This window comes from Mycobacterium sp. NPDC049093, assembly GCF_040704635.1.
GTDB lineage: Bacteria > Actinomycetota > Actinomycetes > Mycobacteriales > Mycobacteriaceae > Mycobacterium.
Map to the genome: position 1 here is coordinate 1 of NZ_JBEZJS010000008.1, position 115343 is coordinate 115343.

Genomic DNA, 115343 nt, shown 5'->3' on the forward strand with positions numbered 1-115343 from the left:
GGCGACCGCACCCCCGCCGAGTTTGCCCTACAGTGGGCCGCGACCCACCAACCGAAAGTCGCATAGCGGCTGGACCACCAAACGGGTCCCCCTCACGCTTCTCCCATGCGTAGATCAGACCGAATATGGCGGCGACAATCCCGAGCACCAGAGCGGTGACAAGGAGGGCCTCAACGGTTGTCGACATCGGAACATGATCTCCGACAAGGTCGCCGAACACCATCTGTCGATCTAGGTACGCGTTCAAGCGAGCTTCAGGCTACTCGTAATGGCGTACCCGTCCGTCGGGCATGATTGCGCGATGAACTCGCGGTGGTGGAGGCTGTTCGATCGGACGCTGTACCAGCTGCGCTGGATTGGTCCGCCCGCATATCTGGGGCTTGCCCTCTACGTGGGCTGGGTCGGGATTGAGTTCATTCCGGACGCCGCCATACCCACCCAGCTACTCGGCTGGGGATTTCTAGCGGTTGGCATCTGGTCCTTGCGACAGTCCTACAAGGAATTTCGGGAGGCCCGCGATGCCGAGCCGCCGTCCTGGCTGCCCGACCTACCGGACCCGAACGAGGCCGATAGGCCCGAGTGGCGGCACCCGCTGACGCCGGAGCTGCGGGAACAACTGCTGTCAACATTCGCCTTGCTGAAAGCCGCCGGGGTTGTCGACTCTGACGAGGTAACCGACGACGAGGTCGTCGAGTGCGCTGAACATACCGACGTATTCGAAGACATGGACATCCCCTCTGTGCTGATGGTTCTAGAAGAGCTGGGGGACGAACGGGATCCACCGTTTCGTCACCTCGCGTTCTTCGCCAACCAGGAGTTCTACGACGACGATGCATTCGAGATCGTGAGTGAATTCGCCCGACTCAGCGGATATACCGGGCCGTTGCGACAGATCAGCTGTGACATGACCGGCGACTACCCGCAGGGTCCCGACTATGACCCGATGCCCAATGCCGTCATCGAATTCGAGATGGGCGCTGCCCGATACTCGCTGGCCTTCACCATGTATCGCAAATACCTACCCAACGGGCTGATCGAACAGCTCGCACCGATCTTCACCCCGCCCGAACTCGAGGAGCGCTTCTACGTCGCGTGGAACAGCGACAATATGGACATCACATACACAACCCCGGCCAAGATCGCGGAGTTCAACACCGCACTCGGACCGGAACCCTCCTGGGTGCCGATCTGATCGATGCCAAGACGACGCCGGCGGCAACGCGCACAGGCCGTATCTTCCAGGGGGGAGCGTCGAGGACGGAACAGCTTATCCCTCGGTATTCCAGCGCATTTCGCGCAGACTGTCCATCAAGTTCCGCTTCCGCCATCCACGCATCTGCGTCATCTCGATGAGGGGCCGCCCGAAGAGCCCGAGCAGGTCATTCGCCGTCGTGACCGTCGCAGCCAGGTCGCAGTCGTCATCAACGATTTCGGCGGCGAGTAACTGCTGCGGGACGAGTCCGGCGTCGAGCAGGACGCGCCACTCGGCCAATCTCAGCGACAGAAAGTCCAGCGCGGGAAAGCGTGTGAGCTGTCGCGGGTCGGCCAGTGCCCCGGAGTGAGCCCAGATGGCGTGAATCCGTGGATGATCAAGCAGCGGACCAAGGTCGACGGGAGCGTCGCCCTTACTGATACCGAGCACCTCGGTGTCGGCATTCCAGTCATCGATGGAGGCCGTGGCCCCGTCCTCGACCGGCCAGCTGTGGGTGCCTTCGCGGCCGTGCACCAGCATTTCGGTGAACGAGTCGCTGCAGTACATTGCCCCGGCGGGAGACTCGTGGTCCAGGTAGACGACTTGGCCTCGATACCCTTGCGCCGCTGGCGCGAGGTCGGCGGCGTAGATATTGCCGCCCCCGTCGTGGCCGACGGGGAACCACAGCGGCGTCCAGCCCAACGGTTGAATCCGCCCCGCAGGATCCGGTCCGAGTGACATCTGTGCCGCATACCACCAGATCGACCCAGCTTGCACGGGATTGAACATGTTCCGCGTCCAGCTGTCATCGAGCGGGATGATCTCCATGCCGTTGTAGCTGCGGCCTTCACCGCCGCTGAGGTAACCGTTCCCAGCGGTCAGGTAGATGGCCCGGACCTCATCGGTCAAGGGAACTCCGAGTTGTGCTTCCACCGCCGCCAACTCCTCAGCTGCAGCCGGTGTGGCATGAGGGTTCTGCTGGGCGACCAACCGGCTCAGCGCGGCCGGGTCGGCGCTGGGCGCTGGACCAACCGCCGCGGTCAAGTCGGGCTGACGGCGATAGAGGCCGGGCTGGGCCCCCTCCTTCAGGACGAGCACACCTGGCTCTACGCGGGACTGAGGGTAATGAGATTCCTCGACACAAGCCGGCCGCTCGACGAGGTCAACTTCCCGAAGGCCGGATCTGCTGGACCGCAGGACAATACCCGCGCGCTCGACCTCGAACTGCTTGGCAACGGCGGCAAGCTCGTCAAACAGCCCGCGATGGGACTGATTGTCGCCTGGGGACTTGCCATCCATGAGTAGCGTCCCACCCGCGCCATCCGGCCCGATACTCCCCCTGAACTCAACGACGTCGACACCACGCGGCGCGGACCGCAGCTGCGCGTCAAGGGCGGGCAACCAGGTGCTCAGATCACGCAGTGTGGCCATTCGCCGAAGTCTAGAGGCCGAACCGACCTGCGATCCCACGTTCTTCCAATACCGAATGGCCAGTTATCACACCTCTTTTCGAGATTTGGGTGCAACAACTGGCCACTCGACCTGAGTGTCAGCGAAATGCCGGGACTGTCTGACGCAGCAACGCGCGGGTATGTCGGACTTGACTCTCACACCATGTGAGAGGGCACAGTCGTAGCCGTGACCGACACCCCGTCTTTGATATCGATCGGCAGGTTCTCCTCGCTGAGCCGTATCTCCGTTCGCATGCTGCGCCACTACGACACTCACGGTGTCCTGGTGCCCGCGCAGGTGGACGCGATCAGCGGCTACCGCCGGTACGCCGCGGCTCAACTGGCCGACGCAGCCGCGATCCGGCGGCTCCGCGACATCGGGTTCGGCGTGTCCGCCATCGGAGCCCTGCTCGCCATCCGCGGCACCGCGGCGTTCGACGCAGCCCTCGCGGCCCAACGCGTCGAACTGGTCGCGGCGGCCGAGGAGGCCAGCGCGCGGCTCCGGCTCATCGACCATCTACTTTCCGAGAAGGAGCTCACCATGACGGACACCGTCACCCAAGAGACCGTTCCCGCCCGCACGATCGTGTACCTGCGGGACACCGTTCCGAACTACGCCGCTGAGGGGCAGTTGTGGGCGCGGTTCATGCCCGCCCTCGCCGAGCAGGACGTCACACCGGGCATGTTGGGCGGATGCATCGAGCACGACGACGAGTTCCGCGAATCGGACGTCGATGAATCGGTGTTCGTCGAGGTTCCCGCCGACACCACGGCACGGGATCCGCTGAGCATGCTCGTTGCCCCCGCTCGACGGGCCGTGGTGGCCAGCGTCACGGGGTCGTACGCCGAGGCGATCTCGCGGGCGCACGAGCTCATCGGCGCCTATATGACCGAGCACGGGTTGACCCTGATGCGTACCGCCGACGACATCACGACGCACCACTACAACGTGTACCTCGACGACCCACGCGACGTGCCAGAGGACCGCCTGCGGACAAAGGTCTACGTGCCGGTTGTGTAGGGCACGACCTAGAAAAAGGCCAGGGGACGGCCTGCTACTCGCCTACAACATGCAGCTGACGCAGTTTTCCACCTCAGTGCCCTGCAGCGCCGCTGGGCGAAGCCGGGCATAGATCTGCGCCGTGTTGACCTAGCGGTTGTTGGCTGTGCCCTTTAAGAAAGGCGTCAGGCTCAGCCGTAGTGCACATGCTGGGTGGCGCGGCGTAGTGGACGTTCCGGCTGAGGCTACGGGCGGAGTTCCGCAGGAAAGATACGGGTGATGTCATCTGCAGTTAGTGTGACAGACTCTGCACCGCTAAGCGCTTGGCACGCTTTTTTGTAACCTCGCTTGGTTGTCTGCGGGGAGGATGCCTCGACCTCACTCTTGCGTTTAGCAAGTTCATCTCGCTTAACGCGCAGCTCGTCGAGATCTGCCCCCGACTTACCGTCGACAATTAGAGACCCGTAGGCATCTCGTAAAGCGAGAAACAACTTCGCCGAATCACGAAACCGCACCGCGTCGCCACCAGGGTCGAAACTCAACTGGACAAATGCGTAAATAAGTGCAATAGCCGCTGACGATACACTCAATACCTTCACAGCAGAAAACCAAGGGTCACTTTCCTCGGAAAGCAGATCGGCAATAACAGCACTGAGAGTTAGGGCGAGGATCACGATATTGATAATCTTCATGGCGCCTAAACGCCAGCTCTTCATTTCAGCCATTTTCTCATGCGTTTTGTGCGTGTATACCAATCGCCCGTAGGCGTCTCTGAGGTCAGCAAGAAACACATCGAGCGCGGCGGTCATAGCTACTCCGTTCTGGCGGCAGTCCACACCCTAAACAACGGAACTGTCATCGGTATAAGTTACTCGACCAACTAGCGCAAAGCGGGTCTCGACCCGAATCGCATAGAGCTACTTGATGATCTTGGTGACCCGGCCGGCGCCGACGGTACGGCCACCCTCGCGGATCGCGAAGCGCAGGCCCTCGTCCATGGCGACGGGCTGGATCAGCTTGACAGAGATGTCGGTGTTGTCACCGGGCATCACCATCTCGGTGCCCTCGGGCAGGGTCACCACGCCGGTCACGTCCGTGGTACGGAAGTAGAACTGCGGACGGTAGTTGTTGAAGAACGGCGTGTGGCGGCCGCCCTCGTCCTTGGACAGGATGTAGACGCTGCCCTCGAACTCGGTGTGCGGCCTCACGGTGCCGGGCTTGACGACGATTTGACCACGTTTGACATCTTCACGCACTACACCACGAAGGAAGAGCTTCACCTCGTCGCCGGCAAGGCTGTGATCAGCCCCCTTCGAACGTTGCGGTTGCGGTCGGAGCGGATCTCGATCTCCTCTCACCGCATCTGATCCGCTTCCAGTGCCCGATTCAATTCGATCTAGTGCCTGTTCAATTGCTGGCACAAGAGCCTGCAACTCTGCCTGCCTCCAGGACGGCCCGAGCAGCCTAATCATCGACGCGCTACCTTCGTCCACCTCCACTGAGAGGAATGCGGTGTCCCCGTCAACATCGATAGCTCGCTGCCCGAGGATCGGACTCCTGCGTTCGAACGATCGGATTCGAATCCGCAGCTCATCCTTGAAGCGGTCCGCCAATTCGTCATCGAAAACTCGACGAATGGGCCGTTCCCAGACGATTTCCATCGGCTCAATCGACTCACTGCGCCGGGTGTACATATCCGCAACGGTCGTTTTGATGGCCGGGCGGTCTACCCCCACAATTTCAACTTCTTCATCAACCCCAGTGACACCACGCTCGACACGACCGGTCACCACGGTGCCACGATCTGTGAAGGAATACACGTCCTCGACGGGCATCAGGAACGGCTTGTCGGTCTCACGTACTGGATTCGGAATCGACTCATCGACAGCGGACATCAGTTCAACGATGCGCTCTACCCATTTCGCCTCACCCTGAAGAGCTTTGAGTGCCGATACTCGAATGATCGGGGCGTCTTCGTCGAAGTCCTGGGCGGCCAGCAGTTCGCGGACCTCCATCTCGACGAGCTCGAGGAGCTCCTCGTCGTCGACCATGTCCGACTTGTTCAGCGCCACGAGGATGTAGGGCACACCCACCTGGCGGGCCAGCAGCACGTGCTCGCGGGTCTGCGGCATCGGGCCGTCGGTCGCGGAGACCACCAGGATCGCGCCGTCCATCTGGGCGGCACCGGTGATCATGTTCTTGATGTGGTCGGCGTGACCTGAGGCTTCGACGTGGGCGTAGTGCCGCTTGCCGGTCTGGTACTCCACGCGGGAGATGTTGATGGTGATACCGCGCTGACGCTCTTCAGGCGCGTTGTCGATCTGGTCGAATCCGCGCGACTCATTCAAATCGGGGTACTTGTCGTGCAGAACCTTGGTAATAGCTGCGGTGAGCGTGGTCTTGCCGTGGTCTACGTGACCGATGGTCCCGATGTTGACGTGCGGCTTCGTCCGCGCAAGCCCTGCTCTCGCTGCCGCGTCCGCATCAAAACGGTCCATTTTGCCCCATCACTAACGGGTCAGACTGTCATCGACCCATGATGATGGATACGCCAAGCCTGCCGCACATCCGACTCCGGCGGTCCACCTTTTTCAAAAACTACGCAGTAGATATCGCGGTCTAAATCTTGGGAGATTTCCTCTTGATATTCGATGAGCTTGGGCATTGCTTCTCGGACGATCTTCTCATCGATATAGTTGTACTGGTCATCGATCGATACATCATGAAACTTCTCGGGCCGCCGACGCTGGGCGATGTAAGCACATTTTTCGGCTATTGCGTCGCTGCATAGCTCAATGTCAATGTCGCTCCCACTGCGCGCAATGCCGATAACACGCATTGAATCAAATGGTCGACGCATCGGCCTCTTATCCGCCGTCCATTGGCCGCGCAATTTATCCTCAACCTCGCCAATTTTGAATTCAGGGATCCTACCACGATGTATATAAAGCTGCTCTTCAATATCGTCACGAGTCCAAGGCAGCGTTTTATGTTCACCGGAAAAGAAGAAAACAGAGCTTCCTTTAATATTTATGTCAACGCCAAGCGGATCAACATTGTCACGGTCCAGAGCATTCCAGAGGCCCTCTTTTAGCGCTTTGAAGCTGATCTCGGAAAGCCCGAGCGGAACGCGACCTGCGCGCCAGTTACGCAACGACTCATCGGTTATCCCCAAGAAGCGCAGATCATGCTCGGTGATGACGTAACCGCTGCCGTCGTCAATCGGAGGGTCAGCACTTCCATCCTTAATGCTCAACACGCCACCTCACCCAGTCACGCGAACGCTCTAACGCGATCGGCCCGCACAACGATTCACCAATTAGCTCGCCTTCCGGCGCAGCACCCAGAGCATGGAACTTTGATGGCCCACGCCCGGGTGAGTGCCCAGCACACTCATCGCCCATCCGATGATAACGCGGTACGCCCTCCAATGTTCTTCGTATCGCACAAACCGTCGATCGCCCAGATTCGCATAGATAGGTCGCGAGCTATTGTATCCAAATCACCTCTCTGGATCGTAATATTTCTATCGCTGCAGCAGTGGCGCAGCGTGCTAATTGATTAATGACCAACAATTCACCTGCCCTACCGGCGATCCGCAACAACTGGGAGTAATTCGTTGAGCGCTGGTAGCCTGCAACTAACAGTAATCGCCGGTGAGAGAAAGGTATTGACCGTCGGCCATTCTGCGCCCATAACAGACGGACAGCTCCAACCGTTGACAACGGAGAATTTCGGCTCTCCGTATAGAAATATCGTCAGCCAGCTTCTATAGGTGGGCAGATAGTTTACCGCGAAACAATTTGAATTAAACTCCTAATGAATAGTCGTCTACGACGTCTTCTTGTGCACGTAATCAAATCCAGCAGGTTGAAATTTCTGTCGATCAGAACTCCAGCCGCCGTAGCGATATAGCACAGACTCAGTCTCTTTCTCAACCGCGCCGATATCGTCACCCATCCATATCGCCGTGGCCTTCCACACTTCATAGAAGAATAGCCACTCGGATGCCCACGGAATGATGGTGTCCACGTATAGATAGCTAGATTTCCACTCGCGCCCCGCGCACAGGCATAGCGAGCCGTCATCCCACACGTGAGGAAGGCGTCCGCGAGCGTCCGGTTGCAGCGCCGGCGCAATCACGTACAGGTCAGGTCTCGCCGACTCATTTCGCGCTACGAGCCCAACTCGGTAACTACGAGAAGTCGGAGACGGTACAAGTGATCCGTACCACGTCAGACCCGTTGCTGACAGATGGATTGTCGATCGAGGGAAATACTGACGTAGCGCGACCGCCTGGAGCGCGAGCTTCACTGGACTAGAACTGCCTCCGCCTGCCGCCGTGGAAGGTGTGAGAACGAACCGGTCGAACCCCCAACGACGCTGCAGAGAGCATGCCCGTGCCCGACGCAGACCGCAATTGACCAGACTGGCGCGCCGCCAAAATCGGTTCCGAGATTGCCCGCGCACTTGCCACCTTCACGTTGCCGCCAAACGCAGTGCCGATGCGCTCTAGAACGACGTCATTGCCTGAACTGGCCGGTATGCCTGAAATATCTTGCTGCACAGCAGAAATCCACTCGAGGAGGTCGCTAGCACGCCAGCGCTCATCTACCCAGTAGTCAGCAAAGTTCTCGCCCGGCATTGCCGGGTTCTCAATAACCCACAATCCGTTCACACGATCGATGCCGTCTTCTAAACCACCCGCAATGGCGCGTATGGCTTCGTATAGTTCCTCGTTGCCGAGGTTGACACTGGCTCGCTCGTAAGCGAGCGCGGCAAGCGTAGTGATGACGATCGAAGACGGACGACGGCCGAGGCGATCAGCGAAGTAAATGTCCCGGTGCCGCTTCAACGCCTGCACAGACAATTGAAGGTTGGTCTTCTGTCGCCAATCTGGCACCTCGGCGACATCCACACCGCTCGTCTTCAGCCGCCACTGGCGCTCCGCCCATTCCGGATGCCCAACATCGTTGAACCACTGGGCGTAACCCTTTGGATCGGACGGCTGCCAACGGAAGACAGCTTTGTCCGTGATCTCGATACCAGTTTCAGTCTTCCCATCGGGAATCGCTGGCAGCACATCTATATGCATGCCGGGGTACTCGAGTGTCCAGCAACGGTCGCTCTCCGAGAGGAGCGGGCCTCCGGCGTCCGAGTGCTGCACGAACTCACGCAAGCCCATGCCGGTATCGCGTTTCAAGTTGGCTTGCGTGGTGGAGTACTTGCTCAGCCCTCGAACCACTACAAGGTCGATATCGACTTCGTCATTGCGGTGAACGCTCCGCGTCACTGTGCCCAGTGCAAAGGACCCCTGCGGGTAGACCAAGTTCTCAAGGAAACTGTCCTGCCAGTAGGTGTCTAGCGCCGCCCCAAGGAGCTTGTAGCGAGCGATGACTGCCTCACGCTCGCCTCGCGAAATATCGAGCGACCCGATCCCTGCACCCAGCATCTCGCTGAGATGACTTTGTTTCTCTATGAGGGGTATCGACATTTCAATTCCTTCGTCACAGCATGCAGGACACGCAACCCTCGACTTCGGTTCCCTCCAAAGCCATCTGACGCAACCGGATGTAGTAGAGCGTCTTGATTCCCTTGCGCCAGGCGTAGATCTGCGCCTTGTTGACCTCGCGGGTGTCGGCGGTGTCCTTGAAGAACAACGTCAGCGAAAGACCCTGATCCACGTGCTGGGTGGCCGCGGCGTAGGTGTCGATGATCTTCTGGTACCCGATCTCATACGCGTCCTGGTAATACTCCAGGTTGTCGTTGGTCAGATACGGCGCCGGGTAGTAGACCCGGCCGATCTTGCCTTCCTTACGGATCTCAATCTTGCTCGCCACCGGGTGGATCGACGACGTCGAGTGGTTGATGTACGAGATCGACCCGGTCGGCGGGACGGCCTGCAGGTTCTGGTTGTAGATGCCGTGCTTCTGCACCGACTCCTTCAACTGCTTCCAGTCGTCCTGTGTCGGGATGTGGATCTCCGCATCGGCGAAGATCTGCCGGACCTTGTCGGTGGCCGGCTCCCATGCCTGATCGGTGTATTTGTCGAAGAACTCCCCCGACGCGTACTTCGAGTCCTCGAACCCGCCGAAGCTCGTACCGCGTTCGATCGCAATGAGATTCGACGCCCGCAGCGCGTGGAACAGCACGGTGTAGAAGTAGATGTTGGTGAAGTCGACGCCCTCTTCGGAGCCGTAATGGATCCGCTCGCGGGCCAGGTAGCCGTGCAGGTTCATCTGCCCCAGGCCGATCGCGTGCGAGCTGTTGTTGCCCTGCTCGATCGACGGCACCGACCAGATGTGCGTCTGATCGCTCACCGCGGTCAGCGCCCGGATGGCCACCTCGATGGACTGCGCGAAGTCCGGTGAATCCATCGTCTTGGCGATATTCATCGACCCGAGGTTGCACGAGATGTCCTTGCCCACCTTGGAGTAGGACAGATCGTCGTTGAACTCCGAGGCCGTGGAGACCTGGAGGATCTCCGAGCACAGGTTGGAGTGGGTGATCTTGCCGGCGATCGGGTTGGCCCGGTTCACCGTGTCCTCGTACATGATGTACGGGTAGCCCGACTCGAACTGCAGCTCGGCCAGCGTCTGGAAGAACTCGCGCGCCTTGATCTTCGTCTTGCGGATCCGCGCGTCGTCGACCATCTCGTAGTACTTCTCGGTCACCGAGATGTCGGCGAACGGAACGCCGTAGACCTTCTCGACGTCGTACGGCGAGAAGAGGTACATGTCCTCGTTCTTCTTGGCCAGCTCGAAGGTGATGTCCGGGATCACGACACCCAGCGAGAGCGTCTTGATCCGGATCTTCTCGTCGGCGTTCTCGCGCTTGGTGTCGAGGAACCGGTAGATGTCGGGATGGTGTGCGTGCAGGTACACCGCACCGGCGCCCTGACGGGCTCCCAGCTGGTTGGCGTAGGAGAACGAGTCCTCCAACAGCTTCATGATCGGGATGACGCCCGAGCTCTGGTTCTCGATGTTCTTGATCGGGGCGCCGTGCTCACGAATGTTGGTCAGCAGCAGGGCAACTCCACCACCGCGCTTGGACAGCTGCAAGGCAGAGTTGATCGAGCGCCCGATGGACTCCATGTTGTCCTCGATGCGCAGCAGGAAGCAGGACACCGGCTCGCCGCGCTGCTTCTTACCCGAGTTGAGGAACGTCGGGGTGGCCGGCTGGAAGCGGCCGTCGATGATCTCGTCGACGAGCTTCTCGGCCAGCACTGTGTCACCGGCGGCCAGCGTCAGTGCCACCATCACGACGCGATCTTCGAAACGCTCCAGGTAGCGCTTCCCGTCGAAGGTCTTGAGCGTGTAGGAGGTGTAGTACTTGAACGCACCGAGGAAGGTCGGGAACCGGAACTTCTTGGCGTAGGCCCGATCCAGCAGGCTCTTGACGAAGTTGCGGCTGTACTGGTCGAGCACCTCGCGCTCGTAGTACTCCTTCTCGATCAGGTAATCGAGCTTCTCGTCCTGGCTGTGGAAGAACACCGTGTTCTGGTTGACGTGCTGCAGGAAGTACTCCCGCGCAGCCCGCACATCCTTGTCGAACTGAATCTTGCCGTCGGCGTCGTACAGATTCAGCATCGCGTTGAGCGCGTGGTAATCCGTCTCTCCGGGCAGGGTGTGCCCAGGAGCGGTTACAGGCTCTGCAGCTGTGACGGTTGGTGGCACGTCTGGTCCTTCCAAAAGTCTTTCAACCCCGCACGGACTGCTTCGACGTCGTCCGGGGTTCCCATGAGTTCGAAGCGATACAGGTACGGGACGCCGCATTTGCGCGAGACAACATTGCCCGCGTACGCGAACTCCGCACCGAAGTTGTTGTTGCCCGCGGCGATGACGCCGCGGATCAACGACCGATTGTGTTCATTGTTCAGAAAGGCGATGACCTGCTTGGGGACGTAGCCACCGTTGTCGATGTCGGGGGTGGCACGGCCGCCGCCGTAGGTGGGCAGAATCAGAACGTAGGGCTCGTCCACCTCGATGCGGCCGTGCAGCGGGATCCGGGTGACGCGATCTTCGGGCCATCCCAGCTTCTGGACGAAGCGGTGGGTGTTCTCCGAGACGCTGGAGAAGTAGACGAGATGGCTCATCGTGTTCTCCGTCCTTCCCCCGTGGTGGTGATGCCTTCCGTTATGCGGTCGCCGCGACCGTGCTCAGTGCCTTGATCCGATCGGGACGGAAGCCCGACCAGTGGTCGTTACCGGCCACCACAACGGGGGCCTGCAGGTAACCGAGCGCCATGACGTAGTCGCGGGCCTCGCTGTCGAGGGTGATGTCGACCTTCTCGAACTCGATGCCCTGCTTCTCCAACGCCTTGTAGGTGGCGTTGCACTGCACGCATGCGGGCTTGGTGTACACGGTGACGGTCATCTTCGGTACGGCTCCTCTTGCGGAAAGTGAAAAAACTAGACAGGTGACTGGCAACTGATCGGGTCTTACGTTTCGCTTAAGTTCAGCGACCTTCGGGCCGCCAAAATTCCTGCCGGTCGAAGCCGCTCTCCGGCTGGTCTTGAAACCGACTCGGCCGGATTCGCTACGCTCCGGCCGGCTCCCGAACTGTGGTGGCCTGTCGGTCTCACAGACACTACACCTAGTGGCCGACAGTTCGAAGCCATACAACATGTTCTGAATAACATTTCTGAAATTCCCTGGTCGTAAGCTTGCCAGCAACCACGTTCGCGGCGTGTCGCGCCCGACTTGACAGACCGTGTCGCGCGGCACCCCTAGATGTACCACCAGCCACCGACAAGTCCGGCCGCCGCACAGCGCGAGCCCCCCTAATAGCAAAGCCGCCGGCCGGGTCTGAACGACCCAGCCGGCGGCAAGATTTTGCCGGAAAGCGGCGCAAACGGCAAAACGCGAAGACGACCCCTCAGCCGACCTCGGTTGTGAGCTTGCTCACAATGTCACGCAGCGCCTCCGCCACCTCGGCGTTCTCCCTGGGGTGCTTGCCGTCGAGCGACTTGGACGGCACCGACAGCTTCAGATCTTCGACCACGCGCGGCCCGGCGATGCCGAACGATTTACGAGTCTCGTCATGTGCCCACACGCCGCCGTACTGCCCGAGCGCCGCCCCGACGACCGCCAGCGGCTTGTCCTTGAGCGCGCCGTTGCCGAACGGCCGCGACAGCCAATCGATGGCGTTCTTCAACACACCGGGGATGCTGCCGTTGTATTCGGGGGTGACGACGAGCGCGGCGTCGGCCTCGCCAGCCGCCGCCCGCAGGGCGACCACCGACTCGGCCACCTCGTCGGTGTCGATGTCCTCGTTATAGAAGGGCAGCTCCCCCAGCCGATCAAAGATGCGCAGTTCCACTCCGTCGGGCGCCTGCTCCACTGCCAGTTCGGCGATCTGCCGGTTGACCGACGCCGCCCGCAGGCTCCCTATCAACACCAGCACCTTGATATCGGCCATGTTCACACTCCTTTTGTTCGACTCACTCGATTCTCGCAACGATCAACCGGACTGTGGTCCGATTAATTCCTTCTGAGTTAAAGTTCAGTGGTGGCAGCCACCGATCGCCCGACCCAGCTGGCGGGCACCGACCCGGCGCCACAAGAACGCGGCCCAGGGCGTGTCGACGCCGCCCGAAACCGCGCCCTCATCCTCGACGCCGCGCGCCGACTGATCGCCGAACGCGGACCCGACGCGGTCAGCACCGACGATATCGCGGTAGAGGCCGGAGTCGGGAAAGGCACGGTGTTCCGCAGGTTCGGCAGCCGGGCCGGTCTGATGATGGTGCTGCTCGACGAGGACGAGACCGCCGAGCAGGACGCCTTCATGTTCGGCCCACCCCCGCTGGGCCCCGGCGCACCCCCGCTCGAACGGCTGCTGGCCTACGGCGCGGATCGCCTCCGATTCGTCCACGGTCATCGGGCGCTGCTGTCCGACGCCATCCGTGACCCTGAATTGCGCTTCAGCGGTCCGTTCACGCTGCACCGCACCCACGTCCGAATGCTGCTCGAAACCGCAGGCACCACCGGCGATCTCGATGCCCAAACCGACGCCCTGATCGCACTTCTGAACCCCGATTACCTGGCGCATCAGCTGTCTCTCGGACGGAGCCTCGACCACCTGACGACTGCCTGGCAGGACACCGCCCGCAAGTTGTGTGGCCACTAGCGCCATGACCGCCTGGGTACTGCATGTCGACCTGGACCAGTTCCTGGCCTCGGTCGAGTTGCGGCGCCACCCTGAACTTCAAGGGCTGCCGGTCATCGTCGGCGGCAGCGGTGATCCCACCGAGCCCCGCAAGGTGGTCACCTGTGCGTCGTACGAGGCGCGCGCGTTCGGGGTGCACGCCGGGATGCCGCTGCGCACCGCGGCGCGCAGATGCCCGGACGCCACCTTCCTGCCATCGGACCCGGAGGCTTACGACGCGGCGTCCGAACAGGTCATGGGTCTGCTGCGCGATCTCGGCCACCCGTTGGAGGTCTGGGGTTGGGACGAGGCCTATCTCGGTGCCGAGGTCAGCGATCCGGTCGAGCTGGCCGAGCGCATCCGCACGGTGATCGCCGCCGAGACCGGCTTGTCCTGCTCGGTGGGTATCAGCGACAACAAGCAACGCGCGAAGGTGGCTACCGGCCTGGCCAAACCGGCGGGTGTCTACCTGCTCACCGAGACCAATTGGATGTCGGTGATGGGTGACCGTCCGACCGATGCGCTGTGGGGCATCGGCCCCAAGACCACCAAAAAGCTTGCGACGCTGGGCATCACCACGGTGGCCGATCTGGCTGCCACCGACGCCACCGTGCTCACCGCAGCCTTCGGGCCCAGTACGGGGCTGTGGATCTTGCTGCTCGCCAAGGGCGGCGGCGACAGTGAGGTGAGCTCCGAGCCGTGGATTCCACGGTCACGCAGCCACGTCATCACCTTCGCCGAGGACCTCACCGACCGCAGTGAGATGGACGACGCGATCCGGGACCTGGCCCGGCGGACCCTCGACGAGGTGGTGGAACAGGAACGCATCGTCACCCGGGTGGCAGTCACGGTGCGTACCAGCACGTTCTACACCCGCACCAAGATCCGCAAGCTGAGTTCACCGAGCACCGACGCCGACGCGATCACCGACACTGCGCTGGCGGTCTTCGATCAGTTCGAGTTGGACCGGCCGATCCGACTGCTGGGTGTTCGGCTCGAACTGTCCATGGACGAGCTTCCCACCGCCCCGATTGTCGGAACCGACCAATAGCCTCGACGCCATGCTGCAGACCATCGCGATCCGGGGCTACCGCTCGCTACGGGAGGTGATCCTCCCGCTGGCCGAGCTCACCGTGGTCACCGGCGCCAACGGCACCGGAAAGTCCTCCATCTATCGGGCGCTGAGGCTACTGGCGGACTGCGGGCGGGGCCAGGTGATCGGCTCACTGGCCCGCGAGGGCGGGCTGCAATCGGTGCTGTGGGCGGGCCCGGAACAGCCGTCCGAGCATGCCCAGGGCACCACACGAACCCGCCCCGTGTCCCTCGAACTCGGTTTCTCTGCAGATGATTTCGGCTATCTGGTGGATCTCGGCCTGCCGCAGATGGCCGGGTCGGGCGGTGAGCCGTCCGCGTTCGCGCTCGATCCGGAGATCAAGCGCGAGGTGGTCTTCGCCGGGCCGGTGCTGCGTCCGGCCTCGGCGCTGGTGCGCCGCACCCGCGAGTACGCCGAGGTGGCCGCCCAGTCTGGTCGGGGTTTCGATGAATTGACCCGTTCACTGCCCTCCTACCGCAGCCTGCTCGCCGAGTACGCACATCCGGACGCGCTTCCGGAGCTGTCGGCGGTGTCGGACCGGTTGCGCGACTGGCGGTTCTACGACGGGTTCCGGGTCGATGCCGCCGCACCCGCCCGCCAGCCGCATGTCGGTACCCGTACGCCGGTGCTCTCCGACGACGGCTCGGATCTGGCCGCGGCGGTGCAGACGATCATCGAGACGACGTTCGACGATCTGGCCCGTGCAGTAGCCGACGCGTTCGACGGCGCCACCATCTCGGTGGCGGTCAACGACGGGCTGTTCGATCTGCAGCTGCGTCAGCGCGGCATGCTACGACCGTTACGTGCAGCCGAATTATCGGACGGCACACTGCGTTTCCTGCTGTGGGCGACGGCCCTGGCCAGCCCCCGGCCACCATCGCTGATGGTGCTCAACGAGCCTGAGACGTCGCTGCACCCCGATCTGGTCCGACCGCTGGCATCGCTGGTCCGCACGGCCGCCAAGCAGTCCCAGGTGGTCGTGGTGACGCATTCGCGCGCACTACTGGACTTCCTGGAGACCACGCCGGCGGCCGATGAGCAGCGGAGCTCCGCGATCGAGGTCGAGCTCTACAAGCAGTGGGGTGAGACGAAGGTGGACGGGTTCGGCATGCTGAACACGCCCTCGTGGCACTGGGGAAAACGCTAGCGCTGCACGGATTTCGGCCGTAGTGCCCGGCTGAAGAGCACGTTGACCTGCCGCATGGCCACACTGTAGGGCCACCACGCGACGCGCTTGAAGGCGTACAGGGCGCGGATGTCGACCGACGTGTAGATCAGAAACCGGTTGCGCGCCATCCCGGCCAGGATCTTGTCGGCCGCCTTCTCCGCCGAGATGGCGTGGCCGGCGAACCGGTCCACCCATTTCTGTACGTTCGGATCTTCCCGATCGACACCGGCGATCTGAACCGTCTGCACCAGACCGGTTTTCACCGCACCCGGCACCACGACCGACACCCCGATGCGGTGCCGCGCCAGGTCGAAACGCAGCACTTCACTCAGTCCACGCAGCCCGTACTTACTCGCGCTGTAAGCGCTGTGCCAGGGCAGCGCCACGATGCCGGCGGCCGAGGACACGTTCACCAGATGCCCGCCGCGGCGAGCCTGCACCATCGGCGGCAGGAATGTCTCGATCACGTGGATCGGGCCCATCAGGTTGACGTCGATCATCGAGCGCCAGTGTTGGTGGGTGAGTTGGTCGACCGTCCCCCACGCCGATACCCCGGCGATATTCATGACCACATCCATCGACGCATGGGCGGCATGGATGTCGGCAGCGAATGCCGCCACCTGGTCGTAGTCGGAGATATCCAGCGCTCGGTGGGCAGGCACCTCGGCGCCGAGCGCCTTGGCGTCGGCGACGGTCTGGGCCAGACCGACCTCATCGCGGTCGGTCAGGTACAGCTCAGCACCCCGGGCCGCCAGGGCAAGGGCGGTAGCCCGGCCGATGCCGCTGGCTGCGCCGGTGATCAAGCACTTTTTCCCCGAAAAGTCCGCCCGGGCGTTACCCGCGGTATCACTCCCCATAGCGGTGACCTTACCTGTGGTGCTAACCGTCCTGCCCGCCCCACAGTGCGTTGAGCCACAGTCGCTCGACCACGTCGAGCGCACGGGCCGGGTCGGGTCCCCGCCCGACGAAGGCGGAGTCGTGCGACAGCGTCATCGCCGTGGTCGCCACGAGGGTACGGACCAGGGCCGGGAGGTCATCCGAGATCGGACGGGCACCGCCATCTTGTTCGACCAGGCCCACGATTTGGTCGATCACCGCGTCCTCGTAGTCGTTCATCAACTCCCGGATCTGGGCGTCGGTGTTCTGCGCGACGGTGCAGGCCGACATGATCGGATCGTTGGTCGCGAAGACGGTGGCCGCGCTTCCGACCATCCGCTTGGCGAAGGCGGCTGGCGTTTCACCGGCGTCGCGGGGCGCGTAGTTGTGGGTCAACGCGGCGAGTTGTTCCATCGCGTCAGACACGATCACCGCCAGCACCGCGTACTTCGAATCGAAGTAGAAGTAGAAGCCCGACCGGGCCACCCCGGCGCGTTCGCTGATGGTGCTCACCGACAAATCCGCGAACGACTGCTCCTCGAGCAGTTCCCGCACAGCCGTCACGATGGCCTCGCGTTGCCGGTCACCACGGCTGCGACGGGCCTGCGGACGCCCGGTGGAGCCATTGCTGCTCCCCGGTATCGATTCGGCGGTCATGGCATTAGACCTTTGCATCCACGACGCGCCAGTTCAAAACTTGACATGCGTCAAGTCTGACAGTCAGGATGGCCTCAAGTGGTGACATCGACCACACTTCGTCGGACTTTGTTGGTCAGGAGCGGCCCATGACAACCATCAGCACCCCGCATTACCTGCTCGATCAGGCCAAGCGTCGGTTCACCCCGACGCCCAACACGTTGCCGGGAATGGGCGTGCTCGAAAAGCGCCTCAAGGCCAAGGAGTGGGACCAGTTCGTCTTCGCCGAACCCCCCGCCGGCAGCGGCCTCAAGCCGATCATGGGCGACTCCGGTTTGCCGATCATCGGCCACATGATCGAGATCTTCCGTGGCGGTCCCGACTTCATCCTTGAGCAGTACCGCAAGAACGGCCCGCTCTACTACGCGCAGTCCCCCGCCCTGTCCTCGGTGATGGCGCTCGGTCCCGACGCCACCCAGGCCGTCTTCTCCAACCGCAACAAGGATTTCTCGCAGCGCGCCTGGGATCCGGTGATCGGCCCGTTCTTCGAAGGCGGCCTGATGCTGCTCGACTTCGACGAGCACATGTTCCACCGCCGGATCATGCAGGAGGCGTTCACCCGCACCAGGCTGACCGGCTACATCTCGCACATCGACTCGGTGGCCTCGAGGGTGCTGGCCGAGGACTGGGTGGCCAACGACCCGCGATTCTTGTTGCACCCGGCGATGAAGGAGCTCACCCTCGACATCGCCTCGGAAGTGTTCATGGGCGTCCCCGCGGGAACCGACCGCGCCCTGGTCACCACGATCAATAACGCGTTCACCACCACGACGCGGGCCGGCAACGCGATCGTGCGGACGTCAGTGCCCCCACTGAAGTGGTGGCGGGGCATCCAGGCCCGCAAGACTCTCGAGGACTACTTCGCCAGCCGCATCGGGGAGAAGCGCCAGTCGGAGAGCACCGACATGTTCAGCGTGCTGTGTCATTCCGCCGATGAGGACGGCCAGACCTTCACCGACGACCAGATCATCAGCCACATGATCTTCCTGATGATGGCCGCCCACGACACGTCCACCTCGACGATGACGACGATGGCCTACCACCTGGCGGCCAATCCGGAGTGGCAAGAGCGCATGCGCGACGACTCCGCGCGCATCGGTGACGGACCGCTGGACTTCGAGGCGCTGGACAAGCTGGAAACCTACGACCTGGTGATCAACGAGTCGTTGCGGATGCAGACACCGCTGCCGTTCAACTTCCGCGAGGCCGTGCGCGACACCGAGTTGCTGGGCTACTTCATCCCGGCCGGCACGAGCGTGGTCACGTGGCCATCGATCAACCACCGCCTGCCAGAGCTGTGGACGGACCCGGACAAGTTCGACCCGGACCGCTTCGCCGAGCCACGCAGCGAGCACAAGAGTCACCGGTATGCGTTCGCGCCGTTCGGTGGCGGCGCCCACAAGTGCATCGGCATGGTGTTCGGCCAGCTGGAGATCAAGACCGTGATGCACCGACTGCTGCGCCGCTACAAGCTGGAGCTCGCCGGCCCGGGTTACCAGCCGCGCTACGACTACGGCGGCATGCCGGTCCCGATCGACGGTATGCCGATCGTGCTGCGCCCGCTGCACTGAGGCATTCGACGGCCCATTGGCCAGTTGTCGCACGCGTCCGACGTATCGCCGTGCGGTAACTGGCCATTCGGCGCTCCAGGCGTCTAACGTCGCGACATGACCGCCGATGAAGTCAAGGAGGCATCGACGCCGCGCGCGACCGATCGCGCCGGCGATACCTCGCCGTTCGCCCTCGGATTGCTGCTGAGGCGGGCCCACTGGCATGCGTCGGCCGTGATGTCGGAGGCACTTGCACCCCTCGGCATCGAGATGCGCCATTTCGCGGTCCTGCTCGAGCTCGTCAATCACGGCCCGACGGAACAACGGGATCTCGTAGAGGCCACCGGGTCCGACAAGTCGGCAATCATGCGAGTCATCGACGACCTGGAACACAAGGGCCTAGCGGTGCGCAAACCGGTTCCGGGTGACCGGCGGGTGCGGGCGGTCGAGGTCACCCCGAAAGGCCTGGAGCTTTTCGACGCCGCACATGTAGCGGCGCGGCCTCTGGCCGAACGCCTGGTTGCCGCGATGCCACCAGGCGACGTCGAGCAACTGAAAGAACTCCTGATCCGTCTGAGCCCGCCACCGGAGCCGTAGTCAACCTCGCGCAACCACACCCGGGAATAATTCGCGCCACTACCGTCTTGAATGAGATAGTCGCAAACGCGACAATCTATCCGGGAGGCACGCCATGATTGACGTCTACGACGCGGTCACCAGCCGACGGGCGGTACGCGGATTCACTGATCAGCCCGTCCCCACCGAGGTTCTACAGCATGTGCTGACGGCCGCCGCCTGGTCGCCGTCCGCCTCGAACATCCAGCCCTGGCACATCTACGTGGTCACCGGCGCTCCGCTGGCCGAGCTCAAGAAACGGGCCACGGAACGCGTGGCCAACGGCGAACCCTGGGACGAGCGGGAGTACGAGATGTACCCCACCGACATGAAAGCGCTCTACGGCGACCGTCGCGCGGCCTTCGGCAAGGAGCGCTACAGCGCCCTCGGCATTGCCCGCGACGACTGGGACGCCCGCCAACGCGCCGCGATCGCCAACTGGGACTGCTTCGGCGCACCGGCCGCGCTGTTCTGCTATATCGACCGTGATCTGGGCCCCGCGCAGTGGGCGGACCTCGGGATGTACCTGCAGACCGTCATGCTGCTGCTACGTGCCGAGGGACTGCACAGCTGTCCTCAGATGGCGTGGTCTCAAGTCCGCGGCACCGTCGCCGACGTCCTCACCCCTCCACCTGAACTAATCCTGTTCTGCGGCATGTCCATTGGCTATGAGGACCCCACCGTCCCCTACGTTCGGACCGGCCGCGCGCCACTGGACGAAACGGTCACCGTAGTCGACGGCTAACTCGCTCAGGCCGCCATCAGCCGGTTGGCGCAGGCGATCACCGCGGACAGGGCCGACTGCACCGGGTCGTCGGACAGTCCCACGGCCCATCGGCGATGCAGACCGTCGCAACCTTCGATGAAGGTGGCGGTCTGCCCCGCGGCGGGCAGTTGGTGGAACGAGGTGGTCTCGACGCTGACGCCGCGGTCATGCAGCATCGCGGTCAGCGCCGCCACGGGCCCGCTGGCCGCCGCGGTCGAGGTGGCGATTTCGTCGCCGATGGCCAGCGTCGCCCGGTAGCTGCGGGCCTGCGGGCCGAGGCGGCTGCCTGTCCTGCGCTCGTCGGCGCAACTGAAGTGCCCCAGTCGCAGTGGGCCCGCCGACGGCGAATATTCGCCCAGGAACTGCTCCCAGGATGTCGATTCGCCCGCATCGCGGAGGTCGCGCGGCAACGGGGTGGTGAAGTGGGCCGAGAATGACATCGGATCACCCGATTGCGGTGCTGGTGAAGTGAGATACATGTGCCGGTCTTCTCTTGCTCAGAGGAAGTGACCGACGAAGTAGCGAACGACCCACAGCGGGGGGTCGGTCTGATCAGACCCCGCTGCGGGTTGCTACTACAAGTCGCCTTGGCACGTTGGCGATGCTAGACGCAGCCCGTCCGGTCACGCAAACACTTTTTGGCTACGTAGTCTCGGCGGAGTGGACGCCGCATGAGCATCGCCGACGTTGCACTGCTCTTTTTCGCCGGGATTGCCGGCGGACTCACCGGCAGCATCGCCGGGCTGGCCTCCGTGGCCACTTACCCCGCGCTGCTGATGGTCGGGTTGCCCCCGGTGACGGCGAACGTGACCAACACCGTGGCTGTGGTGTTCAACGGTGTCGGTTCGGTCTGGGGCTCACGGCCAGAACTGGCCGGACAGGGGGCCTGGCTCAAGCGGATCATTCCTGTCGCCGCGCTCGGCGGCGTGGCGGGGGCGGCACTACTGCTGTCCACCCCGGCTGAGGGGTTCGAACGGGTGGTGCCGATCCTGATCGGTTTCGCGTCCGTGGCAATCCTGCTGCCGCGCCGCGAACACCGCGAAGCCCGCATCGCCAACCATAATCAGCACCGGATCCGGGCGGCGTCGGAAGCCGCCGCCATCTTCCTGATCACCATCTACGGCGGCTATTTCGGAGCGGCGGCCGGGGTGCTGCTGCTCGCGCTGTTGCTTCGTGCGGGTGGTGCAACGCTGGCGCATGCCAATGCGGGTAAGAATGTCATCTCCGGCGTCGCCAACGCCGTCGCCGCGCTCATCTTCGTGTTCTTCGCTCCGGTGCACTGGGGCGCGGTGGTGCCGCTGGGCATCGGATGCCTGATCGGCTCCCGACTGGGTCCGATCGTGGTGCGCCACGCACCCGCCACCCCATTGCGGTTTCTGATCGGCGCGGCGGGAGTCGCACTTGCCGTCAAGCTCGCGCTCGACACCTACTGACGACCCATGACTATTCGAAGGGGTTGTCCCCCTTGGCCACCCGTGTTCCGAGCACAAGCAGGTTCTCCGCCGAAGCGTGCAGTTGCTCACCGGCGTCGCGGCTGGCTCGCCCGGCCAGGTATCGCGACCAGGTTCCCTCGATGACGATGCCGAGTTTGAAACATGCCAGCGCCACATACCAATCCAGCCGGTCGGTCTGTCGGCCTCCGGCGGCCCGGTACGCCTCGATCAATTCGCTGCGGTGAGCCAGTCCGCCGAGCGCTGCCAGTGCCGAGCCCGCGTTGATCGGATTGGGATCATCCGGCCAGCACACGAGCATCCACCCGAGATCGAGCAGCGGATCGCCGATCGTGCACATCTCCCAATCGATGAACGCGGCCAGTTCAGGAGTCTCGCGGCGCAGCAGGACGTTGTTGAGGTGCGCGTCGCCGTGCATGATGCCGGGTTCGGCGTCGGGCGGGCGGTTGTCCTCCAGCCACTGCGCCAGATCGCCCACGCCCGTCAACGACTCGGACGAGTAGTGCTCGTGGCGGTAGCTGTCGAGCAGTCCGAGGAACTGCGGAACCTGGCGGGCCAGAAACGATCCCGGCCGGCGGATGGCGGCGAGCTCGCTGTTCTCCCACTCGACATTGCCCAGCTCCGCCAGGCTCCCGGCATAGGACAGCCCGACCCGGTAGCGCAGGTCAGCGTCGTCGCGGTAGGCGTCACTCACATCGGTCCCCGGGTTGAACCCGTCGACCTCCTCCATCAGGTAGAACACCACGCCGATCACGTCGAGATCGGTGCAGGCGGCGATGAATCCCGGATGCGGCACGGCCGATCCGGCCAGCGTCCGCAGTACGGCGATCTCCCGCAGCATGGTCTTGTCGCTCGTCGGGCGTGGGTGTAAAGGGGGGCGCCGCAAGACCATTCGACGACCGTCGACGCACATGCCCACGACGATGTTCTGGGTTCCGCCGGTCAGCGGCGCCACGTCGGTCACCGTCGATCCGATTTGCTGCTCCCGCAGCCATTTCTCCAGTGCGGCCTGATCAGCCTCGCTCAACGTCGGTAACTCTGGCGCGTCTCCGGGCATGCAGACATAGTGCCATCCGTGCCCCAAACCCGGCGGGCCCCGGACCAAACGAGCTGTGCGGATGCCCATCCCACCTCATGCACAGATGGAATTCATCGGCAAATCATTGATCGTCGTCAATCACTGAGCCGGTCACTGGTACCGACCGCCCGCCCAGGATTGCGGGCTCCAGCAAGCAAGCCGGCTAGGCCGGCGATCGGATCGGCCAAACTGGCGCATGACCGAACTTTGGGCTCAAAGCGGTCGGCTGCCCGGTCCAACAGTAATGAGTCGGCGTCTGGGGCGTTTGTGGCCAGGAATTCGCCCGCCGCTATCGCACGGAAGAGTGCATCGGCCACCGCCTCAGGTGGTTGCACCTCGGAAAGCGGCAGTATCTGCATTGCCTGTTCGGGCTCGATTCCGCTCAGTCGGGCGCTGAACAGAAAGTTGGTTTCGGTGATATGCGGAGCGAGCACCATCACCCGGATACCCAGCGGGGTGCACATCAAGGACAATGCTTCGGTGAATCCGAGAATACCTGCCTTGGAACAGATATACGGCAGCAGTAACGGCGCCTCAGGGAACAACGCGAGGCTGGACGACGTGTTGATGATCAGCCCCGACCTGCGATCGGCCATCCCAGGGAGGAACGCGTTGATCGCGCGAACCTGCCCGAGCACGTTGACCTCGAAAATCCATCGCCAGTCGTCGAGCGGGATTTTGCCGATCGGGCCGGCAGCGGCCACGCCCGCATTGTTGAACAGCACGTCGACAGGCCCGATCTGGTTCACGACATTCGCCAACGAAGCGACGTCTTCATCGACCGAGACGTCACACCCGACCCCTGTTGCCCTACCCCCGCCGGCAACGATCTCGTCGGCAACAGCCCTGGCTGCGGCACTGTCGCGGTCGGACACCACGACATGAGAACCCGAGCGCCCGAAGATCCGTGCAACCGAACGCCCTATGCCCCCGCCGGCGGCGGTCAGCACTACCACCTTGTCGCGTAAATCCATTTACCTTCATCCTCTTTCAGAATTGTTGCTCGCTCGTATGCGCACAGCCCGGCGCACCCCTCCATCTCCGGGGTGATCGCGGTGTGCAGGTACCGTCCTAGAGCTTCTGGGTATTTGATCTAAGACGAAACCACTGGCGCGGGAGCAACTTCCCCATACACTTTGACCTGCTGGAACTGCTCGAGAGCACGTGGACCGCACAGGAAACCTCCGTTGCTGCTCGCCTTGAACCCGCCCTGCTCGAACTTCTCGTTCAACAGTCCCCAGGTATTGATCCATACACCGGCGGTCTGTAAACCACGGCCGATGGCATGGGCGCGGCCCGGCTTACGCGTGAATACCGCTGCACCCAAACCATATTCGGTTGCATTTGCCCGATGAACGGCTTCAGCGTCGGAATCGAAAAGTTCGAATGTCTGCACCGGACCGAATAGTTCCTGTTGAACCACCGGGATGTCGAGCCGCTGCACTTCGAGCAGTGTGGGGCGGTAGAACGCCCCGGAGGCCAGCGGCCCATCAGTGATGAGTCCGCCCCGGACCAATGGCACGGCATGCCCGAGAGCATCTTCCACCAATCGGTCGACGCGCTCTGCGCTCGCCCTGTCGATCAACGGTCCGATCTGGCTAGCGGGGTCATCGCTTCGACCGGGCTGTATCGCGGCCAGTGCCTCACTGAGCCGAGCCCGGACCTCATCGGCAATGGCGCGGTGCACGAGCACCCGTGATCCGGTGACGCAGAACTGGCCGTTGAACATCGTTGCGGCAGACACCACGGTTGGGATCGCGACGTCGAGATCGGCGTCGTCGAGCAGAATCAACGGAGTCTTGCCACCCAGCTCGAGATTGAGCCGTTTGAGGGTGGCAGCACTCGCTTCAACGATCTTCCGGCCGACCGGTGTACTGCCCGTGTAGCTGATCACTGCCACTTTCGGCGAGCTCACCATCAACTCCGCACCGCGACTACCCGATTCGGTGAAAATATTCACCACTCCGGCTGGAATGGCCGAGCACTCAGCGATGATCTCCGCGAAAAGGGTGTTGGTCAGCGCCGTCTGCGCCGGCATCTTGATGACCGCCGTGCACCCCGCAGCCAAAGCAGGCCCCAAGGCCCTCACGGTCAGGGTGATCGGCGCATTCCAGGGCGTGATGATCCCCGCGACTCCAAGAGCCTCTGGAATGGAGCGGAAGTGCACGTCCGCGCCGATTTCGGCATGACGCCCCACATCTGAGCTGATGAGGCATGCCGCGGCGTTGTAGCGCAACCACTGGACGGCGGTGCCGACCTGGAACATCGTCTGCCACAACAACATGCCATTCTCTTGACTCATCATCGACGCAAGTTCGTACGATCTCGCCTCCACGCCATCAGCAATCTGAGATAGGGCACGTGCCCGCTGGTTCACATCGCGGGCCCACTCCCCCGTCTCGAAAGCGGCGCTGGCGGCGGTGATGGCAGCCGCCGCTTCGTCGTCGCCGCCGTCTTGATAGTGTCCGACGGCTTCGCCGGTTGACGGGTTGATGGATTGTGCGGTTGTTCGGGATTCCGTCCATTGCGCATTGATCCAGTGCCGGGCGGGAACAGCTGCTTCCGTCGCGATGTCGATCGCGCTCATTCGTGGGCTCCTGTCATCGTTGGGTTATTTGCTGGTTCGATTGATCGCCCTGCGGCCGAGAAACTCTCAAGGAGGCCGCGTACTGCTTTCTTGTCCGGTTTCCCCAGCCCGGTGAGCGGAATGGCGTCCACTACCACCACTCTCTTCGGTGAGTGAACCGGCCCCTTGCGGCTTCGGACTGCTGCGCGGATCTCCGAAGTGAGAACCGCGATGTACCCGTCGTCCCGGGCGGATTTAGCGCGCAAGACGATCACCGCGGTAACCGCCTCCCCCCACTTGTCATCCGGCGTTCCGACGACGCAGACCTGTTGTACGGCAGGGTGTTCCGCGACGATGTCCTCCACTTCCCGTGGATAGACGTTGAATCCGCCCGTGATGATCATGTCTTTGACCCGATCCACGATGTACCAGTAGCCGTCCGGGTCTTCACGAGCGAGATCTCCGGTGTGCAGCCAACCGTCCCGGAAAGTGTCCTCGGTCATCTGGCCTTGATTCCAGTAGCCGTGACTGAGTAGTGGTCCGCTGACGCAGATTTCACCGACCTCACCTTGCGGCACCGGTTGACCGTCTTCGCTCAGAAGCGTGCAGCGTGAGAACTGTGTCGGCCGTCCACAAGAGGTGCGGCGTTGTTTCTGGTGTTCGTCGGTGGGCAGATAGGTGATGGCCATCGGAGCCTCGGATTGGCCATAGAACTGGGCGAATTTCGGACCGAAGTGCTCGATCGCCTCGTCCAGCCGTGTCGGGCTGATTGCGGAGGCGCCATAGTAGATCGTCTCGAGCGACGATAGGTCGCGGGTACGGAGGTCGGGGTGATCCAGGAGCGAGTAGATCATCGACGGGACGAGCATCAGCGCCGTGATCCGTCTCTTCTCGATCGTCTCAAGCACTGCGGCTGCATCGAATCTGGGAAGTAGGGCTACCGTTCCCCCCTTGACCATTACGGGGACGATGAAGGTCGCGCCGGCGTGCGAGAGTGGCGTACAGGTGAGGAACTGGGGGCGCTTCGGCCACTCCCATTCCGCCAGTTGGATTGTCGTCATCGTGAAATAGGTGCCCGCCGTGAGCACGACGCCCTTCGGCCGTCCTGTCGTGCCGCCGGTATACACCAGACTGACAATGTGTTCAGGCGGCAGAGGGACGACAACCAGTGGTTGCGGTACGAACGTCGCCGCCTGCGCACAGAGGTCCGTTGCGACGTGGGACAGCTCTTCGGGCACGGGGCCGAGCGTCAGAATTTGACACAGTGATTCCACCCGCTCGATGAGTGCGAGTGCGCGCTGCGCATAAGCCGGCGTCGGATCGATGATCAGTGAGGTGACGCCGGCATCTTCGAGAATGTAAGCGTGGTCGTCGAGTGAGCCAAGCGGATGCAACGCTACGCGCCGATAGCCGCGAATGTGCATTGCCGCAATGTCGATCAAGACCTCAGGGCGGTTGTGGGCGAGCACCGCAACGAACGAATCAGCCTGGACGGCCAGTGAGTCGACCGCTTGCATGTACCTGCTGATTTCGTCGCTCAGTTGACGACCCGTCAGCGTGATGAGCCCTGACGTGAGCATCGGGGCATCCGCATGTCGACGGAGCGCCTCGCTGAGAAGGTGTCCATTGTGGTTGGGCTGGTGCAGAACTCTGGTGTTCATAACGTGTCGAATTCCTCGAGAAGGGTGGCGACCTGGCTGCGATAGCGATCGACGTTGTCAAGCTTGATCTGTTCATAGCCGCGAATTCCGTCGGGAAGCTTCGCGATCGCGACCGCGGTGGAGTGATTGCCGGTGGTCAGCTCCGCAGTCAGCCTGTGCAGGATCGTGGTGTACTCGCCGATGAGCTCGCGTTCCAACCGGCGAACACCTGTGTAGCCGAAGATGTCCAACGGAGTTCCGCGCAGTCGACGCATCGCCTTCAGGAGCCGAAAGGCAGGCGTGAACCGGTTGCCCAGTCGGAGCTTGTTACGCATGCCCAACGCACGAATAACCGGTGGGTGCAGGTGAATATAGGCTTTGCTGGTAGCACCGAACTGCTGTTGGACACTCGATTTGAACTCGGGATCCAATGCGAGTCGGGCGACTTCGTATTCGTCCTTGTACGCCATCAGCTTGTAGAGGTACCGTGCTGCTGCCTCGGCAAGCGCCGTCGAATCTGGTCTGACACGACGTTCGGCTTCACGTACCCGCTCGATCTGCTTCCGGTAGAACTCGGCGTAGCCGAAAGCCTGATACTCGATGAGATCTGCGACTCGGCGATCGATCAGGCGCTGCAGGTCGACTTCGGAAGTGCTGTGTTCGCCCCCGCTGGAGGTTTGTGGCGATGGATCGCTGTCGGCGCCGTGCGCCACCTGCCGTCGGCCCAGGCGGAACGCCTGATGATTGCGGTGAACGTCAACGCCATTGATTTCGATGGCGCGTTCGATGGCTTCGCTCGACAAGGGCAGCCGGCCGGTCTGGAACGCTACTCCGAGCATCACGACGTTGCTGAACTGCTCATCCCCGAGTGCTTCGCGCGCCAGCTCGCCGGCATTCAGCGACACGCAGCGGCTGGTTTCCTGCATGATCGCCGCGTGCATGTCGGCGAAGTCCGGAAGCTTCAACGACGTGTCGATGACCATCTGACCGGTGGGGATCTGCGCCGACGAGACAACCGCCACGGTGCGCTGCCGCGACAGCACCTTGAGGTTGGCCGCGTCGGTTCCGGCCAACGGATCAGACACCAGATAGAGGTCGCAGGACTGTGCGCTGAGCTTGCCCGGTCGCAAGACTGGCTGTAACGAGACCTTGAGATCGGAGATGACGGCGCCGCCCTTCTGCGCCAGCCCGGTCTGATCGAGGCTGCGCACATGCTTGCCCTCCAAGGCAGCGGCCGTCGCCAGAAGTTGCGCGATGGTGACGATTCCGGTGCCACCGATTCCAACGATGCGTATCTGCGCCTCGGTCGGCGTTGCGGTGAGTGGTAACGGAATCAAATCGGCGTCGATGTCTTCTACGCCGGGGGCCGGTGCCCGTTTCGCGTGTTCGTCGGGAATGACGGTGACAAAGGACGGGCAGTCCCCGTGTAAGCAGGAGAAGTCGAGATTGCAGGATGACTGGTGGATTTCAGTCTTGCGACCGAATTCGGTCTGTACGGGTCTGACCGACAGACAATTCGATTGGACCCCGCAGTCGCCGCATCCTTCGCAGATGCGCTGGTTGATAACGACCCGCTCGGCAGGTGTTGGCATCAGACCGCGCTTGCGCTTTCGCCGCTTTTCCGCCGCGCACTCCTGGTCATGAATCAGCACGGTGACCCCATTCACAGCGGCGAGGCGGGCTTGCTCTTTCTCGAGCTCGTCGCGATGCTTGACAATGACATCCCGACCGAGTCGAGCCTGCCTACGGGTTCGCCGGACGTCGTCGGTGGTCACCACGATGTCGGAAACCCCTTCCGCCCACAGTGAATCGATCACGCGGCTGAGTGGCATTCCCCCGATCGGATCCTGGCCCCCGGTCATCGCGACGGCAGAGTTGTACAGCAGTCGGTAGGTGATGTTGATGCCGGCTGCGACAGCGGCGCGCACGGCGAGGCTTCCCGAGTGCGTGAATGTGCCGTCACCGATGTTCTGCACAAGGTGGTCTCGATCGATGAACGGTGCCATTCCGATCCATTGGGCGCCTTCACCTCCCATTTGAGTGACACCGAGGACGTGGCCGGCCTGCCCCTCGTCCATCACCATGACAAGGCCGTGGCATCCGATGCCGGCGCCGACGAGGGTGTCCTCGGCAGTGCGGGTGGAGCTGTTATGTGGGCAACCGGAACAGAAGTAGGGCGTGCGCGCGATCACGGGTAACTCGATTCGAGCAGGCGGGCGCGGACGTTCGATCCATCGCTGCGCCGGTTCGATGTGGTGACCCTCGCCGAGTCGACGCGCCAGACCCCCGATCACCCGGTCGACGTCGAGCTCACCGGACGGCGAGAAGAGGGCACGGCCGGCATGGTCGGACTTTCCGACGATCACCGGGGCGTCCGCCCTTGCGTACAGGATTTCCCTGACCGCGGTCTCGATGAACGAGCGCTTCTCTTCGACCACGATGATTTCTTCGAGGCCTTGTGCGAAACGGCGGACGATCTGTGGGTCCACCGGATTCACCATGCCGAGCTTGATCAACCTGATTCCGTGGCGTGCCAAGCTTTGCGAATCTCCCAGTCCCAGCCGCTCCAGCGCCTCGCGCACGTCCAGGTACGTCTTGCCTGCGGCGATGACACCGATTCGGTCGTCGGCGGTCGTCTCGGTGATGACGTTGAGGCCGTTGGCTTGCGCGTAGTCCAACGCTCGTGGAAATCGTCGGGTGAGAAGGCTGTGTTCCAGTGCCGCAAGGTTCGCGCCGATCAGCATGGCCGACGGCCGGTGCGTGCTGGGTTCGAGACCTGCGATCGTCGGGTTGATCCGGTCCGGGTTGACGACCGCGGTGCTCGCACCATCGGCAACTGCGGTGGTGATCTTGAGTGCGGACCAGGTTCCGGTGAATCGGGACAGATGAGCCGCGTGGATCCCGAAGTCCAGAATGTCTTGAGAATCGGCGGGATACAGGGTCGGTAGGTACAGATCGCTGACGGCCACCTCTGACGAGCAGGGGTAGGTCGACGACTTTCCTGCCGGGTCGTCACCGATGAGGGCCACCGCGCCACCCGCGGGATCGGTGCCGATCAGGTTGGCATGCCGGATGGCATCGGAAGCACGGTCCAGCCCTGGCGATTTGCCGTACCAGTAACCCGTCACTCCGTCGGGTCGCAGGGATCCGGCCTGACGGGCGAGTTGCGTTCCTGCGACGGAGGTCGCCGCCAGTTCTTCGTTGACCGCTGGGCGGTGAACGATTTCGACGTCACCGAACAATGTGAGCCGCCGCGCCAACTCGATGTCGTAACCGGCGAGCGGTGACCCTTCGTAGCCGGCCACGAAACTTGCCGATCGAAGCCCGCGGCGCGCATCGACCAGGGCGCGGTCGCGGATCATGCGGACGAGGGCCTGAATTCCGGTGAGGTACACCGTGCCGTCAGCGAGTAGATAACGATCGTCCAAGTTCTCTGCGTGGCGCGCCGGCACGCTCTGCGCCAGAGGATGTGACACGCCGCTATTCATGGCGCCCCAGTGACAACGCACCGTTGATGACGAGCGACCGCCTGATGTACCCCAGGGCTGAGAGCCAGCCGAACTGTCGAATGTCAAGAGTCGCGCTTCCCGACATGGTCAGGTGATCGGCGTCGACGCGGGCCGTTCCGTGGACGGGAACTTCGATGCTTCGGCCGCGCACCGACAGCCGTCCGGTACCGGTGATCGTTCGGCTCGTGACGGTGACGTCCTGCGAGCTGAACCTGATGACCGGAAATTTGGCCGAGTCGAGAAAGAACCGGTTTTGCAGATCGTGGTCCCGGAGCCGGTTGCCCGTGTTGACACTCGCCGGGTCTATGGTCAGCTCACCGAGCAGCGAGCCATCATCTTGCATCGATGCCCAGCCGTCGAAACACTCGAAAACACCTATGGCTGTGAATATTCCGAACATCCAGCGAGCTTCGAACCAGATCTTCGACACTGCCGGGTCCACCCGCCAAAGAGGCTGCTCTGTTTGCGACCCGACGTACTGCCCACCGGTCACCGGGCGAGCACCGCTTCCACAGCTGCAGCGAGCGCCAGGACCGGCTGATCGCTGGACGACTGACTCCGCCACGCAACGTGGTTGTCGGGGCGGACGAGCACGGCACCGTCGTCGTCGACTTCACACATGATGTCCCATTGGCCGTCGACGTCGCGGTGCGTGGTGCCGATTTGGGCCGTCGCGATGCGCACGCCCAACTTCTCGGCGACCTCGGCGGCCGCGGCGACCCACGCACTGCCTCGGCTACCGGTGATGAGCACGCCGGCGTCTCGGGCGCCGATGAGATCGTGAGTGGACAAACGTTGGCCGGCCTGCTCCAGCCAGGCATGGGGCAGTCGATGGCCCGGGCGTGTCGTGGGGTGATAGACCTGGCCGAGCGGATCACCTATGGGTGGCGTGGACCCGTCGGCCACGAGCGCCCCGCCGGCGTACGCATATCCCATCTCGAGTTCTTGTGCGCAGAACTCGATGCACTGGGTCTCGACGACGGTGCGGAAACGTGCTCGCCGCGCCTCCCCCACCAGTCCGTCGGCGAAAAAGCCGCTGACGATCAACGCGTCCACCTCGGGTGGCAATGGAAACGGGATGAGCCCGAATCCGGCGTCGATGGCGAGGTGATTCTGGGCCGCGAACATGGCCCACTCGACGTTGCGAAGGCCGACCGGTTGACGTTCTGCCCCATAACTCTCCAGCAGGCGTGGTGGTGCGTCCCCCCGAAGCACAGCGGTGAGCTTCCAGGCGAGGTTGTGCACGTCTTGGATACCGGAGTTGAGACCGAGACCGGTGGTCGGTGGGAGACGATGGGCGGAGTCGCCGACCAAGAGAATGCGACCGTCCTGATAGCGTTCCGCGATCGTGGACTCGGCCCACCAATGGCTGATCTTCTTGACCGTGATGTCGATGTCGGTGCCGATCAGTTCACCGATCTTCGCCACGATCGCCGCGTCAGCGGGCACGGGTTCACCGGGAAGTACTGCGAAGTGCGCTGTCCATTCCTGCGAGCTTGGCCCCCAGGTGGGACCCATCGGAACCAGGCGCCCGCCGCTCGGCAGGAAATGAGCGATGATGACGCCCTCGTTCCACCATGAGGAGAGGTCTGCGCAGATGTGCGCGGTGATGGTTTCGAAAATCTTGGACGGACCGACCATGGCAATTCCGAGAAGTTGCCCGAGCGTCTTGCCCCCGTCGGCGCCGACAACGTATTGCGCACGGACCGAATGGACTTCGTCATCGGCCAGATCTCGTACCGTTGCGTTGACCCCCTGGTCGTCGTGGACCAGCGTGATCAACTCGTGCCCGAACTTCACGCCGGCGGGGTTACGGGATTGCGCCTGGGCGCGCAGCACCGGCTCGAGGCGCAGCTGCGGCAGGTTCGTGGGCGGGCATACCGAATTGCGCCGGTACTCGGCGGTGGAGTCGCCGGCGCCGAAGCACTCCATTTCGAAGAGCTGCTTGCCATCGAATGGCCCTTGACCGGTGAGAGTTGTGCGCCACTCGACCTTCGACATGTGGTTCAGCGGGATACCTTGTGCATACACCGCCTCGGCGACGTCGAACTGGCGCAGAATCTCCATCGTGCGCGGATTCAGGTAGTGAGCTTTGGGCAGTTCGGATGTCGAATCGTGGCGCTCGATGAGCATGTGGTCAATGCCGTATTCCGACAACATGATCGATGTCGTCAGACCGGTTGCGCCGCCACCGACGATCAACACCGGAACTTCAAAGTCTGCCACTGCTATCTCCTTTTGGGTCGCCGAAAGAGGGCGGGTACTCAGGTGGGGGTGATGGTCGGCGTCAGAGGTCACCGATGAGGAAAGTCGGCGTCAGCTTGCGTTCCGCAAGGCGCCAACGGCCATCGGTTCCGAGTCGGTACAGATCCTCGACGTCGCCGATGATCATGTGGGGCCGGGCAGACTCGCCGATGCTGCGGTAGATGGTCATGACAAGCGTTCCGCGTACCTGCTCCGGACCTTCACCGAGCAGCCGGATGTTGGTCACCACATGGCGAGACCGGATGTCACGGTTCTGAGCCCGCTCGCCCAGGTGTCGGCGGATGTCGACGATCCCGCTGGCGTCATGGGCTCCCGTCGAAAGCACGGCATCATCGGTGAACAGTTCTGCTGCCCGGTCGGCGTATCCGTGGTCGACGAGCCACGAGTACTCGGTGGACAGGGCCTCGATCGCGCGGCGTGTTTCGTCGTTCACAGGGGAATTGGGTTCGGTGTGCATGCCGGTACCGCTCATTTCGTACGGACGGCATCGAACCCGCCCGCTCCGGTGTCGGGCCGCTTACGCAGCTCGGATTCGGGGGTCCCGCTGTGGAATCGGCGTACGAAGTCGTCGGGATCGATCTCTACGCCGATCGGATTCTTCGGAAACTCGACGGCGAGAAAGGCATTGGTTTCTTCGATGGTGGCGAAGTTGTCAACTTGTAGTTCGATCTGATTGCCGTCCGGGTCCCGGTAGTAGAACGAGATGGTCGGGCCGTGGTTGATGGTCCAGTAAGGCTCGATCCCAAGCGATTTCAGCCGCTCGTAGGTCGCGACGAGATCACCCAGGGTGCCGTAGGTGAACGCGACATGCTCAAGTCCGACAGCCATGTCCGGCCGTTCCGCCAGGGTGGGCACGTTGGCGATCGCGACTCGGTGGTGTTCGTCGTCGTAAGTCATGAAACACAGTGCACCCGGAACCTCGAATGTCGGCCAGGCGCAGAGCACCGCTTGGTACCAAGCGAGCATCGCGTCGTATTGCGTGGTGCGCAGGACCACGTGCGCCAGCCGTGCCGGGCTGATGGACGCCGTGGTCTCCACGGTTTCCTGGGGAGCTTCCTGTGGCACTGCAACCTCCGATATTTGTTTACTTCATCATTTTTCTTGATAGGTTTATCAAACTAGATTGACGTGGACGGCTTCGTCAAGACCCGACGAAGCGCGCAACGCGGTGACGCACTGCGCGAATCACATGAAAGGCAAGAAGTCATGCACCTCTACCGAACGTCCCTGGGACTCGCACGCAACGACGGGGACGGCCTGCTGCTGCTCGATCTGCCGTATGCAGATATAGCGGCACTATTCGAGGCCGGTCCTACGCTGGCCTCGACCGCACCCATCCGCGCCCGTGTGACATTCGAAGATGTCAATGTGCTTGCGCCAGTGGCCAAGCCGTGCCGCTTCGTCGTCGTCGGACTGAACTATCGCGCACATGCGACCGAGACCGGGTTAGGGATTCCCGCCGAGCCGACATTCTTCTGCGTCGACGGCGGACCGGTGGCCGGCCCCGGCGACCAGATCATCCTTCCGCCGGCAGCACCAGACCATGTCGATTACGAGGGCGAGGTCGGCGTGGTGATCGCGCGCGCCGCATACAACGTCTCAGCCGAAGATGCTTGGGACTACGTCGGCGGGCTGACGTGCGTCAACGACGTATCGGCCCGGGATCTACAGGCGGCCGCCCTAGGCGAACCAGGCTCGGCCGGCCTTGGCCTCTCAAAGGCGATGGACACGTTCAAGCCGATCGGCCCCGCGGTGGTGACGATGGACTCGTTCTCCTTGCCGCTGGACATCGGTCTGACCACCAGAGTTAACGGCGAAGTTCAACAGCAAGGCAGGACAAGCGATTTAATATTCGACATTCCCACGCTCGTGTCGACGGTCTCAAGAATGGTCACCTTGCTACCAGGTGACGTGATCTGCACCGGGACGCCATCGGGCGTCGGCGCAGCAGCCGGCCGCTTCCTCCGGCCCGGGGACATCGTCGAAATCGAGATTGGGGGCATCGGCACGCTGAGCAATAGCGTTGCCACCCACTCACCCACCAGCGCCCCAGGTCCCGCACCAGCGTGATCAACGGTGCTTGGTGGTCAGCAGTCCACCCAACAACAGATCGATCGTGACCCGTGTGTACGTCTCGACTGCGTCGGGATCCGCGGTATCGATGTCGTACATCCGCTCCATCAACGCGCCCGTCATGAAGAACGCCGATGCGCTGCCGATGATGAAGCGTGCGACGTACGGAATCGGGAGGTCGTCCCGGATTCGACCATCCTGCTGGCCGAGCTTGATCAACTTCGCGAGGTGCTCCTCCAACGGGGCGATGTAGGTGTCGGAGAGCCAGTGGACCCGCTCTGTCGCGAACTGCGATTCACTCGCGAGCAAGGGGGCGACGTTGGGATGTCGGGCCAGGAAGGAGATGTGCCGTCGAATCAGCACCTGCAGCGCCGAGACGGGGTCTAGCTCCTTGAGCTCATGATTGAGCTCCTGCTGCACCAACATCTCGTTGAAGGCCCTACCGACCGCCGCCCGCCAGAGATCGTCCTTTGAAGTGAAGTAATAGTGCATCAGCGGCTGCGCAACACCAGCGGCGCGCGCGACGGCAGACATGGACGTGCCTTCGTAGCCAGATCGAGCGAAACAGTCGATCGCCGTCTCCAAGATCACATCTCGGGTGTTGTTGGCGCCCCGCTGCGACGGTTCGGACGACTGCGCCGGTTTGCCGCCGCGGCCGCTCCGGCGTGACGCTGCAGCTGACATTCGAAGTTCCCTCCTCGGTTCCGACGTTCCCAGAATGGCAGAGCCGATGCCATGACGGCAGTTTGGCCCGCGCCAGAGGGAACGCTGGAGCACGTTGTTTACACAATCAATTTTATTTATTAGTCTATCAATCATGGAATCGTTGCGGGTCATCACCGTCGAGGAACACTTCCACCACCCCGAGGTCAGCGCGGAAGTTCGGGCGTTATCGGGACCGCTGCCGGTGGCGCCCGACGACGGATTCGCCACCTTCATTCAGGAAGAATTCATGCCCGATCGGGATTCGGCCGAACAACTCGGGGGCAACAGGCTTGCCCACATGGACCGGGCCGGGATCGACGTCCAAGTCGTGTCACACGGCGCATTCAGTCCGAACAACCTTGATCACCCTGAGGCTGTCGACCTCTGCCGGAAGGTCAATGACCGCCTGGCACAACAAATTTCAGAGCACCCGACGCGATTCCGCGGGTTCGCCACTATTCCCCTGCACGATCCCGCCGCTGCAGCAGATGAGATGAAGCGGTGCGTGAACGAACTCGGGTTCGTGGGAACCTTGATCACCGGAACCTGCGGCGGCCGATTCCTGGATGACGAACGCTTTGATCCCATCCTGGCCGCAGCCGAGGAGGTGGACCTTCCCATCTACGTGCACCCCGGGATGCCCGATGGTCCGGCATCAATCATTCCTTACGCCGGCAATTGGCCGGCCGCAGTGCATTTCACCTTCGCCACCCACGCCTTCGGATGGCACATGGAAGCGGGCATACACATCATCAGGCTCATCCTGTCCGGCGCGCTGGACCGGCATCCGAAGCTGAAACTACTGAGCGGTCACTGGGGCGAATTCGCCGCCGGATGGCTCGAGCGCCTCGACGGAACGTTCGCGAAGACCCGTTACCTCGAACGAACTGTGAGTGACTACTACCGCGACCACGTATGGGTCACGCCGTCAGGAATGTACAGCGGCAATCAGCTGCAGTACATCCTTGCCGAGGTCGGCGCCGACCGGATCATTCACTCCGAGGACTTTCCCTACCTCGTACGTGACGATGTGGCGGACTTCCTGGTCCAATCCGACCTCACCGATGACCAGCGCCATGCGATCGCTCACCGCAACGCAGAGCAGTTGATGCGAATGTGAATCTCGGCCACTAGCGCTCCCGAGCGCGGCGGGCGGAGGTGTAGGTCTGCTCGAGTTTGGCGACCGACCTTGCGAACTCCGCGCGCCGGCTCGGAGGCACAGCCTCAATCGCACACTGCTCGAGCGACGTCCACAGCCGTTCGAGAGGCTTGCGCAGCGCTAGGCCTTTGTCGGTCAGCCACACCTCTTTGGCGCGACGGTCATTGTCGGAAGCCGCCCGCGCCACCAGCTCGCTGAGCTGCATGCGCTTGATCGCCCGCGAGATCGTCGAGTGATCCACGCCGAGGGCCTGCTGTAGCTCTGATTGAGTCTGACCGTCCCGGTCGTAGAGCTGCATCAGGATGAGTTCCTGACCGGGATGCAAGCCCAGTTCCAACAGCATTTCCGACCCCCATCCGTGGAACGCGCGCGACAACGCGAAGATCCCGAAGGCGATCGGCGCCACCTTCACGGTCTCGGTGCGTCGAATGGCCTCGAGGTCTGGCGGATTCGGTCGCATCGTCATCTCCTGGAGTGAGCGGGGTCGCGAGGGTTGTTGGCAATATATGTGGCCAGCTACACGACTTATGGAATCAACACCACTTTCCCGAAATTCTTGCGGGCGGCCAGAATACGGTGCGCTTCGGGCGCGTCGGCAAAGGGCACGGCGGCGTGAACGACGGGCTGAATCGATCCGTCCGCCAGTTTGCGTTCGAGCGGTTCGAGCCATGACCGTAGCGACCCGCGTTCTTCCCAGAGCCCCATGATGTTCAGGCCCACCACCGTTTTTGACTCATCAAGTTGTTTCAGGAGGTTGAACCCGCGCATCATTGCCAGGGCCTGCGGCATCGCGGTACGAAGTGAACGCTGTTCGCCCCGCAGAAGCGACGATGCTCCGTAGGTGATGACACGGCCGCCGGGACGAAGCAGCCGGTAGGACCTTCGCAACGATGTTCCCCCGATGGCTTCGAGAATGACGTCGTAGGACGTCAGGCCCTCCCACCACCCGTCTTGACGGTAATCGATGGTGCGGTCGACCCCCAGATCGCGCAACCGGCCATGCTTCGACGGCGACGCGGTGCCGTGCACCTCCGCACCAGCAGCCTTCGCCAGCTGTACCGCCGCGATGCCCACGCCGCCGGCGGCAGCGTGGACGAGGACGCGCTGACCAGCGCGCAGATGCCCGGACCCGAACAGTCCCTCCCATGCCGTTGCGTAGTTGGTGAAGATCGCCCCGCCTTGTTCGAAACTCAGCTCGTCTGGCAGTACGGCAACGTCATCGGCACCGACATCGGCTATCTCGGCATAGCCTCCGTAACGCGTCCCCGCAAAGACTCGACGGCCCAGCAAGGCCGTGTCGACGCCCTCGCCCACCGCCTCGACGATTCCCGCCACGTCGAATCCGGGAACAAAGGGAATCTCGGGCGACACGGGATTGAGTCCTACGCGGTACAACGCGTCCGCGAAGTTCACACCGGCGGCTCGCACCGCGATACGGACGCTGCCCCTTTCAGGAGCCGGCGGATCAGGCCACTCCTGCAGTTGCAGGACCGATGGCCCGCCCTTTTTGGTGATCACTACTGCTCGCATGGCTCCTCCTGCTCGCCGACCCGCCGTCGATATGTGGCTAGACAATTATTGCCTAGCCACATAGTTACGTGGCTAGGCAAATAAATCAAGGCGGCAGAGGTTACATCTGAACCCGCGGCGTCAACTTGCGGGTACTCACCAACAGGTATTCCCACGGCATCCAAGAATCGGTGAGAAACCGGTCGCCGAGCGCAGCGATCTCGGCGTCGAGTGCCGCGACCCGATCGGCGTCACCGGCGATGGCCCGGTAGGCAGAGATCGTGGGGCCGTAGTTGGCCTTGAAATGATCACGGAATGCTGCGCCGTCGGGGTAAGCGGTGACGTCCAATTCCCTCCGTTCACAGGTCAACTCGCCGACCCGTTCGCCCAGCAGGGCGCGCACGTACTGTTCGTCGCCCCATCGGGGCGGCGGGGACACACCGGCAGGCGGCGCGGGCACGTACGGCTTCATGGTGGCGAACAACTGGCCGATGAATCCCTCCGGAGTCCACGAGATCAGGCCGATCCGGCCGCCCGGGCGCGTCACACGCAGCAGTTCATCCGCGGCCTGCTGATGGTGCGGAGCAAACATCACCCCGATACAGGAAAGCACCGTGTCGAACGAAGCGTCGGCATAGGGCAACGCCTCGGCGTTGGCCTCGGCCCAGTCGATGGTCAACCCGGCCTCCGCAGTCAACCGGCGTCCCTCGTCGACAAGCTCCGGACACAGGTCACTAGCCGTCACCCGCGCGCCCGTCGCGGCGGCGGGGATGGCGACGTTGCCGGTGCCGGCGGCCACGTCGAGTACGCGGTCACCGGGCCCGATGCCACTGGCGTCCACCAGGACGGGCCCCAGTGGACGCACGATGTGCGCGGCGATCGCCGCGTAGTCACCGAGCGCCCACAGCGCCCGGTGTTTGGCCTCAAGTTCCCTGTCGGAGGTCGTGACATTCATGGCGGGCTCCTCTCGCGGCGTGGCTTCATCGTCAACCCATACGGCCTGGGCAATCCAGTACCAGATCTGTAGCGGGCCGGGTTCTGGATCTGTACTGGCTTCGGAGCCTCGACAGCGGTGTACTTAGAAAGCCGTGCACTGTCCGGGGAGGGAAGACCGCCGATGTCGACGTATGGCCAGTTCTGTCCCGTGGCCAAGGCCATGGAATTGCTCGACGAACGCTGGACCTTGCTGGTGGTCCGGGAACTGCTGCGGGGCAGCGCGCACTTCAACGAGCTGCGTCGCGGGGTACCGAAGATGTCTCCCGCGCTGTTGTCCAAGCGGCTGAAGTCGCTGACCCGCGCCGGGGTGATCGAGCGTTCTGAGATCGATGGGCGGACGAGCTATTCGCTGACCCCGTGCGGGCAGGAACTCGCCGGGGTGGTGGACGCGCTCGGGTCGTGGGGGGTGCGGTGGATCGGTGAGCTCGGCGAGCAGGATCTCGATCCGCACCTGCTGATGTGGGACATGCGCCGCACCATCCCCATCGCCGACTGGCCGCGGTCGCGCACCACCGTCGCGTTCATCCTCGACGGCGTCGACCCCAAAGCGTCCAGGTGGTGGCTGACGGTGAGCGACGGGCAGGCCGACGTCTGCGATTTCGATCCTGGCTACGAGCTGGCCGGGACCGTGCAGGCCGACCTGCGCGCCCTGGTCGAGATCTGGCGCGGCGATGTCGGCTGGGCCCGGGCGGTGCTCGACGGCAGTGTCGCGTTGTCAGGATCCGCCGATGTTCGCCGGGCCATCCCGAGATGGCTGGGCCAGAGCACGGCGGCCGCCATTCCTCGGCCGGCTTGAGCGTCAGTCCAGGATGCGGCGGGCGACGTTGGTGGTGGCCAGGTCCAGGAGTTCGTCGGCGCGCCCGGCCAGGATGGTGCGGATCGCGTAGAGCGAGAAGCCTTTTGCCTGTTCGACGGTGATCGCCGGAGGTATCGACAGCTCCTGACGTGCGGTATGTACGTCGACGAGTGCGGGGCCGTCGTGGGAGAAGGCATCGGTCAGGGCCCGTTCCAACTCACCCGGTTCGGTGACACGACGGCCGAACATTCCCATGGCCTGGGCCACCGCGGCGAAGTCCGGGTTGACCAGGTCGGTGCCGAACGTGACGATGCCGGCGGCCTTCATCTCCAGCTCGACGAAGTTCAGCGATGAGTTGTTGAACACGATCAGCTTCACCGGCAGCTTGTTCTGACTCAGCGTCACCAGCTCGCCGAAGAGCATGGTCAGTCCACCGTCGCCGGCCAACGCGACCACCTGCCGGCCCGGCAACGCGGTCTGCGCACCGATGGCGTGCGGGAGCGCGTTGGCCATGGTGCCGTGGTTGAACGACCCGATCAGCCTGCGGCGGCCGTTCATGGTCACGTATCGCGCCGCCCACACCACCGGAGACCCGACGTCACAGGTGAACACGGCATCGTCGGAGGCCAATCGGTTGGCCAGTGCGGCAACATATTCCGGCCGGATCGGGGTCTTGTCGCGGTCGTTGACGGCCAGTGAGTCGAGCGTGGCGCGGGTCTTGCGGTAGTGGCGTAGCGACCGGTCGAGGTGCTCACGAGTGGTCTTGGGCCGCAGCAGCGGTTGCAGCGCGGCCAGGGTGTCGGCGACGCTGCCGCGCAAGCCCAGATCGACCGGCGTCCGGCGGCCGAGGTTGCGACCACGGATGTCGACCTGGATGACGGTGGCGCCTTCTGGGTAGAACTGCTGATACGGAAAGTCGGTGCCCAGCATCAGTAGCGTGTCGGCCTCTTTGATGGCCTTGTACCCGGAGGCGAAGCCGAGCAGCCCGGTCATGCCCACGTCGAACGGGTTGTCGTACTCGATGAATTCCTTGCCGCGCAACGCATGGACGATCGGCGCCTGCAGCGTCGAGGCCAGCTCGATCAGCGCATCATGCGAACCGGCTACGCCCGCGCCGCCCAGGATCGTGACACGCTCGGCGGCGTTGAGGATGTCGGCGGCCCGACGCACCGACTCGTCGTCGGGACGCACGATCGATCGGGTCGGTCGCACCGGACACGTCGCCCAAGCGCTCTCCCCCGTGCGCTGCAGGAAGATCTCGCCGGGGATGACGACGACCGCGACGCCGTTGTCCTCGACGGCCGCTCGCATCGCCATCTCCAGGATGCGCGGCGCCATCTCGGGGGTGCTGACCAGTTCGCAGTAGACGCTGCACTCGCGGAAGAGATCCTGCGGGTGGGTTTCCTGGAAGTACTCCGACCCGATCTCGGTACGTGGAATGTGGGCGGCGATGGCCAGCACCGGGACCCGGCTGCGCTGCGCGTCGAACAGCCCGTTGATCAAGTGCAGATTGCCCGGGCCGCAACTGCCCGCGCACACCGCCAGCTGGCCGGTCAGTGCGGCGTCGGCGGCCGCGGCGAATGCGGCGGTCTCCTCGTGGCGGACGTGCTGCCAGGTGATCTCGCCGCTGCGCCGGATGGCGTCGGTGAATCCGTTGAGACTGTCACCGGGAAGGCCGTAGACCCGCCTTACCCCACTCAGTGTGAGTGCGGAGATGACTTGGTCTGCAATGGTCGCCATGACGCCTCCCGGTGTGGGTTCCGGCGTGATCGCTGACGCGGGGCGCGCCCTCGATCACGCCGGAATTCACTCTACTTGGGGGCGAAGCGCTGGCCGGCGTCCAGACGCAGGCACTGACCGTTGAGCATGGGGTTCTCGGCGATCGCGACGGCGAGTTTGGCGTACTCCTCGGGCTTGCCCAGGCGCTTCGGGAAAGCGGCGTCCTTGGTGAGCACCGCGGCGAACTCGTCGGGGATGCCCTCGGTCAGGCCGGTGGCGAACAGGCTCGGCGCGATGGCCAGCACCCGGATTCCCAGGCTGCCCAGGTCGCGCGCCATGGTCAGGCACATTCCGGCGATGGCAGCCTTGGACGCCGTGTAGGCGACCTGGCCGATCTGACCCTCGAACGCCGCGATGGAGGCGGTGTTGATGATGACGCCGCGCTCTTCGGCCTCTTCGTCGACCGGCTCGTTCTTGCTCATGTGCCAGGCGGCGAGCCGGCTGATGTTGAACGTGCCGATCAGGTTGAGGTCAATGGTGGAGCGGAACGAATCCAGGCTGTGCGGACCGTCCTTCTTGATGGTGCGCTCGCCGATGCCGCCGCCTGCGGTGGTCACGATGATGTGCAGGCCACCCAGGGCGGCCACGGCCTCTTCCAGCACCTTTTCGGTGCCGTCGAAGTCGGTGACGTCGACGGGGAAGAACGAGCCGCCGATCTCGTCGGCCACTTCCTGGCCCTTGGATTGCGGCCGGTCCAGCACAGCCACGCTGGCGCCGCGCTTGGCCAGTGTCTCAGCGGTCGCGCGGCCGAAGCCCGACGCGCCGCCGACGACGATAGCCTTCTTGCCTTCGATCTCCATCTAGCTTCCTTTCCAAAAATGACCGAAATCGTAAAGCAACCTATCCCATCAACCCTTCCCGTAAGCCTTTCGGGTTCGCTATTTTGGTCGCCCTGCACCGCGACCATTGCTCCTATGTCAAGCGGCGGCGGGTTGGGGGTCGTTGAGGCGTGCTTGTTCGTCGGTATGGAGTCGGCGGTAGACGATGCGGGCGAGGCGGCGTTTGAGGCAGCGTAGGGCTTCGGTGGACGAGTCGCCGTGGGCGAGGCGTTTGCGGTAGTAGAGCTGTCCGGGACTGTCGGCGATTCGGATCTGGGTAATGGCGATGCGGTAGAGGGCGGCGTTGAGTTGGCGGTTGCCTGAGCGTGTGAGGCGGACGCGTCCGGCGGTGTTACCCGACCACACGGGGATGGGGGCGGTGCCGCTGTGGCGGGCGAACGCCGCCTCGCTTTTGAACCGCTTTACTCCGGCGGTTTCGCCGACGAGTTTGGCTGCGGTCAACTCACCGCAGCCTTGCAGGGCAAGCAGTTCGGGGGCGACGTCGTGGACGTGCTGGCCGATTCGGGCGGCCAGGGCGTTGATGGTGTCGGTGAGTCGGGTGATGTCGTCGAGTTCGTCGCGGGCCAGCTCGGCGAGCAGTCCGTGCAGGGTGTCGAGCCAGTTGCCAAGTTCGTTACGGGTCTTGGTCCGGTCCAGTGCACCGCTTTTGGGGGTGCGGGCCGGGTCGAGTTCATGGATACGGCCGAGCAGTCGGTTGATCGTTGAGGTCCGTTGAGCGACAAGGTCTTCGCGTCGATCTACGAGCAGTTTCAACTCCCGCGACACTGGGTCGTGGGCGGCGACGGGCAGGTCGGGATACCGCAACACCGCGTGTGCGACGGCCAGCGCATCGATGGGATCGGACTTGCCGCGAGTGCGGGCGCAGGCTCGGGTCTGGGCCATCAGCTTGGGGGCTACCCGCACCACACGTTGGCCCGCGGAGAGTAAGTCGCGCTCGAGGCGGGCCGATAGATTGCGGCAATCTTCGATGCCCCAGAGCAGGTCGTCGCCGAACTGACTGCGTGCCCACTGCAACGCTGTGTGGTGCCCGTCTGTGGTCGCGGGGACGACTTTTTCACCCAATTTGGCGCCCGCTTCGTTGACCGCAACGAAGGTGTGGGTGCGCTTGTGCACATCGGTGCCAACAATCACCATGGACAGTGCCTTCTTTCATCAAGAGGTGGATGAGTGAAGGTTGGGCCGGCCGGCGGACACATCTCAGTGGGGGCGGTGCCACGCTCCTATCAAGTCACGCCGGTCGGTCCTTCCCACCTGATGTCGGCAGAATGCTCGAATGCCAACCCACAGAGGTGGCAGTGCGTGTCTGAGCCAAACACCAGGTGAAAAGAACCCAACCACCGCAACAGCGGCATCACCACATTCACACTGAGTGCGTGTCTGTCCCCCGACACACCGCATATCGTCGGCATTTCGCGCACCCTCGCCGCGGACGAGCGTGCGTAAATCCCTCGACGCTGCCCGCCAGCCCGGTTAAGTTCGTCCGCCATGACCCCGGCAGAACTTTGGCGCGACCGACTCCGCGAGTCCCTGCTGTCGGCACGCAAGGCCCGCGACACCATCAGCACGGCCGCGATCCGGTCGGCGTTGAGCGCCATCGACAACGCCGAGACACCGCAGGCCGATCAGACCGATACCCGCATCGGCGGAACGATCGCCGGCGCGGTGTCGGGTGTCGGCTCCACGGAGGTGGCGCGCCGAGTGCTCAGCGACGAGGAGGTGCGCGACCTCATTCAGGCCGAGGTCGACGAACGACTCTCGGCGGCAAACGAATACATCGCCAACGGGCATCATGAACGGGCATCGGAGCTGCAGTCGGAGGCCGCGGTCCTGACTCGGGTGCTCGGCCAAGCGCCGGAGGTTGTCTGAGCTCCGTGGCACGCTGAGGGCGTGTTGCTCGCTGACGTCGCTGCCGCATCCGCCGACATCGCGGGATCCTCGGCGCGCCTGGCCAAGATCGACCGCATCGCCGCCCTGTTGTCGGTGGCCGCCACGGACGGGGACGGCCGCACGGTCGCGGTCACGGTGTCCTGGTTGTCCGGGGAACTCCCCCAACGCCAGATCGGGGTCGGTTGGGCGGCGTTGCGCTCGCTCCCGACGCCGGCGGAGATCCCTTCATTGACCGTCACCGGCGTCGACACTGCATTCACCGACATCAAAGGAATCGCGGGCAAGGGCTCTCAGGCGCTGCGCGCCGATTCAGTGCGCGACCTTTTCGCGGCGGCCACCGACACTGAGCAGACGTTCCTCCGGCGGCTCCTGGGCGGCGAGCTGCGGCAGGGCGCCCTGGCGGGCGTGATGGCCGACGCGGTGGCCCGAGCATCCGGTGTCCCGGCGGTCGAGGTCCGGCGGGCGGCGATGCTCGCCGGTGACCTGCCCGCGGTGGCCGCAGCGGCGCTCACCGGTGGCCGGGCCGCCCTGGCCGAGTTCAGTTTGCAGGTCGGCCGCCCGGTCGGGCCGATGCTCGCACAGACCGCGACCGGTGTCGCCGACGCGCTCGAACGGCTCGGCGGTACAGCGGTTCTCGAGGCCAAGCTGGACGGCGCGCGCGTACAGATCCACCGCAGCGGCTCGGAGGTCTCGGTCTATACCCGCAGCCTGGACGACGTCACCCACCGACTGCCCGAGGTGGTCGCGGCGACACTGGCACTTCCTGCCACCGATCTGATCGCCGATGCGGAGGCCATCGCGCTGCGGGTTGACGGGCGCCCGCAGCCGTTTCAGGTTACGGCCGCCCGGTTCGGCCGCAAGACCGCAAACGACCTCGAACCGCTGTCGGTGTTCTTCTTCGATCTGTTGCACATCGATGGCCAGGACCTGCTCGACCTGCCCACCGAGCAGCGGCTGACTGCACTCGATGCGCTGGTACCGCAGGACCGGCGCGTCGACCGCGTCGTCACCTCAGATGGCGCGGTCGCGCAGGACTTCCTGGACCGCACCCTGGCCGCCGGCCATGAGGGCGTGATGGCGAAGTCGCCGACGGCACCGTATGAGGCCGGCCGCCGCGGCGCCGGCTGGCTCAAGGTCAAACCGGTGCACACCCTGGATCTGGTGGTGCTGGCGGTGGAATGGGGGTCGGGCCGCCGCACCGGCAAGCTGTCCAACATCCATCTGGGCGCACGGGATCCGGACACCGGTGGGTTCGTGATGCTGGGCAAGACTTTCAAGGGCATGACCGACGCGATGCTGGCGTGGCAGACCGAGCGCTTCCGGGAACTGCAGGTCGACGACGACGGCTGGGTGGTCACCGTACGGCCCGAGCAGGTCGTCGAGATCGCCTTCGACGGCGTCCAGAGGTCGAGCCGCTACCCCGGCGGTGTCGCGCTGCGGTTCGCCAGGGTCCTGCGCTATCGCGACGACAAAACCCCGGACGAAGCCGACACGATCGACACCGTGCGCGCCTTCCTCACCTGACGCGGCGCCGTTCACCTGGTTAGGGTGCGGAAACCGGGATTCGATGCCGTGCGGTTTGGCTCGATGAAAAGATCACACCCGACGCGTACGACACTGGGCGAGCAAGGAGAGACCGTGGCAACACCGGATGCCCCACCGGCGGATCGCATCGAGGACCACGACGGCGACATCACCTATATCCGCACCGACAAAGACCTTCCGCCGGTGGCGATCATCGACCGCTCTCCGATCACCGTCAAACACAAGGCGATCTTCGCGACGGTCGCGGTGCTCGGCGCAGTCGCTTGGGCAGTCATCGCCTTCTTCCGCGGTGAGACCGTCAACGCGGTCTGGTTCGTGATCGCCGCGATCTGCACCTATGTGATCGGCTTCCGGTTCTACGCCCGGCTGATCGAGATGAAGATCGTCCGGCCGCGCGACGACAATGCCACCCCGGCAGAGCTTTTCGAGAACGGCACCGACTACATGCCGACCGACCGGCGCGTGCTGTTCGGTCATCACTTCGCCGCGATCGCCGGAGCGGGGCCGCTGGTCGGCCCGGTGCTGGCCATGCAGATGGGCTATCTGCCGGGGACCATCTGGATCATCATCGGCGCGGTGGTGGCCGGCTGCGTGCAGGACTATCTGGTGCTGTCCATCTCGGTGCGCCGCCGCGGCCGTTCGCTGGGGCAGATGGCACGCGACGAGCTCGGCGTGGTCGGTGGCGTGGCGGCGATCGTCGGCGTGCTGGTGATCATGGTGATCCTGTTGGCGGTGCTGGCCCTGGTGGTGGTCAACGCACTGGCCGAGAGCCCGTGGGGCGTGTTCTCGATCGCGATGACGATCCCGATCGCCATCTTCATGGGTCTGTATCTGCGTTTCTTCCGCCCCGGACGGGTGTCGGAGGTGTCCCTCATCGGCGTCGCGCTCCTGCTGCTCGCGGTGATCTCCGGCGGTTGGGTCGCCGAAACCGACTGGGGTGCTGACTGGTTCACGCTCTCCAAGGTCACCCTGTCGTGGTGCATCATCATCTACGGCCTGGCCGCTTCGGTGTTGCCGGTGTGGTTCCTGCTGGCCCCGCGCGATTACCTGTCGACGTTCATGAAGGTCGGCACCATCGCCCTGCTGGCCCTCGGCATCCTGATCGCCCGGCCGGTGATGCAGGCACCCGCGATCTCGCAGTTCGCCGCCAGTGGCACCGGCCCGGTGTTCGCCGGCTCGTTGTTCCCGTTCCTGTTCATCACCATCGCGTGCGGTGCACTGTCGGGCTTTCACGCGCTGATCTCCTCGGGCACCACGCCCAAGTTGCTGGAGAAGGAAAGCCAGATGCGGCTGATCGGCTACGGCGGCATGCTCACCGAGTCTTTCGTCGCGATCATGGCCCTGATCACCGCCGCGATCCTCAACCAGCACCTGTATTTCGCGATCAATGCGCCGACGGCGGCCACCGGCACCACCGCGCAGACCGCGGCCGATTACGTCAACGGCCTTGGCCTGTCCGGTCAGCCCATGACGGCCCAGGAGATCACCGCGGCCGCCGACGGCGTCGGCGAGCAGTCGATCGTGTCGCGCACCGGCGGCGCCCCCACCCTGGCGTTCGGCATGTCCGAGGTGCTCCACCAGGTGTTCGGCGGAGAGAGCCTCAAGGCCTTCTGGTATCACTTCGCGATCATGTTCGAGGCGTTGTTCATCCTCACCACGGTCGACGCCGGCACCCGGGTGGCCCGGTTCATGCTGTCGGACGGCCTCGGCAATCTCGGTGGGCCGCTGAAGAAGTTGCGCGATCCCAGCTGGCGCGTCGGCGCGTGGGCCTGCTCGATCATCGTGGTCGCCGCGTGGGGTTCCATCCTGCTGATGGGTGTGACGGATCCGCTGGGCGGCATCAACACCTTGTTCCCGCTGTTCGGCATCGCGAATCAGCTGCTGGCCGCGATCGCGTTGACGGTGGTCACCGTTGTGGTGATCAAACGCGGCTTGGTGAAGTGGGCCTGGATACCGGGGCTTCCGTTGTTGTGGGACCTGACGGTGACGATGACGGCATCGTGGCAGAAGATCTTCTCCGCCGACCCGAAAGTCGGTTACTGGAAGCAGCATTCGCAATATGTCGCGGCCCAGGAGGCCGGAAAGTCGACGTTCGGCGCAGCGAAGACCCCCGATCAGATCGACGCCGTCATCCGCAACACCTTCATCCAGGGCACCCTGTCGGTGGTGTTCGCGGTACTGGTGCTGATCGTGTTCATCGCAGGGGTGGTGATGGCGCTGCAGGCGCTGCGCGGCGCCGCCAGGCCGCTGGCCGTGGATGAGGAGGTTCCGTCGCGAATCTTCGCCCCGTCGGGACTGATCCCCACCCAGGTCGAGAAGGAGGTGCAGAAGCAGTGGGACGCCTTACCCGGAGCACACGCCAGGCCGCACGCCACATCGGCTGGTACTGGTCAACATTGATGGGTGACAACCACTACCGGCGCTACGTAGCGCATCGGGAGCGGACGCACCCGGACCAGCCGGTGCTGTCCGAGCGCGACTATTGGAAGATGCGGCACCGCAACACGGAGGCCAATCCAGGGGCGCGCTGCTGCTGACCCGGCGAATCTGCTGATCGCCTGGCCCAGGAGGCGATGCACGGTCTAAACTGTTGCTATTACGGTAAGGCCGTCGTGAATGGAGCGCGTTCGTGAATAAAGACGACATGATCCTGATCAGCGTGGACGATCACATCGTCGAACCACCTGACATGTTCAAGAACCACCTGCCCAAGAAATACGCCGACGAGGCACCACGCCTGGTGCACAACCCCGACGGCAGCGACACCTGGCAGTTCCGCGACATCGTCATCCCCAACGTCGCGCTCAACGCGGTCGCCGGCCGCCCCAAAGAGGAGTACGGCCTCGAACCCCAGGGCCTCGACGAGATCCGCAAGGGCTGCTACAACGTCGACGAGCGGGTCAAGGACATGAACGCCGGCGGCATCCTCGGCTCCATCTGCTTCCCGTCTTTCCCGGGCTTCGCCGGAAGGCTGTTCGCCACCGAGGATCCCGAGTTCTCCCTGGCGCTGGTGCAGGCCTACAACGACTGGCACATCGACGAATGGTGTGGCGCCTACCCCGCTCGCTTCATCCCGATGGCACTTCCGGTGATCTGGGACGCCGAGGCGTGCGCCCAAGAGGTGCGCCGGGTGTCGAAGAAGGGCGTGCACGCCCTGACCTTCACCGAGAACCCGGCCGCCATGGGCTACCCGAGCTTCCACGACGACTACTGGACCCCGCTGTGGAAGGCGTTGTGCGATACCGACACCGTGCTCAACGTGCACATCGGATCGTCGGGCAAGCTGGCCATTACCGCCCCCGACGCGCCGCTGGACGTGATGATCACCCTGCAGCCGATGAACATCGTGCAAGCCGCCGCGGACCTGTTGTGGTCCAAGCCCATCAAGGATTACCCGGATCTCAGGATCGGGTTGTCCGAGGGCGGCACGGGCTGGATTCCATATTTCCTGGAGCGGGTCGACCGCACCTACGAGATGCACTCGACCTGGACGCATCAGAACTTCGGCGGCAAGCTGCCCAGCGAGGTGTTCCGTGAGCACTTCCTGACCTGCTTCATCTCCGATCCGGTCGGCGTGGCGTTGCGCGACAGGATCGGCATCGACAACATCAGTTGGGAAGCCGATTATCCACACAGCGACTCGATGTGGCCGGGAGCGCCCGAGGAACTGTGGGATGTGCTGACCGAGAACAACGTCCCCGACGACGAGATCAACAAGATGACGCATGAGAACGCCATGCGCTGGTACTCGTTCGATCCGTTCACCCACATCTCGCGGGAGCAGGCCACCGTCGGCGCTCTACGTAAAGCCGCTGAGGGCCACGATGTTTCGATTCAGGCGCTCAGTCACCACGAGCAGGGAACGCGCGGCGATGCGCTGCACGCGGCGGCCCGAGGCAACTCGGCTTCGGAGTAATTTCGCCGCCGACATAAACGAAAGGGCTGTTATCCCCCAGATAACAGCCCTTTCGTTGTTTTCGCGCACTACCGGAGCGTGTACCGCACCGGCAGGTGCTTGAGCCCGCCGACGAACGTGGTCGTGGTGTGCGCGGGAGAGCCGGCCAGCTCCATCGAATCCAGCCGTGGCACAAGCTCACTGAAGAAGCTGTTGATCTCCATGCGCGCCAGCGCCGCCCCGAGACAGAAGTGCACACCGTAGCCGAACGCCAGATGCTTGTTGGGATCGCGGCTGACGTCGAACCGGAACGGATCGGTGAACACTTCTTCGTCCCGGTTGCCGGACGGGTAGGCCAGGAGCACCGACTCCCCTGCTGCGATCGTGGTACCGCGCACCGTGGTGTCGACCGCGGCGGTGCGCATGAACGCCTTCACCGGCGTCACCCAACGGATCATCTCCTCGGTGGCCGTACCCATCAAGCCGGGATCGGCCTGCAATCGCGCCAACTGGTCAGGGTTTTCGATCAGGGCCTGCATACCGCCGGAGATCGTGGCACTCGTGGTGTCGTGTCCGGCGGCCGCCACGATCGCATAGTAGGACACCGTCTCGATGTCGTTGAGCGGCTCACCGTCGATGCGGGCGTTGGCAATTGCCGATGCCAGGTCGTCGGTGGGGTTCTCCCGCCGCGAGGCGGTCAGCGCGGTGAAGTACTGGAACATCTCCAGCAGGGCGGACATGGTGTCCCCGGAGTCGCGCTGGTATTCGTCATCGTCGCTGCCGAACAGCTCCTGCGTCAGCTTCAGCATCAGCGGGAAGTCGGCCTCGGGCACCCCGAGCAGGGACATGATCACGTACAGCGGATAGTTGACCGCCACTTCCTGGACGAAGTCGCATTCGCCACCGGCGGCCAGCATCTTGTCCACGTGGATCTTGGCCAGCTCGTCGACGCGTACCTTCAACGCCCGCATGGCTTTCGGGCGGAACCAGTCCGCCCCGATGGCCCGCATCACGCGGTGCTCGGGGTCATCCATGTGGATCAGGGTGCGCACCCCGACGGCAGCCTGGTTGTCGTCGTTCTCGGACGTCATCAGGACAGGGCGGGGCGAGTTGGTGAACACGTCGTTGGCGCGCTCGATGTCCATGATGTCGTTGTACTTGGTGATGGCCCAGAACGGCTTGTAGCCGGGCACCTCAACCCAGGACACCGGGGCGTTGGCCCGCAGGTGGGCCAGGTCCGCATGGAAGGCCGCCTCGTCGGCATACGCCGACGGATTGGCGAACTTCTTGGCGACCTCGTCGATCGTGCGGACGGTCATACGTTGCTCCTCACTGGCGGGCATTCGCGAAACTCCTGCAGCACCGCGTTGACGGTTTCCGGGGACACAGCGGCGGGAAAGCCTGGCAGCACGCGGTCGATGACGCCGTCGCAACGGCGCCGCAATGCCGCGGCCAGTTCGGGGATCGGCGCGACCACGGCGAACGTGTCGAGCACCTCGTCGTCGATGAGCTCGCCCATCGCGTCCCACTGGCCGGCCAACGACAGCCGGTGCAGATCGGTGTGCAGGTCACCCCACCCGTGCAGCTCGAGGACTTTGCGGTACGCCGGTGTCGAACCGTAGAACGCGAGCTGTTTGCGGGTGGCGACCGACGCCGCGGCCATCTCCTGTTCGTCGGCGCCGGTGACGACGAAGACCGGGCAGGACAGCTCGAAGTCACCACGGTCGCGCCCGCTGCGGTCCATGCCGCGCTGCAACGCGACCGCGGTCACCTCGTCCAGATAGCGCCGCGTGGTGAACGCGTGCGCCAGCAGCCCGTCGGCCACCTCACCGCACACCTCGGTCATCAGTTCACCGACGGCGGCGAGGAACACCTTGGGGAACGGCAGCGTCGACGGTTCTGGGGTGAACATCGGCGTCATAATCTTGTGGGTGTAGAACTCGCCCTCGAACCTCAACTTGGTGCCGTCGCGCCAACATTCCCAAATCGCCTGCAGCGCTTCGATGTACTCGCGCATCCGGCGCGCCGGGTGACTCCACGGCATGCTGAAACGCTTCTCGATGTGCGGCTGGATCTGGGTGCCCAGGCCAAGGATGAAGCGTCCACCCGAATAGGTCTGCAGATCCCAACCCAGCTGAGCCATGGTCATGGGATTGCGGGCGAAAGCCACCGCGATGCTGGTGCCGATCTGGATCCGTTCGGTGTGCTCGGCTGCGAGTGCGAGTGGCAGGAACGGGTCGTGATTGATCTCGCCCGTCCAGCACCCGTCGTAACCGCTCGCCTCGATCTCGCGTGCAAGGCCCGGGACATCGGCCATCCGACTGGGGACGCCTCGATCGATCTTGACGTCGCGGGGAACCGGGTCACTCATCGCCTGTACGCGCCTTTGCCACCGTGTCCGACCATGTGCAACCCGATCACCTCATCGACGCTACAGTAAGCAATTCAGTATGGTCAACGGCGGTACGCTGAGGCCCCTAGGGCACTGCGCGACGAGTGAGGACAGTGGCATGACAAGGACGCCGGCATGACGAACGACCCGGAGTGGAAGGCAACGCTCGAGGACCTGGCTCGTCGACGCGAGCACACCCACGGCATGGGTGGTCCCGAGCGGTTGGCCAAGCACCACGGCAAGGGCAAGCTCGACGCCCGTGCGCGGATCGCGCGGCTGCTGGATCCCGGCACTTTTCAGGAGTTCGGGACGCTGGTCGGGGGCGACATCGCCGCCGATGGCCTCGTCGCCGGCGCTGGCCGCATCGACGGCACACCGGTGATGGTGGGCGCCGAGGACTTCACCACGCTGGCCGGCAGTATCGGCCCGGGCGGAAACGCCAAACGGTATCGGCTCGCCGAGTTGGCCTTGCGCAACAAGATTCCACTCGTGATGTTGTTGGAGGGAGCGGGTTTCCGCCCCAGCGGTGAGCATTACGGACGTACCCCGACCGATCTGATCGCCCAGGCGAAATGCTCGGGAAAGGTGCCCACCGTATCGGCGATCCTCGGCCCGTCCGCCGGCCACGGTGCCCTGGTGGCCCCGGTGTGCGACTTCAGCATCATGAGCCATCAAGGAGCGATCTTCACCGCCGGTCCCCCGGTGGTGAAAGAGTCCACCGGAGAGGACATTTCGAAGGAGGATCTCGGCGGCCCGAGCGTGGCACTGGCCAGCGGCGTGATCCACAACTACGCCGAGGACGACGAGACGGTCATCGACGACATCCGGCGCTACCTGTCGTATTTCCCGTCCAGCGCATGGTCGTACCCGCCGACGCGGCTTGCCGACGACACCGCAGACCCGAGACCCACCCCGGAGATTCTCGATATCGTGTCCCGCGACAACCGCCAGATCTACGACATGCGCGCCGTGATCGACGAGATCTTCGACCGGCCAGACTGGTTCGAGGTACAACCGAAATTCGGCCGCGCGATCATCTGTGCGCTGGCCCATCTGGGCGGCTATCCGGTCGCGGTGGTGGCCAACCAGCCACAGGTGATGGCCGGTTCGATCGATGCCGATGCCGCCGACAAGGCAGCGCATTTCATCACCGTGGCCGACTCGTTCCACCTGCCGATCGTGTTCCTCGCCGACAATCCCGGCATGCTGCCGGGCAGCCAGTCCGAACGCAGCGGCGTGCTGCGCAGCGGGGCGCGGATGTTCGCCGCCCAGACCGCCGCCACCACCCTCAAACTGCACGTGACGTTGCGCAAGGCATTCGGCTTCGGCTCGATGGTCATGTCGCTGCTGGGTTTCGACGACCAGGTGGCCACGTTCGCCTATCCCGGCGCGACCATGGGGGCGATGGGTGCGGCGGCGCTCAGCGCCGCCACCCATGCCGGCGAGGATTACACCGAGGTGCTCAAGCGGATGGAACTCGAGGCATCGTTCCGGTCGGCAGGCCACCTCGGCTTCGACGAGCTCATCTCCCCGGAGGAGACGCGGAACGCCCTGTTGGTCACCCTGCAGCACGGCATCTTCAGCCGTCAGGCAGTCGCCGAACCGGTGTCCCGCACCCTGATCACGCCATAACCCCTACCGGCGAGCAGTCCCCCGCTTGCGGGAGACCGCTCGCCGGGTCACTCCTTGGTGGCCCGGTACTCGGTGACGATCGGCTCGAGCTCGTCGGGGGTGGCCCCGTGCATGATCACGGCGTCGGCACCGTAGTCGAACTCCTTGCGGATGCGGTCCACGCATTGGCTCGCCGATCCGGTGGCCGACGGCTCCAACCACTCGTCGGGGATCAGCGTGGCGATGTGCTCGATCTGCTCGGCACTGGCCTTGTGGTCGATGCCGCCCGGTATCGAGGTGACGACGGAGTCTTCCCGGAAGCGTTGCAGCACGGCCGGATCCCAGCCGTTGGTGCTCACCAACAGGTCGCCATAGCCCTGTAGGTAGGTGGCGAGCCGGGCCACGGTCTTCTTCAGTCGCAGTTCCTCGGGCAGGTGATCACCCACGGTGGCGAAGCACGACCACACCCGCACACTGTCGGGGTCGCGGCCGGCCTGCTCGGCGGCTTCTTTGACGGTCTTGACCGCGCGTTGCAGCGTCTCGGGGGTGAAGTAGGTGTGCAGGATGACGTCGTCGAACTCCCGCCCACCCAGCGCCAGGGTCTGCGGGCCGAAGGCCACGATTGCCAACCGGATGTCCTCGTTGAAGTCGGGATCGAGGAACAGCACCTGATACTTGCCGATCGGGCCGTCGTGATTGAACACCACCTCGCCGTGCCACAACTTGCGCATGACCTGGGCGAAGTCCTCCATCTGAGCGGTGGTCACCGCGGGAACCCCGAACGCGTTGTACATGGCCGCCACGCCGCGCCCGATGCCCAAGGTGAATCGGCCCCGGGACAACCGGTGCATCGTGGTGGCCCACGATCCGGTGATCAGGGGGTGGCGGGTGTTGTGATTGGTCGCCGCCGTCGCGATCTGCATCCGATCGGTCACCGCGCAGGCCGCGCCGACGAGCGACGAGGCTTCCTTGACGTTCCACCGCTCCGAGATGAATGCGGTGCCGAAGCCGAGTTCCTCGCCGCGGCGTGCCTCATCCATCAACGTCGCCGGGCCTTCACCGCCGGCACCGGCCAGCAGGTAGTAGCCGAGTTCGTCCAGGAATCGGTCGGTCATTTCGGCTCCTCGCGCAAGCGCTCGTCGGTCATGCCCAAACTCCTTGTTTGTAACCACAGTTCCACACCTCGGTGATGCGGCCGTCGACCACCCGGAAGATCTCCATGCTGCTGACCGTCATGGCGTTACCGTCGGGGAACGTCATCGGGGATTCGTACACGATCGCCACATGCTCGCCGTCGTCACCGGCGACGACCAGGTTGAGGTCGAACCGGATCGTCTCGAACATCGCCCAGTGATCGATCACCCTGTTCACCGCCTCTTCGTGGGTGAGCACCTTCGCCTCGCCCACATCGTGGCGGATGACGTTCTCTCCCAACAGTTCATCGGCAAGGGCGAAGTCCTTCTCGTTCCAGACCACCCAGTTGTACTGTTCGACGACTTCCCGCGCAGTGCGAACGGTCACGCAAAGACCTCCAGGGCGTTGATGTCTTCGATCGCCGCGACGGCCCGGTCGATGAGCGTCAGGCACAGCTGCCGGGACCGCTCAGGCGCCACATCCCAGGTGAGCAGGGCGACCACCGGCATGTACAGCAGCAGCGCGGTCGCGAAACGGTAATGCCGCCACGCCTCGTCGAACGTGTACCCGGCAACTTGACTGACGTACTCACGCAGCAGCTCCTCGTCCCGACCGTGACGCACCTCGGTCGGCAGACCCTGGCTGACCAGATACGCGATATCGGCCGCACCCGCACCGCGGACCGACAGCTGGAAGTCGACCACCTTGAGCGCATCCTCGTGAAAGAACATGTTGTCAGCGCGGATGTCTCCGTGCAGCAACATGTTCCGTTCTGACAGAGCGGAGAGTGCGGTGGGCGCGAGATCGGCGAATCGTTCGGCGAACGTGGCGACCGCCGCAGGCACCTGCTGACGGGTATGGTCCCGGTAGAGCTGCCAACCAGGAGCAAAAGCGGGCAGGAACAGGTCCCGGGTCAACGTGCTGTCAATGCTCGGGAACTCCTGCAGTACAGCCTCATCGACACCGGCCGACCAGGTGTGTAGGCCGGCCAGCTGCTGAATGCAGAGTTGGGCGCGCGGTAGCGACAGCCCGGCCAGGTGGTCGGCGTTCTCCCAGTCCCGTAGATCTTCGAGCACGAGCACGAAGTCGGGTCCCGACATCCGCGCGACGTGGCAGTGCGGTGTTGCGATGGGCGCATCTGGCGCGACATGCCGGTAGAAGTACAGCTCACGTTGGTAGCCGCCGAGCATCTCCATCCCGCCCCGCGCCAGGGAGTCGGCGGGCAGTTTGACGATCAAAGTCTCAGGGACATCATCGGATCCGTTCAGATGAATCCGATACAACGCCGCGGAGAAGCCGGTGTCCAGCGCGATCCGCTCGGCCCGCACCGCCGTCACCTTCGTGCCCAGCGCCTCGGTCAACCAGGACGCGGTCACCTCCTCGATGCCCATGGGCACCGGTCCGGAAACCGGCACTGCGACTGATGTCATCATCGACCTCCGCACACAAATTTGACGCTGAACAACTAAGTTAGTTGTCGACCGTCTAATATGCAAGGGTGCCGTCCCCCGCCCAGGGCCTCACCCAGCCGGAGCGCGTGGAACAGTCCTCGCGCCGGCTGCTGCAGGCTGCCGCTGAGTTGATTGTCGAAAAGGGCTGGGAAGCAACGACTGCCGCCGAGATCGGACGGCGGGCGGGATATAGCCGAGCCATGGTGCATGCCCGCTACGGCAGCAAGGATGCCATCCTCGATGCCTTCCAGGATGTGTACGTGACACGGCTGAACCCCGATCCCGAGCCGGGCGCCACCGGGCTGCAGCAGGTGCTCGCGCATTTCGACCGCGTGCAGGAAATTCATGCCGAGGATGCCGCGGTGACCAGGGCCATGTTCGTGTCGGCATTCGAAGCGGTGAAGACCACGTCACCGCTGCGCGACGGCGTCCGCACCCAGTTGGCCGGGGCAGCCGTCAAGATCGAAGCCGGTCTGCGCGCCGGTATCGCCGATGGTTCCCTCCGGCCCGACATCGACGTCGACATCGCGTTGCGGGACATCACCGGATCCATCTTCGGGATCGCCTTCCAGTGGGTGGTCCTACCCGAGGACCACGATCTCGGCCACGAGATCAACTGCGTGCGAACCCGGATCACGTCAAGCTACGGTCGTTAAGAACCGCGCCGTCGCATCCTGAACCGCACCGGAGAACAGGTGCCCGACATGGCTGCCGTCGTGCCAGTGGAGCTCGCCGCCCCATTGCTCGTGCATCGCCAGGGCCGAACTGCGCATCGCCATCCGGTCATGCCAGGCGCCCACGATCAGACGTCGCTCGGCACACGGTCGGGTACGCAGCGGGTCGATCACGGAGGTCATCGCGGCCACCGTCGCTGACTGCAGCTGGTGCGCCGATTGCTGGCCCGCCGATCCCCAACGTCCCAGGTGCATGCCGATCATCGTGTTGAGGCCGAGGATCGGCGTGTAGAGGGCCACCGCGTCGACCCGAGCGTCGAGATGCGACACCAGCGCCGCCACCGCGCTGCCCAGTGACAAGCCCGCCACCGCGATCGAGGATGCCTGCGGTTCGAGCCAACCGATCAGAGCCCGTACCTCCGACACCGCTCGCATCATGCCGGCCACGTTGGCCAGCGGATCCCGAGCCGGGTACTCCGGCCAGGACCGGCGCCGCGGCCCGTGTCCCGGCTGCACGGGTAAGGCGACGTTGAAGCCGAGGTCGCTCAGGCGGCGCACCCGGGCGACGAGGAGGTCCATGGGATCGCCCTGACCCGCCCCGTGCACCCAGATCAGCCATGGCCGCGCGTCGTCTCCGCACCGGTACAGCCGGGCCCTTGCCGTGCCAACGCCGCCGTGCCCGTCGGCCAGCACCGAGGCGGGCAGTGCGGGTTCGTGGTCGAAGACGAGCTCCTCGAACGTCAGCGCGCCGAATCTGCGTGGCCGGATGTGTTTGACCTGCAGAGCATCTGGCGGCGGGTGCGCGGCGTCGATACCAAGTACGCCCAGTTCGTCGGCTGCCCACTGGTATTCACCCAATGGGCGCGGAAGCTGCGGCGGTGGACCGGTCAGCGTCATACCGGTGACGACGAGCTCGTCAAGGGTGACCTCACCGAGTTGACGCAGACCGGTGACCGACAATGGGTTCCATTGCCCGGCGAGCGCACCCACCGAGCGCGGCACCACGCCTCCGAGCTCCCACGCGATCCGGACCGCCCTATGCAATGGTGAATCCCGTGTACCCGTCGGCGGCTATCTGGTCACAGCGGCGCCGGTATTCGGGGATGCCCGCGGTGTAGCCGAGATACATCCGCTTCTTGCCGGGCACGTTGCCGCCGTTGTACCAGGAGTTGCAGCTCGGGTCCATCAGCACCGTGGGTTCCACCAGCGCCGTGGTGTGCTCGACCCAGTCGACCTGCGCCTGCGGCGTCGCCTCGATGGTCCGGCGCCCAGCGGACCTCAGGTACCCGATGCAGTCCGCGATCCACTCCACATGCTGTTCCAGGGCTGCCACGAAGTTCGTTGCCGCCGAGGGACTTCCCGGTCCCTGGATGGTGAACAGGTTCGGGAAGCCGGCCACCGCCACGCCCAGATAGGACAGCGCGCCCTCCTTGGACCAGTACTCCCCCAGCACCATGCCGTCGCGGCCCTGCACGTCGATCCGGCTCAACGCGCCGGTCATGGCGTCGAATCCCGTGGCATACACGATCACATCGAGGTCGAAGTCACCTTGTTCGGTGGAGATCCCGGTCTCCGTCACCTCACGGATGGCGCCCTGGCGCAGATCGACCAGCGTGACGTTGTCCCGGTTGTACGTCTCGTAGTAGCCCTGATCGATGATGGGCCGCTTGCACGCGAACGGGTGGCTCGGTGTCAGCGACGCCGCGGTCTGCGGATCTGAGACGATGCGGGCCACGGCTTGGCCGTAGAGTTCGGTGGCCATCCGGTTGGCGTCGATGTCGAAGAAGACATCGCCCCAATTGAGCGCGCCCATCACGCCGTTTTCCTCGACCGCGCGTCGTTTCTCCTCGGGTGAAGCGGCTTTCACCGGCGGCCGCACCAGCATCTCGAGCAGCACCGAGAACGCACTGAGCCGCGCCGCCCCGACCGGGTGTTCCCGCTGCGCAGCGCGGATGGCCGCATAGTCAGCCTTGAGCGCATCGAGTTCCCCCGGTTCGAAGGACCGAACCTGCCACGGCAGAGTGAACGCCGGGGACCGCTGGAGCACCGTGAGATGTTCGCACTGCCCCGCCACCACCGGGATGAGCTGTACCCCGGTGGAGCCGGTGCCGATCACCCCGACGCGCTTGCCGGCGAGGTCGACACCCTCGCGCGGCCAGTGACTCGTGTACAGCGAGGTGCCGGTGAAGCGGCCCATTCCGGGGATGTCGGGTTCCAGTGGCACCGAAAGGATTCCGGTGGCTGCGACCACGAACGGTGTGCGCAGCGCCTGGCCGTCGGCAGTGGTGACCGTCCAGTGCGAGGTACCTTCGTCGAAGGTCATCGCCACGACCTCGGTACCGAAGGCGATGTCGCGGCGAAGGTCCAGCCGGTCGGCGACGAAGTTCAGATATGCCTCGATCTCGGGCTGGGCGGGCATCGTCTCCGTCCAGACCCACTCCTGCTGGATCTCATCGCTGAAGCTGTAGGAGTATTCGATGCTCTCGATGTCGCAGCGGGCACCCGGGTACCGGTTGACCAGCCAGGTGCCGCCGACGTCATCGGCCTTCTCCAGGACCCGCACCCGCAGGCCCTGTTCTCGCAGCCGATGCAGCGCGTACAGCCCGGAGAATCCGGCGCCGACGACGATCGCATCGAAATCGGTGGCGCTCACAGATCGATGACCTTTTCGTTGCGGCTCTTCCGGTCGACGTAGAACTGTGCTGCCCGGCCGATCGATTCAGCGGTAGGAGCGGGTTCCCAACCCAGATCGCGGGTGGCCTTGCCGTGGTCGGCCGGCGAGGTCAGCCACATCAGCCGCGCCGCCGTGAGGTTCATCGGGAAATCGGTGCCGAACAATCGATTCGACAAACCGGCCAACCACCCGAAGGCATACAGGGGAGCCATGGGAATTCCGAATCTGGGCGGTCGGGCACCGACCGCTTGCGCGGCCGCGGTGAACATCTCCCGCTGCGACATATACCTTTCGGAGACGATGTAGCGCTCACCGATCCGGCCCCGGTCCGCGGCCCGAATGAGGGCATCGGCTGCGTCATCTATCCCGACCACCTCCGAACCCGCGCCTCTGACATAGACCGGTAGCTGTCCGAACGCTGCCATTGCGACGAGCGCGCCCTGCCTGGGCTGCCAGTCGGGCGGACCGTACGGATTGGACACGCACATCGCGACGGCCGGCAGTCCGCGCTCGCGCGCATATGACAGCACCAGATCTTCGGCCTGACGGCGGGATTCGATGTAGGGCCCGCCCTTGCCTCCCCAGTTGAACGGGGTGTCCTCGTCGACGGTTGCCCCGTCGTCACCGACGGCGATCGTCCCGATGGTGCTGAGGAACACGAAACGCTGCAGGTCCGCATTCACCGCGACGTCGAGGACATTGCGCAGGCCCTCGACATTGGTGTTGAAAAGCGGCGTGGGATCGGCCAGATGGGCGCGAGTGTCAACGACGCAGTAGAAGACCACGTCGCGGTCGGCCATCGCAGCAGCCACCGCCTCGGTGTCGAAGATGTCTCCGTAGCAGCGCTCCACCTCGACGCCGTCGATACCCTTCGTCGAACTGCTCCGTCGCAGCAGTACCCGCACGTCGTCACCGCGCTCGACAAGCTGGCGGGTGACGCAGGCGCCCACGTTTCCGCTTGCGCCCATGACCAGTACTTTTCGCCGGCGATCCATCACCACTCCATCCCAATCGGCAATCAACGATCGATGTTACGGTAACGCTTTCAGTAGCGTCCCGAGAATGGGTCAGAAACGGGGAGATCGATGAAGTACACCCTGGAATACCCCAGCGAGCTGCCCACCGCACCTGACGATTTCCTGCAACCCGAGGTCATCCGTACGGTAGCTACCCAGGCTGAAGCGGCGGGTTTCTCGGCGATCGCGTTGAGCGAGCATCCGGCCCCCTCGGTCAAGTGGCGGAACAACGGCGGCCACAACACGCTCGACCCGATCGCCGCGCTGAGCTTCATGGCGGCAGCCACCTCGCAGATCCGGTTGATGACCAACCTGTACGTGCTGCCCTTCCGGAACCCGTACCTGTCAGCCAAGGCACTGGGCAGCCTGGACCTGATCTCCGGTGGCCGACTCATCGCCGGCGTCGGGGCGGGCTACCTGCGATCCGAGTTCTCGGCAGTGGGCGTGGACATCGACCGACGTGCCGGGCTGCTCGATGAAGCGTTGGCGGCTCTACGCTCCATCTGGGTTGATCCCGAAACACCGTTTTCCGGTCAGGATTTCGGCGCGGTCGGACCCGTCGCACTGCAGCGCACGGCTCAGCGTCCCCATCCCCCGCTCTGGATCGGCGGAAACGGCGCCGCCGCGATCCGGCGCGTGGTCGAGCACGGCAACGGATGGATGCCCATCATCGCCGCGGCAGGCATGGCTTCGACCATGCGCACCACTGCCATCGAAAATGCCGACCAGTTCGGCATCGCCGCACAACGCCTGCGTGACCGACTCGCCGACGCCGGCCGTGACCCGGCGTCCGTCGAGATCCAGGTCGTCTGCCCACATACCGATCTCGAGGAGGAAGCCTCACTGCGGCACGCACGCGAGGTTCTTGCCGAACTCGCCAGTCACGGCGCCACCTGGGCAGTCGTGCACGTGGACGGCAGTAGCCCGGAAGCTGCGCTCGACTACATCAAGGCATTCGGCGAGGCGATGAATCTTGTTGCCGAGCAGGGTGTCTCAAGTTCGCGTCTGTAGCGCCACGGCGATGCTCGGCCAGTTTTTTCGCCACAGCGTTACTCACGCGGACGACTCACCACCTACGCGGTCTTGAACTTCAACAAGGTCCGAGTCAGGTGCAGACTGGTGATCTGCCATGTGCCGTCACGCTTTTCGTAGGTCTCGTGGTAGTGGCCCGCGCCATGCAACTCACTGCCATCAGGGAAGAACAGCATGTCCTCCATCGCCCAGATGCCCGTCGCCGTGGTGTCGGAGGTCAACATGATCTCAGGCGTGTGGCAGTGGTGCACCGTCGCCGCGTGTTCGACGCCGCCCCACACCACGGGAAAGAACTCGTCGAAGCTCTTCAGCGGCGGGGCCGTCTGCGGATCGGCACCGCCGGTCGACACGGCCATGTCGAGCTTCACCACGACGTCGTCGACGAACAATCCCCGCCAGGCATCGATGTCCTTGGTGTCCAGGAACCTGCAGTAGCGGGCCTTGAGCTGCTTGATCGCCTCGATGTCGTCGGACAACGGGTCACCTCCTGTTGATTGCCGCGGACTATACGGTAAGCGGCTCGGTTGGCTCCGCCCGCTTGCGCCGGTCTCGACGCCACGGCTGCCGGTGAGCAAGTTTCACAACCCTGACGTCGATAACGGCGTCGATGCACGACGTCGCACCGATTCCCCACCGTCTGCTTCCCGTGCAGTAACCGCTACTGTAATGTCTTCCGTACGTATTGCGAGAGCAGTGAAAGCAGGAGGCAGCCGACCATGAAAGTGCCGTTCACCTGGAAGGTCACCGGCTGGTTCATGATCGGCTGGTCGGCCGAGTATGAGATCGGCGATGTGAAGGCGCTGAAGTACTTCGGTGAAGACCTCGCCGCCTACCGCGACGAGTCCGGCGAGCTGCATGTGCTGGAAGCCCACTGCAAGCATCTGGGTGCCCACATCGGTCACGGCGGCAAGGTCGTCGGCGACTGCGTCGAGTGTCCGTTCCACGGCTGGCGGTGGGGTCCCGAGGGCAACAACACCTACATCCCCTACCAACCGGACAAGCCCAACCGCGGCCTGCGGTTGCGCTCCTATCCCGTCAAGGAGCAGTACGGCTGCATCTTCATGTGGTACCAGCCCGAAGGCAAGGAACCGCAGTGGGAACTGCCCGACATCTTCCACAAGTTCCCGCAGTTCGAAACCGATCCGAATACGTACTACCGGCCCTACCCGGAGTTCTCCAGCCGGGCCGACGCTATCCCGGTCCATCCACAGATCGTGGCTGAGAATGGGCCCGACAGTTCACATTTCCGCTATGTCCACGGCGCGACGGTGACGCCGGTATGCCTGCACTGGGAGCATGTCGACGAGGAATGGCGGTTCCTGACCGGCTGGCCCGACGCCCGCAGCGACGATCCTGACAAGATGGCGCTGCGGATTCACAGCCACTTCTCGGGGCTCGGCTTCGCCATGAGCGCGTTCGAGGGTTCGTCCAACCACCGGTTGATCTTCGCCTGCACCCCGGTCGATGACGAGGTGTCGGACATGTTCTATTCGATCTGGTGGCCCAAGCTCCCCGGTGAGACGTCCGACATCCCGCCCGAGCAGGTGCGCAAGCAGGTCGAGAAGCAGTTCCTCAAGACAGTGTGGGAGGACTGCGATATCTGGCGCTACCAGAAGTACGTCGAGCATCCGCCGCTGGCCAAGATCGACGCGAAACCGTATATGGCCATGCGTAAGTGGGCCACACAGTTCTACGAAGTTCCCGCCGCCTCCGACGATCGGGCCGCGGCTCACACATGAGGCCCGATCTGAGAGAACTGGTCACACCCGAGCACACCGCTATCATCACCCAGGAATGCCAGGGTGCGGTGGTCGGTCCCGACGCGGGGTTGGCCGCCCTCGCCGACGAGGCGCGCCGGGAAGCGCTACCCAACATCGCCAGGCTGCTGCCTGCGGCGCGGGACGTCTCGGCCAGGGTGGTGCACTGTCTGGTGCAACGACGCCCGGACGGGCTGGGTTCCAACCACAACGCCAAGATCTTCGCCATCGGCCGCACCGGCGTCGGTATCCTGCCCGGCACCCCCGGGGCCACCCTATTGCCCGAGTTCGGCCCGGAGCCAGACGATCTCGTCCTGTCCCGCTGGCACGGCCTGGGACCGATGGGCGGTACCGACCTGGATGCCGTTCTTCGCAACCTCGGCGTGAGGACCATCGTGGCCGTCGGCGTCTCGGTGAACGTCGCGATCATCAACCTGGTGATGGACGCGGTCAACGCCGGGTACCGGGTCGTGCTGCCGCGCGATGCGGTGGCCGGCATTCCGACGGCCTACGCCGACGCGGTCATCGACAACACGTTGTCCCTACTCGCTACCGTCACCACAACCGAAGACCTGCTGCACGCCTGGCAGCGCTGACCGCCCAAGAGGAGAAGCCCGTGCAGTTCACCGTTCCGGCCGTCGCGGAGGCCGTCGCCACCGCCATCGGAGATCGTCCGCTGATCGTCCAGGGCGAGCGGCGGTTCACCTACCGCCAGATCGTGGACCGCTCGAATCGCCTGGCGGCGTTCCTGCATTCGCGCGGTTTGGGCGCACAGACCGAACGTGGCGCACTGGCCGGTCACGAGGTGGGCCAGGATCTGCTCGGGATCTACGCCTACAACGGACCCGAGTTCGTCGAATCCCTGCTCGGCTCCTTCCGCGCCCGGGTCGCCCCGTTCAATGTCAACTACCGCTACGTCAAGAACGAACTGCAGTACCTGCTGGCCGACTCCGGTGCATCCGCGCTGGTGTACCACTCGGCGTTCGCACCGCGGGTGGCCGAGGTCCTGCCGGACCTGCCGGCACTGCGGGTGCTGATCCAGATCGCCGACGGCTCCGGCAACGAGCTGCTCGACGGCGCAGTGGATTACGACTCGATCGTCGCCGAGGATGCTGCGACAGAGGCACCCGTCGAGCCTTGCCCGGACGACCTCTACGTGCTCTACACCGGCGGTACAACCGGAATGCCCAAAGGCGTGTTGTGGCGTCAGCACGACATTTTCATGACCGCATTCGGCGGACGCAACATGGTGACCGGCGAGAGAGCGCAGTCCGTCGAGGAGATCGTCGGGCGTGCAGTCGACAATCCGGGTACCAAGCTGATGATCCTGCCGCCGCTGATCCACGGTGCAGCCCAGTGGGCCGCGATGACCGCGATCACCACGGGTCAGACGCTGGTCTTTCCCGGCGTGGTGGATCGTTTCGACGCCGACGACGTGGTGCGCACCATCGAACGCGAGCAGGTGCTGGTGGCGACGGTGGTGGGTGACGCGATGGCCCGCCCCCTGCTGGACGCGATCAAGTCAGGGGCCGCGGACGTGTCATCCCTGTCTGTCGTGGCCAACGGTGGTGCGCAGCTGACCCCTTACGTCAAGCAGCAACTCATCGACGCCAAGGCCAATCTCATCGTCGTCGACGGCGTGGGCTCGTCGGAGACGGGTGCCCAGATGAGCCACATGTCGGCCCCTGGCGCGGTGTCGACCGGCACCTTCAACGCCGGACCCGATACCTGTGTGGTGACCGAGGATTTCACCGCTGTCCTGCCTGCCGGACACGACGGGCTGGGCTGGCTGGCGCAGCGCGGGTTCGTGCCGCTCGGATACAAGGGCGACGCCGCCAAGACAGCGGCGACCTTCCCGGTGATCGAGGGCGTGCGTTATGCGACGCCGGGCGATCGGGCCCGCCATCTGGACAGCGGCGCGATCGAGTTGCTCGGCCGCGATTCGGTGACCATCAACTCCGGGGGCGAGAAGATCTTCGCCGAGGAGGTCGAATCCGCGATCGCCTCGCACCCGGCGGTGCGCGACGTGGTCGTCACCGGGCGTCCCAGTGAACGTTGGGGACAGGAAGTGGTCGCCATCGTCTGTTTGGCCGAGGAGGCGTTGGCGGACGGACCCGTAGCAGCCGACGAGTTGATCCGGCACGCCGAATCCTCGATCGCCCGCTACAAGCTGCCCAAAGCCGTGGTGTTCCGCCCGGTCATCGAACGCAGCCCCGCCGGCAAGGCCGACTACCGATGGGCGCGCGAGCAGGCGGTCAGCGAAACTTCTTGAGCCGAGCGGCGGTTCGGCTACGGGCCCGCCGCAGCATGAGTTCGGTGCTGACCCGCATCGAGGTGGTGAACGGCTTGGCCGCCTGACCCGTGACACTGAACGGTAGGTCGTTGCCCACCACCGAACGGTAGTGGCTGAACGTATCGAAGCCGGCCTTACCGTGATAGGCGCCCGTCCCGCTGCGTCCGACTCCGCCGAACGGCGCGTCGGACGGGATCATGTGCGCGGCAAAGTCGTTGCGGGCAACCCCGCCGCTGCGGGTACGGCTCACGAAATGCCGGAAGTCGGCATCGTCCGGACCGAACCAGTAGGCCACCAACGGTGATGGGTTGGTGTTGATGTGGTCGACGGCCTCGTCGAGTGCGGAGTATCCGCGCACCACCAGTACCGGCCCGAACACCTCTTCGCTCGCGATCCGCATCCGGTCGTCGACGTCACGCACGATGGTCGGGGCGATCTTGCGCGAGCCCGGATCGGGCAGCACCTCGCCAGCGGGCACGACGGAGTCGATCCGGGCTCCCTGGGCGCGGGCGTCGGCGATCAACCCGACAACCCGGTCGAAGTTGGCCTGGTTCACCGACGAGCAGTAGTCGGGATTGCCGACGATGCTGGGGAACAGATTGGTCAACGTTTTCCGTGCCACCTCGACGAACCGGTCCACCTGCGCATCGGGCACGAAGACGTAGTCCGGGCACACGCACACCTGACCACCATTGACCATGCGCGCCTGGGCGATTCGGCTTGCGGCCCGTTCCAGATCTGCGCCGGGGGCCACGACCACCGGGTTCTTGCCGCCCAGCTCAAGCGTGACGGGAACCAGGTTGTCCGAGGCGGCCCGGGCGACCAGTTTCCCGATCGAAGGCGAACCGGTGAAGAACAGGTGGTCGAACGGCAGGCCGGCGAACGCCGCGGCCACTTCCGGCCCGCCGGTGACCACCTGCAGTTCAGTCGTGTCGAAGTACTTCGGCGCGGTGGTCGCCATCAGTTCGGCGGTGCGCGGAGTGACCTCGGACATCTTGATCATCACCCGATTGCCCGCGGCGAATGCCGCAGCCGCCGGCAACACTGTCAGCTGGATCGGGAAATTCCACGGTCCGATCACCCCGACCACACCGAGTGGGCTGGGCAGCACCTCGGCGCGCAGGCCCGCGAAGCGCGTCGCCCGAAGCAGCTTCGTCGCGCGCATCCACTGTGGCACATGGGCCCTGGTGTGTTCGATGACCGAGAGCATGCCGAGGATCTCGGAGAGAAACGCCGCCGACCGTGACCTCGACCCGTAGTCGGCAGCAGTGGCAGCGACGAAATCCTCGGAGTTGTCCAGGACCATCGCGAGCAACCGGTCGATGCGGTTGCGGCGCAACGCGACATCGGGCGGACCGTCGGCGATGAATGACCGGCGCTGGGCCGCCAGCAACTCGTCCAGGTCGTCGCGCTGCGACTGCACTGCCGCACGCTCCTCGATCGCGCTCATCGAATCCGTCTCCTCGCCAGGCACGCATGACATCTCCCGGAGATGCTTCCGGGAAGGCTAACGGTAGCACTCCACCGACAGGCCGAAGACGATTGTCCAACCAGCCCGAATTGTTTACAGTCATGCTTACTGTCGTTCATTCGGTGAAGGGTTGGGGCATGTCAGAAACCGCACGCAGAGTCGTCGTCGTCGGAGCCGGATCCGGGATCGGAGCGGCAACCGCGGCGCACTTCTTCGAGCGCGGCGACCACGTGCTCGCGGTGGATCTGCGCGCAGGTGACACCCCGGCTTCCGAACACGCCACCTGCGACCTCCGCGACGCCGCCGACATCACCCGACTACTGGGCGAGATCGGTGACGGCTGGGACCTGCTCGCGCATGTCGCGGGCGTGCCGGGTACCGCGCCGGCCGCCGACGTTCTGAAGGTCAACTATCTCGGCACGCGACTGATGACCGAAGGGATGCTGCCGCTGTTGCGCCCCGGCGGCTCGATCGTCACTGTTGCGTCAACCGCGGCACTGGGCTGGCAGCAGCGCATCGACATCCTCGACGGACTTCTCGAGCTCACCGACGGCGACTCGGTGGCGCAATGGCAGACCGGGCAGGATCCGGATTTTCCCGTCTACACCACCTCCAAGCAGGCCGCGATCCTGTTCGTCAAGCGAGTGGCCGGCCCGGCCTGGAGCAAGTACGGGGTCCGAGTCAACACGGTCAGCCCGGGCCCGGTCGAGACACCGATCCTGTCCGACTTCGAGCAGACCATGGGCAAGGACGTCCTGGACCTGGTGCGGGCCACCGTGGGCCGGCACGCCACCGTGGACGACGTGGTTCCACTGATCGCCTTCCTCGCCTCCTCCGAGGCACGTTGGATCAATGGTCAGGACATCCAGGTCGACGCCGGCTTCATCGCCGCGATGAGCAACGGGGCTCCGATCACACTCTGAACGCCACACAGATTCAGTTACTGTAAGATTTACAGTAATATGCATCAGAGTGATCGGTCGACGCCGACAGGTGGAGTGAGCTGTGGATAGTCAAGTGCAGGACGTCGCGGGCGAGGAATCGGTCGTCGACACGGCCACCCTGCTGCGCGATCCGTACCCGATCTTCGCGCGGCACCGGGCCAAGCACGGCGTGTTCCGCGGTTCGGTGATGGACTGGTCCAAGACGCCGGAATCCCTTCTGCCGGAACATCAATTCGCCGCGGTGTCGTTCGACGCCGTCAACACCGTGTTCCGGGACAGCAAGTCCTTCAACTCGAAGATCTACGACAACACCATCGGGCTGTTCATCGGCCCCACCATCCTGGCCATGGAGGGCAAGACCCACCGCGAGCATCGCAACCTGGTCTCGGCGGCGTTCAAGTCACGCTCGCTGCAGCGTTGGGAACCAGAGATCGTCCGCCCGATCTGCGAGGCGCTGGTCGACGAGTTCATCGAATCCGGCAGCGCTGATCTGGTGCGCGACTTCACCTTCGAATTCCCCACCCGGGTGATCTCCAAATTGCTCGGACTGCCCGAGGACGACCTGCCCTGGTTCCGGCAGCGCGCCGTCGAGCTGATCAGCTACACCGTGAAGTACAAGCGCGCGTTCGAAGCCTCCGCGGCCCTGAAAGACTATTTCCTGAACCAGATCGAGCTGCGCCGGTCCGAGCCCACCGACGACATCATCGGCGACCTGGTCACCGCGGAGATCGACGGCGAGAAGCTGACCGACGAGGCGATCTACTCGTTCCTGCGGTTGCTCCTGCCGGCCGGGCTGGAGACCACCTACCGGTCCTCGGGCAATCTGATCTACCTGCTGCTCACCCACCCTGAACAGTTCGCGGCGGTGCAGGCCGACCACGAGTTGATCGGCCAGGCCATCGAGGAGGGGCTGCGCTATGAAACCCCGCTCACCACAGTGCAACGGTCGACCACCCAGGACACCGAACTCGAGGGTGTGACACTGCCCGCCGGCGCGGTGATCGACGTCTGCATCGGGTCGGCCAACCGCGACGAGAACCGCTGGGAGCGGCCCGAGGAGTTCGACATCTTCCGGAAGCGGGTGCCGCACATCACCTTTGCCGCCGGCGAGCACACCTGCATGGGGCTGCACCTGGCCCGGATGGAAACCCGGGTGGCCATGGAGAGCCTGCTGTCGCGGGTGCACAAGCTCGAGCTGGTCACCGACGACGATCCGCACATCTTCGGTCAGCCGTTCCGCTCCCCCACTGCCATTCCTGTCACGTTCGAGCCGATCCGCTAGAGGGGTTGCTGCCATGGTCAGGCCCGCGGGCACCAGCGGTCGCCGGCGCCGCGAACGCGGGTCGATCAGTGTCGACGAAATCGTCCGCGGGGCATTCGAGATCGCCGGCGAGGTATCGATCGACAACCTCAGCATGCCGCAGCTGGCCCGCCATCTCGATGTGGGTGTCACGAGCATCTACTGGTACTTCCGCCGCAAGGATGAGCTGCTCGATGCGATGACCGAACGCGTCCTGATCGAATACGACATGAGTGTGTTGTCCATCGAGGGCCGCACCTGGCGGGAATCCCTGCGCACGCACGCCCACCGCATGCGCGAGATGTTCACGGCCAATCCGATTGTGTGCGACCTGATCCTGATCCGAGGCACCCGCGGCATTCCCGCGGCGCGCACCGCACTGGAGAAGATCGAACAACCGGTGGCCGCCCTGGTGGCAGCCGGGCTCACCGCCAGACAGGCCTTCGACACCTACACCGCCATATCGGTGCTGGTGCGCAGTTCGGCTGTGCTGCAACGGCTACAGAACCGCACCGACGAGGTCCAGTTCCCCCGCGAGTACTGGGAACAGGTGATCGACGCCGAGTCGATGCCGCTGATCGCCTCGATCCCCGGACGGGGCTACCGGATCGGCATGGCCGACGATGGGAACTTCGACCATATTCTCGACAGCATCCTCGATCGCGCCGAGACCCTGAGCGTCACCGCCGCCCAGGGCTGACGGTCCATCGGCGAGCGGGAAGTTACTGCCGGGGCAGCCGCCAGCCAATGGTCTTTGTCTCGGTGTACTGCGCGAACCCCTCGATGCCGCACTGTCTTCCGACACCACTGTTCTTGTACCCGCCGAATGGGGCGTCGGCGCCGTAGTACATGCCACCGTTCACGCCGATGGCCCCGGTACGGATCCGCCGGGCGATCGCCATCCCGCGCTCGGGTGACCCCGACATGACCGCGCCGGCCAGTCCGAACGCACTGTCGTTGGCGATCCGTACCGCCTCGTCGTCATCGTCGAACGGCAGCATCACCAGTACCGGTCCGAACACCTCGTCCTGGGCGATCGCCGAGCCCGGGTCGGCCCCGACGATCACGGTGGGTGCGACGAAGTGCCCGTCGCGCAGGTGATCTGCCAGCCCGGCGGGTTCGCCTCCACCCACCACGATCTCGGCGCCGTCATGGCGGGCGCCCTCGATCGCGTCAAGCACGCGTTGCTTGGCCGCGGCGGTGATCAGCGGACCGACCAACGTCGTCGGCAGCGCCGGGTCGCCCACCGGGACCGCACCGAATGCCATCGTCACGTTCGCGACCGCCTCGTCGAACAGGCTGCGGTGCACCAGCATCCGGGTGTTGGCCGCACAGGCCTGCCCGGCATGCACGCACGCCCCGATGGCGCCGGGGATGATGTGGCCGGGCTTGGCGTCGTCGAGCACGATCATCGCCGACTTGCCACCGAGTTCGAGGAAGGTGCGCTTCATGGTGTCGGCGCCGACCCGCATCAGATGCCTGCCGACAGCCGTCGACCCGGTGAACGACACCATGTCGACACGAGGATCGGTGCCCAACAGTCCGGCCACCTCGTTGGACGGTGTCGGCACCACGTTGAGGACACCGGGCGGCATGTCGGTGCGCTCGGCGATCAGCCGGCCCAGCCGGGTGGCATTCCACGGCGTGTTCGGATCGGGTTTGAGCACGACAGTGTTGCCTGCGGCCAGCGCGGGCCCGAGCTTGTTGAGGATCACCTCGATCGGGAAGTTCGACGGGGTGATCGCGGCGACCACACCGACTGCCTCTTTGACCACGGTGCGGGCGTTACGCTCACCGAACAGCCCACCGCCGTCGAGCGTGCGCTCCCATTCGAACTCGTCGATCAGCCGGGCCGGGTAGCGCAGTGCATCGGCCAGCGGCCAGTCGAGCTGGGCATTCTGCGTGGTCATCGCCGGGCAACCCACCTCGGCGATCAATTCCTCACGCAGGTGGTCTTTTTCGGCCTCAATGGCCTCCTGCAATTGGACCAGCACGCGCTTCCGCAAGCCCCGGTTGATGCTCCAGTCGGATTCGTCGAATGCACGCCGGGCGGCGCCGATAGCCGCGTCCATGTCCTGAGCACCGCCGGCCGCCGTCGTCCCCAGCACCAGACCCGTGGCCGGGCTGAGGTTGTCGAATTCGGCGCCGGACGCCGCGGCCACCAGCTGACCGTCGATCAGCATCCGTTTTTCGGCCCGGCCGGCAGCGCTCCGGCCGATCTCCACGCTGGTGACGGACTGCTCCACGACTTCACTCACGCGGACAACTGTAACACTTACAGTAATACTCTCAGCCCGCGAAACCGCATTCCGGCAGAGAAAGTGCGAGTAGCGGCCTGCTGGAATGCGGTTTCGGCGGAAGTAGAGTCAGCAGGGCTCCACCTGCACCGGCACACCCGTCAGCCAGGACATGCCGGCCAGCGCCTCGACATCGGCGGGATCGCTCGACATCAGCTGGTTGACGTTGGCACCGCCGGCCTGATTGGCGATCCGCCAGCGACCACTTCCCTTGTGGCCCCATCCATGCGGTATCGCCACGGTGCCGCGCACGATGTCGTCGGTGAGCGCCAACGCGATGTCGATCTGGCCGTACGGTGAACGCACCCGTACCTCGTCACCGTCGGCCAGGCGACGCGCGGCAGCATCCTCGGTATGCATGAGGGCTCGATGGATCCTCTTGCCGCGCATCAGCAACGGTGAATTGTGCAACCAGGAGTTCTCCGAACGCGGTTCACGCATCCCGATCACGCGCAGCGGGTAGCCGTCGGGTGCCGCACGTCGCGACATCGCGGTGATTTCCGATGCGATGTCCTCGTGCTCGAGCCGTATCCGGCCCTTCGGATACACCACAACCTCACCGAGCACCCCGGTCCGGATGTTCGGTGCCACCACCACGCCGTGCGGATGCTGTTCGGTCAGACGGCGGAATGTCAGCCCGCCGCGGCGCAGCCCGAAACGGTCACCACCATCGGCCATCCGGATCATCATGTCGATCATCGACCGCGGACTGAGTCGCCTGCCCCGTCGTGCGGCTCGCCTGGCTGCCAGCCGAAGCGCAACGAAAACCGGTGTGCGAACCTTCATCCGGCTGATCAGGTCGACGATGATGTCCCATTCGGTACGGGCCTGACCGCGCGGCGCCACGACCGCGTCGGTGGCCTGGCGGAACGGGGTGGCCTGGAACATCTGAAATGTGACGGCGAAGTCGTCGCGCTCGTACATCGTCGTTACCGGCAGCACGTAATCACAGTGCGCGGTGGTCTCGTTGACGTAGATATCCAGCCCGACGGAAAGGTCTGTCGCCTCCAACGCGTCTTCCAACTCCGCGCCGTTGGGGACCGACAGCACCGGGTTTCCCGCACCGATGAACATCGCCCTGACCTGTCGTCGGCCGGGCGTCGTGATCTCCTTGGCCATGAACGCGGCAGGTTCGGCACCGATGACCAACGGCAATCCGCCGATCCGGGTGCGCTTGGTGCGGTAGCTGCGGCGCAACGAGACGCCCATCGCCATCGAACCCCACTTCTGTCCGGGGATGCCCAGGGTGCTGAACACGCTGCCGCCAGGCACGTCGAGATTTCCCGCGACGAGATTGACCGCGTCCAGCAGATACGTGGTCAGCGTGCCGTTGCGTCCGACGCACGTGCCCAGCCTGCCGTACACGGCAGCCCGTTCCGTGGCCGCGAGATCGCGTGCCAACCTACGCACCGTGTCGGGCTCGATACCGGTATGGCCTTGGGTGTGTTCTGGCGTGAACACCGCGCATTGCTCACGCAGCCAATCCAATCCTTCGGCCTGGGTCCGGGCCCTCGCGCTGGCCAACCCCTCGTCGAAGAGCACCTGCAGGATCGACAGGAGCAGGTACGCATCAGCATCCGGGGTGATCCCGAGCCATTCGAACTGGGCAGCGGTCTCACTGCGCCGGGGATCGACCACGACCACCCGCCCGCCCCGCTTGACGATGTCGTGCATGCGGTCCTTGATCCGCGGTGCGGTCAGGAAACTCCCGTGGGACACCACTGGATTCGCGCCGAACATGATCAGCAGATCGGTCCGCACGAGGTCCGGTATCGGCACCGGGAACGGTGCTCCGTAGAGGAACTGGTTGGCCAGCAGGCGACTGCTGGTGTCCTGGGTCGAGGAGCTGAAGAAGTGGCTGTCGCCGCCGACGCCCTTGGCGAACGTCATAGCGGCGAACAGGTGTGAGTAGCTGAAGGCCGCGGGGTTGCCCATGTACCAGGCCAGCGCTCCGGAACCGTGCCTGCGGTGGATCTCGGTGAGCCTGGCGGCGATGTCGTCGAGCGCCGCATCCCAGCTCACCGGTTCGAATTCCGCCGATGAGCCGCTTGCGCGAAGAGAATCTGACCGGCCGGTGCGCTTCAGCGGCGTGGTCACCCGGTCCGGGTCGTTGACGACCTCGGTGAACGCGATGCCTTTCTGACAGGCGAATCCCGCCGACAGCGGATGATCCTTGTCGGGCCGCAGGGCAGTCAGTCGGCCGTCTTCGACGGTGGCGATCATGCCGCACAGCGGCTCGCAGATCCGGCAGAACGTGGGCTTGTTCTCGGTCTTGCTCGCGGTCACTTGGTCTACGTTACTGTAAGAGTTACAGTTGCTAGACATTTTGGCCGAACACGGAGGAATCGGACTCATGCAGAAGGCCCTCGCGCCGGACATCTCGACCTGGCCTGACGCCGAACCCCAGCTGATCGGCAGCCGTTGCACCGACTGCAGCGCCACCACCTTCCCCGCCCAGGCCCGCTGCCCCAAGTGCTCCGGCGCCAACACCGAACAGGTGAACCTGCCCCGACGCGGCACCGTCATCGCCTGGACCACCCAGGGCTTCCCACCCGGCGCCCCCTACAAGGGACCCACCGGCAAGAACTTCGTCCCCTTCGGCGTCGGCCTCGTCGAACTCACCGACGACACCGGACCCGTCCTGCGCGTCGAAGGCCGCCTCACCGAAAACGACCCCACCAAACTGCAATTCGGCATGGACGTCGAACTCACCATGATCCCGCTTACAACAGACGAAGACGACCCCGACAATCCCGTCGAAGTTGTCACCTTCGCCTTCCAACCCGTCTAGAAGGGCACGCACATGACCAACGATGTAGCCATCATCGGCGTCGGCCTGCACCCATTCGGCCGCTTCGAAGGCAAGTCCGCGATGGCGATGGGAGTGGACGCCATGTTCGCCGCCGTCGCCGACGCCGGGGTCGACTGGAAGGACATCGGCGCAGCCACCGGCGGCAGCTGGACGGTGGCCAACCCAGATGCGATCGTCGGGATGGTCGGACTGACCGGCATCCCGTTCACGAACGTGTTCAACGCGTGCGCCACCGCGGCCAGCGCCACCAAGGCCTGCGCCGACGGCATTCGGCTCGGAGACTACGACATCGGCATCGCCGTCGGTCTGGACAAGCATCCCCGCGGCGCGTTCACCGAAGACCCGTCACTGGTCGGGATGCCCAGCTGGTATGCCGAGAACGGCCAGTACCTCACCACCCAGTTCTTCGGCATGAAGGCCAACCGCTATCTGCACGAGCACAACATCTCGCAGCGCACGCTGGCCAAGGTGGCCAACAAGAATTTCCGCAACGGTGCGCTGAACCCGAACGCCTTCCGGCGCAAGCCGATCAGCGAGGACGACATTCTCAACTCGACGATGCTGAACTACCCGCTGACGCAGTACATGTTCTGTGCCCCCGACGAAGGTGCGGCCGCAGTCGTGATGTGCCGCGCCGACATCGCGCACAAGTACACCGACAAGCCGGTGTACCTCAAGGCCGTCGAGGTTCGCACCCGCAAGTACGGGGCCTACGAGGTCAACACCACCTGTGCACCGGTCGAGGAGGACGTGGCGCCGACGGTGTACGCCGCCCGCGCCGCGTTCGAAAAGGCCGGGGTGGCACCCGAAGACGTCGACGTCGTGCAACTGCAGGACACCGACGCCGGTGCGGAGATCATCCACATGGCCGAATGTGGGTTCTGTGCCGACGGCGACCAGGAGAAGCTGCTGGCCGACGGCGCCACCGAGATCGGCGGCTCACTGCCGGTCAACACCGACGGCGGACTGATCGCCAACGGCGAGCCCATCGGCGCCTCCGGCCTCCGCCAGATCCACGAGCTCGTGCGTCAGCTACGCGGCGAGGCCGGTGACCGGCAGGTACCCGGCAACCCGCGCGTCGGCTTCGCCCAGCTCTACGGCGCCCCCGGCACCGCCGGCGCCACCGTCCTGACGCTCTGAGGAAACACCATGACTGAACAATTCAGGGATGCAACGATTTTCGATGCCGACCAGCACATGTACGAGACCGGGGACGCACTGACGAAGTTCCTGCCCGAGAAGTACAGCCGCGCCGTGCAGTACGCCCAGTTCGGCAGGCAGACCCGGGTCGTGATCAACAACCGGGTCACCGACTTCATCCCCAACCCGACGTTCGAGCGCGTCGCCGCGCCGGGCGCGCACGAGAAGTTCTTCGCCGGCGAGAATGCCGAGGGCCTGACACTGCGCGAGATGCAGGGCAGTGCCATCGACGCACCCGAGGCCACCCGAAACCCGGAAGACCGGGTCAAGGAACTGGATCGCCAGGGAGTGGTCGAGGCGCTGAACTATCCCACCCTGGGCAGCCTGGTCGAGCACTCCAGTGCCGATGACCCACAGCTGACGCTGGCGATCGTCCACGCTCTCAACGAGTGGATCTTCGAACACTGGAGTTTCAACCACGCCGACCGGGTGTTCTCCACACCCATCATCAATCTGTCCGAAGTCGATGCGGCGCAACGGGAACTGGAGTGGATCCTCGAACACGACGGCAAGGTCGCGTTGATCAAGCCGGGGCCGGTCAACGGTCTACACGGCTGGCGCTCCCCCGCCCTGCCGGAGTTCGACCCGTTCTGGCGTGACGTCGAGGCCGCCGGTCTGCCCATCGTCCTTCATGCCAGCTATCCCCCGCTCGACGATTACGTCAACAAGTGGGAGCCGCCCTACACGCAGAATTTCATGGCGCAGAGCGCATTCCGCTGGATGGTGCTGGGCCACCGGGAGATCGCCGACATGCTGACGGCGCTGATCTGCCACGGCACCCTGACCCGGTTCCCCAAGCTGAGGATCGCCAGCGTCGAGAACGGCAGCAGCTGGATCTTCCCGCTGTTCCACGATTTCGCCGACCTCTACAAGAAGATGCCGCAGAACTTCCCCGAACATCCGCACGACGTGTTCCGGCGCAACATCTGGGTCAGCCCGTTCTGGGAGGGCTGTGTGTCCGACGTGGTGGAAACGGTCGGATGGGACAAGGTGCTGTTCGGCTCGGACTATCCCCATCCCGAAGGCCTGGCCGAACCCAAGGGTTTCTGGAAGTACGCCGAGGGCATGGACATTCGGCGCACGTATGACTTCATGGGTGACAATGCCCGGCGGTTCATGGGCCTGCCGATTGCCAACCCCGATCCGGGTGCGGCCAAGCCTCCCGCGCTGGCAGATGCCTGACGCTTCAGCCCTCGGCTACAACGGGTAGCTGCAGAAACGAGGCGCGCGATCCGCCGGTGTGGATGACGTGTCGGCCCTGGTTCTGCGGGACGTACTCCCGAAGTCCGGGCATCCACGGACCGAACAGGTCCTTGGCGCTGATCACCAGGCGCAGTTGCTCACCGGGACGGAACACCAAACCGATCGGGGACAGTTCGATCTCGATATCGACGACCTCGCCCGGGCTCAGCTTCTCGACGCGGTCGAAGCTGTGGACAGGGACCTCGTCTGTGGACCTCGTGTCGTCCAGATGTCGCATCGACACCCTCAGTCGGCCGGCGGATCCCTTGTACCGCAGGATCGACGCGCCCTGCTCGGTCAGGTCGTGGATCGCCGCCGACTGGTTGGGCACGGTGAATTCCTGCAGAGGCGTCCCCTGCGCATTCAGCTTCTGGATGAAGACGAAGAGGTCCATGTCGTCGCTTCCCTTCGACTCGACCCACAGCCGCACCTTGGGGTCACCGACCATCGTGGTTTCCGTATCGAAGCGGACGATGAACGACACCAGACCCGGATTGGCTTCCGCCTCATACGTCGTCGTCACCTCCTCTCCCGGCGCTCCCACGCACAGGGTGCGCGTGCCACCGTCAAGGTGGTACTTCGTGTACTCCACGCCGTGTGGCGGAAATGAGTCAGCCCGAAGGTTGACCTGATCACCGCCTTCGAGATCGAGCACGGCGTACCGCACCCGCGGAGTCTCCTCCCAGCCGTTGTCCTCGCCCTTCAGGAAGTGATCGAAGAACCGGCGCAGGTCCTCCCTGTTCGCCTCGTCGTAGTAGTCGGGCCACTCCTGACTGTCATGAATGCGCAGCCACTTCTGCTCTGAACCCAACCCGCGCCAGGCGCGGAATGTGCCCACGGTGTGCAGGGAGTTGGAGTAGCTGGCCACCACGTAGGCCGGCACGTTGATCCGATCGACGCGTGGGATCTTGTTCTGCCAAAGGCCATTCATGAGCGGGTAGCGCTCGGCTTCGGCGAGAATGTCTTCCTTTCGGCCCTTACCCCAGTAGCTGTTGTCGCGCAGCTGCCGGGCGAACCCGGTGTCGGGCATGCCGCCGCGCATCACAAGATCGCGGTAGACGTCACTGACTCCCTCCCACGGATTGATCGCAGCCAGATGCGGCGGCTGTTCGGCAGCGGCAAACCATTGTGCGACAGCGAGATAGGAGGTTCCGCTCATTGCCACCTTGCCGGTGCACCACTCCTGGGCCGCCAGCCATTCGATCAGATCATGACAGTCTTCACCCTCTTGGCGATCCCATAAGACACTGTCCCCCTCCGAATCTGAGACACCGCGAATGTCCGGGTTGCAGATCGCGTAACCCTGGGCGCACCAATACGCCGGGTCGGGTCCCTCGAACTTGTGCAGACCGGAGACGATTTCGTTGTCCAGGCCGACCAGCCCGAACACTCCCATAGCGGCCGGGGCACTGCCCTCACCTTTGCCGTACGGGCTCCACGCCACGATGACCGGTACCTTCCCGGTGCCCGCAGGCCGCAAGATATCGACATAGGTCGTCACTCCGTCGCGCATCGTGACGGCGACGTCCTTGTCCAGCACGATGTCGACCGGCAATGCCTTGAACGCCGGCGTGAGGCGAAATCCCGCAGGGAACGTACGTGTGCCCGGATCGAATCCGCTCAGCACTCCGTAGCGGTCGCCGGGTTCCAACGGCTGGGACGGCATGAACACTTTCTCCTGGGCCATAACCACCCCTTTCTTTCGCGATCGTAGGCACGACCACTCGATCATATCAACAACCGTTGATATTAGGTTCTCCCCAAGGTAGGTTGCAGACATGACCGCGAAGATCGGGCGGGCGCCGGAACAGCGCCGCGGACGGCGGCCGGGCGTCAGCACCACCCGGCAATCCATCCTCGACGCGGCCCGTACCCGGTTTGCCAGCGACGGGTTCGCGGCGACGACCATCAGGCAGGTGGCGTCCGACGCCGGGGTTGACGCTGCCCTGGTGATGCAGTTCTTCCGGTCCAAAGACGAGCTGTTCGGCGCCGTGATGTCGATCTCATCGAATACATTGGCGGGCTTGACCAGTGCGTTCGACGGAACCGACAAGCACCTCGGCGAACGGGTGGTCCGCGCCTTTCTGGACGTGTGGGAGGGCGCCCCGGCAGACTCTGAGCCACTCATGGCAATGCTGCGAGGCGCCGTGGTCAACGAGCAGGCGAACGCACAACTGCGCGAATTCATCCAGTCGCGACTCCTCGACGCCGCCGGGGCACGCGCCACCGATGACAACGCGGTTCTGCGGGCCGGACTTGCATCGTCGATGCTGGTCGGCCTCGTCATGGGGCGCCGGATCGTCGGAGTACCTGCGCTCGCCAGAGCCGATACGGAGACGCTGGTGGCACTCGTCGCACCGGCAATCCAGACCCTGCTCACACCGGAGCATTGACCACGGACCGAAGGAGCTGAGCGAATGCGCATCATCACCGTCGAAGAACACTTCGAGCACCCTGAGGTCAGTGCGCGGGTGCTCCAGTTGGGCGGTCCGCCCAGCGGTTTACCGCTCGACGACCTTGCCGAATTCGGTTCGGTCTTCAACGACGACCGCGATGCGGCAACTCGACTCGGTGGGCACCGTCTGGCGCACATGGACGCGGTGGGTATCGACGTTCAAGTGGTTTCGCACGGCAACGGCAGCCCCAGCACGTTGGCCGCGCCGGAATCGGTCGGATTGTGCCGCCAGGTGAACAATGATCTGGCTCAACAGATTTCCGAGCATCCTGATCGATTCCGCGGCTTCGCGACTCTGCCGCTCTACGATCCGGGCGCCGCAGCCGAGGAACTGCGTCGCTGTGTCGGCGACCTCGGATTCGTCGGCGCGTTGATCGCCGGAACATTCGACGGCCTCTTCCTCGATGATGCCCGTTTCGATCCGATCCTCGCCGCGGCCGAGGCGGTGGACCTGCCGATCTATGTCCATCCCGGGCTACCTCACGCGCAGGTCGCCCGGCCCTACTACTTCGGCGACTGGTCTGCCGCCATCGGAGTGATGTTCTCCGGACCCGCATTCGGCTGGCACGCGGAGGCCGGTATTCACGTCATCCGGCTGATTCTGTCCGGCGCCCTGGACCGTCACCCGGGCCTGAAACTGCTGAGTGGTCACTGGGGTGAGGTGATGGGTTTCTGGCTCGAGCGTCTCGACGAAACGTTCGCATTGGTGCGGCCGGACCATGACCGCAACGTCAGCGACTACTACCGAGAACAAATCTGGGTCACGCCATCGGGAATGTTCAACGAACACCAGCTCGACCACGTGGTTGCCGAGCTCGGGGCCGAGCGGATCATCTACTCCGAGGACTTCCCATACGTCAAGCGCGACAACGTCAGCGAATTCCTCACCGGTTCCGGCCTGTCCGATCAACAGATCCACGCCATCGCACACAACAACGTCGAAGCGCTGTTGGGCATCTGACGGTTCAGCCGACCTGCGATTTGCCGGAAACTTGCCCCGGAAAGCATCACCGGACACAGAGGTTGTTCTCGCCGAGGCCCGAGCGCACACTCTTTGTATTCAATACAGGTGATTCACAGGCGCCCGAGGCGCATTCGGTCGCGGACGCCCGGCCGATGGGGGTGTGGCGATGCCGAGCACAACTATGAACACATCAAACCCGACGAGGACTTTGGTGAGGAGAATAGCCTCCCCTGCAGCGATATTCGCAGCCACCGCGATGTTCGTCATCGTGTCGCCGACCGGAATTTCGCAGGCCGAACCCGGGGTCTGGGACATCGAGGATTTCGACTCCTGCACTGACATCCTCAACGACGGTCTCAATGAATCTCTTCAGGAGAAGATCGACGATACGAAGGGTTGCTGTCGACACGGTGGCGGGGTCTGGAACGAAGGCCAGCAGAAATGCGAGGCCCCGCCGGCCGAGGCCAGCGGTGCAGGGCGGATACCACCGGGCCTCGTGCCCCGCGGGGATCTTCAGGTGGCGCCGCCGGCCCCACCACCCGTACTGGTTCCGGTCCAACCGAGCCTGGCGCCGACCGGTTAGACGCTGCCGTCGGATAACGGCGGAAGTGGCTGGGCGTCTGCCGGATTGAGGGCGTCGAGCATCAAACTCAGGTACCGCCTGCGTAGTTGCGGCGGCTGGTCGAGCGCCACCGAGGCGGCAGTCACCATGGCGACGAAGGTCGGGACGTCGTCGACCGTGAGGTCGGCGCGCAGATCGCCGGAGGCCTGCCCCTGCGTCACCAACGCCTCCAGCAGATCACGCTTTCGGTTGAACAATCTGGCAGTCAGCTCGGTGAGGTGGTCCAGCGAGGGCAGCAGCGGACGCTGGAGATACATCAGTTCGGCGAGCCGTTCGATCACGTCGATGAAGGCCTCGCGTGGGGCGTCGCTGTCGATGAGCGCCAGGATCACCGGCTCGACCTCGGTGGCGAACGCGTCCTCGTACACGGCTGCCGCCAGCGCCTGCCGGTTCGGGAAGTGGCGGTACAGCGTCGCATTGCCCACGCCCGCGTGTGCGGCGATCTGCGTCAACGTCGCCGCCGCACCGCGCGCGGCGAAGACCTCGCGGGCAGCCGCGACGATGCGGCTCTCATTGGCATAGGCGTCGGTGCGACGGCGGCTGGTACGAGCAGGCATATCCGATCCGGGGGACGTGGCGCAGGTCATGTTCGTGCACCGAGGATGGGCTTCGCAACAAACGATAGCTGACTCCCATATTGAGAGCCTACTCTCACTTATATGTCCACCTTTCTGTACCGGCTGGGACGCTTTGCGTTCGGTCGTCCATGGCTCGTGATCGGCGGCTGGCTTGCCCTGATCGCCGTGGTGGCGGGACTGCTCGTGACCAATCCACCGAAGATCTCGAACGAGATGCGCATCAACGGCACACCTGCGCAGGAGGTCATCGACGACCTGGCGCAGCGCATGCCCGAATCCTCGGGCGGTCAAGGGCTCATCGCCTTTGCCGTCCCGACGGGCCAGCGCATCGACGACAGCGACAACAGCGCCGCGGTGCTGCGCGCTGTCGATTCCATTTCGCGGTCCGAGCACGTGCTCGACCCCCGCGCACTGGCCCAGGCCGAGTTGGCCAAGGGGCCGGCCAGCCCGACACTGACCGCGACGGCGGCCATCGCACGGTCCGAGGTGCCGGCGGTTTCCGGACCTGACGCCCCGCACCCGATGATGCTCAACGGCCAACCCGTGCCTGGCGTGCTGGTATCCGCTGACGGCGTCGCGGCCCTGTACCAGTTCCAATTCGACAAGCAGACCGCGGAACTGCCGTCGGGCACCGTCGAACACACGGTGACCGCTGCGCGCGACGCGGTCTCGGGCACAGGGATCGACGTGCTGCCCTCGGCAAGCATGGTCGAAATGCCCGAAATCGTCGGTGCCGGTGAGGTCATCGGCCTGGCCGTCGCCGCCCTCGTCCTGGTTGTCACCCTCGGCTCACTGGTGGCCGCAGGCCTGCCACTGGCCACCGCGCTGAGCTCGGTCGCCGTGGGTGTCGGCGGAACCTTCCTGTTCTCACACCTGGTCAACATGCAGTCGATGACGGCCGTGCTGGCATTGATGCTCGGACTTGCCGTCGGCATCGACTACGCGATGTTCATCGTCAACCGACAGCGACGGCTGATCATCGATCAAGGCCTCAGTGCCGGTGAGGCAGCCGGCCGGGCGCTCGGAACTGCCGGTAGCGCAGTCATTTTCGCGGGAACGACGGTGGTGATCGCGCTGGTGGCGCTGACCGTGGTCGGCATCTCGCTGCTCACCCCGATGGCGTTGGCCGCCGCGGCCACTGTGGTCGTGGCTGTGATCGCAGCGCTCACGCTGCTGCCCGCCCTGCTCGGCCTGGTCGGCGAGCGTATCTGCTCGGACAAGACCAGGCGCACGCAGTCCGGCGAGAAGGGCACCAATCACCGTTTCGCGACCGCCTGGGTCGGTGCGGTCCTGCGGCACCGGGTGCCCATCGCCGTCGGTGGTGTGGTGATCGCCGCGCTGCTCGCACTGCCGGCCCTGAACATGACGATGGGTCTGCCCGCCGGTTCCAGCTACAACCAGGGCACCCCTCAGCGCGAGAGCTACGACCTGGTCTCCACCCACTACGGCGAGGGCTACAACGGGCCGCTGGTCGTAGTGGCCGAACCCGCGGCGGGCAATGGCAAGCTCACCATCGCCGACCTCGTGGACACCAACAACGACCTGCGCCGACTCAGCGGCGTCGAATCGGTCAGCCTGCAAAAGGTCAGCGACAATGAGGAATTCGCGCTGTTCTCAGTGGTGCCCGGCACCGGGCCCACCGATGATGCAACTGCCCAACTGGTCCGCGACATCCGCGCGCACGCCGGCCCGCTGACCGAACTGCACAACGTCGACCTGGGCGTCACCGGTATCACCGCGATGGGTGTCGACACCACCGATCGCCTCGCCGAAGCCGTACCGCTCTACATCGGCGTGGTCGTCGGCCTGTCACTGCTGGTGCTGCTGGTCGTGTTCCGCTCGATCGCGATACCCGTCAAGGCCACCGTCGGATTCCTGCTCAGCGTGCTGGCCACGTTCGGGGCCACCACCGCATTGTTCCAATGGGGTTGGTTCCAGCAGCTGTTCGGCTTGAGCGCGACGGGGCCGATCCTGAGCCTGCTCCCGATCATCGTCATCGGTGTGCTCTACGGGCTTGCGATGGACTACCAGGTGTTCCTGGTGTCGTCGATGAAGGAGGCCCATGTGCACGGGCACCGCGGCGACGACGCAGTGACACACGGCTTCACGCAGGCCAGTCGGGTCGTGGTGGCCGCCGCGGTGATCATGATGGCGGTGTTCGCCGGGTTCGTGTTCAACGGCGACCCCATGATCAAGCAGATCGGTTTCGCGCTGGCGTTCGGCGTGCTGATCGACGCCTTCGTGGTGCGGATGGCCATCGTGCCTGCGGTGATGTCGATGTTGGGCGAGAAGGCCTGGTGGCTCCCCAAGCGGCTGGAGCGCTTCCTGCCCAACCTGGACATCGAGGGTGACCAGCTGAACCGCCAGCTCGCTCAAGTCTGACCCTCCATTCCGCCGAAACGGCATTCCAGCAGACGTCCTCTCGCACTTTTCCTGCTGGAATGCCGTTTCGGCGCTGAAGGTGGGGCCTCCTAGGAAGCCTTCGTCTTGGGCGCCGAATAGTTCGGCTTGCCCAGGCCGAGCACGTGCTGGGCGATCATGTTGCGGAACACCTCGAGCGTGCCGCCGTAGATGCCGACCAGGGGCGCGAACCGGTACACGTACTCACTGCGGTCATCGGCTCCCCCGTCGGCCCCGATCGGCAGTGCGGCCACTGAACCGGCGATGTCCATCAGATCCGGGGCGATGTCCCGCATGGTCTGCGCCAGCGCCACCCGGCCGAAGATGCTTGGTGAGGACAGCGACGCCTCCAGACGAGCCACGCTGCGCCCCAAGCGGTAAGCCACCGATCCGTCATCGACGGCACCGGATCGCCCGACCAGAGCGGCGACGTTGTCTGCCGCCTCGGCCATGAACCCCGCCTGGTGCATCATGATCGCGACATCGGCCAGGCCGTCGTCGGCGGCCGCGACCGCCCCGTGCTCGGCGTCGAGCGGCTCTCGCACCACCGTCCAGCCGCCGTTGACGTCACCGAGCCGGTACTTGTCGTCGACCCGCACATCGGAGTAGTACACGATGTTCGTGCGGTCACCGTCGACCGTGCGGATGCCCTGGATCTCGATACCGTCGGAGTCCAGCGGCACCAGGAACATGGTGAGGCTCTTGTGTTTCGGCGCGTCCGGATCGGTGTTGGTGATCAGGAAGACGTACTTGCAGTTGTGCGCGCCCGTGGTGAACATCTTCGATCCGTTGATCACCCATTGGTCGCCGTCGCGCACCGCGCGCGTCTTGCAGGTGGCGACGTCGGAGCCGCCTTCGGGTTCGGTGTAGCCCAGGCACAACCGCACGCTGCCGTCGAACACTCCGCGCAGCACGTCGTCGCGGACCTCCGGCGAGGCGAACTTCGCGACGGAGCGGGCCACCATCGACGTGGTCCCCCACGTCACCCATGGCACCTCCGCTCGGCGCTTCTCCAACTCCCAGATGCGCCGGCGCACCCGGGAGAAGCCGCCGTCTGCTTCGGTCTTCCACTCCTTCTCCAGATAGCCGGCCGCACCAAGGGCCAGGTGCACACCTTCGTCGAAGTTGTCGCCGGTCTCGCGGTCCCGACGGATGACGTCCTCGGTCACGATGCTCGAAAGGAACTCGCGCACCTCGGTGCGGAATGCCTCGTCCGCAGCGGACAGTTCGACTGTTGAGAAATCCATATCTAAACCTTGCTTTCACGAGCCGAGACGATCTGAGCGATGTGCACCGCGGTGGCACCCGGGTCACCGCCTGCCAGCGCCCAACCGCGCGCCCGCACCAGGTACGCGGTAGCCGCCGCCTCCGCCGACACCCCGAGTCCGCCCTGTACATGCACCGCCATGGTGGCAGCCTTGGCGGCCTCCTCGGCCATGAAGACGAATGCAGAAGGAGCCAACTCCGGCCGCTCGTCCGGCTCGTTGTCGAGGAACCACGCCGCCCGACGCGCTAGGCCGCGCCCGCTCTGAACCGTGATCGCGATGTTGGCCAACGGATGCGAAATGCCTTGCAGCGTCCCGATCGGTACCCCGAGGGTGTACCGGGACTTGGCGAATTCGGCGGCGATCGTCATGGTCTCCTCGACCAGACCCACCAGCGCCGCCGCGGTCAGAAGACGCCATTCATCCAGCGCCCGTTGATATTCCGCCAGGGCATCGGCACCACTGGCCAGCACGACCCGGGTGTCTGCGGCGGCTGGATCCACCCACGCCATCGGCAGCTTGCCGATGTTGTCGACCCGCGCCGGCCGCGTGGAGAATTCCAGCTTCACCACATCCTGTCCGTCGCGGACGACGATGTGATCGGCGATCGATCCGATCGGGATGAGCCGGGCGCCGCTCGGCGCCACCTGCTGCGGATCGAGCCCGACGATCTGGGTGCCCTGCACGATCTCTTCGGACTCGCATGCTCCCAGCCGGGCCAGCAACCGCGCCGCGACAACATGGTCGATCCACGGCACGGGCGCCAGCGAGCGGCCGAGTTCCTCTGCCACCAAAGTCAGGTCCACCAGGGTCGCCCCGTCACCGCCGACGGATTCCGGGAGTGCCATCGTGGTGGCGCCCATGGCGCACAACCGTTCCCACAGACTCTTGTCGAAACCCGAAGGCTCGGCGGCACGCACGGCCTCGATGTCGGAGTGCGTCTTGAAGAACTGGCGGTACGCGGTCTGCAGGTCGACGTGGTCCTCGGTCAGGCTGTAATCCAGCCTGCGCAGTTCGTAGCGGTCCATCAGCTCTCCTGTTGTTTCTCGCCGAAGAAGAACTCCGCGGCATTGTTGTAGAGGTAGTTGTCCAGCACATCGGCAGGCAGGTCGAGCGCCCGCGCCTCGGGCACGACGCGCTGCATGCGCAACACCGGGAAATCCGAGGCGAAGATGATCTTGTTCTTGCCACGGGTCCGCATGAAGTGCAGCAGTGACTCCGGCAACCGCTTGGGTGCCCAGGCCGACGTCATCAACCGCAGGTTCTGGTACTTGATCAGCATCCGGATCGCGATGTCCCACCACGGATCTGCGCCGTGGATCATGCACAGCTTCAACTCCGGGAACCGAACACACACGCGGTCCAGGTGGATGGGGTTCTGCACCTCGCCCGGAATCGGCGGGCCGGGAATGCCGGTGTTGACGCACAGCGGCAGTCCCATCTCGGCACATTTGGTGTAGAGCGGATAGTAGACCGCATCGCTCGGCGGATACTGCCCGTCTCCCCAGAAGCTGGGTCCGACAACGGTATAGGCGACCGGAAGGTCGGCTGCGACGGCTGCGAGTTCACGCAGCGACGGGATGGGGCGCAACAGGTTGACCCCGCCCATCGCCAGCGCGAAGCGGTCCGGATGCGCCTCGACGAACTTCCGCGCCGTCACCGACGGTTTGGCCAGCGAATCCATCAGGATCGCCTTCTGCACACCGTGGGTGTCCATCTCGTCGAGCAGCTCCGACAGGTCGATGGGGTCGTACATCGACTGCGGGCCCTTGAAATAATCGTCGCGCACCTTCTTCATGAAGGTGGGCTGGTTCTCCGTCTCGCCGAAATGCACGTTGGCCAGACAGTCGATCACCCGATTCTCCGTGTGTGTCATGCCTTGATCTCCGCCTGTTCCGAGGCCAGGCCCTTGGCCCAGCGATAGTCGGCCTTGCCGTTGCCGAGTCTGCGAATCTCCTCGACGAACAGCACGTCCTTGGGAAGTTTGAACCGGGCCAGCCGGGTGGCGCAGTGTTCCCGGAGAGCATCGGCGTCGACCGCGTCCCGCACAGCCACCAGCGCCACGATCTCCTCGCCCCACCGCTCACTGGGCCGGCCCACCGCCAGCGCATCGACGACCAGAGAGTGGGCTCGCAGCACTTCCTCGATCTCTTCGACGAACACCTTCTCCCCACCGGTGTTGACCACCAAGGAATCCCGGCCCAGCAACCGCAGGGTGCCGTCGGCATCGAGTGAGGCGCGGTCACCGGAGACCACCACCCGTTCACCGGCCACCTCGGGGAAGGTCTTACCCGTCGCCGCTTCGTCGTTGAAGTAGCCGAGTGGGATTCGGCCGTTGCGCGCCACCCAGCCCACCTCGGTGTCGCCGGGATCCAGGAACCGGGAGTAGTCGTCGGCCAGGACCAGACCTCCGGCCCGCAGCTGGAAGGTTTCGGCGGTCGGGGTTTCGCGCTGGGTGTGGCCGAAGCCCATGTTGCCGGTCTCCGAAGAACCGAATCCGTTGATGATGGTGATCTGCGGGATGTGTTCCAGCAGTGCGCGTTGATGTTTCGGGTTGGTTGCCGCCCCACCAGTGCCGATCGCGAACATCGACGACAGGTCATAGGATCGCCGGCCCAGCTCCTCGACGATCGGCGCGGCGTAGGCGTCGCCCACCATCGTCATCAGCCCGATCTTCTCCCGCTGCGCGGTTTCGAGCACGGTGCGCGGGTCGAAGCGTGGCTTGGTGTCGTGCAGCACCACAGTCTGGCCGGACAGCAGGCCGGAGAACGCGGTCCACATCCCGGCGGCATGCATCAACGGCGACACCGCGAACCACGGTGGGCCGGCATTGACCACCTTGTCGTGGATCTCGCTCACCTGTTCATGGTCGGCACCGTTCATCGACGACACGTAGATGTCGCCCTGGCGCCACATCACCCCTTTGGGACGGCCGGTCGTACCGCCCGTACAGACCATGAGCAGATCATCCGGGGAGCCCGGCGGCGCGGCGTGGGTATCACCCTGAGCCAGAGCGTCTTCCAACGTGACCGACCCCGGTAGCTCGGCACCATCGCCGTCGTCGACCGAGATCAGGAGTTCGGCCTGCAGCGCTTCATTCCCCAGTGCAGAAGCGAACTTCGCCCCCAGCGAGCGGTGGTAGATCACCGCCCGTGGCTTCAGGTACGCCAGCAGGTCGGCCACCTCGCCCGGCGAGTAGTAGTAGTTGACGTTCACCGGGACCGTGCGCGCCTTGAGGCAGCCGATCACCATCTCGGGATACAGGTCGTTGTGCATGATGAGTGCGACGACGTCCTGGCCGCATTCCCAGCGGTTCAGGTCCCCACGTTCGCGGTGCGCGCCCAATCCGCGCGAGGCCAGAAAGTTGGCCAGCCGGCTGGTCCGGTCAGCTCCCTGTGCGAAGGTGGTGCGGCGAGTGCCGCACACCGTCATCTCCCGGTCGGGTACCGCCTCGGCAATCGCGTCGACGACGGCGCCGATCGTCCATTCGCCCATGGCGGCGGCTAGACCGACACCAGGCCTGCGACGCCGGGCGCAGTCCGGGTCGGGTCGCCGAGGAGTTCGAGGGCGTTGTCGCGCATGACCTTCCGCGTGTCTTCCAGACTGAATTCCGGGAACTGCGGGATGTCCGCGGTGAAGGTGGTCGGATCGGCCAGCCCCTCGCCGTGCGGCCAGTCCGAGCCGAACAGGATCTTGTCGACGCCGATGGTTGCGGCGAGCAGCTTAACGTCGTCCTCGTAGTACGGCGCGATCCAGACGTTGTTGCGCAACTGCTCGACCGGATCCTCCTTGAAGTGGTACGGCGCATTGTTGGCGGCCTTCTTCAGACGCTTGATCAGCCGGTAGACGAAGTAGGAGCCGTTCTCGATGCTGCACACCTTGAGCTTGGGATGCCGGGTGAAGACCTGGTGCACGATCATCGAGGCCATGGTGTCGTGGATGGCGCGGTCGTCCATGATCACCATGTCGAGCGGATCACGCTTGCCGAATCCCTTGAACACCCCGCTGCCGCCCCACAGCGCCGGGACCGCCATGTATCCGGAGTCCGACAGGTGGAATACGACGGCGACACCGGCCTCGGCCAACCGGGCCCACACCGGATCGTGCAACGGGTCGCCGAGGGAGCGCGGCCTGACCGCACCGGGTACCGGGGCCGGGCGCACACACACCAGCTTGGCACCCCGGCTGATCACGAATTCGACTTCCTCGACCGCCTTTTCGGGATCGGCGAGCGAGATGATGGGAGCCGACACGAAACGGCCGTCAGGCCGGTCGAATCCCCAGTCCTCGTCCAGCCACAGGTTGAAGGCGTGCACCGAGGCCATGGTGGCCTCGATGTCGTGCTTGAGCCCCTCCTCCACGCCACAGGCGAAAGTCGGCAGCATGAACACGGTTTCGAGGCGCTGCCGGTCCAGCACCTTCACCCGGGCATCGCGATTCTGATACTCGGGGTGCTCGGAGAGCCGGTCGACCTTCATCAGGGAGGCGGGGTCGACGCCCTCGGGGATCTCTCCCCGGAACAGCAGATCCAGGCAGCCCGGTTCGATGATCGGGTCGAAGGTCGGGTTGGGGATGAAGTGGTTGACGGTTCCGCCCATCACGGCCAGGGTCCGCTTGCCGTCCTGCACCATCTGCACTCCACGGCTCCGGAACTCCTTGGGCAAGTGCCGGGTGAACGCATCGGTCGGTTCGTAGTAATGGTTGTCGACATCGACGGCCAGGTAGGGCAGACGCTCTGGGGTGTCGGTCATGTCATCAACCTTCTTTCAGCGGCGGGAAGTTCGGGGGTCGTTTCTCGAAGAACGCGGTGATGCCCTCGATGAGATCGGGCCGCACCATGGATTCGTGCATCAGGGTCTCGGCGCGGGCACTGACATCGCGCACGTCGTCGTGGGCGTCGCCGTAGAGCTGACGTTTGATGACAGCCATCGAGGCCGGTGAACAATTGCGAGCCAGATCTTCGGCGTACTCCAGCGCCCGGCTCAGCAGATCTTCCGGCGCCACAACCTCTTTCACCAAACCGAGCGCGACGGCTTCCTCGGCGAAGAAGGTCCGTCCGCTCAGCAGCAGGTCCGCCGACGCGCCCCAGCCGGCCAGTCTTGGCAGGATCCAGGTGATTCCGTACTCGCCGATCAGCCCGCGACGGGGAAAGGCGGTGGCGAATTTCGCTCCGGCGGCGGCGAACCGGACATCGCACATCAACGCGTGCGTGAGCCCGATGCCGACGCACGCCCCGTTGATCGCGGCGATGACAGGCTTGCGCAGTTCGGTCAGGAAATGAGGGTGACGTTCGCCGACGATCTTGCTGACATCGGTGTCTTCGTTGATGCTGGCGCCCAGATCCTGCATGGCGCCCATGTAGGCACCCGCGCAGAACCCGCGGCCGCTCCCGGTCAGCACGATCACCCGGACCGCCGGATCAGCTTCGGCGCGATCGAAACTCGCGTAGACGCCGGCCGAGATGTCCGCGCCCCAGGAGTTCAGCCGATCGGGGCGGTTGAGGGTGATGACGGCGACGCCGCCATCGGTCACCTCGTAGAGAACAGCCTCGGTTCCGACACTGTCAGCGACCGTCATCCGCCGATACCTCCCCGATGCCACACCAGCCGTTCAGACATACATACTGTATACCTATCGGTAGTGCATTCCGCAAGCCCGGCGTTGGTGCCGCGACCTGCACAAAGGCGGTTCAGGAATCGATCAAGCCGAGCTTGCGATAAGCGGTCTCGATCTGGGTCTTCGCCGCATCCGGCAACAATGCCTGGGGCGGACGGGAGTGCGGGTACTCGCCGACAGGCAATCCCAGCACCGACGCCGCGTGTTTGAACGCGCCGGCCCAGTGGGTGAAATAGTCGGCTCGACCCGGATAACAGGTGAACCAGGAACCCATGTCCAGGCCGAACTGGTCCAACCCGGACTCCCGGCCGAAGTCCATCGCCTCGATGAGCCGGTCGGCGTACACCAGATCCCAGTACTCGGTGAAGATGCGGCGTTGCGGGGTCTCGTAGAGGTATCCGGCAGTGCCCAACTGGGCCGGGCAGACGATGCCCTCACGCAGCCAGCCGGCCCGGTACACCGTGGTGTCGCACTCCCAGACCGCCAGGTACGGCGCCAGCTCGTGTAACCGACGGCTCGCCGCCGGCCGGAAGGCGCCCTCCTTGGTGGCGCACACCGCTGGGATTGCCTCGGCAATCCGGGCGCTCTCGTCCGGTGCCAGGACATAGCCCGATGACGGGGAATTGAACATGCCCAGAGCGATATCCGTGCGTTCGGCGATATAGGAGAAAAAGCGAAGGACGCCCTCCCCCGCGTGCGCCTCCATCATGGGGGTCTGGATGTAGACGATGTCGGCGCCCGCATGTTGGGCGTGCAGCGTGAGCTCCAGGCAGTCCTTGGCCGACGTGGCCGCAGTGCAGGCCTGCACGACCACGTCCGGGTTGGCGCGGCGCCCCTCCTCGATCGCCACCTCGAGCAGTTGCTTGCGCTCGGCGAGGGTCAGCGCCCAGAACTCGGCCAAACCACTGGTACACCAGAGCATCTGATGACCGAGATCGCCGACGCAGTAGCGCACCAGGTACCGGTAGGCGTCCCAGTCGATATCGTCGCCATCGGTTCCACAGAACGGGGTGTAGAGCGAGTCACCGATCCCGCGCAAGGCTGAGCGAGCCCAGTCCCGCGCGTCGGCTGCTGTTGCCATATCGCCCCCTAGATAAAGTCCGATCCGCCGTCCACGTTGACGTTGGCGCCGGTCATGTACGAGTTGCGTTTGGACGCCAAAAAGGCTGCGACGGGACCGATTTCACCGGGAAGACCGGCGCGCGGCAGGTGGGCCGGATGTCCGAAATGCTCGTCGATGGCAGCCATCAACGCATACGGATCGTTGCCGTCGACACCTACCGTGTCGGCCCAGCCTCGCAGCGCTTCCGAGGAGATGCTGCCCGGCGAGACCACGTTGACCATGATCTCGTCCTTGGCCAGCAACAGCGACAGATTCTTGGACACGCTGTTCAGCGCCGCCTTTGCCGCCGTGTAAGCCGGCAGCCGAGTGCTCTGCCGCTGGACCGAATGCGCGGAGAAATTGACGACGCGAGCCCATTCCGCATTGCGCAGCAACGGCAATGCTGCCCGTACGCAGCGCACCATGCCCATCAGGCCGGTGTCGAATGCGTCCTGCCACTGGTCGTCGGTCAGCTCTTCGAAGTTGCCCGCGGCGCCGGGGCCGACCGTGTTGATCAAGACGTTGAGCTCACCCCAACGCGCGCCGACCTCGGCGAACGCCTGCTCGACCTGGGCGCTGTCCGACGTGTCGGCGACGATCGCCACCGCCTCCGGCGATCCCAGCCGACCCAGCTCCGTTGCGGCAGCGTCGAGTACGTCCCGGGACCGCCCGACGATCGCTATGCGCGCGCCGTCCTCCGCCAGACACTGGGCGGTGGCAAAACCCATCCCGCGGCCACCACCCACGACAACGGTGGCCGCACCTGCGAACCCGAGATCCATGGCCTGAATAACCCCCCGGTCGCTTCGCTCCTGCCCGCCGGACTTAGGAACCCGTCCAATTGGGCGCCCGCTTCTCGGCGAAGGCGATCGCCCCCTCCTTGGCGTCATTGGAGGAGAACACCGGTCCGAGCAGTTCGCCCTGCTTCTTCCACATCTCGTCGGCCGACCACTCCGAGGATGACGCGATGATCTCCTTGGTCACGGCCACGGCGAGGGGGCCGTTGGCGGTGATCCGATCGGCGAGCTCGAGCGCACCGTCGAGCGCCTCACCGGGCTCGGTCAGCTTGTTGACGAAACCCCACGCGGCGGCTTCCTCTGCGGTGAAGCTGTCGCCGGTGAGCGCGAGTTCCATCGCCTTCTGGTACGGAATGCGCTGATGCAGTCGCAGCAGGCCACCGCCACCGGCGACGAGACCACGCTTGACCTCAGGGATGCCGAACTTGGCGACCTTGGAGGCGACCACGAGGTCGGTCGCCAGGACCAACTCGGTACCACCGGCGAGCGCGAACCCCTCGACCGCGGCGATCAGTGGCTTGCGCGGCGGACGCTCGGTGAAGCCGGCGCCGCGGCCGGGAACGTAGGGCAGCTCCCCCGATGCGAACGCCTTGAGGTCCATGCCGGCGCAGAAGTTTCCGCCGGCGCCGGTCAGGACGGCCACTGACAGTTCCGGGGTGTCGTCGAGTTCGTCCATGGCATCGGCGAGGCCCTGGACCACCGCGAGATTGAACGCATTGCGCGCTTCCGGACGATTGATCGTGATGATGAGCGTGCGACCCCGACGCTCCCGCAGAACTACTTCCGACACCAACTGCCCCTTCGCTTGCGGCCCAATTACCCGGAAAAGCCTACTATAGGGGTTACAGTAAAAACCCGGAACCCCGTCCACCACCCCCGAGCGACGCCTCGGCGCCCACTGTGGACGGCAGCAACAGAGAGGCTACCGGTAAGCTCGACAGCGACAAGACCCCGCGACACGCGCACATTGGCGCAGTTCAGGTGGTCGCCGGCGGTAAATTCACCTGCGATTGACCCGCGGCACAGGGACGGCTTGAGCAGAATCGATTTCGATGGAGGTGCCCGCAGTGGCAAAGCAACCGACGGCTGAGAAACGTCAACGGCGCGAACGCGGGTCCATCAATCCCGAAGACATCATCAAGGGCGCATTCGAACTCGCCGAGCAGGTATCGATCGACAACCTCAGCATGCCACTACTGGGCAAACATCTCGGCGTCGGCGTCACGAGCATCTACTGGTACTTCCGTAAGAAGGACGACCTGCTCAACGCGATGACCGACCGCGCACTCCGCGAGTTCGTGGTCGCCACCCCTTACGTCGAAGCCAAGGACTGGCGCGAGTCGTTGGCCAACCACGCCCGGACCATGCGAAAAGCCTTCATGGGCAATCCCATTCTGTGTGATCTCATTCTCATTCGCTCCGCCCTGAGCGCGCGTGCCGCACGCCTTGGCGTGCAGGAGATGGAGACCGCGATCTCCGGCCTGGTGGAGGCCGGGTTGCCGGTCGAGGACGCCTTCGACACCTATTCGGCCGTCTCGGTACACGTGCGCGGATCGGTTGTGCTGCACCGTCTCTACGAGAAGAACCGGGCCAACGACAACGCCCCGGGCGACTACGAAGAGACGATGGTCATCGACCCGGAAGTCACGCCGCTGCTCGCACAGGTCACCAACGAGGGACACCGCATCGGCGCGGCCGACGAGAAGAACTTCGAGTACGGCCTGGAGTGCATCCTCGACCACGCGGCCGCGCGCATCGCACAACCGACCGCGACCAAGACCAAGCGCAAATAGGCGCAGCCTTCACCTGAGTCGAAGCCGCCCCCTGGCGCTTCGGTCGCTTCAGCGAAAACCCACCAACCCGGATTTCCGTTCGCGGCCGGGTGATTTCGCGTACCCACCACTCCCCGGCAAGCCGGCACCCAGCGCACCCGGCCGTCACGTCATCGCCGATTGTTACATTGACAAATGTAACAGTCTGTGGTGACGTAAACCGCGTGACCGCAGTTGCCTCGCCCGACCTGCCGGCTGTGCCCAGCGGCCGTTCTCTGCGTGCCGTCGTCGCGGCCGCCACCACCCGCTGGACGTTGGGCTGCCTCACCGGCGTCATCCCGATGAACCGACCGGGAGTGTGGTTTTCCCGCGGACTCATCGCCACCATCATGGGGACGTTGGGATCGATGCCCGACGGCACCAGGGTCATCCCGGTCCGCCGACCCGGAGTCCGCGGCGAATGGGTGATCGGTCCGGGGGTGAAGTTCGGCACGCGCGCCGGGTATTACATCCACGGCAGCGCCTACGTGATCTGTTCGGCGCACACCCACCGCAAGCTGGTGGCACAGCTGTCCCAAGCCACCGGCATGCCGTTCTTTTCCGTCGACTACCGCCTGGCTCCCGAACACCGATTCCCGGCCGCCGCCGACGACGTCGAAGCGGGCTATCGGTGGTTACTCGCGCAGGGATATTCGGCATCGGACGTCGTGATCGGCGCGGACTCCGCAGGTGGGCACCTGACCTGCGACCTGCTGCTCCAGCACGCCGACGAACCCGGCTTCCAGCCCGCCGGAGTCGTGCTGTTCTCCCCGCTGATCGACCTCACCATGGAACTCGCGCTGCAGCAGGAACAGGTGCGCCGCGACCCGGCCATGTCGGCGACGGCGGCGCGGCAGTTGGTCGGGCTGTACACGGCGGCACAGAACCCGGGCCAGCCGCGGCTGCGCCTCGACTTCGAGAAGGCGGATCGCCTGCCACCCATGCTGATCCAGGTCGGCGAGTTCGAAATGCTCAGCGCGGACGCGCGCTACCTCGATACCGAAGTCACCCGGGCCGGAGGGGTGAGCACCCTCGAAGTCTGGCCCGCCATGGTGCACGTTTTCCAAGCACTGCCCCGGCTTGCGCCCGAGGCAGCGACGGCACTGCGGCGGGCGGCGGGGTTCATCTCCGCCGTGCTCGCGGACGACCGACCCGATACCCAGATGGAGGTGTGCTGATGTTCGGAATCGACATGCTGCTCAATGCTTTTCGTGGCACCCGGCGTTGCACTGACGCGAAGGCGGTCGTGACCGGCGCCGGTAGCGGCATCGGGCGGTCGTTCGCCATTGAGCTCGCCCGGCGGGGTGGCGAGGTCATCTGCGCCGATATCGATTCCGACCGGGCCGACGAGACGGTGGCACTGATCGACGAACTCCCCACCGGCAAGGGCCACGCCGTGGTCTGCGACGTATCCGATCGCAGCGCAGTCGAGCAGTTGGCCAAGCAAGCCGCCAGTGTTTTCGGTGGCCCACCGACCCTGGTGATCAACAACGCCGGCGTCGGCGTCGGCGGCAAGCCCGTCGGCGCCATCGGATTCGAGGATTGGGACTGGGCACTCGGGATCAATCTGTGGGGTGTCGTGTACGGGTGCGAGGTCTTCACGCCGATCCTGCGCGAGGCCGGCCGCGGCGGGATCATCAACGTGGCCTCGGCAGCGGGATTCGCTGCCGCACCGTCGATGGCGCCGTACAACGTCTCCAAAGCGGGCGTGATGTCGCTGTCAGAGACGCTGGCCGCCGAGCTCGCCGGCGCAGGTGTCGCGGTGACAGTGCTGTGCCCGACTTTCGTGAAGACCAACGTCTTTCAGGACGGCCGCATCACCCCAGGCTCGATGAACCTCAGCCAGCAACTGGCCCGGTGGACCGGGCTGTCTCCGGACAACGTCGCAGCCCGCACCCTGGACGCGCACGACAGCGGCCGCCTGTACGTGGTGCCCCAGATCGACGCCACCGTCATCTGGCACCTGAAGCGGCACTTTCCCGGTCTGTATGTCCGGGGCGCCGGACTACTCGGCCGAGTTCTCCCCAAAGACTGAACCCTTCCCGACACCTGCTCTACCGAAAGGAAGCACCATGGCGATGGATCTCGACAACATGCTGCAGATGATCAAAGACCGGCAATGGGCCCTGATCGACATCGACTGGGACGCACCGGGAGCCGAGCTGATCGAACCCGAACTGCACGCCAAGCTCAAGCCGTTCATGACCGACCTGATGTGGATCGAGAACGTCGGCGCTCGCGGTTTTGCCGCGCTGGCAAAGAAGGCACCGAATCCGACGCTCAAGAGCATCTACGAGCATTTCCACGCCGAGGAACAGAAGCACGCCAACGCCGAACTCGCCTTGATGCGTAGGTGGGGCATGCTCGAGGACGACGAGATCCCGCCGCCGAACGTCAACGTCCAGTTGGTCATCAACTGGCTCGACAAGCATTCCGACGGAATGGGTCTGACGTTCCTCGGCACCGTCATCCCCATGCTCGAGGTCGCGCTGGACGGGGCGCTGATCAAGTTCATCACCGATGAGGTCAAAGATCCGGTGGCGCAGGAGGTGTTCAAGCGGATCAACTCCGACGAGTCCCGGCACCTGGCCGTCGACTTCGAGGTGATGGACATCCTCGGGCATGCCGACATGCGCAAGCTGCTGATAGAGCTGGTGGGCGGCTGGATCAAGCCCACGTTCCTGGTCGGAGTGCTCAGCTACTTCCCGCTGCTGAACAAGATGCGCGACAACATCGTCGAGATGGGTGTCAATGAGGACCGGCTGTACCAGGCGATGCGCAGGTTCCAAAGCGTGGGCGAGCGAAGCGAATTCGCCCGCCGATTGCCGATGTACCGGCTCATCTCGTGGCAGAGCCGCAAGGTGATCGACCGGACCTCCAAGTACCACTGGCTGGCCGATTCACTGGTCAAGATCACCGGAGTGATTCCGATGTCGTTGGTCGAGAACACCCCGACCTGGTCACAGGAACTGACCTACGAACCCGTCGCCTGAAGGAAGCCCTCACATGACCATCTCTGTTGCCATCATCGGTGCCGGATTCGCCGGCATCGGCGCGGCCATCCGGCTCAAGGCCAAGGGCGTCGAGGATTTCGCGATATTCGAGCGCGATTCCCGAGTCGGCGGAACCTGGCGTGACAATACCTATCCCGGTGCGGCGTGCGACATCCCGTCCCGGCTGTATTCGTACAGTTTCGCTGCCAACCCGGACTGGTCACACACGTACTCCGGCAGTTCCGAAATCCTGGAGTACATCGACGGCATGGTCGAGTCGTCCGGCCTCGCCCCGACGATCCGGTTCGGGCACACCGTCGTCGGTATTTCCTACGACGCGGAGGCCGGCGAGTGGACCGTCGACCTCGAAGGCCGGGAACCGGTGCGGGCCCGGAGTGTGATCGTCGCAGCCGGTCCGCTGGCCAACGCCAGCTTCCCGAACATCCCCGGGATCGACACGTACGAAGGCCACAAGATCCACAGCGCCCGGTGGGATCACGATTACGACTTCACCGACAAACGGGTCGCGGTCGTCGGGACCGGTGCCAGCGGAGTGCAGATCGTGCCCGAGCTGGTGAAGACGGCGAAGGCGGTCAAGGTTTTTCAGCGGACCCCCGGGTGGGTGCTGCCGCGGATCAACACTCCCACCAGTGGCTGGCTCAAGCGCCTATACCGCAACCTCCCGGTGACCCAGAGCCTGATGAGAAGCGTCTGGTACTGGGGACACGAGTCGGTTGCCCTCGGCGTGGTCTGGGACACCCCGTTCACCCGGCTCGTCGAGGCGGTCAGCAGCGCCAATCTCCGTCTGCAGGTGAAGGATCCGTGGTTGCGGCGCCAGCTGACGCCGGATTTCTCCGCCGGATGCAAGCGGCTCCTGATGACCAGCGAATACTACCCCGCCTTGCAGGCCGACAACTGCAAGCTGGTGACCTGGCCCATCGCTCGGCTGTCCCCCAACGGGATTCGCACCGTCGAGGGTATCGAGCACCAATTCGACTGCATCGTGTTCGCCACCGGGTTCGATGTCTGCAAGACCGGCACCCCGTTCCCGATCACCGGCATCGAAGGCCGTGAGCTGGCCGCCGAATGGAGTCGCGGCGCCTACGCGTACCGCAGCGTCGCGGTGTCGGGTTATCCCAACCTGTACTTCACCTTTGGCCCGAACTCCGGCCCCGGACACAGTTCGGCACTGGTGTATATGGAGGCTCAGATCAACTACATCGTCGAGGCGATCTCGACGCTCCTGCGGCACGAATGGAAATCGCTGGATGTCCGCCCGGAGGCCCAGAACCGGTACAACGACGACATCCAACGGCGTCTGGGCTCCACCACCTGGAACTCCGGTTGCCAGAGCTGGTATCTGACCGAGGACGGTTTCAACGCGACCATGTATCCGGGGTTCGCCACCCAGTACGTCAATCAGCTGAAGAATCTCAACCTGCACGATTACAAGATCACCGCGGCGGGCCGCGACGACGAGACCGCGGGTCGCGACAACATGACCGCCCTGGCGCAGGTCAGCGGCAGTCCCCTGGCTACCGGATAGGATTCCGGGGTGACCGAGTACCGGATTGACGACCTCGCTCGGGAGGCGGGGACGACAACCCGGAACGTACGCGTCTACCAGGACAACGGGCTCCTGCCCCGGCCCCAGCGTCGGGGCCGGGTGGCGATCTACACCGATCGCCACCTGCGCCAGCTGCGCGCGATCACCCGGTTGCTCAGTGAGGGCTTCACGCTCAAGCACATCATGAAATTCCTGACCGGGTTGCAGCCCGGGCAGAACCTCGTCGATGTGCTGGATCTGTCCGACCTCGAAGAATTGGTCACCGCACCGTGGTCGCACCCGCAGCCACGCACCATGTCCCTCGAAGAGCTGGAGGGACGGCTCGGCGACCTGGACACGTCGATGCTGCGGCGTTTGACCACCCATGGCTTGATCGAGCCCACTGCCGACGAGAACATCTACTCGGTCAGCGATGTACGCCTCATCGATGACTTCGCCGCACTGATCTCCCGCGGAATGCCGCTGGAGATACTCCTGAAAACCAGTACCGCGGTCGACAAGAAACTTGACGCCGCTGCTCGCGAGCTGACCCGCGGCGGGCATACCGAGGTGGTCCGGCAGCGGGGGCCCGGGTGGCTCCCCACCAACGATGCCGAACTCGCCTGGGCCGCTGACCTCGTGGACACCATGCGCAGGGCGGCCCGGCGACTCGCGCACGCCAGCCTCGACCGCGCCTTCGACGAAGCTGTTCGTGCCGAGCTACACGAGTATCAGGCAGCGGGCAAGGCCGACGCCGAAGCAGTCCCGGAGACCACCGACGAACGTGAGCCCGACGGGACCACCCGTCGGGCTCACGTCAAACGAGCTAGACCTCGATGACGACGGCGCCGCCCTGGCCGCCACCCGCGCACATCGCGGCGACGCCGATGCCGCCACCACGGCGCTGCAGTTCGTAGACGAGCGTGGTGACCATCCGGGCACCGGAGGCGGCGATCGGATGTCCGAGGCTGCAGCCGCTGCCGGAGAAGTTCACCAGCTCCTCGTCGAGGCCGTACTTGCGCACCGCGGCGATCGGCACCGAGGCGAACGCCTCGTTGATCTCCCACAGCGCGACATCCGAGGGCTTGAGCCCGGCCCGGCCGAGGACCTTGCCGATCACCTCGACGCCGCCGAGACCCGTGTCCTTGGCGGGGACGCCTACCGCACCCCAGGCCCGTACGGTGGCCAGCACATTGAGGTTCTCCGCAGCCGCATAGTCGTCGCCGACGAGCGCGACAGCAGCGGCAGCGTCGTTGGTGCCGCTGCTGTTGCCCGCGGTGATGGAGAATCCTTCGATCTCCGGGTGCAGGACCTTGAGTTCGGCGAGCTTCTCGGCGGTGGTGCCGCGACGCGGGTGCTCGTCGACACTGAACTCGATGACCGACCCGTCGGGCTGGTTCACCTTCAGCGGCACGATCTCGTCGAGGAACTTGCCCGCGTCGATCGCGGCGATGGCGCGCTGGTGCGACCGCGCCGCCCAGGCGTCCATGTCCTCGCGGGTGATGCCGGCGGCCTGTGCGGTGTTCCAGCCGACCGTGATCGACATGTCGCGCATCGGCGCATCAGGGGTCTCGACGTGCGTCGGGGTCATCCACGGCTCGATGAACTCGATCTCGGGCCCGAAGCCGGGCACCCGCCACTTCATCAGCGGCGACGAGGACAGCGACTGCACACCGCCGGCCACCAGGACCCGCTCCATGCCGGAGCCGATCTGGGCCGACGCGTTACCGATGGCGGTCAGCGACCCCGCACAGTGCCGGTTGACGGCCTGGCCGGGCACCGACTCCCAGCCCAGCGCGTCGGCGGCGTAGCGCGCGATATCGCCGCCGCCGTAATTGGATTCGGCGAAGATCAGGTCGTCGATGGCTTCTGGGGAGATTCCGGCACGACGCACGACCTCGGGCAGGACCGTGGTGATCAAGGTTTCCGGCGGCGTGTTGACCAGCGTCCCCTTGAAGGAGCGGCCGATGGCGGTGCGGGCGGCACCGACGATTACGGGTGTGGGCATATGAATCCGCCTTTACGATATCCAGTGATTATGTAAACGTAGCACCCACTGTAGGTGGGTCGGCATGTGGTTGGCTACTGCGGTTCCGGGACGTGGAAATGCTCGTCACGCAGCCGGAACGCCTCTTTGGTGCCATGTTGGGCCCGGGTCTTGACGAAGTTGAACTCACCGGGCGAGAACTGCAGGTTTGTGCCGTAGGCGTGGAAGATGTAGCTGGCCACCTCCTCCCCCTGATACGCCTGGCTCTGCTCGACGAGGCGGAACGCCTCCTTGGCGATCACCACCCCGTCGGCGGGCATCTTGGCCGCCTTGGCCGCCCAGTACTGCGCCCGCGCCGTCACCTGGTCGGCATCGCAGGTGTCCGTGAAGATGCCGAGGTGCTCGATGGAGCCGGCCTCGACGATGTCGCCGGTGAGCAGCATCCGCCGGGCCAGCACCGGACCGAGGCGGTGGAAGAACATGTGCAGGCTGCCCAGGGCCGGGCCGAGGAACCGCGTCGCGGGCATCCCGATCTTGGTGTCACGGGCGATCACCGAGATGTCGGTCATCAATGCCATCTCGAAACCCCCGCCGAGGGCGTAGCCGCTGATCTCACCCACCGTGACCTTGGGGAAGCCCATGAAATTGTGGTAGAAGCCAAACGACTTGCGGTCCACCGTGAGTCGGCGCCGCTGGCTTGGGCGGGACTTCTTGGGCGCGGCGTCCTTCTTTCCCGCTTCGCCATACCAGCCGTACGCGTTGTTCATATCGGCCCCGGTGCTGAACACGCCCTCCGCACCACGCAAAAGCACCACGGTGATGTCGTCGTCGTCGGCCACGATGTCGAGGTAGCGGGCCACCTCGTCGCGCATGGCCGCGTCATAGGAGTTGCGCTGCTTGGGATTGTTCAGCGTGATGGTGGCGATGCGGTGGTCCCCATCGACCTCGAACAGCACCCGGTCATCTGTCATGCGAAATCAACCTCGCTTCAATGGTTTTGTCGTTACCGGCGGCCAGCGTGGTGCGCCGGGCGGCGGTGAGATGGTCGGCTGCGAGCTTGGTGGCCCTGGCCGTATTTCCGTCGGTGATCGCGTCCACCAGCCTCTGGTGATCACGCAGCGCCGCGCGCATGGTTTTCTCGGACATGCCGGCACCGTCTTCCCCGGTCCACACGGACGACTCGTGCGTCGACCAGATCAATTCCAGCGAGCCGATGAGCAGGATCATCGGCTCGTTGCCGCATCGAGACACCAGGGCTTCGTGGAACCTGCGGGCGTTCGGCACGTACTGCGAGGTGTCCTCGAACTGCGCTGCCTGCAGTTCGATCTCGGCCTGTAGGTAAGGCACCACCTCGGTGGCACGGTCCTCCCGGTCCGCGCACATGCCGGCGCAGATCGGTTCCAGACGCAGCAGCGCCTCGCTCACATCGGCGGGTGTGGCAGCGCGGGTCTGCAGCACCATGCCGATCATGTGGGCGGTGCGGTCAGCCGAGGGCATCTGCACCACGGCACCGCCGACGTTTCCGCGGCGAACCGAGATCAACCCGTCCGTCTCCAGCAGATGGATCGCCTCACGCAACGCGGGCGGGCTGACCCCGAACTCCTGGAACAGGCTCTCCTGTGTGGGAAGGATGTCACCCTCACGCAGGCGGCCGGACAGGATGTCGTCGCGCAGTTTGGACGCCACGATCTCGGCAACCCGAGGCTGCCGGATGCGCCGTACGCGTCCTTCCATCGACGACCTTTCCTTGCTAACTTGTACAAGATAGTAACCGCATCGCCTACTGTATGGGCAACTGTATGGATTCGGAAAGGCTGGATTCCAGGTGACTGACGGTTCGGTGACCACGTCCCGCGCGGACGCCATCCTGCGCATCACGCTCGACCGCCCGGAGCGGCGTAACTCGTTGAGCCATCAGATGATCGACGATCTGGTCGCGACCCTGTCGGCAGCCGCCCACGACGACTCGCTGCGCGCCGTCGCCATCACCGGCGCCGCGGAGAACTTCTGCGCCGGAGCCGACTGGGTCGCCACCAACAGCACCGGAGAGCGGCCCCGTACCGGTGACCTGGTCCGGCGGATCCCGCACACCGCGCACCGGATCATCGAGCTGGTGTCCACCATCCAGCTACCGGTGGTGTGCGCCGTGCGGGGCTGGGCGGTCGGATTGGGTTGCAACCTGGCCCTCGCCGCCGACTTCACCATCGCCGACACCGGGGCGACGTTCTGGGAACCGTTCATGAACCGGGGATTCACCCCCGATTCCGGGGCGACCTGGCTGCTGCCACGACTGGCGGGGGTGGCCCGGGCCAAGCGGATGCTGCTGCTCGGCGAGAAGGTCACCGGTTCGCAGGCCGCCGACTGGGGACTGATCCACAGCGCGATGCCCGCCGACGAGTTGGATACGGCAGTCGACTCCTTGGTGGCCCGCCTGGCCGCCGGGCCGACCGTTGCGATCGGACTGGCCAAGCAGGCCATCGCCTACGGCCAGCACGCCACCCTGACCCAGTCCATGAACCAAGAATTGTCCAACCTGGAACTCTCCTGCCGTACAGGCGATTTCAAAGAAGGCCTGGCCGCGTTCCGGGAACACCGCGATCCCGACTTCACCGGGCGATAAGAGGAATCGATGACAGATTACGAGACCATCAAATACGAGGTGGACGGCCACAAGGCCACCATCACCCTGAATCGGCCCGACGCGCTCAATGCGCTGTCGCCGCACATGATCACCGAATTGCGGGCTGCCTACGACGAAGCCGAGAACGACGACAACGTCTGGCTGATGATCGTCACCGCCGCCGGCCGGGCCTTCTGCACCGGCGCCGACGTCAAGGAGATCCCCGGCGACGGAAAGGTCGTCAACGAGCGGCCCTACCTGTCCACGTACGAACAGTGGGAGGCGCCGCAGGAGGGCACCCCGCCGTTTCGCACCATGGCCAAGCCGGTCGTGGTGGCGATCAACGGAATCTGCTGCGGCGCCGGACTGGACTGGGTCACCACCGGTGACATCGTGATCGCCTCGGACAAGGCGACGTTCTTCGACCCGCACGTCAGCATCGGTCTGGTGGCCGCCCGCGAAATGGTGCGCCTGGCGCGGGCACTCCCCCGATCGGTGGCGCTGCGGATGGCGCTGATGGGCAAGCACGAGCGCATGACCGTCGAGCGCGCGTACGAACTCGGGTTGATCACCGAGATCGTCGAGCACGACAAACTGCTGGAACGGGCCCACGAGATCGCCGACACCGTGTGTCTCAATGCCCCACTGGCGGTTCGCGGAACCCGACTGGCCATTCACAAGACCCTGGATCTGCCCCTGCACGAAGGAGAGATCCTGGCCGAGACGTTCCGCGAGCGGGTGGTCCGCACCGAAGATGCGCTCGAAGGACCGCGAGCCTTCGTCGAGAAGCGCAAGCCCAACTGGCAGGCGCGGTAACAGGCAATGGAGACGCTGCTCCTCGACTTCGACCACGAATCCCGGGTGGCCACGGTCACGCTGAACCGCCCCGACGCGCTGAACTCGTTCAACCGGGCCATGTGCAATGACATGCGCGACGCCTGGCATGCAATCAAGGACGACGAGGGCATCAACGCGGTGGTGCTACGGGCGGCCGGCGACCGGGCGTTCAGCGCCGGGCTGGACGTGAAATCAACCTACGGACAGCCCGAGATCGTCTGGAACCACGAGGATCCCGGTGAACTGCTGAGCCCCAAGTGGCAGAAGATGTGGAAGCCGGTGGTCTGCGCGGTGCAGGGCATGTGCACCGCCGGGGCGCTGTACTTCGTCAACGAGGCCGACATCGTGATCTGCTCCCAGGAGGCCACCTTCTTCGATTCCCATGTCAGCGCCGGACTGGTCTCGGCGCTGGAGCCGATCGGCCTGATGCGCCGGGTCGGCCTCGGCGATACCTTGCGGATGGCGTTGATGGGCAACGACGAACGGGTAAGCGCCGAGACGGCTCTGCGCATCGGCCTGGTCACCGAAGTGGTGGCCAGAGATCAGCTGTGGGACCGCGCACACGAGATCGCCGCAACGATCGCGGCGAAACCGCCGACCGCCACCCAGGGCACGGTGAAGGCCATCTGGGAGTCCCTGGACAAGCCGTACCGTGCCGCGATGGACCAGGGCCTCATCTACACGCGACTGGGCAATCCGATCGCCAAGGCCGAGTTGGCCGAACGTCCCCTGCCCAAGACACAGCCCCGGATCCGCTGATGGCCCACCCGCTTTCACGGCGCATCGACGCGGTACTCGATCTCGATCCGGCCGCACCGGCCATCCAGTACGACGGCCAGTGGTCCACCTGGGGGCAGGTCGCGACGCTTACGCGGCGTATCGGTGCATCGACAGCCGGCACGCGCGTCGGCATCCTCCTGCGCAACCAACCTGCCCACGTGGCAGCGCTACTCGGGGTGCTGGCCTACGGCGGCACCGTCGTGGTGATCAATCCTTCCCGCGGCGACGAGCGCACCCGGGCCGACATCGAGACACTCAACCTGCCGGTACTCGTCGGCCTGGCCGAGGACATCGCCGCGCTGGCTTCACCCTCCTCCGCGACGACGACCGTGACGATTCGCGATCTCGATACCGCGCCGGAGGTGGTTACCGCCCCGGATCCGGCGCACGACGCCGGGCGCCCAGGGGTGGCGGTGTGGATGTTGACCAGCGGCACCACCGGCCCGCCCAAACGCGTGGACCTGACGTACGACATGCTCGCCCGCAGCGTCATCGGCCGCGAACCCGAAAACTCTCCGGCGCCAACCGAACTGCGACGTGGAGTGGCCATCGTCAACTCACCTCTGGTCCACGTCGGCGGCGTGTTCCGGGTCCTGTTGTGTATCGCCGAGGCACGGCCCTTCGTGCTGCTGCCCAAGTTCGAGCTCCAGCGCTGGGTCGACGCCGTGCGGGAGCACCAGCCGCGAGCGGTGTCACTGGTGCCGGCCGCACTGCGCATGGTGCTGCACTCCGATCTCACCCGCAACGACCTCGCCGGCATCCGCGCGGTCACCTCCGGCACCGCCCCACTGTCGGCCGACGATGCCGATGCGTTCACCGAGAAGTTCGGCATCCCGGTGCTGACCTCGTACGCCGCGACCGAGTTCGGTGGCGGGGTGGCGAGCTGGACGCTGGCCGATCACCAGAAACACTGGAAAGACAAGCGGGGCAGTGTCGGCCGCGCCAATCCGGGTGCCCGGCTGCGCGTCGTCGACGCGGACGGCAACCCGCTGGGATCCGATGAGAAGGGGCTGTTGGAGGTCAAACCGGCGCAGTTCGACGCCGACGCGGACTGGATACGGACCACCGACCTGGCCCGCATCGATGCCGACGGATTCGTCTGGATACTCGGCCGCGCCGACCAGGCCATCATCCGCGGTGGATTCAAGGTGATGCCCGACGACGTGCGCACCGCCCTGGAGAGCCACCCCGCGGTGCGCGGCGCGGCGGTGATCGGCATTCCTGATGAGCGCCTGGGTGAGGCACCGGTGGCCATGGTGGAGTTACGCATGCCTGCGCCCTCGACCGAACTCACCGATTATCTGCAGGGTCGGCTGGCGCGGTACGAGATCCCCACCAGGATCGCGATCGTGGACACCATCCCGCGTACGCCGTCGGGCAAGGCCGACCTGGGTGCCGTCCGCGAGCACTTCGCCACCGGTGGCTGACACGCTGGCCGGTCTGCTCGCCGGACTGCGCGACCGAGGCGATCATCCCCTGCTGATCTGCGACGACAGCCGGATCAGCTACGCAGCCGCCGAGAGCCGTTCGGCCTCGGTGGCTCGTGGCCTGATCCAGCTGGGGGTCGGCAAGGGCACACATGTCGGGCTGCTCTATCCGAACGGCGTCGACTTCGTGGTGGCCATGCTGGCCGCGGCGCGAATCGGCGCCGTCGTGGTGCCGTACTCCACGTTTCTCACCGCAGCCGAGCTGAAGACCCAACTGCGCGACAGCGATACCACGATCCTGATGTCGGCACGCTCCTACCGCAATCACGACTATGCGCAACGGCTTTCCGGTATCGACGGCCCGTGCCTGCGCCACGTGTTGTTCGAGATGCCCCACGCCGACGTTCCGGCACTGGCCGAGTTCGAAGACGACGTCGACGGCTGCCACCCGCTGGCCATCGTCTACACCTCAGGCTCGACCGGCCCGCCGAAAGGGGCCGTGCATACGCACGCATCGCTGATGGGCCATCAACGCAACCTCAACACGATCCGTGGGCTGATGAGCTCTGATCGGCTCTTCTGCAATTCACCGTTCTTCTGGATCGGAGGTTTCGCGTTCGGCCTGCTGGCCGCCGTGTCCGCCGGTGCCACCCTGATCTGCTCGAACGCCACCGACCCGGCGCTCACCCTCGACCTCATCGAGGCCGAGAGACCCACTGTGACCAATGGTTTCGTCGCCGGGATCGCACATCTCACGCACCACCCGAGCTACCCCGGCCGGCGCTTCACGGCCCGTCGCGGCAACCTCTACCCGATCATGGCGCCCGATGTTCGGCCGCGGGATACCGAGCTGCGCCACAACATGCTCGGTATGACGGAATCTGGCAGCGTCGTGCTGCTCGACGGTGACGAGACCGATCAACCCGAGCACCGGCGCGGCAGCTATGGCAGGCCGGCGCCGGGGTTCGAGACCAAGCTGCTGCAGACGGGTGAACTGTGCATCCGCGGCCCTCACGTGATGCAGGGCTACTACGGACGCAGCAGAGAGGACTGTTTCGACCCCGACGGCTGGTTCCACACCGGGGACCTGGTGCGCGTGGATCGGGACGGATACTTCTACTTCCTCGGTCGCGCAGGCTCGATGATCAAGACGTCGGGTGCCAATGTGACACCCGGAGAGGTGGAAAAAGCCCTCGCGGCACTGGGGTTCAGCGCGCATGTGCTCGGTCTTCCCGACGCGGTGCGCGGCCAGACCGTCGCCGCCGTGATCGTCACCGAAACTCCGGTCGACTTCGACGCGATACGTCAGGCGCTACGCGACATGTTGTCGGCGTACAAGATCCCGCGGAAATTCGCCGTCTGCCCGCCCGCCGAGCTGCCCACGCTGTCGAGCGGCAAGGTCGACATGCCGGCATTGGTGAGGCTGTTCGATGCCTGACTCGCTGCTGCCGGACACCGTCGATGCGCTGCTGCGTCACCATGCGCCGTCCACCGATCCCATGGTGATCGATCCGGACACCCGCATCAGTTACGCCGAACTCGACGCCGGTACCCGAGAGCTCGCGGCCGGGTTGATGTTGGCCGGGGTCAACAAGGGAACACGAGTCGGTCTGATCATGCCCAACTGCGCCGACTGGGCACGGATTGCCCTGGCGATCACCAGAATCGGGGCAATCCTCGTGCCCCTGAGCACACTGCTGACCGACCGGGAACTCACAGCCCAGTTGCGGACCGCCTCCGTGCAGTACCTGATCGCCGTCGAACAATTCCGCGGTCGCCGTTACCCGCACGGTCCGGTGCCGTCGCTGCGCGAGACCTGGACCCCGGAGGACGTCCTCGCTTTCACCGGCACCGCACCGTTGCCGCCCGTACGGCCCAGCGACCCGCTGGTTGTCATGTTCACCTCGGGCAGCAGTGGCGCACCGAAAGGCGTCGTCCACTCCCATGCAAACGCCTTGGCTGCGACCCGTTCCGGTCTCGGCGCCCGGTGCATCACCGCCGAGACCCGCCTCTACCTGCCGATGCCGTTCTTCTGGGTCGGTGGCTTCGGCGCCGGCATCCTTTCGGCGCTGGTGGCCGGGGCCACCCTGGTGACCGAGCCAATTCCCGACCCCGAATCCACCCTGGAACTCCTTCAGCGTGAGCAGGTTACGTTGTTCCGCGGATGGCCCGGGCAGGCCGAATCCCTAGCACGTCATCCCACGAGCGCCGACCTCTCGACGCTACGACCCGGAAGCCTGGAGGCCCTGCTCCCGGTGCACCTGCGTGCTGAGCCCGGCGCGCGGGCGTCGCTGCTCGGGATGACGGAATCGTTCGGACCCTACTGTGGTTATCCGGCCGATGCCGACATGCCCCGTTCCGCGTGGGGCAGCTGTGGTAAACCGTTCCCGGGAATGGACATTCGCATCGTCGACACCGCCACCGGCACAACCCAGCCCACGGGCGTCACCGGTGAGATCCAGATCCGTGGGCGGCACGTCATGCGTGGAATCTGCCGACGCAGTCGCGAGGAAGTCTTCACCCCGGACGGCTACTACCCCACCGGCGATCTGGGCTACCTCGATCGCGACGGGTTCCTGTTCTACCGCGGCCGCTCCGATGACATGTTCAAAGTCAGTGGCGCCACGGTGTATCCGAGCGAAGTGCAGCGAGCGCTTCGGTCTCTTCCCGGAGTCCGCGCCGCCCATGTCGTGAATGTTCCCGATGGTCAGACCAATCGGGTCGGGGCAGTACTCGTCGGCGACGGCCTCGCGGCGGATGCGCTGCGCATCGCCGCGCGCGAGGTACTGAGTCCGTTCAAGGTGCCCACGCTGTGGCTGCTGCCGGCCGACGAAGACGCAGTGCCGCACGGAGCCACGGGGAAGGTCGACTATGCCGCACTCCGCGCCATGCTGAGGGAGGGTATCCGACGATGACCGCTGACATCTTCGAACTATTCCAGCTGATCGGTTACCGCGATGCCGCCGGCGCGGACGACGAGGCGGTAGTCGATCTCCCGGTAGCCCCGCACGTGATCAACACTAACGGTGGCCTACAGGGCGGGCTGCTGGCCACCCTCGTCGACACCGCAGCCGGGAAGTTGGCAATGCGGCGACTGCCACCAGGTCACAGTGTCGTGACGTCGGACCTCAACCTGCGTTACCTACGGCCGGTCACCGACGGCGCCGCCAGAGCGGTGGCTCGAATTGTTCACGACGGCAAACGGTCCATGGTGGTGCAAGTCGAGATCCGCGCAATGCCAGATGATGACCTGGCCGTCATCGCCACGGTGAGTTTCGCGAAAATCCGGGCACGAACCGAAATCGCGACTCCGGACTAACGTCGTCGCCGCTGGTTCCACGGGGCCAGCAGCAGTCGGCACGCGTACCGCACATCGGCGACCGCACTGTCCGTGTCGAGTTGCCCTGCGGTGGCCCAGGTCAGGATGCCGTACATGCACTGCTCGACCATCCTGGTCAGTCGATGATCCTCGGCAGTCGGTTCGGCAATCCCTGCCACCGCCAGGATCCGTTCCCGCATGGACAGATCGGCAGGCGTATCGGCGGAGGACCGAATAGCGTTGATGGAGACCAGCATTGCCCTGGCCAACGGCGGCCGCGCCAGCAACCGCTCGGCGGCATCGCCCAGGAAGTCGCATATCGCCGCCACCGGATCGTCCGGAATGCCATCGGATTCCGGCATCGATCGAATGGACGCGTTGAGCGATGCGGCATAGAGGTGGTGCTTGGTCGGGTAATAGCGATAGAGCGTGCCGAGAGCAACGCCGGCCTCGGCGGCGATGTCGGACATCTGCACTCGCTCGAGTCCGTGCAGCGCCCCCAACCGGTCCGCCGCCCCAAGAATCGCGGCGTTACGCGCCTGCTGGCGGGGTGTCGACGCCTGCCCGGGTTTCCGGGGTGTTCCGATGCGCGCCATCCGGGCGAACTCCTCGTAAAACTAGAATTGCTTCTAGAAATCAGTACGCACTGATGCTACAACAGACTGGTGATCGAAGAAGGCTCCCAACTCGGCGCGACGGCGTTCGATGCTCAGAAGTATGGCCCGTGGGCCGTCATCACCGGCGGCTCGGAAGGGGTCGGAAGGTCCTTCGCGCTCCGGCTCGCCGCGGCAGGAGTGAACCTGCTGCTGGTCGCCCGCAAGTCCGGGCCGCTGGAAGAGTGCGCCGTACTCTGCCGCGCCCACGGCGTCGAGGTCCGCACCCTGAGTACTGATCTCGCGGAGCCGTCCTCGGCTGACGCCGTGGCAGAAACGGTTGGGGACGTCGAGGTGGGCCTGCTGGTCCACAATGCGGGCGCGAACACCCACAGCGCACGGTTTCTCGACGGTGACCTCGCCGCGTTTCAGCGGGTCATCGACCTGAATATCACCACCCCGCTGGCCCTGGTCCATCATTTCGGGGCGGCGATGCGCAGCCGTCGCCGCGGGGGCATCCTGCTCGTCGGATCGATGGCCGGATACCTCGGCTCGAACCGGCACACGGTGTATGGCGGCGTCAAGGCCTTCGGCAGGATCTTCGCCGAAAGCCTGTGGCTGGAATTACGGGACGACGACGTCGACGTGCTCGAGCTCGTGCTGGGGGTGACCCGCACCCCGGCGATGGACCGGGTCGGGCTCAACTTCGACATCCCCGGCATGGTGGTGTCCGAGCCTGACGACGTCGCCGCCGAAGGTCTCGCCGCGCTCGGCCGGGGCCCCGTGCACGTCGTGTCGCAACATGCGAAAGTCGCTCATGCCCACAATGATCCGGACCGCGCCGCTGCCATCCTGCGTACCGACAAGATGATGCGGCAGCTGATGGGTTCAACAGAGAGGTCCGCACGGTGAAGCTCGGACTCTCCACGCCCGTCGTGATGCAGCACCCCGGCGAGTTCTCCCCGTGGGAAACCACCGCCGGCCCCGACGAGTTGTCTTTGATCGCCGAGAAAGCAGAGGCTCTGGGGTTTCACCACATCACCTGTGCCGAGCACACCGGCATCCCGGCCTCAGCCGCGGCGGTGCGCGGGAAGGTGTACTGGGACCCGCTGGCCACCCTGTCCTTCCTGGCCGCCAGGACTCGACGGATCCGACTGGTCACCGCCGTTGTGGTACTTCCGTACCACCACCCGGTCGCGCTGGCCAAGAGCTACGGGACTCTCGACCGGCTCAGCGGTGGGCGCGTCGTCCTCGGCGTCGGGGTCGGATCGCTCACCGAGGAGTTCGAGTTGCTCGGCGCCCCATGGGAAGGGCGTGGGACCGCGGCCGACCGTGACATCGCCAGGCTGCGCGCCGCATGGGGACAGCCGGTGGTCGACGGGTTCGCCATCGAACCGCACGCCACCAGCACCGATCTCACGGTCTGGGTGGGTGGTCGCACCAAACGCTCGCTGCGTCGAGCCGTCGAGTTGGGCAACGGATGGATGCCTTTCGGATTGCCGCCGGATGCAATTGCCGAGTTCCTCGCGCAGCGGCGGCCGCCGGAAGGTTTCGATGTCGTGCTGTCCCCGGGGGTGCCGCTGGACCCGCAAGGCGATCCGAACACCACCCACGCTCGGCTGAGTCGGTTGCGCGACGTCGGTGCCACGATCGCCAACTGCACACTGCAGGCCCGAAGCGCAGAGCATTTCTGCGATCAGCTCGAAGCCCTGCACACGATCGGCACCGAACTATGACTGATCCCTTTGAATCCCGGCTGCACGACCTGGAGCGACGCCTGCAGGAGCTGACCGACCAGGTCGAGGTGACGCAGCTGATCGCCTCCTACGGTCCCCTCGTCGACGCCGGTGCCGCCGACGACGTCGCGGCGCTATGGAGCGAGGACGGCAGCTACGACGTCGAGGGCTGGCAGATGCGCAGCCGCGCCGACGTGGCCGCCATGGTGAACTCGGATGCGCATCAAACGCTCATCTCCCGAGGTGCCTGTCACTTTCTCGGTCCGGCTCGGGTCACCGTCGACGGCAATACCGCGGAGGCGGTGTGCGAATCACTGCTGGTGGTGCACCGCGACGGAAAGTGGATCGTCGCGCGCGCCGGTGCGAACCACTTCACGCTGCGTCGCATCGACGGCCGGTGGCAGATCGAGCGCCGCACCACACGCGCACTGAACGGAAGCCCCGAGGCGCGCGAACTGCTGCGCTAGACGATCGCGTTCGCCCGGAGTTCCACGATCTGCGTTGCGTCGTAACCGATCTCGCCCAGTACCTCGTCGGTGTGCTCGCCCAGCAGCGGGGCGCGCCGGCGGATCGTGCCGGGCGTCGCCGACATCCGGAACGGGGTTTCGATGATCGGCACGTCCCGGGAGGCCCCGGGGAACGGCATCCGCTGCAGGTAGCCCATGGCCTGCACATGCGGGTCATCGAGGACATCCTGGGTGGAATGCAACGGGGCAGCAGGCATTTTCGCCTTCTCCAGCAGCTCCAGCACCTGCGCCTTGGTCTTGTCGGCGCACCAGTCGGACATGATGTCGTTGAGGATGTCACCGTTGACCCAGCGGATGTCGTCGTTGGCGAAACGTGGATCGTCGAACAGTTCCTCGCGCCCCACGAGCCGGCACCAGCGTTTGAACATGGGCTGTCCCGCGACCTGTAGCAGGACCCATTGATCGTCAGCGGTGCGATACAGGTCGCACGGCGCGACCGACGCCCCCTTGTTGCCCATCCTGGGCTTGTCGACCTGCAGTAGTTCGCGCTCGATCAAGAACGCGTTCGACAGCATCAGTGCGGTCGGTAGTAGGGCGCCCTCGACGTGCTGTCCCTCCCCTGTCTTGTCACGGTGATACAGCGCCATCATGACGCCGATCGCCAAGGTCAGCGCGGTCCCGAAATCCGCGTAGGGCACCACCGTTCGGATCGGCAGATCGGGCAGGCCCTGCCGGTAGACCGCACCCGACATCACCTGCCCGGCCCCGTCGAAACCGATCTTGTCGCTGTACGGGCCGCCCTCGCCGTAGGCGGTGGCGCTGGCCAGGATGATGTCGGGTTTGACCGCTTTGAGTGTCTCGTAATCCAGTCCGCTGGCCCGCATCCCGGCCGCAGGCATGTTGGCGATCACGATGTCGGCCTGCGCCACCAGACGTCGGGTGATCTCGGCGCCCTCGGCCGTGGTGGAGTCGAGCGTCAACGACCGCTTGTTGCGGTTGCACTGCAGGAACGTGCCGCCCTCACCGCCCTCGGTGACGGCCTGGACCCAACGGTCTTCCCCGCCTTCACGTTTCTCCACCCGCAGCACATCCGCGCCCATGTCGGCCAGGATCGCGCTGCACCACGGCGCGGCGATGAACCGGCCGTAGTCGAGCACCCGTATCCCGTCGAGAACCCCTGACATCCTCGCTCACCTTCCTTCGGGTCAAAATTCACCTCTACTCGAGCACGCCCAACCGGTCGAGGTGATCGCTCAACGGCCTGGAGGCCGCACACAGGTGCTCGGCCATGGCGTCGCGGGCCGCATCCCCGTCGCGCGCCTTGAGCGCGGCCAGGATCCGGCGGTGGTCATGAGTGGACTGCTCGGGCCAACCCTCGACCGTCGGATAAACCGATTCCAGTGCATACCGGGTGATCTGGGACATCAGCTGCGCCAGCTTGGGCGACTCGGCTGCCCGGTTGACGCCACGATGGAACGCGTGGTTGAGCCGGACCGCCGCCTCATGATCGTTGTCCGTGTAGGCAACCTCCAGCTCCCGCTGGATCCGGTCGAGCTCGCCGAGTTGACCGTCGGTGATCTGCCCAGCGGCGCGTGCCGCCAACTGCCCGCCGATGTGGGCCTGCACCCCGGCCACGTCGTCGATGTCCCGACGGGTGACCGGCAGCACCAGGAACCCACGCCGGGGCTGCTGCTTCAGCAGCCCCTCGGTGCGCAGGCCGAACAACGCCTCGCGCACCGGCGTCACGCTGATCCCCAGCTCGGCTGCGAGCTGTTCGAGCCGGATGTAGTTCCCCGCCGGGTACGTGCCGTCGAAGATCCGCCGTCGAATCAGCCGGGCCACATCCTCGGCCAGCTGTGGGCGCGCAGCGAAATCGGGTATGG

Annotated in this window: 108 protein-coding genes and 3 pseudogenes (1 of these 111 running past the window's edge); 51 read left to right on the forward strand and 60 right to left on the reverse strand. The window is 64.7% G+C overall.

What is annotated here, in order from left to right:
• Both AB0876_RS27705 and AB0876_RS27710 read left to right on the forward strand, forming a co-directional pair.
• Positions 1-235: hypothetical protein (locus AB0876_RS27705; protein WP_526043461.1), on the forward strand; the 235-nt coding region annotated here is incomplete at its 5' end.
• Positions 236-301: 66 nt separating this feature from the next.
• Positions 302-1192, forward strand: a complete 891-nt coding sequence (locus tag AB0876_RS27710) for a hypothetical protein (RefSeq protein WP_526043462.1) — start codon at positions 302-304, stop codon at positions 1190-1192.
• 75 nt (positions 1193-1267) lie between these two features.
• Here the strand turns inward: AB0876_RS27710 and AB0876_RS27715 are convergent, their stop codons facing one another.
• Complete coding sequence (locus tag AB0876_RS27715) at positions 1268-2290, reverse strand: SMI1/KNR4 family protein (protein WP_526043463.1); 1023 nt, start codon at positions 2288-2290, stop codon at positions 1268-1270.
• A gap of 27 nt (positions 2291-2317) precedes the next feature.
• Between AB0876_RS27715 and AB0876_RS27720 the strand changes: the two genes are divergently transcribed.
• Together AB0876_RS27720 and AB0876_RS27725 are read left to right on the forward strand one after the other, a co-directional pair.
• Positions 2318-2497 carry a hypothetical protein gene (locus tag AB0876_RS27720; protein WP_526043464.1) on the forward strand — a complete coding sequence of 60 codons (180 nt, stop codon included), beginning with the start codon at positions 2318-2320 and terminating at the stop codon, positions 2495-2497.
• 333 nt (positions 2498-2830) lie between these two features.
• A complete protein-coding gene (locus AB0876_RS27725; protein ID WP_526043465.1) occupies positions 2831-3664 on the forward strand; it encodes a MerR family transcriptional regulator in 834 nt (277 codons plus the stop codon).
• A 42-nt stretch (positions 3665-3706) separates the two neighbouring features.
• On the opposite strand, the pseudogene AB0876_RS27730 reads toward AB0876_RS27725, so the two are convergent.
• From AB0876_RS27730 to AB0876_RS27780, 11 genes and pseudogenes are all read right to left on the reverse strand, one after another.
• A pseudogene (locus tag AB0876_RS27730) lies at positions 3707-3861 on the reverse strand (ribonucleoside-diphosphate reductase); the annotation flags it as partial.
• Positions 3862-3888: 27 nt separating this feature from the next.
• The gene (locus AB0876_RS27735) at positions 3889-4452 is read right to left on the reverse strand and encodes an SLATT domain-containing protein (RefSeq protein ID WP_526043466.1); all 564 of its coding nucleotides are present in this window, start codon (positions 4450-4452) and stop codon (positions 3889-3891) included.
• Between the two features lie 108 nt (positions 4453-4560).
• Positions 4561-4947 (reverse strand): annotated as a pseudogene (locus AB0876_RS27740) (EF-Tu C-terminal domain-related protein); the annotation flags it as partial.
• Between the two features lie 396 nt (positions 4948-5343).
• A pseudogene (locus AB0876_RS27745) lies at positions 5344-6141 on the reverse strand (GTP-binding protein); the annotation flags it as partial.
• Positions 6142-6161: 20 nt separating this feature from the next.
• Entirely contained in the window at positions 6162-6899 is a 738-nt protein-coding gene (locus tag AB0876_RS27750) for a hypothetical protein (protein WP_526043467.1), read from the reverse strand.
• Between the two features lie 575 nt (positions 6900-7474).
• Complete coding sequence (locus AB0876_RS27755; protein ID WP_526043468.1) at positions 7475-7957, reverse strand: type II CBASS E2 protein; 483 nt, start codon at positions 7955-7957, stop codon at positions 7475-7477.
• Between the two features lie 4 nt (positions 7958-7961).
• Positions 7962-9137 carry an SMODS domain-containing nucleotidyltransferase gene (locus tag AB0876_RS27760; RefSeq protein WP_526043469.1) on the reverse strand — a complete coding sequence of 392 codons (1176 nt, stop codon included), beginning with the start codon at positions 9135-9137 and terminating at the stop codon, positions 7962-7964.
• A 13-nt stretch (positions 9138-9150) separates the two neighbouring features.
• Positions 9151-11319: a class 1b ribonucleoside-diphosphate reductase subunit alpha gene (gene nrdE, locus AB0876_RS27765; RefSeq protein ID WP_526043470.1), complete on the reverse strand. Its 2169-nt coding sequence runs from the start codon at positions 11317-11319 to the stop codon at positions 9151-9153.
• A complete protein-coding gene (nrdI, locus tag AB0876_RS27770; protein WP_135359842.1) occupies positions 11286-11738 on the reverse strand; it encodes a class Ib ribonucleoside-diphosphate reductase assembly flavoprotein NrdI in 453 nt (150 codons plus the stop codon). The genes nrdE and nrdI overlap by 34 nt, the downstream gene beginning before the upstream one ends.
• Before the next feature lie 40 nt (positions 11739-11778).
• A complete protein-coding gene (locus AB0876_RS27775) occupies positions 11779-12018 on the reverse strand; it encodes a redoxin NrdH (RefSeq protein ID WP_055112584.1) in 240 nt (79 codons plus the stop codon).
• Between the two features lie 502 nt (positions 12019-12520).
• Positions 12521-13063 carry an NADPH-dependent FMN reductase gene (locus AB0876_RS27780; protein WP_526043471.1) on the reverse strand — a complete coding sequence of 181 codons (543 nt, stop codon included), beginning with the start codon at positions 13061-13063 and terminating at the stop codon, positions 12521-12523.
• A 90-nt stretch (positions 13064-13153) separates the two neighbouring features.
• Here AB0876_RS27780 and AB0876_RS27785 point away from each other — a divergent pair, with 90 nt between their 5' ends.
• From AB0876_RS27785 to AB0876_RS27795, 3 genes are read left to right on the forward strand one after another with little or no spacing between them, the layout of a single operon-like run.
• Positions 13154-13771: a TetR/AcrR family transcriptional regulator gene (locus AB0876_RS27785; RefSeq protein WP_526043472.1), complete on the forward strand. Its 618-nt coding sequence runs from the start codon at positions 13154-13156 to the stop codon at positions 13769-13771.
• Positions 13772-13775: 4 nt separating this feature from the next.
• On the forward strand, positions 13776-14840 hold the full coding sequence (locus AB0876_RS27790; RefSeq protein WP_526043473.1) for a DNA polymerase IV: 1065 nt from the start codon (positions 13776-13778) through the stop codon (positions 14838-14840).
• Between the two features lie 10 nt (positions 14841-14850).
• Complete coding sequence (locus tag AB0876_RS27795) at positions 14851-16029, forward strand: AAA family ATPase (RefSeq protein WP_526043474.1); 1179 nt, start codon at positions 14851-14853, stop codon at positions 16027-16029.
• Here AB0876_RS27795 and AB0876_RS27800 read toward each other — a convergent pair.
• On the reverse strand, positions 16026-16907 hold the full coding sequence (locus tag AB0876_RS27800) for an SDR family oxidoreductase (protein ID WP_491838517.1): 882 nt from the start codon (positions 16905-16907) through the stop codon (positions 16026-16028). The genes AB0876_RS27795 and AB0876_RS27800 overlap by 4 nt on opposite strands.
• Before the next feature lie 22 nt (positions 16908-16929).
• Positions 16930-17583: a TetR/AcrR family transcriptional regulator gene (locus tag AB0876_RS27805; RefSeq protein WP_498884240.1), complete on the reverse strand. Its 654-nt coding sequence runs from the start codon at positions 17581-17583 to the stop codon at positions 16930-16932.
• Between the two features lie 128 nt (positions 17584-17711).
• Between AB0876_RS27805 and AB0876_RS27810 the strand changes: the two genes are divergently transcribed.
• From AB0876_RS27810 to AB0876_RS27820, 3 genes are all read left to right on the forward strand, one after another.
• Positions 17712-19193, forward strand: a complete 1482-nt coding sequence (locus tag AB0876_RS27810) for a cytochrome P450 (protein ID WP_526043475.1) — start codon at positions 17712-17714, stop codon at positions 19191-19193.
• Between the two features lie 96 nt (positions 19194-19289).
• Complete coding sequence (locus AB0876_RS27815; protein WP_418022588.1) at positions 19290-19769, forward strand: MarR family winged helix-turn-helix transcriptional regulator; 480 nt, start codon at positions 19290-19292, stop codon at positions 19767-19769.
• A gap of 97 nt (positions 19770-19866) precedes the next feature.
• Positions 19867-20532 carry a nitroreductase gene (locus AB0876_RS27820; RefSeq protein WP_491839315.1) on the forward strand — a complete coding sequence of 222 codons (666 nt, stop codon included), beginning with the start codon at positions 19867-19869 and terminating at the stop codon, positions 20530-20532.
• 5 nt (positions 20533-20537) lie between these two features.
• Here AB0876_RS27820 and AB0876_RS27825 read toward each other — a convergent pair whose 3' ends face one another.
• Complete coding sequence (locus tag AB0876_RS27825) at positions 20538-20993, reverse strand: 2-isopropylmalate synthase (protein WP_418022589.1); 456 nt, start codon at positions 20991-20993, stop codon at positions 20538-20540.
• A 231-nt stretch (positions 20994-21224) separates the two neighbouring features.
• Between AB0876_RS27825 and AB0876_RS27830 the strand changes: the two genes are divergently transcribed.
• Complete coding sequence (locus AB0876_RS27830) at positions 21225-21986, forward strand: sulfite exporter TauE/SafE family protein (protein WP_055112567.1); 762 nt, start codon at positions 21225-21227, stop codon at positions 21984-21986.
• A gap of 10 nt (positions 21987-21996) precedes the next feature.
• On the opposite strand, the gene AB0876_RS27835 is transcribed toward AB0876_RS27830, so the two are convergent.
• The 9 genes from AB0876_RS27835 to AB0876_RS27875 all read right to left on the reverse strand — a co-directional run bounded on the left by AB0876_RS27835 (position 21997) and on the right by AB0876_RS27875 (position 34127).
• Positions 21997-23061: a phosphotransferase family protein gene (locus tag AB0876_RS27835; protein ID WP_491838515.1), complete on the reverse strand. Its 1065-nt coding sequence runs from the start codon at positions 23059-23061 to the stop codon at positions 21997-21999.
• A gap of 116 nt (positions 23062-23177) precedes the next feature.
• Complete coding sequence (locus AB0876_RS27840) at positions 23178-24032, reverse strand: SDR family NAD(P)-dependent oxidoreductase (RefSeq protein ID WP_491838514.1); 855 nt, start codon at positions 24030-24032, stop codon at positions 23178-23180.
• A gap of 143 nt (positions 24033-24175) precedes the next feature.
• Positions 24176-25669 (reverse strand): aldehyde dehydrogenase family protein, encoded by a 1494-nt coding sequence (locus tag AB0876_RS27845; RefSeq protein ID WP_491838513.1) that lies wholly within the window; start codon positions 25667-25669, stop codon positions 24176-24178.
• On the reverse strand, positions 25666-27309 hold the full coding sequence (locus AB0876_RS27850; RefSeq protein WP_526043476.1) for an AMP-binding protein: 1644 nt from the start codon (positions 27307-27309) through the stop codon (positions 25666-25668). Before AB0876_RS27850 ends, AB0876_RS27845 begins: the two co-directional genes overlap by 4 nt.
• Positions 27306-30776, reverse strand: coding sequence for an indolepyruvate ferredoxin oxidoreductase family protein (locus tag AB0876_RS27855; protein ID WP_526043477.1), 3471 nt, complete (start codon positions 30774-30776; stop codon positions 27306-27308). The genes AB0876_RS27850 and AB0876_RS27855 overlap by 4 nt, the downstream gene beginning before the upstream one ends.
• Positions 30769-31290 carry a YceI family protein gene (locus AB0876_RS27860; RefSeq protein ID WP_491838510.1) on the reverse strand — a complete coding sequence of 174 codons (522 nt, stop codon included), beginning with the start codon at positions 31288-31290 and terminating at the stop codon, positions 30769-30771. The genes AB0876_RS27855 and AB0876_RS27860 overlap by 8 nt, the downstream gene beginning before the upstream one ends.
• Complete coding sequence (locus AB0876_RS27865) at positions 31287-33023, reverse strand: FAD-dependent monooxygenase (protein WP_491838509.1); 1737 nt, start codon at positions 33021-33023, stop codon at positions 31287-31289. Before AB0876_RS27865 ends, AB0876_RS27860 begins: the two co-directional genes overlap by 4 nt.
• Before the next feature lie 61 nt (positions 33024-33084).
• On the reverse strand, positions 33085-33495 hold the full coding sequence (locus AB0876_RS27870; protein ID WP_491838508.1) for a nuclear transport factor 2 family protein: 411 nt from the start codon (positions 33493-33495) through the stop codon (positions 33085-33087).
• 35 nt (positions 33496-33530) lie between these two features.
• Entirely contained in the window at positions 33531-34127 is a 597-nt protein-coding gene (locus AB0876_RS27875) for a VOC family protein (RefSeq protein ID WP_491838507.1), read from the reverse strand.
• Positions 34128-34190: 63 nt separating this feature from the next.
• On the opposite strand from AB0876_RS27875, the gene AB0876_RS27880 reads away from it, so the two are divergent.
• Positions 34191-35132 (forward strand): fumarylacetoacetate hydrolase family protein, encoded by a 942-nt coding sequence (locus tag AB0876_RS27880; RefSeq protein WP_526043478.1) that lies wholly within the window; start codon positions 34191-34193, stop codon positions 35130-35132.
• Here AB0876_RS27880 and AB0876_RS27885 read toward each other — a convergent pair whose 3' ends face one another.
• On the reverse strand, positions 35133-35972 hold the full coding sequence (locus AB0876_RS27885; protein WP_526043479.1) for a TetR/AcrR family transcriptional regulator: 840 nt from the start codon (positions 35970-35972) through the stop codon (positions 35133-35135).
• Between AB0876_RS27885 and AB0876_RS27890 the strand changes: the two genes are divergently transcribed.
• Positions 35914-36960 (forward strand): amidohydrolase family protein, encoded by a 1047-nt coding sequence (locus tag AB0876_RS27890; RefSeq protein ID WP_491838504.1) that lies wholly within the window; start codon positions 35914-35916, stop codon positions 36958-36960. The two genes, AB0876_RS27885 and AB0876_RS27890, sit on opposite strands and share 59 nt — an antisense overlap.
• 10 nt (positions 36961-36970) lie before the next feature.
• On the opposite strand, the gene AB0876_RS27895 is transcribed toward AB0876_RS27890, so the two are convergent.
• From AB0876_RS27895 to AB0876_RS27905, 3 genes are all read right to left on the reverse strand, one after another.
• Positions 36971-37459 (reverse strand): MarR family winged helix-turn-helix transcriptional regulator, encoded by a 489-nt coding sequence (locus AB0876_RS27895; RefSeq protein ID WP_157923431.1) that lies wholly within the window; start codon positions 37457-37459, stop codon positions 36971-36973.
• Between the two features lie 65 nt (positions 37460-37524).
• Complete coding sequence (locus AB0876_RS27900) at positions 37525-38529, reverse strand: zinc-binding dehydrogenase (protein ID WP_491838503.1); 1005 nt, start codon at positions 38527-38529, stop codon at positions 37525-37527.
• A 100-nt stretch (positions 38530-38629) separates the two neighbouring features.
• Positions 38630-39463 (reverse strand): class I SAM-dependent methyltransferase, encoded by an 834-nt coding sequence (locus AB0876_RS27905; RefSeq protein ID WP_491838502.1) that lies wholly within the window; start codon positions 39461-39463, stop codon positions 38630-38632.
• Between the two features lie 162 nt (positions 39464-39625).
• Here AB0876_RS27905 and AB0876_RS27910 point away from each other — a divergent pair, with 162 nt between their 5' ends.
• Positions 39626-40300 (forward strand): winged helix-turn-helix transcriptional regulator, encoded by a 675-nt coding sequence (locus AB0876_RS27910; RefSeq protein WP_491838501.1) that lies wholly within the window; start codon positions 39626-39628, stop codon positions 40298-40300.
• A 3-nt stretch (positions 40301-40303) separates the two neighbouring features.
• Here AB0876_RS27910 and poxB read toward each other — a convergent pair whose 3' ends face one another.
• The 3 genes from poxB to AB0876_RS27925 form a co-directional block, all read right to left on the reverse strand.
• Positions 40304-42040 carry a ubiquinone-dependent pyruvate dehydrogenase gene (poxB, locus tag AB0876_RS27915; protein WP_526043480.1) on the reverse strand — a complete coding sequence of 579 codons (1737 nt, stop codon included), beginning with the start codon at positions 42038-42040 and terminating at the stop codon, positions 40304-40306.
• A 71-nt stretch (positions 42041-42111) separates the two neighbouring features.
• Positions 42112-42879 (reverse strand): SDR family NAD(P)-dependent oxidoreductase, encoded by a 768-nt coding sequence (locus tag AB0876_RS27920; protein ID WP_491838499.1) that lies wholly within the window; start codon positions 42877-42879, stop codon positions 42112-42114.
• Between the two features lie 117 nt (positions 42880-42996).
• Positions 42997-44052: an IS110 family RNA-guided transposase gene (locus tag AB0876_RS27925; protein ID WP_055115655.1), complete on the reverse strand. Its 1056-nt coding sequence runs from the start codon at positions 44050-44052 to the stop codon at positions 42997-42999.
• A 351-nt stretch (positions 44053-44403) separates the two neighbouring features.
• On the opposite strand from AB0876_RS27925, the gene AB0876_RS27930 reads away from it, so the two are divergent.
• From AB0876_RS27930 to AB0876_RS27950, 5 genes are all read left to right on the forward strand, one after another.
• Entirely contained in the window at positions 44404-44784 is a 381-nt protein-coding gene (locus AB0876_RS27930; RefSeq protein WP_491838498.1) for a GatB/YqeY domain-containing protein, read from the forward strand.
• A 21-nt stretch (positions 44785-44805) separates the two neighbouring features.
• Positions 44806-46329, forward strand: a complete 1524-nt coding sequence (locus AB0876_RS27935) for an ATP-dependent DNA ligase (RefSeq protein WP_491838497.1) — start codon at positions 44806-44808, stop codon at positions 46327-46329.
• A 114-nt stretch (positions 46330-46443) separates the two neighbouring features.
• Complete coding sequence (locus AB0876_RS27940; protein ID WP_491838496.1) at positions 46444-48750, forward strand: carbon starvation CstA family protein; 2307 nt, start codon at positions 46444-46446, stop codon at positions 48748-48750.
• Positions 48750-48887: a CstA-like transporter-associated (seleno)protein gene (locus tag AB0876_RS27945; protein ID WP_491838495.1), complete on the forward strand. Its 138-nt coding sequence runs from the start codon at positions 48750-48752 to the stop codon at positions 48885-48887. The genes AB0876_RS27940 and AB0876_RS27945 overlap by 1 nt, the downstream gene beginning before the upstream one ends.
• Positions 48888-48979: 92 nt before the next feature.
• Positions 48980-50266 (forward strand): amidohydrolase family protein, encoded by a 1287-nt coding sequence (locus AB0876_RS27950; protein ID WP_491838494.1) that lies wholly within the window; start codon positions 48980-48982, stop codon positions 50264-50266.
• A gap of 68 nt (positions 50267-50334) precedes the next feature.
• Here the strand turns inward: AB0876_RS27950 and AB0876_RS27955 are convergent, their stop codons facing one another.
• Both AB0876_RS27955 and AB0876_RS27960 read right to left on the reverse strand, forming a co-directional pair.
• The gene (locus AB0876_RS27955) at positions 50335-51564 is read right to left on the reverse strand and encodes a cytochrome P450 (RefSeq protein WP_526043481.1); all 1230 of its coding nucleotides are present in this window, start codon (positions 51562-51564) and stop codon (positions 50335-50337) included.
• The gene (locus tag AB0876_RS27960; RefSeq protein ID WP_526043482.1) at positions 51561-52616 is read right to left on the reverse strand and encodes an LLM class F420-dependent oxidoreductase; all 1056 of its coding nucleotides are present in this window, start codon (positions 52614-52616) and stop codon (positions 51561-51563) included. The genes AB0876_RS27955 and AB0876_RS27960 overlap by 4 nt, the downstream gene beginning before the upstream one ends.
• 156 nt (positions 52617-52772) lie before the next feature.
• On the opposite strand from AB0876_RS27960, the gene AB0876_RS27965 reads away from it, so the two are divergent.
• Entirely contained in the window at positions 52773-54269 is a 1497-nt protein-coding gene (locus AB0876_RS27965) for an acyl-CoA carboxylase subunit beta (protein ID WP_526043483.1), read from the forward strand.
• A gap of 47 nt (positions 54270-54316) precedes the next feature.
• On the opposite strand, the gene AB0876_RS27970 is transcribed toward AB0876_RS27965, so the two are convergent.
• The 3 genes from AB0876_RS27970 to AB0876_RS27980 are packed head-to-tail and all read right to left on the reverse strand — an operon-like array spanning position 54317 to position 56812.
• Positions 54317-55363, reverse strand: coding sequence for a TIGR03857 family LLM class F420-dependent oxidoreductase (locus AB0876_RS27970; protein WP_491838490.1), 1047 nt, complete (start codon positions 55361-55363; stop codon positions 54317-54319).
• A 28-nt stretch (positions 55364-55391) separates the two neighbouring features.
• Positions 55392-55769: a nuclear transport factor 2 family protein gene (locus tag AB0876_RS27975; RefSeq protein WP_135359825.1), complete on the reverse strand. Its 378-nt coding sequence runs from the start codon at positions 55767-55769 to the stop codon at positions 55392-55394.
• The gene (locus AB0876_RS27980; protein ID WP_526043484.1) at positions 55766-56812 is read right to left on the reverse strand and encodes a phosphotransferase; all 1047 of its coding nucleotides are present in this window, start codon (positions 56810-56812) and stop codon (positions 55766-55768) included. The genes AB0876_RS27975 and AB0876_RS27980 overlap by 4 nt, the downstream gene beginning before the upstream one ends.
• 68 nt (positions 56813-56880) lie before the next feature.
• On the opposite strand from AB0876_RS27980, the gene AB0876_RS27985 reads away from it, so the two are divergent.
• Entirely contained in the window at positions 56881-57489 is a 609-nt protein-coding gene (locus tag AB0876_RS27985) for a TetR/AcrR family transcriptional regulator (protein WP_491838488.1), read from the forward strand.
• Here the strand turns inward: AB0876_RS27985 and AB0876_RS27990 are convergent.
• From AB0876_RS27990 to AB0876_RS28000, 3 genes are read right to left on the reverse strand one after another with little or no spacing between them, the layout of a single operon-like run.
• A complete protein-coding gene (locus tag AB0876_RS27990; protein WP_491838487.1) occupies positions 57472-58551 on the reverse strand; it encodes an alpha/beta hydrolase in 1080 nt (359 codons plus the stop codon). The genes AB0876_RS27985 and AB0876_RS27990 overlap by 18 nt on opposite strands.
• Positions 58544-60160 (reverse strand): flavin-containing monooxygenase, encoded by a 1617-nt coding sequence (locus AB0876_RS27995; protein WP_491838486.1) that lies wholly within the window; start codon positions 60158-60160, stop codon positions 58544-58546. The genes AB0876_RS27990 and AB0876_RS27995 overlap by 8 nt, the downstream gene beginning before the upstream one ends.
• The gene (locus AB0876_RS28000) at positions 60157-61176 is read right to left on the reverse strand and encodes an NAD-dependent epimerase/dehydratase family protein (RefSeq protein WP_491838485.1); all 1020 of its coding nucleotides are present in this window, start codon (positions 61174-61176) and stop codon (positions 60157-60159) included. The genes AB0876_RS27995 and AB0876_RS28000 overlap by 4 nt, the downstream gene beginning before the upstream one ends.
• 90 nt (positions 61177-61266) lie before the next feature.
• Here AB0876_RS28000 and AB0876_RS28005 point away from each other — a divergent pair, with 90 nt between their 5' ends.
• A complete protein-coding gene (locus AB0876_RS28005) occupies positions 61267-62208 on the forward strand; it encodes a TIGR03619 family F420-dependent LLM class oxidoreductase (RefSeq protein ID WP_526043485.1) in 942 nt (313 codons plus the stop codon).
• Between the two features lie 62 nt (positions 62209-62270).
• Here AB0876_RS28005 and AB0876_RS28010 read toward each other — a convergent pair whose 3' ends face one another.
• The gene (locus tag AB0876_RS28010) at positions 62271-62705 is read right to left on the reverse strand and encodes a nuclear transport factor 2 family protein (RefSeq protein WP_526043486.1); all 435 of its coding nucleotides are present in this window, start codon (positions 62703-62705) and stop codon (positions 62271-62273) included.
• 240 nt (positions 62706-62945) lie between these two features.
• Here AB0876_RS28010 and AB0876_RS28015 point away from each other — a divergent pair, with 240 nt between their 5' ends.
• Genes AB0876_RS28015 through mig form a run of 3 tightly spaced genes read left to right on the forward strand, consistent with a single transcriptional unit; the run spans position 62946 to position 66258 of the window.
• On the forward strand, positions 62946-63968 hold the full coding sequence (locus AB0876_RS28015; RefSeq protein ID WP_526043487.1) for a Rieske 2Fe-2S domain-containing protein: 1023 nt from the start codon (positions 62946-62948) through the stop codon (positions 63966-63968).
• The gene (locus AB0876_RS28020; protein WP_526043488.1) at positions 63965-64582 is read left to right on the forward strand and encodes a cysteine hydrolase family protein; all 618 of its coding nucleotides are present in this window, start codon (positions 63965-63967) and stop codon (positions 64580-64582) included. Before AB0876_RS28015 ends, AB0876_RS28020 begins: the two co-directional genes overlap by 4 nt.
• Before the next feature lie 20 nt (positions 64583-64602).
• Positions 64603-66258 carry a medium-chain acyl-CoA ligase Mig gene (mig, locus tag AB0876_RS28025; RefSeq protein ID WP_491838481.1) on the forward strand — a complete coding sequence of 552 codons (1656 nt, stop codon included), beginning with the start codon at positions 64603-64605 and terminating at the stop codon, positions 66256-66258.
• On the opposite strand, the gene AB0876_RS28030 is transcribed toward mig, so the two are convergent.
• Positions 66242-67729 carry an aldehyde dehydrogenase family protein gene (locus AB0876_RS28030; RefSeq protein WP_526043489.1) on the reverse strand — a complete coding sequence of 496 codons (1488 nt, stop codon included), beginning with the start codon at positions 67727-67729 and terminating at the stop codon, positions 66242-66244. The genes mig and AB0876_RS28030 overlap by 17 nt on opposite strands.
• A 158-nt stretch (positions 67730-67887) precedes the next feature.
• Here AB0876_RS28030 and AB0876_RS28035 point away from each other — a divergent pair, with 158 nt between their 5' ends.
• From AB0876_RS28035 to AB0876_RS28045, 3 genes are all read left to right on the forward strand, one after another.
• Positions 67888-68673, forward strand: coding sequence for an SDR family oxidoreductase (locus AB0876_RS28035; RefSeq protein WP_526043490.1), 786 nt, complete (start codon positions 67888-67890; stop codon positions 68671-68673).
• 82 nt (positions 68674-68755) lie between these two features.
• Positions 68756-69976 carry a cytochrome P450 gene (locus AB0876_RS28040; RefSeq protein ID WP_491838478.1) on the forward strand — a complete coding sequence of 407 codons (1221 nt, stop codon included), beginning with the start codon at positions 68756-68758 and terminating at the stop codon, positions 69974-69976.
• Positions 69977-69989: 13 nt separating this feature from the next.
• Entirely contained in the window at positions 69990-70694 is a 705-nt protein-coding gene (locus AB0876_RS28045; protein ID WP_491838477.1) for a TetR family transcriptional regulator, read from the forward strand.
• Positions 70695-70716: 22 nt separating this feature from the next.
• On the opposite strand, the gene AB0876_RS28050 is transcribed toward AB0876_RS28045, so the two are convergent.
• Both AB0876_RS28050 and AB0876_RS28055 read right to left on the reverse strand, forming a co-directional pair.
• A complete protein-coding gene (locus AB0876_RS28050) occupies positions 70717-72177 on the reverse strand; it encodes an aldehyde dehydrogenase family protein (RefSeq protein ID WP_491839314.1) in 1461 nt (486 codons plus the stop codon).
• A 183-nt stretch (positions 72178-72360) separates the two neighbouring features.
• A complete protein-coding gene (locus tag AB0876_RS28055) occupies positions 72361-74616 on the reverse strand; it encodes a molybdopterin-containing oxidoreductase family protein (protein WP_526043491.1) in 2256 nt (751 codons plus the stop codon).
• 28 nt (positions 74617-74644) lie between these two features.
• Between AB0876_RS28055 and AB0876_RS28060 the strand changes: the two genes are divergently transcribed.
• The 3 genes from AB0876_RS28060 to AB0876_RS28070 are packed head-to-tail and all read left to right on the forward strand — an operon-like array spanning position 74645 to position 77485.
• Positions 74645-75082, forward strand: coding sequence for a Zn-ribbon domain-containing OB-fold protein (locus tag AB0876_RS28060; RefSeq protein WP_526043492.1), 438 nt, complete (start codon positions 74645-74647; stop codon positions 75080-75082).
• 12 nt (positions 75083-75094) lie between these two features.
• Positions 75095-76243 (forward strand): thiolase family protein, encoded by a 1149-nt coding sequence (locus AB0876_RS28065; RefSeq protein WP_526043493.1) that lies wholly within the window; start codon positions 75095-75097, stop codon positions 76241-76243.
• Positions 76244-76252: 9 nt separating this feature from the next.
• Complete coding sequence (locus AB0876_RS28070; RefSeq protein WP_526043494.1) at positions 76253-77485, forward strand: amidohydrolase family protein; 1233 nt, start codon at positions 76253-76255, stop codon at positions 77483-77485.
• Between the two features lie 4 nt (positions 77486-77489).
• Here AB0876_RS28070 and AB0876_RS28075 read toward each other — a convergent pair whose 3' ends face one another.
• On the reverse strand, positions 77490-79232 hold the full coding sequence (locus tag AB0876_RS28075; RefSeq protein WP_526043495.1) for a CocE/NonD family hydrolase: 1743 nt from the start codon (positions 79230-79232) through the stop codon (positions 77490-77492).
• A gap of 91 nt (positions 79233-79323) precedes the next feature.
• Between AB0876_RS28075 and AB0876_RS28080 the strand changes: the two genes are divergently transcribed.
• From AB0876_RS28080 to AB0876_RS28090, 3 genes are all read left to right on the forward strand, one after another.
• On the forward strand, positions 79324-79938 hold the full coding sequence (locus tag AB0876_RS28080; RefSeq protein ID WP_526043496.1) for a TetR/AcrR family transcriptional regulator: 615 nt from the start codon (positions 79324-79326) through the stop codon (positions 79936-79938).
• Between the two features lie 24 nt (positions 79939-79962).
• Positions 79963-80961 (forward strand): amidohydrolase family protein, encoded by a 999-nt coding sequence (locus AB0876_RS28085; protein WP_526043497.1) that lies wholly within the window; start codon positions 79963-79965, stop codon positions 80959-80961.
• A 214-nt stretch (positions 80962-81175) separates the two neighbouring features.
• Positions 81176-81547 carry a hypothetical protein gene (locus AB0876_RS28090; protein ID WP_526043498.1) on the forward strand — a complete coding sequence of 124 codons (372 nt, stop codon included), beginning with the start codon at positions 81176-81178 and terminating at the stop codon, positions 81545-81547.
• Here AB0876_RS28090 and AB0876_RS28095 read toward each other — a convergent pair.
• Complete coding sequence (locus AB0876_RS28095; RefSeq protein WP_491838472.1) at positions 81544-82143, reverse strand: TetR/AcrR family transcriptional regulator; 600 nt, start codon at positions 82141-82143, stop codon at positions 81544-81546. The two genes, AB0876_RS28090 and AB0876_RS28095, sit on opposite strands and share 4 nt — an antisense overlap.
• Positions 82144-82245: 102 nt before the next feature.
• On the opposite strand from AB0876_RS28095, the gene AB0876_RS28100 reads away from it, so the two are divergent.
• Complete coding sequence (locus AB0876_RS28100; RefSeq protein ID WP_526043499.1) at positions 82246-84546, forward strand: MMPL family transporter; 2301 nt, start codon at positions 82246-82248, stop codon at positions 84544-84546.
• Positions 84547-84635: 89 nt separating this feature from the next.
• Here AB0876_RS28100 and AB0876_RS28105 read toward each other — a convergent pair whose 3' ends face one another.
• The 9 genes from AB0876_RS28105 to AB0876_RS28145 all read right to left on the reverse strand — a co-directional run bounded on the left by AB0876_RS28105 (position 84636) and on the right by AB0876_RS28145 (position 94134).
• Complete coding sequence (locus tag AB0876_RS28105; protein WP_526043500.1) at positions 84636-85811, reverse strand: acyl-CoA dehydrogenase family protein; 1176 nt, start codon at positions 85809-85811, stop codon at positions 84636-84638.
• Between the two features lie 2 nt (positions 85812-85813).
• Positions 85814-86857, reverse strand: coding sequence for an acyl-CoA dehydrogenase family protein (locus AB0876_RS28110; protein WP_499046932.1), 1044 nt, complete (start codon positions 86855-86857; stop codon positions 85814-85816).
• Positions 86857-87705, reverse strand: coding sequence for an amidohydrolase family protein (locus AB0876_RS28115; RefSeq protein WP_526043501.1), 849 nt, complete (start codon positions 87703-87705; stop codon positions 86857-86859). Before AB0876_RS28115 ends, AB0876_RS28110 begins: the two co-directional genes overlap by 1 nt.
• Complete coding sequence (locus AB0876_RS28120; protein WP_491838467.1) at positions 87702-89324, reverse strand: acyl-CoA synthetase; 1623 nt, start codon at positions 89322-89324, stop codon at positions 87702-87704. Before AB0876_RS28120 ends, AB0876_RS28115 begins: the two co-directional genes overlap by 4 nt.
• An 8-nt stretch (positions 89325-89332) precedes the next feature.
• Positions 89333-90580, reverse strand: coding sequence for an amidohydrolase family protein (locus tag AB0876_RS28125; protein ID WP_491838466.1), 1248 nt, complete (start codon positions 90578-90580; stop codon positions 89333-89335).
• Positions 90581-90584: 4 nt separating this feature from the next.
• Positions 90585-91406 (reverse strand): enoyl-CoA hydratase, encoded by an 822-nt coding sequence (locus tag AB0876_RS28130; RefSeq protein WP_526043502.1) that lies wholly within the window; start codon positions 91404-91406, stop codon positions 90585-90587.
• A 112-nt stretch (positions 91407-91518) separates the two neighbouring features.
• Positions 91519-92526: a dihydrodipicolinate synthase family protein gene (locus AB0876_RS28135; protein ID WP_491838464.1), complete on the reverse strand. Its 1008-nt coding sequence runs from the start codon at positions 92524-92526 to the stop codon at positions 91519-91521.
• A gap of 8 nt (positions 92527-92534) precedes the next feature.
• A complete protein-coding gene (locus AB0876_RS28140; protein WP_491838463.1) occupies positions 92535-93329 on the reverse strand; it encodes an SDR family NAD(P)-dependent oxidoreductase in 795 nt (264 codons plus the stop codon).
• A 43-nt stretch (positions 93330-93372) separates the two neighbouring features.
• On the reverse strand, positions 93373-94134 hold the full coding sequence (locus tag AB0876_RS28145) for a crotonase/enoyl-CoA hydratase family protein (RefSeq protein ID WP_003881296.1): 762 nt from the start codon (positions 94132-94134) through the stop codon (positions 93373-93375).
• Between the two features lie 262 nt (positions 94135-94396).
• Here AB0876_RS28145 and AB0876_RS28150 point away from each other — a divergent pair, with 262 nt between their 5' ends.
• The 6 genes from AB0876_RS28150 to AB0876_RS28175 all read left to right on the forward strand — a co-directional run bounded on the left by AB0876_RS28150 (position 94397) and on the right by AB0876_RS28175 (position 100534).
• Positions 94397-95137 carry a TetR/AcrR family transcriptional regulator gene (locus tag AB0876_RS28150; protein WP_491838462.1) on the forward strand — a complete coding sequence of 247 codons (741 nt, stop codon included), beginning with the start codon at positions 94397-94399 and terminating at the stop codon, positions 95135-95137.
• 203 nt (positions 95138-95340) lie between these two features.
• On the forward strand, positions 95341-96333 hold the full coding sequence (locus AB0876_RS28155) for an alpha/beta hydrolase (protein ID WP_526043503.1): 993 nt from the start codon (positions 95341-95343) through the stop codon (positions 96331-96333).
• Positions 96333-97190, forward strand: coding sequence for an SDR family NAD(P)-dependent oxidoreductase (locus tag AB0876_RS28160; RefSeq protein ID WP_526043504.1), 858 nt, complete (start codon positions 96333-96335; stop codon positions 97188-97190). Before AB0876_RS28155 ends, AB0876_RS28160 begins: the two co-directional genes overlap by 1 nt.
• 37 nt (positions 97191-97227) lie before the next feature.
• On the forward strand, positions 97228-98148 hold the full coding sequence (locus tag AB0876_RS28165) for a ferritin-like domain-containing protein (protein WP_491838459.1): 921 nt from the start codon (positions 97228-97230) through the stop codon (positions 98146-98148).
• A 13-nt stretch (positions 98149-98161) separates the two neighbouring features.
• Positions 98162-99694 (forward strand): flavin-containing monooxygenase, encoded by a 1533-nt coding sequence (locus AB0876_RS28170; RefSeq protein WP_526043505.1) that lies wholly within the window; start codon positions 98162-98164, stop codon positions 99692-99694.
• Between the two features lie 9 nt (positions 99695-99703).
• Complete coding sequence (locus AB0876_RS28175) at positions 99704-100534, forward strand: MerR family transcriptional regulator (protein WP_491838457.1); 831 nt, start codon at positions 99704-99706, stop codon at positions 100532-100534.
• Here the strand turns inward: AB0876_RS28175 and AB0876_RS28180 are convergent.
• The 3 genes from AB0876_RS28180 to AB0876_RS28190 all read right to left on the reverse strand — a co-directional run bounded on the left by AB0876_RS28180 (position 100521) and on the right by AB0876_RS28190 (position 103415).
• Positions 100521-101702, reverse strand: a complete 1182-nt coding sequence (locus AB0876_RS28180; protein WP_526043506.1) for a thiolase family protein — start codon at positions 101700-101702, stop codon at positions 100521-100523. The genes AB0876_RS28175 and AB0876_RS28180 overlap by 14 nt on opposite strands.
• Before the next feature lie 74 nt (positions 101703-101776).
• Positions 101777-102652, reverse strand: a complete 876-nt coding sequence (locus AB0876_RS28185) for an enoyl-CoA hydratase/isomerase family protein (protein WP_526043507.1) — start codon at positions 102650-102652, stop codon at positions 101777-101779.
• A complete protein-coding gene (locus AB0876_RS28190; RefSeq protein ID WP_526043508.1) occupies positions 102642-103415 on the reverse strand; it encodes a FadR/GntR family transcriptional regulator in 774 nt (257 codons plus the stop codon). The genes AB0876_RS28185 and AB0876_RS28190 overlap by 11 nt, the downstream gene beginning before the upstream one ends.
• Before the next feature lie 91 nt (positions 103416-103506).
• On the opposite strand from AB0876_RS28190, the gene AB0876_RS28195 reads away from it, so the two are divergent.
• Genes AB0876_RS28195 through AB0876_RS28225 form a run of 7 tightly spaced genes read left to right on the forward strand, consistent with a single transcriptional unit; the run spans position 103507 to position 110664 of the window.
• Positions 103507-104301, forward strand: coding sequence for an enoyl-CoA hydratase/isomerase family protein (locus AB0876_RS28195; RefSeq protein WP_526043509.1), 795 nt, complete (start codon positions 103507-103509; stop codon positions 104299-104301).
• Between the two features lie 9 nt (positions 104302-104310).
• Positions 104311-105117 (forward strand): enoyl-CoA hydratase/isomerase family protein, encoded by an 807-nt coding sequence (locus tag AB0876_RS28200; protein WP_526043510.1) that lies wholly within the window; start codon positions 104311-104313, stop codon positions 105115-105117.
• A 6-nt stretch (positions 105118-105123) separates the two neighbouring features.
• Positions 105124-105897: an enoyl-CoA hydratase/isomerase family protein gene (locus tag AB0876_RS28205; RefSeq protein ID WP_526043511.1), complete on the forward strand. Its 774-nt coding sequence runs from the start codon at positions 105124-105126 to the stop codon at positions 105895-105897.
• On the forward strand, positions 105897-107345 hold the full coding sequence (locus AB0876_RS28210; protein WP_526043512.1) for a class I adenylate-forming enzyme family protein: 1449 nt from the start codon (positions 105897-105899) through the stop codon (positions 107343-107345). Before AB0876_RS28205 ends, AB0876_RS28210 begins: the two co-directional genes overlap by 1 nt.
• Positions 107338-108783, forward strand: a complete 1446-nt coding sequence (locus tag AB0876_RS28215; RefSeq protein ID WP_526043513.1) for a class I adenylate-forming enzyme family protein — start codon at positions 107338-107340, stop codon at positions 108781-108783. Before AB0876_RS28210 ends, AB0876_RS28215 begins: the two co-directional genes overlap by 8 nt.
• The gene (locus tag AB0876_RS28220; RefSeq protein ID WP_526043514.1) at positions 108776-110260 is read left to right on the forward strand and encodes a class I adenylate-forming enzyme family protein; all 1485 of its coding nucleotides are present in this window, start codon (positions 108776-108778) and stop codon (positions 110258-110260) included. Before AB0876_RS28215 ends, AB0876_RS28220 begins: the two co-directional genes overlap by 8 nt.
• Positions 110257-110664, forward strand: a complete 408-nt coding sequence (locus AB0876_RS28225; protein ID WP_491838447.1) for a PaaI family thioesterase — start codon at positions 110257-110259, stop codon at positions 110662-110664. Before AB0876_RS28220 ends, AB0876_RS28225 begins: the two co-directional genes overlap by 4 nt.
• Here AB0876_RS28225 and AB0876_RS28230 read toward each other — a convergent pair.
• Positions 110661-111260 (reverse strand): TetR/AcrR family transcriptional regulator, encoded by a 600-nt coding sequence (locus tag AB0876_RS28230; protein WP_491838446.1) that lies wholly within the window; start codon positions 111258-111260, stop codon positions 110661-110663. The genes AB0876_RS28225 and AB0876_RS28230 overlap by 4 nt on opposite strands.
• 69 nt (positions 111261-111329) lie before the next feature.
• Between AB0876_RS28230 and AB0876_RS28235 the strand changes: the two genes are divergently transcribed.
• Genes AB0876_RS28235 through AB0876_RS28245 form a run of 3 tightly spaced genes read left to right on the forward strand, consistent with a single transcriptional unit; the run spans position 111330 to position 113460 of the window.
• Positions 111330-112169, forward strand: coding sequence for an SDR family NAD(P)-dependent oxidoreductase (locus tag AB0876_RS28235; RefSeq protein WP_526043515.1), 840 nt, complete (start codon positions 111330-111332; stop codon positions 112167-112169).
• Positions 112166-112993: a TIGR03619 family F420-dependent LLM class oxidoreductase gene (locus tag AB0876_RS28240; RefSeq protein WP_526043516.1), complete on the forward strand. Its 828-nt coding sequence runs from the start codon at positions 112166-112168 to the stop codon at positions 112991-112993. The genes AB0876_RS28235 and AB0876_RS28240 overlap by 4 nt, the downstream gene beginning before the upstream one ends.
• Complete coding sequence (locus tag AB0876_RS28245) at positions 112990-113460, forward strand: nuclear transport factor 2 family protein (RefSeq protein ID WP_526043517.1); 471 nt, start codon at positions 112990-112992, stop codon at positions 113458-113460. Before AB0876_RS28240 ends, AB0876_RS28245 begins: the two co-directional genes overlap by 4 nt.
• On the opposite strand, the gene AB0876_RS28250 is transcribed toward AB0876_RS28245, so the two are convergent.
• Both AB0876_RS28250 and AB0876_RS28255 read right to left on the reverse strand, forming a co-directional pair.
• A complete protein-coding gene (locus AB0876_RS28250; RefSeq protein ID WP_526043518.1) occupies positions 113457-114644 on the reverse strand; it encodes a CaiB/BaiF CoA transferase family protein in 1188 nt (395 codons plus the stop codon). The two genes, AB0876_RS28245 and AB0876_RS28250, sit on opposite strands and share 4 nt — an antisense overlap.
• Before the next feature lie 34 nt (positions 114645-114678).
• A protein-coding gene (locus AB0876_RS28255; RefSeq protein WP_491838441.1) for a GntR family transcriptional regulator crosses the window boundary here: on the reverse strand, positions 114679-115343 show its 3' portion. 4 nt of this gene lie beyond the right edge of the window; the window shows 665 of its 669 coding nt (coding positions 5-669); the start codon falls outside the window, past its right edge; its stop codon occupies positions 114679-114681.

Coding starts and splice junctions, on each gene's coding strand:
- AB0876_RS27825 (WP_418022589.1), bottom strand. CDS start 20,993: ATGTCATTCTCGGCCCACTTCACCACCCCGTTGCCGCGCGACCTCCGC.
- AB0876_RS28185 (WP_526043507.1), bottom strand. CDS start 102,652: ATGACAGATGACCGGGTGCTGTTCGAGGTCGATGGGGACCACCGCATC.
- AB0876_RS27815 (WP_418022588.1), top strand. CDS start 19,290: ATGACCGCCGATGAAGTCAAGGAGGCATCGACGCCGCGCGCGACCGAT.
- AB0876_RS27800 (WP_491838517.1), bottom strand. CDS start 16,907: ATGGGGAGTGATACCGCGGGTAACGCCCGGGCGGACTTTTCGGGGAAA.
- AB0876_RS28060 (WP_526043492.1), top strand. CDS start 74,645: ATGCAGAAGGCCCTCGCGCCGGACATCTCGACCTGGCCTGACGCCGAA.
- AB0876_RS28015 (WP_526043487.1), top strand. CDS start 62,946: ATGAAAGTGCCGTTCACCTGGAAGGTCACCGGCTGGTTCATGATCGGC.
- AB0876_RS28100 (WP_526043499.1), top strand. CDS start 82,246: ATGTCCACCTTTCTGTACCGGCTGGGACGCTTTGCGTTCGGTCGTCCA.
- AB0876_RS28120 (WP_491838467.1), bottom strand. CDS start 89,324: ATGGGCGAATGGACGATCGGCGCCGTCGTCGACGCGATTGCCGAGGCG.
- AB0876_RS27920 (WP_491838499.1), bottom strand. CDS start 42,879: ATGGAGATCGAAGGCAAGAAGGCTATCGTCGTCGGCGGCGCGTCGGGC.
- AB0876_RS27885 (WP_526043479.1), bottom strand. CDS start 35,972: ATGACCCGCAACGATTCCATGATTGATAGACTAATAAATAAAATTGAT.
- AB0876_RS28080 (WP_526043496.1), top strand. CDS start 79,324: ATGACCGCGAAGATCGGGCGGGCGCCGGAACAGCGCCGCGGACGGCGG.
- AB0876_RS28200 (WP_526043510.1), top strand. CDS start 104,311: ATGACAGATTACGAGACCATCAAATACGAGGTGGACGGCCACAAGGCC.
- AB0876_RS27830 (WP_055112567.1), top strand. CDS start 21,225: ATGAGCATCGCCGACGTTGCACTGCTCTTTTTCGCCGGGATTGCCGGC.
- AB0876_RS28105 (WP_526043500.1), bottom strand. CDS start 85,811: ATGGATTTCTCAACAGTCGAACTGTCCGCTGCGGACGAGGCATTCCGC.
- AB0876_RS27960 (WP_526043482.1), bottom strand. CDS start 52,616: ATGAGTGACCCGGTTCCCCGCGACGTCAAGATCGATCGAGGCGTCCCC.
- AB0876_RS27710 (WP_526043462.1), top strand. CDS start 302: ATGAACTCGCGGTGGTGGAGGCTGTTCGATCGGACGCTGTACCAGCTG.
- AB0876_RS28005 (WP_526043485.1), top strand. CDS start 61,267: ATGAAGTACACCCTGGAATACCCCAGCGAGCTGCCCACCGCACCTGAC.
- AB0876_RS28245 (WP_526043517.1), top strand. CDS start 112,990: ATGACTGATCCCTTTGAATCCCGGCTGCACGACCTGGAGCGACGCCTG.
- AB0876_RS27775 (WP_055112584.1), bottom strand. CDS start 12,018: ATGACCGTCACCGTGTACACCAAGCCCGCATGCGTGCAGTGCAACGCC.
- nrdI (WP_135359842.1), bottom strand. CDS start 11,738: ATGAGCCATCTCGTCTACTTCTCCAGCGTCTCGGAGAACACCCACCGC.
- AB0876_RS27790 (WP_526043473.1), top strand. CDS start 13,776: ATGACCGCCTGGGTACTGCATGTCGACCTGGACCAGTTCCTGGCCTCG.
- AB0876_RS28050 (WP_491839314.1), bottom strand. CDS start 72,177: ATGCTGATCGACGGTCAGCTGGTGGCCGCGGCGTCCGGCGCCGAATTC.
- AB0876_RS28125 (WP_491838466.1), bottom strand. CDS start 90,580: ATGACCGACACCCCAGAGCGTCTGCCCTACCTGGCCGTCGATGTCGAC.
- AB0876_RS28065 (WP_526043493.1), top strand. CDS start 75,095: ATGACCAACGATGTAGCCATCATCGGCGTCGGCCTGCACCCATTCGGC.
- AB0876_RS28205 (WP_526043511.1), top strand. CDS start 105,124: ATGGAGACGCTGCTCCTCGACTTCGACCACGAATCCCGGGTGGCCACG.
- AB0876_RS27855 (WP_526043477.1), bottom strand. CDS start 30,776: ATGAATAGCGGCGTGTCACATCCTCTGGCGCAGAGCGTGCCGGCGCGC.
- AB0876_RS27810 (WP_526043475.1), top strand. CDS start 17,712: ATGACAACCATCAGCACCCCGCATTACCTGCTCGATCAGGCCAAGCGT.
- AB0876_RS28020 (WP_526043488.1), top strand. CDS start 63,965: ATGAGGCCCGATCTGAGAGAACTGGTCACACCCGAGCACACCGCTATC.
- AB0876_RS28130 (WP_526043502.1), bottom strand. CDS start 91,406: ATGACGGTCGCTGACAGTGTCGGAACCGAGGCTGTTCTCTACGAGGTG.
- AB0876_RS27930 (WP_491838498.1), top strand. CDS start 44,404: ATGACCCCGGCAGAACTTTGGCGCGACCGACTCCGCGAGTCCCTGCTG.
- AB0876_RS27720 (WP_526043464.1), top strand. CDS start 2,318: ATGAGATTCCTCGACACAAGCCGGCCGCTCGACGAGGTCAACTTCCCG.
- AB0876_RS28055 (WP_526043491.1), bottom strand. CDS start 74,616: ATGTCTAGCAACTGTAACTCTTACAGTAACGTAGACCAAGTGACCGCG.
- AB0876_RS28110 (WP_499046932.1), bottom strand. CDS start 86,857: ATGGACCGCTACGAACTGCGCAGGCTGGATTACAGCCTGACCGAGGAC.
- AB0876_RS28180 (WP_526043506.1), bottom strand. CDS start 101,702: ATGCCCACACCCGTAATCGTCGGTGCCGCCCGCACCGCCATCGGCCGC.
- AB0876_RS27970 (WP_491838490.1), bottom strand. CDS start 55,363: ATGACCGACCGATTCCTGGACGAACTCGGCTACTACCTGCTGGCCGGT.
- AB0876_RS28115 (WP_526043501.1), bottom strand. CDS start 87,705: ATGACACACACGGAGAATCGGGTGATCGACTGTCTGGCCAACGTGCAT.
- AB0876_RS28070 (WP_526043494.1), top strand. CDS start 76,253: ATGACTGAACAATTCAGGGATGCAACGATTTTCGATGCCGACCAGCAC.
- AB0876_RS28095 (WP_491838472.1), bottom strand. CDS start 82,143: ATGCCTGCTCGTACCAGCCGCCGTCGCACCGACGCCTATGCCAATGAG.
- AB0876_RS28035 (WP_526043490.1), top strand. CDS start 67,888: ATGTCAGAAACCGCACGCAGAGTCGTCGTCGTCGGAGCCGGATCCGGG.
- AB0876_RS27850 (WP_526043476.1), bottom strand. CDS start 27,309: ATGAACACCAGAGTTCTGCACCAGCCCAACCACAATGGACACCTTCTC.
- AB0876_RS28075 (WP_526043495.1), bottom strand. CDS start 79,232: ATGGCCCAGGAGAAAGTGTTCATGCCGTCCCAGCCGTTGGAACCCGGC.
- AB0876_RS27980 (WP_526043484.1), bottom strand. CDS start 56,812: ATGACATCAGTCGCAGTGCCGGTTTCCGGACCGGTGCCCATGGGCATC.
- AB0876_RS28190 (WP_526043508.1), bottom strand. CDS start 103,415: ATGGAAGGACGCGTACGGCGCATCCGGCAGCCTCGGGTTGCCGAGATC.
- AB0876_RS28225 (WP_491838447.1), top strand. CDS start 110,257: ATGACCGCTGACATCTTCGAACTATTCCAGCTGATCGGTTACCGCGAT.
- AB0876_RS28160 (WP_526043504.1), top strand. CDS start 96,333: ATGTTCGGAATCGACATGCTGCTCAATGCTTTTCGTGGCACCCGGCGT.
- AB0876_RS27925 (WP_055115655.1), bottom strand. CDS start 44,052: ATGGTGATTGTTGGCACCGATGTGCACAAGCGCACCCACACCTTCGTT.
- AB0876_RS27780 (WP_526043471.1), bottom strand. CDS start 13,063: ATGGCCGATATCAAGGTGCTGGTGTTGATAGGGAGCCTGCGGGCGGCG.
- AB0876_RS28045 (WP_491838477.1), top strand. CDS start 69,990: ATGGTCAGGCCCGCGGGCACCAGCGGTCGCCGGCGCCGCGAACGCGGG.
- AB0876_RS27795 (WP_526043474.1), top strand. CDS start 14,851: ATGCTGCAGACCATCGCGATCCGGGGCTACCGCTCGCTACGGGAGGTG.
- AB0876_RS28030 (WP_526043489.1), bottom strand. CDS start 67,729: ATGAGCGCGATCGAGGAGCGTGCGGCAGTGCAGTCGCAGCGCGACGAC.
- AB0876_RS27965 (WP_526043483.1), top strand. CDS start 52,773: ATGACGAACGACCCGGAGTGGAAGGCAACGCTCGAGGACCTGGCTCGT.
- AB0876_RS28150 (WP_491838462.1), top strand. CDS start 94,397: ATGGAGGTGCCCGCAGTGGCAAAGCAACCGACGGCTGAGAAACGTCAA.
- AB0876_RS28250 (WP_526043518.1), bottom strand. CDS start 114,644: ATGTCAGGGGTTCTCGACGGGATACGGGTGCTCGACTACGGCCGGTTC.
- AB0876_RS27845 (WP_491838513.1), bottom strand. CDS start 25,669: ATGAGCGCGATCGACATCGCGACGGAAGCAGCTGTTCCCGCCCGGCAC.
- AB0876_RS27955 (WP_526043481.1), bottom strand. CDS start 51,564: ATGACCGTCCGCACGATCGACGAGGTCGCCAAGAAGTTCGCCAATCCG.
- AB0876_RS28135 (WP_491838464.1), bottom strand. CDS start 92,526: ATGGCAACAGCAGCCGACGCGCGGGACTGGGCTCGCTCAGCCTTGCGC.
- AB0876_RS27910 (WP_491838501.1), top strand. CDS start 39,626: ATGTCGACGTATGGCCAGTTCTGTCCCGTGGCCAAGGCCATGGAATTG.
- AB0876_RS28210 (WP_526043512.1), top strand. CDS start 105,897: ATGGCCCACCCGCTTTCACGGCGCATCGACGCGGTACTCGATCTCGAT.
- AB0876_RS28165 (WP_491838459.1), top strand. CDS start 97,228: ATGGCGATGGATCTCGACAACATGCTGCAGATGATCAAAGACCGGCAA.
- AB0876_RS27945 (WP_491838495.1), top strand. CDS start 48,750: ATGGGTGACAACCACTACCGGCGCTACGTAGCGCATCGGGAGCGGACG.
- AB0876_RS28000 (WP_491838485.1), bottom strand. CDS start 61,176: ATGGATCGCCGGCGAAAAGTACTGGTCATGGGCGCAAGCGGAAACGTG.
- AB0876_RS27905 (WP_491838502.1), bottom strand. CDS start 39,463: ATGAATGTCACGACCTCCGACAGGGAACTTGAGGCCAAACACCGGGCG.
- AB0876_RS27735 (WP_526043466.1), bottom strand. CDS start 4,452: ATGACCGCCGCGCTCGATGTGTTTCTTGCTGACCTCAGAGACGCCTAC.
- AB0876_RS28140 (WP_491838463.1), bottom strand. CDS start 93,329: ATGGATCTCGGGTTCGCAGGTGCGGCCACCGTTGTCGTGGGTGGTGGC.
- AB0876_RS28085 (WP_526043497.1), top strand. CDS start 79,963: ATGCGCATCATCACCGTCGAAGAACACTTCGAGCACCCTGAGGTCAGT.
- AB0876_RS27805 (WP_498884240.1), bottom strand. CDS start 17,583: ATGACCGCCGAATCGATACCGGGGAGCAGCAATGGCTCCACCGGGCGT.
- AB0876_RS28220 (WP_526043514.1), top strand. CDS start 108,776: ATGCCTGACTCGCTGCTGCCGGACACCGTCGATGCGCTGCTGCGTCAC.
- AB0876_RS28230 (WP_491838446.1), bottom strand. CDS start 111,260: ATGGCGCGCATCGGAACACCCCGGAAACCCGGGCAGGCGTCGACACCC.
- AB0876_RS27760 (WP_526043469.1), bottom strand. CDS start 9,137: ATGTCGATACCCCTCATAGAGAAACAAAGTCATCTCAGCGAGATGCTG.
- AB0876_RS27895 (WP_157923431.1), bottom strand. CDS start 37,459: ATGCGACCGAATCCGCCAGACCTCGAGGCCATTCGACGCACCGAGACC.
- AB0876_RS27900 (WP_491838503.1), bottom strand. CDS start 38,529: ATGCGAGCAGTAGTGATCACCAAAAAGGGCGGGCCATCGGTCCTGCAA.
- poxB (WP_526043480.1), bottom strand. CDS start 42,040: ATGGCGACCATTGCAGACCAAGTCATCTCCGCACTCACACTGAGTGGG.
- AB0876_RS27835 (WP_491838515.1), bottom strand. CDS start 23,061: ATGCCCGGAGACGCGCCAGAGTTACCGACGTTGAGCGAGGCTGATCAG.
- AB0876_RS28170 (WP_526043505.1), top strand. CDS start 98,162: ATGACCATCTCTGTTGCCATCATCGGTGCCGGATTCGCCGGCATCGGC.